The organism is Streptomyces sp. NPDC017991, assembly GCF_044328075.1.
Lineage (GTDB): Bacteria > Actinomycetota > Actinomycetes > Streptomycetales > Streptomycetaceae > Streptomyces.
The window spans coordinates 169498-284377 of sequence record NZ_JBIRGP010000005.1 but is presented as its reverse complement, the minus strand read 5'-3'; the positions used below and the strand labels follow the sequence as shown (position 1 = coordinate 284377).

102 protein-coding genes and 2 riboswitches (2 of these 104 running past the window's edge) are annotated in these 114880 nt (G+C 70.8%); of the genes, 67 read left to right on the top strand and 35 right to left on the bottom strand.

What is annotated here, in order from left to right:
* Positions 1 to 451, bottom strand: the 5' end (the start) of a protein-coding gene (locus ACH4DZ_RS17570; RefSeq protein ID WP_398288011.1) for a hypothetical protein. The gene continues 1142 nt to the left of window position 1, outside the view; the window shows 451 of its 1593 coding nt (coding positions 1-451); it begins with the start codon at positions 449 to 451; the stop codon falls past the left edge of the window.
* 266 nt (positions 452 to 717) lie between these two features.
* Entirely contained in the window at positions 718 to 963 is a 246-nt protein-coding gene (locus tag ACH4DZ_RS17565; RefSeq protein WP_398288010.1) for a hypothetical protein, read from the bottom strand.
* Between the two features lie 171 nt (positions 964 to 1134).
* Here ACH4DZ_RS17565 and ACH4DZ_RS17560 point away from each other — a divergent pair, with 171 nt between their 5' ends.
* Positions 1135 to 2109 (top strand): carbohydrate kinase family protein, encoded by a 975-nt coding sequence (locus ACH4DZ_RS17560; protein WP_398288009.1) that lies wholly within the window; start codon positions 1135 to 1137, stop codon positions 2107 to 2109.
* A 264-nt stretch (positions 2110 to 2373) separates the two neighbouring features.
* Here the strand turns inward: ACH4DZ_RS17560 and ACH4DZ_RS17555 are convergent, their stop codons facing one another.
* Positions 2374 to 3774, bottom strand: a complete 1401-nt coding sequence (locus tag ACH4DZ_RS17555) for a cysteine desulfurase/sulfurtransferase TusA family protein (RefSeq protein ID WP_398288008.1) — start codon at positions 3772 to 3774, stop codon at positions 2374 to 2376.
* A gap of 720 nt (positions 3775 to 4494) precedes the next feature.
* Between ACH4DZ_RS17555 and coxB the strand changes: the two genes are divergently transcribed.
* From coxB to ACH4DZ_RS17535, 4 genes are all read left to right on the top strand, one after another.
* On the top strand, positions 4495 to 5454 hold the full coding sequence (coxB, locus tag ACH4DZ_RS17550; RefSeq protein ID WP_398288007.1) for a cytochrome c oxidase subunit II: 960 nt from the start codon (positions 4495 to 4497) through the stop codon (positions 5452 to 5454).
* Positions 5451 to 7187: a cytochrome c oxidase subunit I gene (gene ctaD, locus ACH4DZ_RS17545; protein WP_398288006.1), complete on the top strand. Its 1737-nt coding sequence runs from the start codon at positions 5451 to 5453 to the stop codon at positions 7185 to 7187. Before coxB ends, ctaD begins: the two co-directional genes overlap by 4 nt.
* A complete protein-coding gene (locus tag ACH4DZ_RS17540; RefSeq protein WP_398288005.1) occupies positions 7184 to 7582 on the top strand; it encodes a cytochrome c oxidase subunit 4 in 399 nt (132 codons plus the stop codon). Before ctaD ends, ACH4DZ_RS17540 begins: the two co-directional genes overlap by 4 nt.
* 130 nt (positions 7583 to 7712) lie before the next feature.
* Positions 7713 to 9011: an Ig-like domain-containing protein gene (locus ACH4DZ_RS17535; protein WP_398288004.1), complete on the top strand. Its 1299-nt coding sequence runs from the start codon at positions 7713 to 7715 to the stop codon at positions 9009 to 9011.
* Between the two features lie 66 nt (positions 9012 to 9077).
* Here ACH4DZ_RS17535 and ACH4DZ_RS17530 read toward each other — a convergent pair whose 3' ends face one another.
* Positions 9078 to 9479 (bottom strand): hypothetical protein, encoded by a 402-nt coding sequence (locus ACH4DZ_RS17530; protein ID WP_385839063.1) that lies wholly within the window; start codon positions 9477 to 9479, stop codon positions 9078 to 9080.
* 188 nt (positions 9480 to 9667) lie between these two features.
* Here ACH4DZ_RS17530 and ACH4DZ_RS17525 point away from each other — a divergent pair, with 188 nt between their 5' ends.
* The 6 genes from ACH4DZ_RS17525 (at position 9668) to ACH4DZ_RS17500 (ending at position 16931) form a co-directional block, all read left to right on the top strand.
* The gene (locus ACH4DZ_RS17525) at positions 9668 to 10288 is read left to right on the top strand and encodes a heme-copper oxidase subunit III (RefSeq protein ID WP_107017430.1); all 621 of its coding nucleotides are present in this window, start codon (positions 9668 to 9670) and stop codon (positions 10286 to 10288) included.
* A 65-nt stretch (positions 10289 to 10353) separates the two neighbouring features.
* Positions 10354 to 11163, top strand: a complete 810-nt coding sequence (locus ACH4DZ_RS17520) for a c-type cytochrome (protein WP_107017431.1) — start codon at positions 10354 to 10356, stop codon at positions 11161 to 11163.
* On the top strand, positions 11160 to 12227 hold the full coding sequence (locus tag ACH4DZ_RS17515) for a Rieske 2Fe-2S domain-containing protein (RefSeq protein ID WP_398288003.1): 1068 nt from the start codon (positions 11160 to 11162) through the stop codon (positions 12225 to 12227). Before ACH4DZ_RS17520 ends, ACH4DZ_RS17515 begins: the two co-directional genes overlap by 4 nt.
* Positions 12224 to 13882 carry a cytochrome bc complex cytochrome b subunit gene (locus ACH4DZ_RS17510; RefSeq protein WP_398288002.1) on the top strand — a complete coding sequence of 553 codons (1659 nt, stop codon included), beginning with the start codon at positions 12224 to 12226 and terminating at the stop codon, positions 13880 to 13882. Before ACH4DZ_RS17515 ends, ACH4DZ_RS17510 begins: the two co-directional genes overlap by 4 nt.
* 116 nt (positions 13883 to 13998) lie before the next feature.
* Entirely contained in the window at positions 13999 to 15063 is a 1065-nt protein-coding gene (gene trpD, locus ACH4DZ_RS17505) for an anthranilate phosphoribosyltransferase (protein WP_398288001.1), read from the top strand.
* Between the two features lie 194 nt (positions 15064 to 15257).
* Positions 15258 to 15374, top strand: a riboswitch (SAM riboswitch).
* Between the two features lie 177 nt (positions 15375 to 15551).
* Positions 15552 to 16931, top strand: coding sequence for an aminotransferase class V-fold PLP-dependent enzyme (locus ACH4DZ_RS17500; protein ID WP_398288000.1), 1380 nt, complete (start codon positions 15552 to 15554; stop codon positions 16929 to 16931).
* 212 nt (positions 16932 to 17143) lie between these two features.
* Here ACH4DZ_RS17500 and ACH4DZ_RS17495 read toward each other — a convergent pair whose 3' ends face one another.
* Together ACH4DZ_RS17495 and ACH4DZ_RS17490 are read right to left on the bottom strand one after the other, a co-directional pair.
* Positions 17144 to 17425, bottom strand: a complete 282-nt coding sequence (locus ACH4DZ_RS17495; RefSeq protein WP_107017436.1) for an Lrp/AsnC family transcriptional regulator — start codon at positions 17423 to 17425, stop codon at positions 17144 to 17146.
* Entirely contained in the window at positions 17422 to 18171 is a 750-nt protein-coding gene (locus tag ACH4DZ_RS17490; protein WP_398287999.1) for a rhomboid family intramembrane serine protease, read from the bottom strand. The genes ACH4DZ_RS17495 and ACH4DZ_RS17490 overlap by 4 nt, the downstream gene beginning before the upstream one ends.
* Positions 18172 to 18328: 157 nt before the next feature.
* On the opposite strand from ACH4DZ_RS17490, the gene ACH4DZ_RS17485 reads away from it, so the two are divergent.
* The 6 genes from ACH4DZ_RS17485 to ACH4DZ_RS17460 all read left to right on the top strand — a co-directional run bounded on the left by ACH4DZ_RS17485 (position 18329) and on the right by ACH4DZ_RS17460 (position 24246).
* Positions 18329 to 18568 carry a hypothetical protein gene (locus ACH4DZ_RS17485; protein WP_189778954.1) on the top strand — a complete coding sequence of 80 codons (240 nt, stop codon included), beginning with the start codon at positions 18329 to 18331 and terminating at the stop codon, positions 18566 to 18568.
* A gap of 35 nt (positions 18569 to 18603) precedes the next feature.
* The gene (locus ACH4DZ_RS17480; protein ID WP_398287997.1) at positions 18604 to 19953 is read left to right on the top strand and encodes an NYN domain-containing protein; all 1350 of its coding nucleotides are present in this window, start codon (positions 18604 to 18606) and stop codon (positions 19951 to 19953) included.
* A gap of 352 nt (positions 19954 to 20305) precedes the next feature.
* The gene (locus ACH4DZ_RS17475; RefSeq protein ID WP_398287996.1) at positions 20306 to 21337 is read left to right on the top strand and encodes a C40 family peptidase; all 1032 of its coding nucleotides are present in this window, start codon (positions 20306 to 20308) and stop codon (positions 21335 to 21337) included.
* A gap of 225 nt (positions 21338 to 21562) precedes the next feature.
* A complete protein-coding gene (locus ACH4DZ_RS17470) occupies positions 21563 to 22573 on the top strand; it encodes an NlpC/P60 family protein (RefSeq protein ID WP_398287995.1) in 1011 nt (336 codons plus the stop codon).
* 43 nt (positions 22574 to 22616) lie between these two features.
* On the top strand, positions 22617 to 23897 hold the full coding sequence (locus ACH4DZ_RS17465; protein WP_398287994.1) for a hypothetical protein: 1281 nt from the start codon (positions 22617 to 22619) through the stop codon (positions 23895 to 23897).
* Positions 23898 to 23973: 76 nt separating this feature from the next.
* Entirely contained in the window at positions 23974 to 24246 is a 273-nt protein-coding gene (locus ACH4DZ_RS17460; protein WP_398287993.1) for a DUF3253 domain-containing protein, read from the top strand.
* A 56-nt stretch (positions 24247 to 24302) separates the two neighbouring features.
* On the opposite strand, the gene ACH4DZ_RS17455 is transcribed toward ACH4DZ_RS17460, so the two are convergent.
* A complete protein-coding gene (locus ACH4DZ_RS17455) occupies positions 24303 to 25253 on the bottom strand; it encodes a LysR family transcriptional regulator (RefSeq protein ID WP_398287992.1) in 951 nt (316 codons plus the stop codon).
* 135 nt (positions 25254 to 25388) lie between these two features.
* Here ACH4DZ_RS17455 and ACH4DZ_RS17450 point away from each other — a divergent pair, with 135 nt between their 5' ends.
* Positions 25389 to 26030 carry an NAD(P)-dependent oxidoreductase gene (locus ACH4DZ_RS17450; RefSeq protein ID WP_398287991.1) on the top strand — a complete coding sequence of 214 codons (642 nt, stop codon included), beginning with the start codon at positions 25389 to 25391 and terminating at the stop codon, positions 26028 to 26030.
* 76 nt (positions 26031 to 26106) lie between these two features.
* On the opposite strand, the gene ACH4DZ_RS17445 is transcribed toward ACH4DZ_RS17450, so the two are convergent.
* Positions 26107 to 27354, bottom strand: a complete 1248-nt coding sequence (locus tag ACH4DZ_RS17445) for a glycosyltransferase 87 family protein (protein ID WP_398287990.1) — start codon at positions 27352 to 27354, stop codon at positions 26107 to 26109.
* A gap of 158 nt (positions 27355 to 27512) precedes the next feature.
* Between ACH4DZ_RS17445 and ACH4DZ_RS17440 the strand changes: the two genes are divergently transcribed.
* Entirely contained in the window at positions 27513 to 28655 is a 1143-nt protein-coding gene (locus ACH4DZ_RS17440) for a glycosyltransferase family 4 protein (RefSeq protein WP_398288309.1), read from the top strand.
* Between the two features lie 211 nt (positions 28656 to 28866).
* Here the strand turns inward: ACH4DZ_RS17440 and ACH4DZ_RS17435 are convergent, their stop codons facing one another.
* Positions 28867 to 30663: an AMP-dependent synthetase/ligase gene (locus ACH4DZ_RS17435; protein ID WP_398287989.1), complete on the bottom strand. Its 1797-nt coding sequence runs from the start codon at positions 30661 to 30663 to the stop codon at positions 28867 to 28869.
* A gap of 287 nt (positions 30664 to 30950) precedes the next feature.
* Between ACH4DZ_RS17435 and ACH4DZ_RS17430 the strand changes: the two genes are divergently transcribed.
* The 6 genes from ACH4DZ_RS17430 (at position 30951) to ACH4DZ_RS17405 (ending at position 36320) form a co-directional block, all read left to right on the top strand.
* A complete protein-coding gene (locus ACH4DZ_RS17430) occupies positions 30951 to 31787 on the top strand; it encodes a metallophosphoesterase (RefSeq protein WP_398287988.1) in 837 nt (278 codons plus the stop codon).
* A gap of 163 nt (positions 31788 to 31950) precedes the next feature.
* Positions 31951 to 32484, top strand: coding sequence for an SRPBCC family protein (locus ACH4DZ_RS17425; protein ID WP_398287987.1), 534 nt, complete (start codon positions 31951 to 31953; stop codon positions 32482 to 32484).
* A gap of 43 nt (positions 32485 to 32527) precedes the next feature.
* A complete protein-coding gene (locus ACH4DZ_RS17420) occupies positions 32528 to 33766 on the top strand; it encodes an ArsA family ATPase (protein ID WP_398287985.1) in 1239 nt (412 codons plus the stop codon).
* Between the two features lie 58 nt (positions 33767 to 33824).
* Positions 33825 to 34361 carry a DUF5304 domain-containing protein gene (locus ACH4DZ_RS17415; RefSeq protein WP_398287984.1) on the top strand — a complete coding sequence of 179 codons (537 nt, stop codon included), beginning with the start codon at positions 33825 to 33827 and terminating at the stop codon, positions 34359 to 34361.
* Between the two features lie 53 nt (positions 34362 to 34414).
* Positions 34415 to 35368, top strand: a complete 954-nt coding sequence (locus tag ACH4DZ_RS17410) for an ROK family glucokinase (protein WP_398287983.1) — start codon at positions 34415 to 34417, stop codon at positions 35366 to 35368.
* A 175-nt stretch (positions 35369 to 35543) separates the two neighbouring features.
* Positions 35544 to 36320, top strand: a complete 777-nt coding sequence (locus ACH4DZ_RS17405) for an endonuclease/exonuclease/phosphatase family protein (protein ID WP_398287982.1) — start codon at positions 35544 to 35546, stop codon at positions 36318 to 36320.
* A 23-nt stretch (positions 36321 to 36343) separates the two neighbouring features.
* On the opposite strand, the gene ACH4DZ_RS17400 is transcribed toward ACH4DZ_RS17405, so the two are convergent.
* Together ACH4DZ_RS17400 and ACH4DZ_RS17395 are read right to left on the bottom strand one after the other, a co-directional pair.
* Entirely contained in the window at positions 36344 to 37039 is a 696-nt protein-coding gene (locus tag ACH4DZ_RS17400; protein ID WP_398287981.1) for a hypothetical protein, read from the bottom strand.
* Positions 37032 to 37841 (bottom strand): alpha/beta hydrolase, encoded by an 810-nt coding sequence (locus ACH4DZ_RS17395; protein WP_398287980.1) that lies wholly within the window; start codon positions 37839 to 37841, stop codon positions 37032 to 37034. Before ACH4DZ_RS17395 ends, ACH4DZ_RS17400 begins: the two co-directional genes overlap by 8 nt.
* Before the next feature lie 185 nt (positions 37842 to 38026).
* On the opposite strand from ACH4DZ_RS17395, the gene ACH4DZ_RS17390 reads away from it, so the two are divergent.
* The 4 genes from ACH4DZ_RS17390 to ACH4DZ_RS17375 all read left to right on the top strand — a co-directional run bounded on the left by ACH4DZ_RS17390 (position 38027) and on the right by ACH4DZ_RS17375 (position 41989).
* Entirely contained in the window at positions 38027 to 38815 is a 789-nt protein-coding gene (locus ACH4DZ_RS17390; protein ID WP_398287979.1) for a lysophospholipid acyltransferase family protein, read from the top strand.
* Between the two features lie 38 nt (positions 38816 to 38853).
* Positions 38854 to 40107 carry a MacS family sensor histidine kinase gene (gene macS, locus ACH4DZ_RS17385; RefSeq protein WP_398287978.1) on the top strand — a complete coding sequence of 418 codons (1254 nt, stop codon included), beginning with the start codon at positions 38854 to 38856 and terminating at the stop codon, positions 40105 to 40107.
* A 62-nt stretch (positions 40108 to 40169) separates the two neighbouring features.
* Positions 40170 to 40817, top strand: a complete 648-nt coding sequence (locus tag ACH4DZ_RS17380; protein WP_398288308.1) for a response regulator — start codon at positions 40170 to 40172, stop codon at positions 40815 to 40817.
* Positions 40818 to 40960: 143 nt separating this feature from the next.
* Positions 40961 to 41989: a 6-phosphofructokinase gene (locus ACH4DZ_RS17375; protein WP_398287977.1), complete on the top strand. Its 1029-nt coding sequence runs from the start codon at positions 40961 to 40963 to the stop codon at positions 41987 to 41989.
* A 215-nt stretch (positions 41990 to 42204) separates the two neighbouring features.
* Here the strand turns inward: ACH4DZ_RS17375 and ACH4DZ_RS17370 are convergent, their stop codons facing one another.
* Together ACH4DZ_RS17370 and ACH4DZ_RS17365 are read right to left on the bottom strand one after the other, a co-directional pair.
* Positions 42205 to 44082, bottom strand: a complete 1878-nt coding sequence (locus ACH4DZ_RS17370) for an anthranilate synthase family protein (RefSeq protein WP_398287975.1) — start codon at positions 44080 to 44082, stop codon at positions 42205 to 42207.
* Positions 44083 to 44217: 135 nt separating this feature from the next.
* Positions 44218 to 44280 carry a trp operon leader peptide gene (locus ACH4DZ_RS17365; RefSeq protein WP_149513792.1) on the bottom strand — a complete coding sequence of 21 codons (63 nt, stop codon included), beginning with the start codon at positions 44278 to 44280 and terminating at the stop codon, positions 44218 to 44220.
* 141 nt (positions 44281 to 44421) lie between these two features.
* Here ACH4DZ_RS17365 and ACH4DZ_RS17360 point away from each other — a divergent pair, with 141 nt between their 5' ends.
* Both ACH4DZ_RS17360 and ACH4DZ_RS17355 read left to right on the top strand, forming a co-directional pair.
* Positions 44422 to 45774, top strand: a complete 1353-nt coding sequence (locus ACH4DZ_RS17360; RefSeq protein ID WP_398287974.1) for a class II 3-deoxy-7-phosphoheptulonate synthase — start codon at positions 44422 to 44424, stop codon at positions 45772 to 45774.
* Positions 45775 to 45945: 171 nt separating this feature from the next.
* Positions 45946 to 46191, top strand: coding sequence for a bacterioferritin-associated ferredoxin (locus tag ACH4DZ_RS17355; RefSeq protein ID WP_398287973.1), 246 nt, complete (start codon positions 45946 to 45948; stop codon positions 46189 to 46191).
* A gap of 95 nt (positions 46192 to 46286) precedes the next feature.
* On the opposite strand, the gene bfr is transcribed toward ACH4DZ_RS17355, so the two are convergent.
* Positions 46287 to 46766, bottom strand: a complete 480-nt coding sequence (bfr, locus tag ACH4DZ_RS17350) for a bacterioferritin (RefSeq protein ID WP_384809366.1) — start codon at positions 46764 to 46766, stop codon at positions 46287 to 46289.
* A 183-nt stretch (positions 46767 to 46949) separates the two neighbouring features.
* Here bfr and ACH4DZ_RS17345 point away from each other — a divergent pair, with 183 nt between their 5' ends.
* Positions 46950 to 47582 (top strand): sulfite oxidase-like oxidoreductase, encoded by a 633-nt coding sequence (locus tag ACH4DZ_RS17345; protein WP_398287972.1) that lies wholly within the window; start codon positions 46950 to 46952, stop codon positions 47580 to 47582.
* Between the two features lie 52 nt (positions 47583 to 47634).
* On the opposite strand, the gene ACH4DZ_RS17340 is transcribed toward ACH4DZ_RS17345, so the two are convergent.
* The 5 genes from ACH4DZ_RS17340 to thiO form a co-directional block, all read right to left on the bottom strand.
* Positions 47635 to 48504 (bottom strand): deoxyribonuclease IV, encoded by an 870-nt coding sequence (locus ACH4DZ_RS17340; RefSeq protein ID WP_398287971.1) that lies wholly within the window; start codon positions 48502 to 48504, stop codon positions 47635 to 47637.
* A 71-nt stretch (positions 48505 to 48575) separates the two neighbouring features.
* Positions 48576 to 50498, bottom strand: coding sequence for a Stk1 family PASTA domain-containing Ser/Thr kinase (gene pknB / locus ACH4DZ_RS17335; RefSeq protein ID WP_398287970.1), 1923 nt, complete (start codon positions 50496 to 50498; stop codon positions 48576 to 48578).
* A gap of 165 nt (positions 50499 to 50663) precedes the next feature.
* Entirely contained in the window at positions 50664 to 51458 is a 795-nt protein-coding gene (locus ACH4DZ_RS17330) for a thiazole synthase (protein WP_398287969.1), read from the bottom strand.
* 3 nt (positions 51459 to 51461) lie between these two features.
* On the bottom strand, positions 51462 to 51668 hold the full coding sequence (thiS, locus tag ACH4DZ_RS17325; protein WP_398287968.1) for a sulfur carrier protein ThiS: 207 nt from the start codon (positions 51666 to 51668) through the stop codon (positions 51462 to 51464).
* Positions 51665 to 52885, bottom strand: coding sequence for a glycine oxidase ThiO (thiO, locus tag ACH4DZ_RS17320; protein ID WP_398287967.1), 1221 nt, complete (start codon positions 52883 to 52885; stop codon positions 51665 to 51667). The genes thiS and thiO overlap by 4 nt, the downstream gene beginning before the upstream one ends.
* Positions 52883 to 52996, bottom strand: a riboswitch (TPP riboswitch). Its footprint overlaps the gene before it by 3 nt.
* Before the next feature lie 52 nt (positions 52997 to 53048).
* Between thiO and ACH4DZ_RS17315 the strand changes: the two genes are divergently transcribed.
* The 6 genes from ACH4DZ_RS17315 to ACH4DZ_RS17290 all read left to right on the top strand — a co-directional run bounded on the left by ACH4DZ_RS17315 (position 53049) and on the right by ACH4DZ_RS17290 (position 58181).
* A complete protein-coding gene (locus ACH4DZ_RS17315; RefSeq protein ID WP_398287966.1) occupies positions 53049 to 53393 on the top strand; it encodes a hypothetical protein in 345 nt (114 codons plus the stop codon).
* A 79-nt stretch (positions 53394 to 53472) separates the two neighbouring features.
* Entirely contained in the window at positions 53473 to 54702 is a 1230-nt protein-coding gene (locus ACH4DZ_RS17310) for an NAD(P)/FAD-dependent oxidoreductase (protein WP_398287965.1), read from the top strand.
* Between the two features lie 176 nt (positions 54703 to 54878).
* On the top strand, positions 54879 to 55250 hold the full coding sequence (locus tag ACH4DZ_RS17305; RefSeq protein WP_398287964.1) for an Rv2175c family DNA-binding protein: 372 nt from the start codon (positions 54879 to 54881) through the stop codon (positions 55248 to 55250).
* Positions 55251 to 55390: 140 nt separating this feature from the next.
* Positions 55391 to 56041 (top strand): thiamine phosphate synthase, encoded by a 651-nt coding sequence (gene thiE, locus ACH4DZ_RS17300; protein WP_398287963.1) that lies wholly within the window; start codon positions 55391 to 55393, stop codon positions 56039 to 56041.
* 160 nt (positions 56042 to 56201) lie between these two features.
* A complete protein-coding gene (metF, locus tag ACH4DZ_RS17295) occupies positions 56202 to 57125 on the top strand; it encodes a methylenetetrahydrofolate reductase [NAD(P)H] (protein ID WP_398287962.1) in 924 nt (307 codons plus the stop codon).
* A 57-nt stretch (positions 57126 to 57182) separates the two neighbouring features.
* A complete protein-coding gene (locus tag ACH4DZ_RS17290) occupies positions 57183 to 58181 on the top strand; it encodes a hypothetical protein (protein ID WP_398287961.1) in 999 nt (332 codons plus the stop codon).
* A gap of 60 nt (positions 58182 to 58241) precedes the next feature.
* On the opposite strand, the gene ACH4DZ_RS17285 is transcribed toward ACH4DZ_RS17290, so the two are convergent.
* The 5 genes from ACH4DZ_RS17285 to ACH4DZ_RS17265 all read right to left on the bottom strand — a co-directional run bounded on the left by ACH4DZ_RS17285 (position 58242) and on the right by ACH4DZ_RS17265 (position 64398).
* Positions 58242 to 59756 carry a phytoene desaturase family protein gene (locus ACH4DZ_RS17285; protein ID WP_398287960.1) on the bottom strand — a complete coding sequence of 505 codons (1515 nt, stop codon included), beginning with the start codon at positions 59754 to 59756 and terminating at the stop codon, positions 58242 to 58244.
* A gap of 69 nt (positions 59757 to 59825) precedes the next feature.
* A complete protein-coding gene (locus ACH4DZ_RS17280) occupies positions 59826 to 60443 on the bottom strand; it encodes a DUF4126 domain-containing protein (RefSeq protein WP_398287959.1) in 618 nt (205 codons plus the stop codon).
* A 430-nt stretch (positions 60444 to 60873) separates the two neighbouring features.
* Positions 60874 to 61515, bottom strand: a complete 642-nt coding sequence (locus ACH4DZ_RS17275) for a TetR/AcrR family transcriptional regulator (RefSeq protein ID WP_398287958.1) — start codon at positions 61513 to 61515, stop codon at positions 60874 to 60876.
* A gap of 11 nt (positions 61516 to 61526) precedes the next feature.
* On the bottom strand, positions 61527 to 63617 hold the full coding sequence (locus ACH4DZ_RS17270) for a YhgE/Pip family protein (protein ID WP_398287957.1): 2091 nt from the start codon (positions 63615 to 63617) through the stop codon (positions 61527 to 61529).
* Positions 63589 to 64398 carry an ATP-binding cassette domain-containing protein gene (locus ACH4DZ_RS17265; protein WP_398287956.1) on the bottom strand — a complete coding sequence of 270 codons (810 nt, stop codon included), beginning with the start codon at positions 64396 to 64398 and terminating at the stop codon, positions 63589 to 63591. The genes ACH4DZ_RS17270 and ACH4DZ_RS17265 overlap by 29 nt, the downstream gene beginning before the upstream one ends.
* Before the next feature lie 214 nt (positions 64399 to 64612).
* Here ACH4DZ_RS17265 and ACH4DZ_RS17260 point away from each other — a divergent pair, with 214 nt between their 5' ends.
* The 3 genes from ACH4DZ_RS17260 (at position 64613) to ACH4DZ_RS17250 (ending at position 67060) form a co-directional block, all read left to right on the top strand.
* Positions 64613 to 65206: an SAV_6107 family HEPN domain-containing protein gene (locus ACH4DZ_RS17260; RefSeq protein WP_398287955.1), complete on the top strand. Its 594-nt coding sequence runs from the start codon at positions 64613 to 64615 to the stop codon at positions 65204 to 65206.
* Between the two features lie 347 nt (positions 65207 to 65553).
* Positions 65554 to 66381: a class I SAM-dependent methyltransferase gene (locus ACH4DZ_RS17255; protein WP_398287954.1), complete on the top strand. Its 828-nt coding sequence runs from the start codon at positions 65554 to 65556 to the stop codon at positions 66379 to 66381.
* A 274-nt stretch (positions 66382 to 66655) separates the two neighbouring features.
* Positions 66656 to 67060: a DUF3040 domain-containing protein gene (locus tag ACH4DZ_RS17250; RefSeq protein ID WP_189779038.1), complete on the top strand. Its 405-nt coding sequence runs from the start codon at positions 66656 to 66658 to the stop codon at positions 67058 to 67060.
* A 238-nt stretch (positions 67061 to 67298) separates the two neighbouring features.
* On the opposite strand, the gene ACH4DZ_RS17245 is transcribed toward ACH4DZ_RS17250, so the two are convergent.
* The 4 genes from ACH4DZ_RS17245 to ACH4DZ_RS17230 form a co-directional block, all read right to left on the bottom strand.
* Positions 67299 to 69797 carry a DUF3488 and DUF4129 domain-containing transglutaminase family protein gene (locus ACH4DZ_RS17245; RefSeq protein WP_398287953.1) on the bottom strand — a complete coding sequence of 833 codons (2499 nt, stop codon included), beginning with the start codon at positions 69795 to 69797 and terminating at the stop codon, positions 67299 to 67301.
* A complete protein-coding gene (locus tag ACH4DZ_RS17240) occupies positions 69794 to 71146 on the bottom strand; it encodes a DUF58 domain-containing protein (RefSeq protein WP_398287952.1) in 1353 nt (450 codons plus the stop codon). The genes ACH4DZ_RS17245 and ACH4DZ_RS17240 overlap by 4 nt, the downstream gene beginning before the upstream one ends.
* Positions 71146 to 72183, bottom strand: coding sequence for an AAA family ATPase (locus ACH4DZ_RS17235; protein ID WP_398287950.1), 1038 nt, complete (start codon positions 72181 to 72183; stop codon positions 71146 to 71148). The genes ACH4DZ_RS17240 and ACH4DZ_RS17235 overlap by 1 nt, the downstream gene beginning before the upstream one ends.
* A gap of 204 nt (positions 72184 to 72387) precedes the next feature.
* Positions 72388 to 72936 (bottom strand): beta-class carbonic anhydrase, encoded by a 549-nt coding sequence (locus ACH4DZ_RS17230; protein WP_398287949.1) that lies wholly within the window; start codon positions 72934 to 72936, stop codon positions 72388 to 72390.
* Between the two features lie 631 nt (positions 72937 to 73567).
* On the opposite strand from ACH4DZ_RS17230, the gene rsmH reads away from it, so the two are divergent.
* The 16 genes from rsmH to ACH4DZ_RS17150 all read left to right on the top strand — a co-directional run bounded on the left by rsmH (position 73568) and on the right by ACH4DZ_RS17150 (position 91611).
* On the top strand, positions 73568 to 74524 hold the full coding sequence (gene rsmH / locus ACH4DZ_RS17225) for a 16S rRNA (cytosine(1402)-N(4))-methyltransferase RsmH (protein ID WP_398287948.1): 957 nt from the start codon (positions 73568 to 73570) through the stop codon (positions 74522 to 74524).
* Positions 74525 to 74620: 96 nt separating this feature from the next.
* On the top strand, positions 74621 to 75166 hold the full coding sequence (locus ACH4DZ_RS17220) for a septum formation initiator family protein (protein WP_398287947.1): 546 nt from the start codon (positions 74621 to 74623) through the stop codon (positions 75164 to 75166).
* Between the two features lie 5 nt (positions 75167 to 75171).
* Positions 75172 to 77139 carry a peptidoglycan D,D-transpeptidase FtsI family protein gene (locus ACH4DZ_RS17215; protein ID WP_398287946.1) on the top strand — a complete coding sequence of 656 codons (1968 nt, stop codon included), beginning with the start codon at positions 75172 to 75174 and terminating at the stop codon, positions 77137 to 77139.
* Positions 77140 to 77248: 109 nt separating this feature from the next.
* Positions 77249 to 78925 carry a UDP-N-acetylmuramoyl-L-alanyl-D-glutamate--2,6-diaminopimelate ligase gene (locus tag ACH4DZ_RS17210; protein ID WP_398287945.1) on the top strand — a complete coding sequence of 559 codons (1677 nt, stop codon included), beginning with the start codon at positions 77249 to 77251 and terminating at the stop codon, positions 78923 to 78925.
* Positions 78926 to 78929: 4 nt separating this feature from the next.
* On the top strand, positions 78930 to 80333 hold the full coding sequence (gene murF, locus ACH4DZ_RS17205; protein WP_398287944.1) for a UDP-N-acetylmuramoyl-tripeptide--D-alanyl-D-alanine ligase: 1404 nt from the start codon (positions 78930 to 78932) through the stop codon (positions 80331 to 80333).
* The gene (mraY, locus tag ACH4DZ_RS17200) at positions 80333 to 81403 is read left to right on the top strand and encodes a phospho-N-acetylmuramoyl-pentapeptide-transferase (RefSeq protein ID WP_398288307.1); all 1071 of its coding nucleotides are present in this window, start codon (positions 80333 to 80335) and stop codon (positions 81401 to 81403) included. Before murF ends, mraY begins: the two co-directional genes overlap by 1 nt.
* Positions 81385 to 82842 (top strand): UDP-N-acetylmuramoyl-L-alanine--D-glutamate ligase, encoded by a 1458-nt coding sequence (murD, locus tag ACH4DZ_RS17195; RefSeq protein WP_398287943.1) that lies wholly within the window; start codon positions 81385 to 81387, stop codon positions 82840 to 82842. The genes mraY and murD overlap by 19 nt, the downstream gene beginning before the upstream one ends.
* Positions 82843 to 82989: 147 nt before the next feature.
* A complete protein-coding gene (gene ftsW / locus ACH4DZ_RS17190; protein WP_398287942.1) occupies positions 82990 to 84348 on the top strand; it encodes a putative lipid II flippase FtsW in 1359 nt (452 codons plus the stop codon).
* A gap of 6 nt (positions 84349 to 84354) precedes the next feature.
* The gene (gene murG, locus ACH4DZ_RS17185; RefSeq protein WP_210883459.1) at positions 84355 to 85443 is read left to right on the top strand and encodes an undecaprenyldiphospho-muramoylpentapeptide beta-N-acetylglucosaminyltransferase; all 1089 of its coding nucleotides are present in this window, start codon (positions 84355 to 84357) and stop codon (positions 85441 to 85443) included.
* A gap of 23 nt (positions 85444 to 85466) precedes the next feature.
* The gene (locus ACH4DZ_RS17180; RefSeq protein ID WP_398287941.1) at positions 85467 to 86270 is read left to right on the top strand and encodes a cell division protein FtsQ/DivIB; all 804 of its coding nucleotides are present in this window, start codon (positions 85467 to 85469) and stop codon (positions 86268 to 86270) included.
* 274 nt (positions 86271 to 86544) lie between these two features.
* Complete coding sequence (ftsZ, locus tag ACH4DZ_RS17175) at positions 86545 to 87741, top strand: cell division protein FtsZ (RefSeq protein ID WP_398287940.1); 1197 nt, start codon at positions 86545 to 86547, stop codon at positions 87739 to 87741.
* A gap of 26 nt (positions 87742 to 87767) precedes the next feature.
* Complete coding sequence (gene pgeF, locus ACH4DZ_RS17170) at positions 87768 to 88475, top strand: peptidoglycan editing factor PgeF (RefSeq protein ID WP_398288306.1); 708 nt, start codon at positions 87768 to 87770, stop codon at positions 88473 to 88475.
* Between the two features lie 6 nt (positions 88476 to 88481).
* Positions 88482 to 89216 carry a YggS family pyridoxal phosphate-dependent enzyme gene (locus ACH4DZ_RS17165; protein ID WP_398287939.1) on the top strand — a complete coding sequence of 245 codons (735 nt, stop codon included), beginning with the start codon at positions 88482 to 88484 and terminating at the stop codon, positions 89214 to 89216.
* 127 nt (positions 89217 to 89343) lie between these two features.
* Complete coding sequence (locus ACH4DZ_RS17160) at positions 89344 to 89985, top strand: cell division protein SepF (protein WP_189769932.1); 642 nt, start codon at positions 89344 to 89346, stop codon at positions 89983 to 89985.
* Between the two features lie 50 nt (positions 89986 to 90035).
* On the top strand, positions 90036 to 90320 hold the full coding sequence (locus ACH4DZ_RS17155) for a YggT family protein (RefSeq protein WP_107017493.1): 285 nt from the start codon (positions 90036 to 90038) through the stop codon (positions 90318 to 90320).
* A 55-nt stretch (positions 90321 to 90375) separates the two neighbouring features.
* Positions 90376 to 91611: a DivIVA domain-containing protein gene (locus tag ACH4DZ_RS17150; protein ID WP_398287938.1), complete on the top strand. Its 1236-nt coding sequence runs from the start codon at positions 90376 to 90378 to the stop codon at positions 91609 to 91611.
* A gap of 269 nt (positions 91612 to 91880) precedes the next feature.
* Here ACH4DZ_RS17150 and ileS read toward each other — a convergent pair whose 3' ends face one another.
* On the bottom strand, positions 91881 to 95054 hold the full coding sequence (gene ileS, locus ACH4DZ_RS17145; RefSeq protein ID WP_398287937.1) for an isoleucine--tRNA ligase: 3174 nt from the start codon (positions 95052 to 95054) through the stop codon (positions 91881 to 91883).
* A 610-nt stretch (positions 95055 to 95664) separates the two neighbouring features.
* Between ileS and ACH4DZ_RS17140 the strand changes: the two genes are divergently transcribed.
* From ACH4DZ_RS17140 to ACH4DZ_RS17120, 5 genes are all read left to right on the top strand, one after another.
* Positions 95665 to 96717 (top strand): TraR/DksA C4-type zinc finger protein, encoded by a 1053-nt coding sequence (locus tag ACH4DZ_RS17140; protein ID WP_398287936.1) that lies wholly within the window; start codon positions 95665 to 95667, stop codon positions 96715 to 96717.
* 113 nt (positions 96718 to 96830) lie between these two features.
* The gene (gene lspA, locus ACH4DZ_RS17135; protein ID WP_398287935.1) at positions 96831 to 97454 is read left to right on the top strand and encodes a signal peptidase II; all 624 of its coding nucleotides are present in this window, start codon (positions 96831 to 96833) and stop codon (positions 97452 to 97454) included.
* Between the two features lie 82 nt (positions 97455 to 97536).
* The gene (locus ACH4DZ_RS17130) at positions 97537 to 98481 is read left to right on the top strand and encodes an RluA family pseudouridine synthase (protein ID WP_398287934.1); all 945 of its coding nucleotides are present in this window, start codon (positions 97537 to 97539) and stop codon (positions 98479 to 98481) included.
* Positions 98478 to 98960 carry a GNAT family N-acetyltransferase gene (locus tag ACH4DZ_RS17125; protein ID WP_398287933.1) on the top strand — a complete coding sequence of 161 codons (483 nt, stop codon included), beginning with the start codon at positions 98478 to 98480 and terminating at the stop codon, positions 98958 to 98960. The genes ACH4DZ_RS17130 and ACH4DZ_RS17125 overlap by 4 nt, the downstream gene beginning before the upstream one ends.
* A gap of 211 nt (positions 98961 to 99171) precedes the next feature.
* Positions 99172 to 100758 carry a Na+/H+ antiporter gene (locus ACH4DZ_RS17120; RefSeq protein ID WP_398287931.1) on the top strand — a complete coding sequence of 529 codons (1587 nt, stop codon included), beginning with the start codon at positions 99172 to 99174 and terminating at the stop codon, positions 100756 to 100758.
* Between the two features lie 171 nt (positions 100759 to 100929).
* Here ACH4DZ_RS17120 and ACH4DZ_RS17115 read toward each other — a convergent pair whose 3' ends face one another.
* Entirely contained in the window at positions 100930 to 102060 is a 1131-nt protein-coding gene (locus ACH4DZ_RS17115; RefSeq protein WP_398287930.1) for a mechanosensitive ion channel family protein, read from the bottom strand.
* A gap of 96 nt (positions 102061 to 102156) precedes the next feature.
* Between ACH4DZ_RS17115 and ACH4DZ_RS17110 the strand changes: the two genes are divergently transcribed.
* Positions 102157 to 102726 carry a dienelactone hydrolase family protein gene (locus ACH4DZ_RS17110; RefSeq protein ID WP_398287929.1) on the top strand — a complete coding sequence of 190 codons (570 nt, stop codon included), beginning with the start codon at positions 102157 to 102159 and terminating at the stop codon, positions 102724 to 102726.
* 89 nt (positions 102727 to 102815) lie between these two features.
* Here ACH4DZ_RS17110 and ACH4DZ_RS17105 read toward each other — a convergent pair whose 3' ends face one another.
* The 4 genes from ACH4DZ_RS17105 to ACH4DZ_RS17090 all read right to left on the bottom strand — a co-directional run bounded on the left by ACH4DZ_RS17105 (position 102816) and on the right by ACH4DZ_RS17090 (position 107540).
* The gene (locus ACH4DZ_RS17105) at positions 102816 to 104474 is read right to left on the bottom strand and encodes an alkaline phosphatase D family protein (RefSeq protein ID WP_398287928.1); all 1659 of its coding nucleotides are present in this window, start codon (positions 104472 to 104474) and stop codon (positions 102816 to 102818) included.
* A 110-nt stretch (positions 104475 to 104584) separates the two neighbouring features.
* Positions 104585 to 105385, bottom strand: a complete 801-nt coding sequence (locus ACH4DZ_RS17100; protein ID WP_398287927.1) for a DsbA family protein — start codon at positions 105383 to 105385, stop codon at positions 104585 to 104587.
* A 45-nt stretch (positions 105386 to 105430) separates the two neighbouring features.
* The gene (locus ACH4DZ_RS17095; protein WP_398287926.1) at positions 105431 to 106117 is read right to left on the bottom strand and encodes a hypothetical protein; all 687 of its coding nucleotides are present in this window, start codon (positions 106115 to 106117) and stop codon (positions 105431 to 105433) included.
* A gap of 94 nt (positions 106118 to 106211) precedes the next feature.
* Positions 106212 to 107540: a DUF2252 domain-containing protein gene (locus ACH4DZ_RS17090; RefSeq protein ID WP_398287925.1), complete on the bottom strand. Its 1329-nt coding sequence runs from the start codon at positions 107538 to 107540 to the stop codon at positions 106212 to 106214.
* A gap of 260 nt (positions 107541 to 107800) precedes the next feature.
* On the opposite strand from ACH4DZ_RS17090, the gene dnaE reads away from it, so the two are divergent.
* Positions 107801 to 111346, top strand: a complete 3546-nt coding sequence (gene dnaE, locus ACH4DZ_RS17085) for a DNA polymerase III subunit alpha (protein ID WP_398287924.1) — start codon at positions 107801 to 107803, stop codon at positions 111344 to 111346.
* Positions 111347 to 111522: 176 nt separating this feature from the next.
* Here dnaE and ACH4DZ_RS17080 read toward each other — a convergent pair whose 3' ends face one another.
* Positions 111523 to 111702, bottom strand: coding sequence for a hypothetical protein (locus ACH4DZ_RS17080; protein ID WP_398287923.1), 180 nt, complete (start codon positions 111700 to 111702; stop codon positions 111523 to 111525).
* A 232-nt stretch (positions 111703 to 111934) separates the two neighbouring features.
* Here ACH4DZ_RS17080 and ACH4DZ_RS17075 point away from each other — a divergent pair, with 232 nt between their 5' ends.
* The 3 genes from ACH4DZ_RS17075 to ACH4DZ_RS17065 form a co-directional block, all read left to right on the top strand.
* Positions 111935 to 113203 (top strand): NYN domain-containing protein, encoded by a 1269-nt coding sequence (locus ACH4DZ_RS17075; RefSeq protein WP_398287922.1) that lies wholly within the window; start codon positions 111935 to 111937, stop codon positions 113201 to 113203.
* A gap of 314 nt (positions 113204 to 113517) precedes the next feature.
* A complete protein-coding gene (locus ACH4DZ_RS17070) occupies positions 113518 to 114549 on the top strand; it encodes an ABC transporter ATP-binding protein (RefSeq protein ID WP_398287921.1) in 1032 nt (343 codons plus the stop codon).
* A gap of 130 nt (positions 114550 to 114679) precedes the next feature.
* A protein-coding gene (locus tag ACH4DZ_RS17065; protein ID WP_398287920.1) for an ABC transporter permease crosses the window boundary here: on the top strand, positions 114680 to 114880 show its start. The gene runs 651 nt beyond the window's last position; only the first 201 of its 852 coding nucleotides appear in the window; it begins with the start codon at positions 114680 to 114682; its stop codon lies off the right edge, out of view.

The following is a 114880-nucleotide window of genomic DNA, read 5'->3' as shown; positions in this document are numbered from 1 at the left end:
CCTTCCAGGCGTCGCCCTCCGCCTTCGGTGTGCCCTCCACGCCCAGCGCCTTGGCGAGCTTCGCCACCTCGGCCGCCGTGACCGTGCCCTTCGTCCGGTAGACGGCAGCCGAGGAGGGGCCGTCCGCCAGCTCGCCCTCGGCGCGGTAGGTCACGCCGTTCGGGTCGGGCTCACCGGGCGCGATGCCGCCCGTACCTGTGGTGCCGCTCGCACCGCTCTCCGTGTAGCCGTCGAGGGCGAGGAGCGGCGGAGTCCCGTCGCCACGCGGCGTACCGGAACTGTCCTTGCCTCCGGAGCCGCCGGTCGCGGTGGCGGCGAAGTACGCCCCGCCGCCTCCGACCAGGAGTACGGCGGCCGCCACCGAGGCGACGGCCACCGGCGAACGCCGTCGGCGCGGCTGGTCCTCGTCGGCGGCTTCGGCCGCTTCGTTGTCGGGTCGCTCGGTGTCCACCGCATTACTCCTTCTGCCACGCCGTCGTCCCACGGGACCCACCCCCGACCGGACAGCGCCGGATCGGGGCAGAGCGGGGTCGTATCCTGCCTCCCCTTTACGGGGGACAGCGATGGGACGCGGCGGGGGAGCGTGCGGTTCCCTTCAGGGGGAGCGGGTTCGAGATCGGCGGGCTCGGTGGGGCCGGGTCGGCCTCGGCGGGCCTCGATGGGCCTTTACGGGCCGTCTTCACGGGTCTTTACGGGCCTTACGGGCCCCGGAGGTGATCAGTCGCCGTAGTCGGACATGCCGTCCAGCAGGCGGGCGGAGGCCGGCGGCACGGTCACGCCGAGGATGAGTGCCGGGGACACCGGGCGGGCAGTGATCCGGGCGGGGGCCTCCCAGTGCGGGACCATCCGCGCGCAGTCGCCCCGCAGCTCCGCGAGACCGCCTTCGCGGCCTTTGACGGCGTCGAGGGCGTCTAGGGCTTCGAGACCGAGCGGAGCGTCGCCATGGATCCTGATGTTCGTCATAACGGAACCGTATGCACCGGAAGCCGGACGGAAAAGCCCTACTATCGGGTAGTTCTGCCTGCTTCGAGGTCGGGACCTCCCGCGGACTCCAGCGGGACCCCACCGCCGTCTGAACGCCGACCCGATAGCGTGAACTGTCAATCCCCCTCCTCGCAGGAGTGTGTCCTAGCCGTGCGTATCGCTGTCTCGGGCTCCATCGCCACCGACCACCTCATGACCTTCCCCGGCCGCTTCGCCGACCAACTGGTCGCGGATCAGCTGCACACGGTCTCCCTCTCCTTCCTGGTCGACAATCTGGACGTACGCCGGGGCGGCGTGGGCGCGAACATCGCCTTCGGCATGGGCCAGCTCGGCTCGTCGCCCATCCTGGTCGGGGCCGCGGGCTCCGACTTCGACGAGTACCGGGCCTGGCTGGACCGGCACGGCGTCGACACCGAGTCCGTCCGGATCTCCGAGGTGCTGCACACCGCGCGCTTCGTCTGCACCACGGACGCCGACCACAACCAGATCGGCTCCTTCTACACGGGTGCCATGAGCGAGGCCCGCCTCATCGAGCTCAAGAAGGTGGCCGACCGGGTGGGCGGGCTCGACCTCGTCCTCATCGGCGCGGACGACCCCGAGGGGATGCTCCGGCACACCGAGGAGTGCCGGAGCCGCTCGATCCCCTTCGCGGCCGACTTCTCCCAGCAGATCGCCCGCATGGACGGCGACGAGATCCGGCTGCTGCTCGACGGGGCGACGTACCTCTTCTCGAACGAGTACGAGAAGGGGCTCATCGAGTCCAAGACCGGCTGGAGCGACGCCGAGATCCTGTCCCGGGTCGGTCACCGGGTGACGACGCTCGGGGCGCGCGGTGTGCGCATCGAGGCCGTCGGCTCGGACCCGATCGAGGTCGGCGTCCCGGAGGAGACGGCGAAGGTCGACCCGACGGGGGTCGGGGACGCCTTCCGGGCGGGGTTCCTGTCGGGGCTGGCGTGGGGTGTCGGGCACGAGCGGGCTGCGCAGGTCGGGTGCATGCTGGCGACGCTGGTCATCGAGACCAAGGGGACGCAGGAGTATCAGTTGCGGCGGTCGCACTTCCTTGACCGCTTCACCAAGGCGTACGGGCATGACGCGGCGGTGGAGGTTCAGGGGTATCTGGCTTAGGCCCTCGGCGGCGGCGGCGGGGGTGGGCGGGGCCGGGGTGGCTGGGGTTGTTCGTCGGCTGCGGGTGCGTGGGGGCTGATCGCGCAGTTCCCCGCGCCCCTGAAAGACGAAAGGCGGTCGGCCCGCGCCGTTCCCCGAGCCTCTTAGGGGCACGAGGAACTGCGCGGGTGACCATGAATGTGGCCGCAGTCGCCGATGGGCCGTGCCACCCCGGCTCGGCAGCGTTTGTACGGTGGCGGCCGTGGCGCCCGGGCGCGGGAGCGGCTAAACGGCCACGCGGCGGACCAGGTACGCCGTACCCCGGGCCGCCGGCTCCTCACCCACGTACTCCTGCCCCCGCATCTCGCACCACGCCGGAATGTCCAGCCGCGCCGCCTCGTCGTCCGAGAGGACCCGGACGGTGCCGCCGAGGGGGACCGCGGTGATCACCTTGGCGAGTTCGATCACAGGGATGGGGCAGCGTCTGCCGAGGGCGTCCACGACCAGGGCGTCCGGGGCAGGGGAAGCGGCCCGGACCGGGGCCACCGTGGCGGCCGTCGGAGCGCCCAGCTTCTCGCGGACCGCGGCGACCGCGACGGGCAGGACGGACAGGAAGCGGTCCACCTCCTCCGCCGGAGTGGCCAGCGGCAACGACACCCGCACGTTGCCCTCGCTCAGCACACCCATCGCCTTCAGCACATGGCTGGGCGTCAGCGTGCTGCTCGTGCAGGACGACCCGGACGAGACCGAGAACCCTTCACGGTCCAGCTCGTGCAGCAGTGTCTCTCCGTCGACATAGAGACAGGAGAAGGTCAGGAGATGGGGCAGCCGGGTGACCGGATCGCCCACCACCTCCACGTCCGGGACCAGTTCGGGCACCCGCGCGCGGATCCGGTCCGTCAGCCCCCGCAGCCGGACCGACTCGGCGGCGGCCTCGGCCCGTACGGCCCGCAGGGAGGCCGCCGCGGCGACGACGGCGGGGATGTTCTCGAAGCCCGGAGAGCGCCCCGACTCCCGCTCGTCGGCGGGGCCTTGAGGCGCGTACCGCACCCCCTTGCGCACGGCGAGCACTCCGACGCCCGCGGGCCCGCCCCACTTGTGGGCGCTGCCCGTCAGCAGTGACCAGCCACCCTCGACCGGCCCCCAGGCCAGCGACTGCGCGGCGTCCACCAGCAGTGGTACGCCCGCCTCGCGGCACGCTTCGGCGACCGCGGCCACCGGCTGGCGCGTACCCACCTCGTGGTTGGCGGACTGGAGGCAGGCGAGCGCGGTGTCGGGGCGCAGGGCGTCCGCGTACGCGGCGGGGGAGACCGCGCCTGTTCGCAGAACGGGCACTTCGGACACCGTTCCGCCGGTTCGGCGGTGCGACTCCGCCGAATGGAGTACCGAAGAGTGTTCGACCGCTGACACGATCAGGTGACGTCCGACGCGGTGCCGTCCGGCGAGCGCGCCGGCGATGCCCGTGTGCACGGCGCGGGTGCCGGACGTCGTGAACACCAGCTCGTCCGGGCGGCAGCCGATCGCCTCGGCGGCGGTCTCGCGGGCGGCGTCCAGGAGCATCCTGGCGCGCCTGCCCTCGCGGTAGAGGCGGGCGGGGTCTGCCCAGCCTTCGTCGAGCGAGGCGTGCAGGGCCTGGCGGGCCACGGGGTGGAGGGGGGCGGACGACGCGGCGTCGAAGTAGGACACGACGTTCACGCTATGCGGTCGCCTCCGGCGGGGGTAACCGGGGCCGACGCGTCGGCTGCGGGCCGGTGGGGGCGGGCCGCGCAGTTCCCCGCGCCCCTTGAGGGCGTGGGGCTGCTGTCCCCCGGCGCCCTTGAACGGCGCAAGGCAAAAGATTGCGCCGTTCCCCGCGCCCCCAAAAGATCGGGGCCGGGGCGAAGCCCCTCCCCGAGGGGCGCGGGGAACCACGACGCACCCGCACCCGTCAACGAACAGCCCCACCCGCCCCTCAGGGGCGCGGGGAACTGCGCGGCCGGCCACGACGCACCCGCACCCATCAGACGAACGGCCTGCCCCACTCTGCAGGGGCGCGGGGAACGGCGCGGGCAACCACGACGCACCCGCAGCCGTCGACGAACCGCCCCGCCCCGCCTCGCCCCGCCCCGCCCCGCAGGGCCCGCGGGGAACCGCCCGGCCCGCCCCCGCCGGCCCGCAGCCGGTGGCGAACCGTGGCGTCCACGAACGCGCACACCCGAACGCCCCGTCACATGCCTCGCAGAGCCCCGTATTCCACCCCTTCGGGGTGAGTGGCGGCGCGTTGGGGACCCTCCCCGCGCGACCCCAAAAAGCGTCCAGTAGGGTTTGGTCCGCATAAACATCCAAACCCTGCCCGACGCAGGGCGGCGACCGACCAGCGAGAAGGCCGCAGCCAACCGCGCGGGCGAGACTCTCGGAAGGCGCTACGTGAGTCCCTACGGCTCCGACCGCTCGCCGCGGCGCCCGATGCGGCGGAAGCTGCTGCAGGCACTGACTGCGGGTCTGGTCCTGGCGACCGCGACCGGTTGCACATACAAGGACTTCCCCCGCCTTGGTATGCCCACCCCGACCACGGAAGAGGCTCCCCGGATCCTCTCCCTGTGGCAGGGCTCGTGGGCCGCAGCACTCGCCACGGGCGTGCTGGTCTGGGGCCTGATCCTGTGGAGCGCGTTCTTCCACCGGCGCAGCCGCACCAAGGTCGAAGTTCCCCCGCAGACCCGGTACAACATGCCCATCGAGGCGCTGTACACGGTGGTCCCCCTCATCATCGTCTCGGTGCTGTTCTACTTCACAGCCCGTGACGAGTCGAAGATCCTCAGCCTCGACAAGAAGCCCGACGTCACGGTCAACGTCGTCGGCTTCCAGTGGAGCTGGGGCTTCAACTACATCGAGAACGTCGACGGCTCGACCGGTGACGCGAAGACCGACAAGAACCTGGACGCGATCCCGGATCGCTTCAAGAAGGACTTCCCGGCGGCCGCCGGCGGGGTCTACGACGTCGGTACGCCCGCCTCGAAGAACCCGCAGACGCTCAACCCGGGTCCGACCCTCTGGCTCCCCAAGGGCAAGACGGTCCGCTTCGTCCTCACTTCGCGTGACGTCATCCACTCCTTCTGGGTGGTGCCGTTCCTCATGAAGCAGGACGTCATCCCGGGGCACACCAACTCCTTCCAGGTGACTCCCAACAAGGAGGGCACCTTCCTGGGCAAGTGCGCCGAACTCTGCGGCGTCGACCACTCCCGGATGCTCTTCAACGTGAAGGTCGTCTCTCCCGAGCGTTACGAGGACCACCTCAAGAAGCTCGCCGAGAAGGGTCAGACCGGTTACGTCCCGGCCGGCATCGAGCAGACGGACCACGAGAAGAACCGGGAGACGAACAACCTGTGAGCATCCTCAATGAACCTCAGGGTGCCGCCGCGGCTGAAGACTCGTACGAGAGCGAGCTGCCAGTACGGCGCAAGCAGCCCGGCAACGTCGTGATCAAGTGGCTGACCACCACGGACCACAAGACGATCGGCACGATGTACCTGGTCACGTCGTTCGCGTTCTTCTGCATCGGCGGCGTCATGGCGCTGCTGATGCGCGCCGAGCTGGCCCGTCCCGGCACGCAGATCATGTCGAACGAGCAGTTCAACCAGGCGTTCACGATGCACGGCACGATCATGCTGCTGATGTTCGCGACACCGCTGTTCGCGGGCTTCACGAACTGGATCATGCCGTTGCAGATCGGTGCGCCGGACGTGGCGTTCCCGCGGCTGAACATGTTCGCCTACTGGCTGTACCTGTTCGGCTCGCTCATCGCGGTGGGTGGCTTCCTCACCCCGCAGGGCGCGGCCGACTTCGGCTGGTTCGCCTACAGCCCGCTGTCGGACGCGGTCCGCTCGCCGGGCATCGGCGCCGACATGTGGATCATGGGTCTGGCCTTCTCGGGCTTCGGCACCATCCTGGGCGCGGTCAACTTCATCACCACCATCATCTGCATGCGCGCGCCCGGCATGACGATGTTCCGTATGCCGATCTTCGTGTGGAACGTGCTGCTCACCGCGGTCCTGGTGCTGCTCGCCTTCCCCGTGCTCGCCGCCGCGCTGTTCGCGCTGGAGGCGGATCGGAAATTCGGCGCACACATCTTCGACTCGGCCAACGGCGGAGCGTTGCTGTGGCAGCACCTCTTCTGGTTCTTCGGGCATCCCGAGGTGTACATCATCGCGTTGCCGTTCTTCGGCATCATCAGTGAGGTCATCCCGGTCTTCTCCCGCAAGCCGATGTTCGGCTACATGGGCCTGATCGGCGCGACCATCGCCATCGCGGGCCTGTCCGTGACGGTGTGGGCGCACCACATGTACGTCACCGGCGGTGTGCTGCTGCCGTTCTTCTCCTTCATGACGTTCCTCATCGCCGTCCCGACAGGCGTGAAGTTCTTCAACTGGATCGGCACCATGTGGAAGGGGTCACTGAGTTTCGAGACCCCGATGCTGTGGGCCACCGGCTTCCTGATCACCTTCACCTTCGGTGGTCTGACCGGTGTCATCCTGGCCTCGCCGCCGATGGACTTCCACGTCTCGGACTCGTACTTCGTGGTGGCGCACTTCCACTACGTGGTGTTCGGCACGGTCGTGTTCGCGATGTTCTCCGGCTTCCACTTCTGGTGGCCGAAGTTCACCGGCAAGATGCTCGACGAACGCCTCGGGAAGATCACCTTCTGGACGCTGTTCATCGGCTTCCACGGGACGTTCCTCGTCCAGCACTGGCTGGGCGCCGAGGGCATGCCGCGTCGTTACGCGGACTACCTCGCGGCCGACGGCTTCACCGCGCTGAACACCATCTCGACGATCAGCTCGTTCGTACTGGGCCTGTCGATCCTGCCGTTCTTCTACAACGTGTGGAAGACGGCCAAGTACGGCAAGAAGGTCGAGGTCGACGACCCGTGGGGGTACGGCCGTTCGCTGGAGTGGGCCACGTCCTGCCCGCCGCCGCGGCACAACTTCCTCACGCTGCCGCGGATCCGTTCCGAATCCCCGGCGTTCGACCTGCACCACCCCGAGATCGCCGCTCTCGACCAGCTGGAGAACGCCGGTCACGGTGAGAAGGCCCTCGCCGGCGGCAAGGAGGCGGGCAAGTGAAGGTCCAGGGCAAGATGTTCATCTGGCTCGCCGTCTTCATCCTCGTCATGGCGGTCGTCTATGGCGTGTGGTCGAAGGAGCCGGCCGGTACGACGGCGCTCTTCCTGGGCTTCGGCCTGAGCGTCATGATCGGCTACTACCTGTGGTTCACGGCCCGGCGGGTCGACACGGGCGCACAGGACAACAAGGAGGCCGACGTCGCGGACGACGCCGGTGAGGTCGGTTTCTTCAGCCCGCACAGCTGGCAGCCGCTCTCGCTCGGTATCGGCGGCGCGCTCGCCTTCCTGGGCGTCGTCTTCGGCTGGTGGCTGCTCTTCTTCTCGGCCCCGATCATCATGATCGGCCTGTGGGGCTGGGTCTTCGAGTACTACCGCGGAGAGAACCAGAATCAGTAACACGCGCTGAGCGCACGGAAGCCCGGACACTCCGTCAGGAGGTCCGGGCTTCCCCCTTTTGCCCTACGTCCCGTCCCCCGCACGGCCCAATAGGCGCGCCGCGACCGACCTCGGTTCCTACGCTCGGGGCATGAGCCACTCAGCTTCCTCCAGGGGCGCCGACGCCGGCCCGGCGCGCCCGCGGAACCGTACCGCCGTCGGCTGCACGGCGCTGATGGTCGCCATAGGCGCGGGCGTCACGGCCTGCGGCTCCGGCGGCCGTCCGCTCTCGTCAGAGCCGTACGACGCGGCGAAGGACCTCTCCTTCAGCGCCGCCGTGAGCGACGGCAGGAAGGCCGACCCGGACAAGCCGCTGGAGATCACCGCCAAGGACTCCGGCGGCCGGATCACCGACGTGACGGCCACGGACGCCGCAGGACGGTACGTGGCGGGCGAACTGACGGCCGACGGAGGCCGGTGGCACAGCACCTCGCCGCTGGCCGCAGGCGCCCACTACACGGTGCGGGTGAGCACCGAGGACGACGAGGGCGCGCTCGGACGCAGGGTCGTCGACTTCGAGACCAGCGTCCCGAGGACCAAGAAGCGGCTCGACGTGACGTTCGGCCCCGACAAGGGCACGTACGGCGTGGGCCAGCCCGTCACCGCCGAACTCAGCGCCCCGGTCAAGGACAGGGCGGCGCGCGCCGTCGTCGAGCGGGCTCTCAAGGTGCAGTCGCAGCCCGCCGTCGAGGGTGCCTGGCACTGGGTGGACGACAAGGAACTGCACTACCGCCCCAAGGAGTACTGGCCCGCCCAGGCGACTGTGCGGGCCCACAGCAACCTCGCGGGCATCAAGGTGGCCGAGCGCCTCTGGGGCGGCGTGGCCAAGCCCCTGACGCTCACCACGGGCGATCGGCTGGAGGCCGTGACGGACGCCGCGGCGCACTCGATGACGGTCTACCGCAACGGTGAGGCGATCAAGACGATCCCGGTCACCACCGGCAAGCCGGGCTTCGACACCCGCAACGGCGTCAAGGTGGTGCTGGGCAAGGAGTACTTCGTACGGATGCGCGGCACCAGCATCGGTATCGCCGAGGGCACCGCGGACTCCTACGACCTGCCCGTCTACTACGCCACCAGGGTCACCTGGAGCGGCGAGTACGTGCACGCCGCGCCCTGGTCGGCCGGCTCCCAGGGGGCCGCCAACGTCAGCCACGGCTGCACCGGGATGAGCACCGCCAACGCCGAATGGTTCTTCGAGACGGTCCGCGCCGGCGACCTCGTCAAGGTCGTCAACTCGTACGGCGACATGATGGACCCGTTCGGCAACGGCTTCGGCGACTGGAACCTCACCTGGAAGAACTGGCGCAAGGGCAGCGCCCTGACAGCCAGTACCCCGGAGGGCCCACCCCCCGGGTCCCGCCTGAGACTCAGCCCGGAGCCCGCGTAACCCTCCTGAGGGCCCCGCAGAGCCCGAGAGAGGCCGCAAGGCCCTTCAGGGGACCCCCAACGGCGCTCAGGCGCTCAGGGCAGCCCTGCTGCGGAGCAGCCCGGCCAACGCGGCGGCGAACTCCACAGGCTCGACCGGCAAGGTCACCGCGGCCTCGGCCCGACTCCACGTGGCGAGCCACGCGTCCTGCGGCCGCCCGATCAGCAACAGCACCGGAGGGCAGTTGAAGATCTCGTCCTTGATCTGCCGGCAGATCCCCATCCCGCCCGCGGGAACGGCCTCCCCGTCCAGCACGCACACATCGATCCCGCCGCGGTCCAGCTCCTTGATCACCGCCGCGGGGGTGGCGCACTCGATGAACTCCACCTGGGGGACGTCGGTCGCGGGCCTGCGCCCCGTCGCGAGCCGCACCTGTTCGCGGGTGTTGGAGTCGTCGCTGTAGACCAGCACCGTTGCGGTCGGCTGCATTCTTCCTCCGGGACGTCAGCGTCGTAGAGACAGAGACGGACAGGGTCCGATGCGCGGATGCTACTCCCTCGATCACGTCGTCAACACCGGTTCGGACAGGGCTTCGATGGGCCATATGGGCTGGACACACCCCACAGACACCCCGAACGGCACCCCCCGAGGTGAGGGCGGGATAAGCGACCGACATAATGTCGGTCGTGGCGACAGCAACGACAGTAGATACCGGGCACGCGCACCCGTCGGTCAATCGGCCGAACCTCACCAGCGTCGGAACCATCATCTGGCTGAGTTCCGAGCTGATGTTCTTCGCGGCCCTCTTCGCGATGTACTTCACCCTCCGATCGGTGACCGGTCCCGACCACTGGAAGGAAATGGCGTCCGCCCTGAACTTCCCGTTCTCGGCGACCAACACCACGATCCTGGTGCTCTCCTCTCTCACCTGCCAGCTCGGCGTGTTCGCGGCCGAGCGCGGGGACGTGAAGAAGCTCCGGATGTGGTTCATCGTCACCTTCGTGATGGGTGCGATCTTCATCGGCGGCCAGGTGTACGAATACACCGAGCTGGTCAAGCACGAGGGCCTGTCGCTCTCGTCGGACCCGTACGGCTCGGTGTTCTACCTGACCACCGGCTTCCACGGCCTGCACGTGACGGGTGGTCTCATCGCCTTCCTGCTGGTCCTCGGGCGCACCTACGCGGCCCGCAGGTTCACGCACGAGCAGGCGACCGCCGCCATCGTCGTGTCCTACTACTGGCACTTCGTCGATGTCGTCTGGATCGGCCTTTTCGCCACGATCTACATGATCAAGTAGCCGGGCCAGTTCCCGCGTACATTCCAGAAGCATCGACGCTGAAGATCCTGACACCGGGGTAATCCGTGAAAAAGCTCTCCGCACGACGACGCCATCCGCTGGCGGCGGTCGTCGTCCTACTCCTCGCGCTGGCGGCCACCGGGGGGCTGTACACCGCGTTCGCGCCCGCGGACAAGGCACAGGCCGATACATCCGCCCAGTCCCTCGCCATCGACGAGGGCAAGAAGCTCTACGCCGTCGGCTGCGCCAGCTGCCACGGCACCGGCGGTGAGGGCTCGACCGACGGTCCCAGCCTGGTCGGCGTGGGCGCCGCGGCCGTCGACTTCCAGGTCGGCACCGGCCGCATGCCCGCCCAGCAGCCGGGCGCGCAGGTTCCGAAGAAGAAGGTCATCTACTCGCAGGCGGAGATCGACCAGCTCGCGGCGTTCGTCGCCTCGCTGGGCGCCGGTCCGAACGTGCCGACCGAGGAGCAGTACAACCCCGAGGGCGCGGACATCGCCGAGGGCGGGGAGCTGTTCCGTACCAACTGCGCGCAGTGCCACAACTTCACCGGCAAGGGCGGCGCGTTGACGAACGGAAAGTTCGCCCCGACGCTGGAGGATGTCGACCCGAAGCACCTCTACGAGGCCATGCAGACCGGCCCGCAGAACATGCCGTCCTTCCCCGACACCACGCTGACGGAGAAGAACAAGAAGGACATCATCGCGTACCTCGACGCGGTCAACAGCGACGACTCGGAGAGCCCCGGCGGTCTGGAGCTGGGCGGCCTCGGGCCGGTCAGTGAAGGCCTCTTCGGCTGGATCTTCGGTCTCGGCGGTCTGATCGCCGTAGCCGTGTGGGTCGCCGCCCGGACCGCAAAGGCCAAGAAGTCATGAGTAGCCAAGACATTCCAGAAGAGAACCTGCCCGCCGAGCGGGCCGACGGTGAGCACGCGCACGGCGACGTGGGTGTGCCGGACGAGAAGCATCCGTTCGCGGATCCCGGTCTGCCGCCGCACGAGCACCGCATCCAGGACATCGACGAGCGGGCCGCCAAGCGGTCCGAGCGCACGGTCGCCCTGCTGTTCACGCTCTCGATGCTGGCCACGGTCGGATTCATCGCGTCCTTCGTGACGATCCCGGCCGACCGGATCGTCTACATCTTCCCGCTCGGACACATCAGCGGTCTGAACTTCGCCCTGGGCATGACGCTCGGCCTGGCGCTGTTCTGCATCGGCGCGGGCGCGGTCCACTGGGCCCGCACCCTGATGTCCGACGAGGAGATGGCCGACGAGCGCCACGCCATCGCGGCGGAGCCCGAGGTCAAGGCCAAGGTACTGGCCGACTTCAAGCAGGGCGCCAAGGAATCCGCGCTCGGCCGCCGCAAGCTCATCCGCAACACGATGTTCGGCGCGCTGACCCTGTTCCCGCTGTCCGGCATCGTCCTGCTGCGCGACCTCGGTCCGCTGCCGGAGGACAAGCTGCGGCACACGCTGTGGTCCAAGGGCAAGCTGCTCGTCAACATGAACACCGACGAGCCGCTGCGTCCCTCCGACGTCGCCGTGGGCTCGCTCACCTTCGCCAAGCCCGAGGGCCTGGAGGAGCACGACCACGACTTCCAGACCGAGATCGCCAAGGCCGCCCTGATGATCGTCCGGCTCCAGCCGGAGAACATCAAGGACAAGCAGGAACTTGAGTGGTCCCACGAGGGCATCGTGGCGTACTCGAAGATCTGCACCCACGTCGGTTGCCCGATCTCCCTGTACGAGCAGCAGACGCACCACGTCCTCTGCCCGTGCCACCAGTCCACCTTCGACCTCTCCGACGGTGCCCGAGTGATCTTCGGCCCGGCCGGTCACGCCCTTCCGCAGCTGCGTATCGGTGTGAACGACGAGGGCTATCTTGAGGCGCACGGCGACTTCGAAGAGCCCGTCGGTCCTGCCTTCTGGGAGCGCGGATGAGCACTACGACCACCCCGAACCCCTCGGGCGCAGGCGCGCCGGGACGTTCGCGAGAGAAGGCACCGGCCGGCGAGAGGGTCGCCGACTGGGCCGACGGCCGACTGGGGATCTACTCCCTGGCCAAGGCCAACATGCGCAAGATCTTCCCGGACCACTGGTCCTTCATGCTGGGCGAGATCTGCCTCTACAGCTTCCTGATCATCATCCTCACGGGTGTGTATCTGACGCTGTTCTTCCACCCCTCGATGAACGAGATCGAGTACCACGGAAGCTACGTCCCGCTCCAGGGACAGCTGATGTCGGAGGCGTTCGCCTCCACGGTGAACATCAGCTTCGACGTCCGCGGCGGTCTGCTCATCCGGCAGATCCACCACTGGGCGGCGATCGTCTTCCTGGCCGGCATGTTCGTGCACATGATGCGCGTCTTCTTCACCGGCGCGTTCCGCAAGCCGCGTGAGATCAACTGGCTGTTCGGCTTCCTGCTGTTCGTCCTGGGCATGTTCACCGGGTTCACCGGCTACTCGCTCCCCGACGACCTGCTCTCCGGCACCGGTGTCCGCTTCACCCAGGGCGCCATCCTGTCGATGCCGATCGTGGGCACGTACATCTCGATGTTCCTGTTCGGCGGGGAGTTCCCGGGCGGCGACTTCGTCGCGCGGTTCTACTCGATCCACATCCTGCTGCTGCCCGGCATCATGCTGGGGCTCGTGGTCGGCCACCTGATCCTGGTCTTCTACCACAAGCACACCCAGTTCGCGGGCCCCGGAAAGACCAACAAGAACGTCGTCGGCATGCCGCTGCTGCCGGTCTACATGGCCAAGGCCGGAGGCTTCTTCTTCCTGGTCTTCGGGTTCATCGCCATGCTGGCCGCGGTCGCGTCCATCAACCCGATCTGGGTGCTGGGGCCGTACCGGCCGGACCAGGTGTCCACGGGCGCCCAGCCCGACTGGTACATGGGCTTCGCCGAGGGTCTGATCCGCGCGATGCCGGGCTGGGAGATCAACTTCTGGGGTCACACCCTGGTTCTCGGTGTGCTCATCCCGCTGGTGGTCTTCGGTATCTTCCTGGCGCTCATCGCGCTCTACCCGTTCATCGAGTCCTGGGTCACCGGGGACAAGCGCGAGCACCACATCCTGGACCGCCCGCGCAACGCCCCGACCCGTACGGCCTTCGGTGTCGCCTGGGTCACCGCGTACATGATCATGCTGATCGGCGGTGGCAACGACATCGTCGCGACCCACTTCCATCTGTCGATCAACACGGTCACCTGGTTCGTCCGGATCGGGTTCTTCCTCGGACCGGTGCTCGCGTTCGTCGCCACCAAGCGGATCTGCCTCGGGCTCCAGCGCCGGGACAAGGACAAGGTGCTGCACGGCCGCGAGTCGGGCATCATCAAGCGTCTGCCGCACGGTGAGTTCGTCGAGGTGCACGAGCCGCTCAGCCAGGAGGCCATGCACACCCTCACGGCGCACGAGCAGTACCAGCCGGCCGAGATCGGCCCGACGGTCGACGAGAACGGTGTCGAGCGCAAGGTGAAGGGCCCGCAGAAGCTCCGCGCCAAGCTCAGCACCGCCTACTTCGGTGAGGACGGCCAGATCCCCAAGCCGACCGCCGAGGAGTACAAGGAGATCACGAGCGGCCACGGCCACCACTGATCACCACCTGTTCGCCACGGCAGGAGCCCCGTCCATTGCATGGACGGGGCTCTTTGCCGTGCCGGGGCCTGGATAGGGTGGACCCACATCCACGAACACGGACCCAGGAGCGGCAGATGAGTGCTGTGACCCCCGCTGGAGGCGACTTCGCGGCGGGCCGTTCCTGGCCCGCCCTCCTGAACGGCCTGCTGGACGGGCGCGACCTGAGCGCCGACGACACGGCCTGGGCGATGGACCTGATCATGCGGGGCGAGGCGACCGACGCGCAGATCGCCGGGTTCGCGGTGGCCCTGCGGGCCAAGGGCGAGACCGTCGAGGAGATCTCCGGCATGGTGCGCACGATGTACGCGCACGCCAACGTGATCGAGGTGCCGGGCGACACCGTCGACATCGTCGGCACCGGCGGGGACGGGGCGAAGACCGTCAACATCTCGACGATGTCGGCCGTCGTCATCGCCGGTACGGGTGCCAAGGTCGTCAAGCACGGCAACCGCGCCGCGTCCTCCGCGTCCGGCGCCTCGGACGTCCTCGAAAAGCTCGGCGTCAACCTGGAGCTGACCCCGCGACGGGTGGCCGAGGTGGCCGAGGAGGCCGGGATCACCTTCTGCTTCGCGGTGAAGTTCCATCCGGCGCTGCGGCACGTGGCGGCGGCGCGCGGGCAGCTGGGGATCCGGACGACCTTCAACTTCCTCGGCCCGCTCACCAACCCGGCCCGGGTGAAGGCCCAGGCGGTCGGGGTCGCGCACGCGCCCATGGCGCCCATCGTGGCCGGGGTCCTCGCCGAGCGCGGCAACTCCTCGCTGGTCTTCCGCGGCGACGACGGTCTCGACGAGCTGACCACCACGGCCACGTCCCGGGTGTGGGTCGTCCGGGACGGCAAGGTGCGCGAGGAGGCCTTCGACCCGCGGGACGTGGGGATCGAGCTGGTGCCGGTGGAGGCGCTGCGGGGGGCTGACGCGTCGTACAACGCGGATGTCGCGCGACGGCTGCTGGGGGGTGAGCGGGGGCCCGTGCGGGACGCCGTGCTGCTCAACTCGGCGGCGGCGCTGGTGGCGCTCTCGCCGGGGCCTGGATCGCTCGCCGAGCAGATCCGCGGCGGGATGGCTCGTGCCGCGGAGGCCATCGATTCCGGGGCGGCGCTCCGGACGCTGGAGCGGTGGGTGACGGCGACCCAGGCGTAGTCGGTCGTCAGCGGCCCCGGTGGGGGCGGGCCTCAACGATTGCGCAGTCCCCCGCGCCCCTAGGTACCCAGGGGCGCGGGGAACTGCGCAGCGGGGGGCGGGGGCGGAGCCCCCAGGCGGTGACCGGTGCCCCCGCCGTTCCGCGATGCGGACAGCGGGTTGCGTCGGCGTGATCGTGTGGCAAGATGCTGGCAGGTCATGAGTGACAGTCAACAGGCCCCGGCCGACTGTCCGGCAACCCTCCGTCCGTGGCGGGGTGCCCCGGGTGAAGACCAGGTCGTAGGCAGTGAGGTCTACGGCAAGCGCGGACCCCTCACCGCTCGCTGGAGCGGACACACCAGGGGTCCTGGTCGTTCGAGGGAGCCTTTCATGAGCAAGCGAATGCGATAGGGCGCCGAGCCCCACTTCCGCGTACCCCTTTCACCTTTCCTGTGCCGGGCCATGCCCGCCCGCACAGTGATTTCGCCTGCCTCTCACAGGAGCTCGCCATGTCTGTCTCCACCGCTGCCGCCGACCGGTCCGCCCACTGTGACACCGACGCCTCGGGGTCCCTGCCCGTGCTGGGCCGAGACGTCACCGTTCCGCTCGTGACCGGCGGCGAGGTCACCTACGCCGCGCTCGACTACGCCGCCAGCGCCCCCGCCCTCCAGCGGGTCTGGGACGACGTGGCCGCGTACGCCCCGTACTACGGCAGCGTGCACCGCGGGGCCGGATATCTGTCCCAGCTCTCCACCGACCTCTTCGAGAACGCCCGCAGGACCGTGGGCGAGTTCCTCGACTGCCGCGCCGACGACGAGGTCGTCTTCACCCGGTCCACCACCGACTCGCTGAACCTCCTCGCCGCCGCCCTGCCCGCCGACTGCCAGGTCTTCGTCTTCGAGACCGAACACCACGCCTCGCTGCTGCCGTGGCAGGACGCCCGCGTCACCTACCTCAACGCCCCGCGCACCCCGGGCGAGGCCGTCGCGACGCTGGAGCGGGCCCTCGCCGACCGCGACCCGTACGGTCCGGCCCTCGTGTGCGTCACGGGCGCCTCGAACGTCACCGGCGAACTGTGGCCCGTACGGGAACTGGCCGCCGCCGCCCACGCCCACGGCGCCCGGATCGTGCTCGACGCGGCCCAGCTCGCGCCCCACCACCCCGTCTCCGTACAGGAGTTGGACGTGGACTGGGTCGCGTTCTCCGGCCACAAGCTGTACGCGCCGTTCGGCTCGGGTGTGCTCGCGGGACGCTTCGACTGGCTGCGCGAGGCCGACCCGTACCTCGCCGGTGGCGGTGCCTCGCGGAAGGTGTCACGGCGTACGGACGGCGGGGTGGACGTGGAGTGGCACGAGAGCGCCGCACGGCACGAGGCCGGGTCGCCCAACGTCATCGGCGCCTACTCCATCGCCTCCGCCTGCAAGGCCCTCACCGAGGCCGGCTTCGACACGCTCGTCGCCCGTGAGCAGCAGCTCGTCGCCACCGTCCGGCAGGGTCTCGCCGAGGTGCCCGAGGTCCGGGTGCTCTCGCTCTTCGGCGACGACGCCCCGCGCGTCGGCGTCATCTCGTTCGTCGTCGACGGCTGGAACAGCTCGCACTTCGCCGCCGCGCTCTCCGCCGAGTACGGCATCGGCGTCCGCGACGGCCTCTTCTGCGCCCACCCGCTGGTCCGTACGCTCCTCGGCAGCGACCCGCAGTCCCAGGGCGAGTGCGGCGCCCCCGAGGCCGCCCCCGGCGAGAAGTCCCTGAACGCCATCCGCGTCAGCTTCGGCGTCGGCACCCCCGACGAGCACGTGGAGCGTTTCGTGGGAGCGGTCAAGGAACTCGTGGCGAACGGCGCCAGCTGGAACTACCGCACGGAGAACGGCCGCTGCGTCCCGGCGGCCTGAAGGGCTCCGACACGCAACCCGACCCCCGTACCGCGCGCCCCGGAGGGCCTAGGGCGTTTCTTTTGGATCAGGTCGGATCAGGCCGCGGTGTCCGGTGCGGTGCATCGCAAGGCGGAGCATGATCCGCGTACTGGGCGTACTCGGGTCGTGCGACAACGCCGCGAGGTGCTGTGCCGGGCGCCGCGGACCCGGGCTGATCCAAAAGAAACGCCCTAGTTGTCGCCCCCGATGGCGAACGCGGCCTCCAGGTCGTGCTGCGAGTACGTCCGGAACGCCACATGCGTGTCCGTCCCCTCGACCCCCGGAATCTTGCTGATCATGCCGGGAATGACATCCGCCAGATCGTCATGGGCCTTCACCCGGACCATGGCGATCAAGTCGTACGTCCCGGTCACGGAGAACACCTCGCTGACGCTGTCCAGCGCTGCGATCGACTCGGCGATCTCGGGAATCCGGTCCACGCTGGTCTTGATGAGCACGATCGCGGTGATCACGGCTGGTTTTCTCCCTCGGTGGCCGTCGCTGGGGATTTCACTCTAGCCGGACGCCCGTACCGCACCCACGCGTAGAGGAACCCGGCGGAGAAGCCCAGCAGGTGCGCCAGATAGGCGACCCCCGGGCCCTGCGACGCGCGCCCCGCGGCCAGCCACTGCAGGGACACCCAGAACGGCAGCACCACCCACGCGGGAAACCGCAGCGGAAGGAAGAAGAGGAACGGGAAGAGACTGGTCACCCGTGCTTTGGGGAACAGGTACAGAAACGCGCCGAGGACCGCGGAGATCGCCCCCGACGCGCCGACGAGGGTCTGCGCCGAGTCGGCGTGGACGCCCGCGTAGCCCAGCAGGGCGAGGTAGCCGCAGCCCACGTAGAAGAGGGCGAACTCGACGTGGCCCATCCTCTCCTCGGCCATCGCCCCGAAGACGTAGAGGAAGAGCATGTTCCCCAGCAGATGCAGCCAGCTGCCGTGCACGAACAGCGCGGTGGCCGGGGTGCCGAGGGCCCGCAGCGTCCCCCGGAACAGTTCGACGGGCACCACGCCCCACCGTTCGAAATAGGCCCGCTGCGCGGAAAGAAGCTCGTCACCGGTGCCGTACGAGGGACTGAGCCCCGAGGCCGGACCGATCACGAAGAGCGCGCAGCACAGGGCCATCAGTCCGTACGTCACCGGAGCGGGGTGGCTCCGGAAGGCCCTGACCGCTCTGACCGTCCTGTTGCCGGGTGCACCCCAGTTGCCGAGCATGCACAGAGCATGACGTAACAGGACCGAACCGCACAGAGCGCCTCGCCGCTCCCGGTGGACGGGCGTCGAGTACCCGCCAGGCCGTAGGGTTACGAGCCACACGCTCCGGGGAATCCGGTGCGTCACGAAGACTTACGGAAAGAGAGCGACTGCCACGATGACGGTTCCCCTCCCGACGGCCGAGACCCGGTGGCGCTGCACGCTCTGCGGCAACCTCACGCGATTCGATGTGACCCGTTCGTCGAAGGTCGTCGAGTACGTACATCTGGACCTGGCAGGGGAACCCAAGGTCGAGGAGCGCGACGTGGTCAGTGAGACCATCGACTCCGTGCGCTGCCGGTGGTGCAACGCGGTGGATCAGGTGGAACTGGTGGACAGGCCGGGCGCCCGCTCCTGACAGGAGCCGGCCCCGCACGGACGATGGGGTGAAGGATGGTGGAGACCACAGGCGGTGAGCCGGACGACGGCGACGCCGAGGTGCTCGACCGTCCGCTGCCCGACGGGGTGCGCCGCAGGGTCGTACAGATCGTGTCGGACGGGTTCGGCGGGCTGACCGTGGCCGAACTGCCCACACAGCTGAGGCAGTACGCCCGGTTCACCCCCAATCGTCGCGCCAAGTTCGCGGGGACGGCGATGGCGGCGGCCATGGAGACCGATCCGCTGTTCAGACAGCGCATCGCCGAGAAGCTCAGAGACGCGCAGCCCGAGCTGTCCGGCGCTCTCGACTCGGGCTCGCCGCCCCCGGCCGCCGACCCGCTGGACGTGGCGGCCGCGGCCTATGTGCTGCGCCCCACGGGCTGGGTCAAGCTGGTGACCGCCGCCGGCGAGGAGGCCCTGCGGGCGGACGCCGAGCGTGCCGACGAGGAGAGCCGGGTCGAGCTGGAGCGGCTGCGCGAGGAGCTGGCCGAGGCCCGTGGGCAGACCCGGGCCGAGACGGAGCGGCTGCGCGCCGAACTCGACGCGGCGAAGAAGGAAGCGGAATCGCTTCACCGCAAGCTGCGCGGGGCTTTCAGCGACGTCAAACGGGGTGAGGCGGCCCTGCGCAAGCTGCGCGGCGAGATGGAGGCCGTGCGGAGCGAGGGTCAGGCCCAGGTGTCCGCCGCCGAGAGCGAGAGCCGGCGGCTGAAGCAGCGGCTCGGTGAGGTCGAGGGCTCCCTGGAGGCCACCCGCCGCGCGGCGCGCGAGGGGCGCAGCGTCGAGGACATGCGCGTGCGGCTGCTCCTGGACACCGTGCTCGAAGCCACGCAGGGGCTGCGGCGCGAACTCGCCCTGCCGCCGGTGTCGGTGCGGCCGGCGGAGACCGTGGACGCGGTCGAACCGGGGCGGATGACACCGAAGGACATCGCGGCCCGGGCACTGTCCGACAGCGACCCCGCCGTCCTCGACCAGCTGCTCGCACTGCCGCAGGCGCATCTGGTCGTCGACGGGTACAACGTCACCAAGACCGGCTATCCGCAGATGCCGCTGGAGAAGCAGCGGCTGCGGCTGCTCGGTCAGCTCTCGCAGCTCGCCGCGCAGACCGGCGCCGAGGTCACCTGTGTCTTCGACGGGGCCGAGCTGGCCGCCCCGGTGCTGCTCGCGCCGCCGCGCGGGGTGCGGGTGCTGTTCTCCAAGCCGGGCGTCACCGCGGACGAGTTGATCCGCCAGCTGGTGCGCGCCGAACCGCCGGGACGGCCCGTCATCGTCGTCTCCACGGACCGCGAGGTGGCCGACGGCGTGGCGAGCGCGGGCGCCCGGCCGGTGGCCTCCGTGGTGCTGCTCAAGCGCCTTTCGAGGGGTTGAGACCCGCCCTTCATGGGCACCCTCGCGGCTTCGGTGATCCGATTCGTCGTTCTGTCCCGTACGCACCAAAGATCTCGTACGCACCAAGAGCAACGCATGGTCGTCTTGCCCGACTTGGCGAAACCTTCACGCAACGTAGCGTCAAGAGAGCGTTACTGCACGTGAGTTGATTGCAAAGAATGCGATCGGTGACCGAGATTTTTCCGAGGAGGATTTGAACTGATCACAGGTGGTCACTAGGGTCAGGCGTCGAACCTCTACTCGGGTGATCACTCATTGGGAGTGACGGTGGAGGGGCACCGCCAACCGGCGTCTTCGGTGGGCGGCTGAGGTAATGAAGGAGCTCGCCTCCGTGGCGTCCCACCGTCGACCGAAGCAGCCGAGCCGCACCCGTGTGACCGTGCTCACCACCGCCGCCGCTGCCGCCGTTGCTCTCAGCTCGCAGGCCGCCAACGCCGCTCCCAGCGAGAAGCCCGGCAAGGACGAGGTCAAGGCCAAGGTCGACGCGCTCTACGAAGAGTCGGCGCTGGCCACGGACAGGGCCAACGGCGCCGAGGAGAAGCAGGAGAAGCTGGAGAAGGAGATCGACACCCTCCAGGACCAGGTCGCCCGCGGCCAGGACGATCTCAACTCCATGCGTGACGGCCTCGGTCTGATGGCCAGCTCCCAGTACCGCACGGGCGCCGTCGACCCCTCCGTCCAGCTGTTCCTCTCCTCGGACCCGGACGACTACCTCGACAAGGCGTCCGCCATCGACCAGTTGAGCGCTCAGCAGGTCGAGGCGCTGAAGAAGGTCCAGGACAAGCAGCGGGTCCTCGCCCAGCAGCGTCAGGAAGCGGCCGGCAAGCTCAAGGAGCTCTCCGACACCCGCAAGACCCTGGGCCAGAAGAAGAAGGAAGTCCAGGAGAAGCTCGCCAAGGCGCGCCAGCTCCTCAACACCCTCACGGCCGCGGAGCAGGCGGCCATCAAGACCGCCGACACGCGCGCCAGCCGCGACGCCGGGGACCGCGTCGAGCTTGGCAACGAGGCGCCCGCCTCCGACCGCGGTGCCGCCGCCCTCGCCGCCGCGAAGACCCAGATGGGCAAGCCGTACGTGTCCGGTGGCAGCGGCCCCAACTCGTACGACTGCTCCGGTCTGACGCAGTGGGCGTACAACCAGGCCGGCCAGTCCATAACCCGGACCACCTACACGCAGCAGAACGACGGCACGAAGATCGGCATGAGCGCGCTCAAGCCCGGCGACCTCGTCTTCTTCAACAACCTCGCGCACGTCGGCCTGTACGCCGGCAACGGCGTGGTCCTGCACGCGCCGAAGCCCGGCGCCGTCGTCCGGCTTGAGTCGATGAGCACCATCGGCTCCTTCCAGTTCGGTGTCCGCGTCTGATCCGAGCGCCTCGGGTTTTCCCGGAGGCCGGTCGCCACGCCGCCCGAACGGGCGAATTCCGGTGACTCCCGCTGACCCCACGCCCCGCCCATGACCTGCGTCTGAGGCGGGGCGTCGCGTTGTGTACCCGTATGGGTCTTTGGCCACCGCGTAGTCGCACGACTACTGTCTGGCGCGTTTCCCCCAACTCAGGGGGTCCGTCAGCGGAAGGGAGTGCGGCTTCCTGTGGGGTCCCATCGCCGCCTTGCACCGTCCGGCTTCGACCGGGGCGCCCGAGGCGCCACCCTGTGCGTACTGACCGTCGCGGCCGCGGCCCTCGGCGCCCTGCCGGCCGGCGCCGCGCCGCCGGACGACAACCGCGCGGAGGTGGACCGCCTGTACGAGGAGGCGGAGCACGCCACCGAGTCGTACAACAAGGCCGACGAGCGCGCCGACCTCCTGCGCGACGAGGTGGACAGGGCGCGGGACCGGATCGCCCGACAGCAGGACCGCATCAACACCATGCGGGACGCGCTCGGTTCGCTCGCCGGGGCCCAGTACCGCTCCGGCGGCCTCGACCCCTCACTGGCGCTGATGTTCTCCGACGACCCCGACGAGTACCTGGACAAGGCCGCCGCGCTCGACCGGATCAGCGCCCGCCAGGCCGGGGAGCTCAGGAAACTCCAGACAGCCATGCGCGACCTCGCCCAGGAGCGTGCGGAGACGACCGGCAAGCTCGCCGAACTCGACAGGAGCCGCGAGGCCGTCGCCCGGCACAAACGCACCGTCGAGCGGAAGCTGTCCAAGGCGCGGCAGCTGCTCAACTCGATGCCGGACGCCGACCGCGCCGCCTACGACCGGACCTCCCGCTCCGGCCGGACCCCCGACCTCACCGGCGCCGTCCCGTCCTCGGGGCGCGCCGCCGCCGCCGTCGCCGCGGCCCGCTCCGCCGTCGGCCGCCCGTACATCTGGGGGGCCAACGGGCCCGCCGGCTTCGACTGTTCGGGCCTCACCCAGTGGTCGTACGCGCAGGCCGGTGTCGGTCTGCCGCGCACCTCGCAGGCCCAGGCGCACGCCGGGCGGCAGGTGCCGCTCTCGCAGGCGCAGCCCGGTGACATCGTCACCTACCGGGACGACGCCAGCCATGTCGGGATGTACGTGGGCAACGGCCAGGTGGTCCACGCGCCCTACCCGGGTGCCCCGGTGCGCTACGACCCGGTGGGCATGATGCCCGTCTCGGCCGTTACGCGCCCCTGACGCGCCCCTCACTCCACGGCACGCGCGCCGTACGATCAGGATCGTGGCTGGTCGTGGACGTGCGCCGAAGAGGATCGTGGGGCTGTTGCTGGCAGGCCTGACGGGTCTGGCGGGTCTGACGGGTCTTGTCGGCTGCGGCGGGTCCGCCGGGAGCGACGCCGCGTCCGCCGAGGTCCGGCAGGTACTGGACCGGCGGGCGGCGGCCGTGCGCGACGGCAGTGAGAAGGCCTTCGTGGCGACGGCGCCGCCCGGCTCCGTCGCCGCCGCCGAACGGGCCGAGGCGCGCACCGGGTTCAGGAACCTGCGGGCGGTGCCGCTGAGCGACTACGCGTACCGCGTGACCGGCTTCCACCGCTCCGGCGACCGCGCCACGGCCGACGCGGAGCTGCGCTACCGCATCGACGGCTACGACAGGGCGCCCGTCGTCACCGCCCGCACGCTGAGCCTGACCCGTGCCGAGGGGCGCTGGTACGTGAGTGCCGACCGGCCCGCGGGCGACGCGAGCCGTCAACTGTGGGAGCAGGGGCCCGTGGTGGCCGTACGCGGCGCGCACAGCCTCGTCCTGGGGGTCGGGCAGTCCCGCGGCACGCTGCGCGGTTACGCGGGCCTTGCCGACCGCGCGGTGCCCGCGGTGCGGCAGGCGTGGAGCGAGGAGTGGCCGGGGCGGGTCGTCGTCCTGGTACCGGAGTCGCTGGAGGGCATGGCGCAGCTGCTGGGGGCGCCCGCGTCCGGGTACCGGGGGATCGCGGCGGTCACCACGGGCGAGGTGAGCGAAGCGGAAGGGGGGTCCCCCCGGCCGGAGGCAGGGGGAGGTTCCGCGAAGGCGCCCGCCGACCGGATCATCGTGAACCCGGACGCGTACGGAGTGCTGGGTTCCTTCGGCCGGCAGGTCGTGCTCACGCACGAGACGACCCATGTCGCGACCCGCGCCTCGACCTCGGCGGCGACCCCGCTGTGGCTGTCCGAGGGGTACGCGGACTGGGTCGGCTATCTGGGCACCGGCCGCACGGTGGCACAGGTCGCGCCCGAGCTGACCCGCGCGGTGCTGGACGGACGCGTGCCGGACGCGCTGCCCGAGGACGGGGACTTCGGGTTCGACGGGGACGCGGGGAAGCTGGCGCGGGCGTACGAGAGCGGGTGGCTGGCCTGCCGGATGATCGCCGAGCGGTGGGGCGAGGTGCGGCTGGGAGAGTTCTACCGGGCCGTGGGGGCGCACGGAAAGCGGGCGGGCGCGGTGGAGGCGGGGATGCGGGAGGTCCTGGACACGTCGCCGGAGGATTTCACGCGGCTGTGGCGGGAGTATCTGCGGGACCGGCTCGGGTGACGGCGCAGGGGCCGTCACCCGGGTGTTCCGCCCGGCCGCGATGGCCGGGCGGAGCGGCCGGTGCGACCCTGGCGGAGTGACGGACAGCGAACGGCGGGCCGACCGGCACCTGGAGCGGGCCATCCTGGAGTTGCTGGAGAGTCGCGCCCCGACCGCGACGATCTGCCCCTCCGACGCCGCGCGGGCGGTGTACACGGGCGACGACGACGGCTGGCGCTCGCTCATGGAACCCGCCCGCCGCGCGGCCCGGCGGCTGGTGGAGGCCGGTGAGGTGGAGATCACCCAGGGCGGCCGGGTCGTGGAGCCGGCGAAGGCCCGCGGCCCGATCAGGATCCGCCGCGTCCGCTGAGGTGCCGTGCCGTCGTGGGGCCGTGGCGCGGCCGGTTCAGGGGCTGGGAGCGGCGGTCACTCGTCGAAGGTCACGTCGTCGGTGGTGGCGCACGCGTGGCGCAGGGCGGTACGGGCGTGCCGGCGCAGCCAGGTGTGGGCGGGGTCGTTGTCGTAGCGCTGGTGCCAGGCCAGGCGCACGGGGACCTCGGGCATGGGCAGCGGCAGCGGTCGGACGCACAGGCCCAGGCCGTCCAGGAGAGGGCGGCTGATCAGACGGGGTACCGCGGCGACCAGGTCGTGATGGCGGATGAACTGCAGGGCCGTCGCGGCGGTGGGAGCGGCGGCCACGACCTGGCGGCTCAGGCCCCGGGCCTCCAGCATGTCGTCGATGGGGTCGCGCAGCCGTCCCCGGCGGGAGACGGTGATGTGCTCGGCGGTCATGTAGTCCTCCAGGCCGAGCGGCCGGTCTGCGCCGTTGCCGTTGCCGCCGTCGCACAGCGGGTGGGAGGGGCGCAGGGCCAGCACCAGCCGGTCGTGGCCCACGACCTCGTGACGGATCTCGGGCGAGGAGGGCCCGCCGGCGCCGGCTTCGAGGTCGATGTCCCCCCGGCGCGGGTCATGGGTGTCGGTGCTGGCCTCCGCCAGGAAACGCAGCCGCACTCCGGGTGCCTCGGCGCGCAGGGAGCGGAGCAGGTGCGGGCCGGCCGCCGCGGCCAGGGCGTCGTGCCACTTCAGGATGAAGGTCCGCTCCAGTGCCGCCAGGTCGACCTCCGTGTCGGGGGACAGGACCGTCCGGGCCTGCTGGACCAGCTCGTGCACGGTCGCGCGCAGGGCGAGGGCGCGAGGCGTGGGCGTCATGGTGCGGCCGGTGCGCACCAGGATCTCGTCACCGGTGGCCCGGCGGATACGGCTCAGGGTGCGGCTCATCGCGGGAGCGGAGACGTGCAGGCGGGCGGCGGCGTCCGTCACGCTGCCCTCTTCCAGCAGGGCGTCGAGCGCGGTCAGGAGATTCAAGTCCAGTTGCATGTGAGTAAATCCAGTCGTAACTAGATTGCATTTGAAGTTAATGATGCCTGGTTCTAACGTCGAAGGCGAGCGGGGGAGTCGATCCCGGCCTCTCTGTCCTTCGTTCTCGTGCTGTTGTCGTGACTGGAGATTCTCGTGAAGATCGCTGTACTCGGTTCCACCGGACAGACCGGCCGACTGATCGTGGCCCGCGCCCTGGAGCGCGGGCACGAGGTCGTGGCCCTGGCCCGCCGGCCGGAACAGGTGCGGATACCGGATCAGGTCCGGGTGCCCGCCTCGCCGAATCTGCGGGTGGTCCGGGCGGACGTGACCGAACCCGGCAGCGTCGCCGCCGCCGTCGAGGGCGCCGACGTCGTGGTGAGCGGCCTGGGCGTCACCAAGAAGCAGGACCCCGCGGTTCTCTCCGACGGCGCCCGCCAGATCGCGTCGGCCGCGCCCCGCGTCATCTGGCTCACCTCGCTGGGCATGGGGGCCACCCAGGGAGCGCTCGGCGCGTTCAACGGCGCTCTCCTCAAGCGCGTCCTGCGCCATGAGTGGGACGCGAAGGACGCCGCCGACCGTGCCGTCCGGAACGCGGGCGGGACCACCGTCCACGCCGGGCCGCTGACGGACGGGCCCTACCGGGGCAACGGACACCTCGTACGCGCCGAGGAGTTCGCACCGCGCATGATCCCGCCGAGGGCGCCGCGAGCGGGGATCGCCGCTCTCATGATCGCGGAGGCGGAGACACCGCGGTTCGCCGACGCGGCAGGCATCGCGCTGTTCGAGAACCGCTGAGCGGCGCACCTCTGCCCGTGCGGGTGTCGCGGCCCTGCTGTGCTCCTGCTGCCGCGCCCGTCGCGGGTCCGTGGCGTCAGGAGGTCAGTGATTCCTCGTCGGCGGGCGTCGCCCGGCTGGGCGCCGGGGCCGGGTCCGGGTAGGACACGGTGTCGCGCCACAGGAGCACACCCGCGGTGACGGTCGCGGCGACCAGCAGGCCGTTGCGGATCACGAGCAGTTCGATGCCGAGGTCGGTGCTGGCGACGACGTCCGCGAAGAAGACCGGGAACTCCAGGACGGTGAAGAGGCACGCCAGCAGCACCAGCACCGCCGGCCATCCCATCCGGCTGCCGCGGAAGACCAGGCACACGGCGGCCAGACCGACCAGCCACACCAGGTACTGCGGGCTTATGACCCGGCTCGTCGTGGTGAACAGCAGTACCGCCATGAAAGCGGCGTCGGCGGCCGTGTGCACCAGGAAGCGGGTCGCGCACAGCCGCCACAGGAGCAGCCAGCCGAAGGAGAGCCCGGTCAGCATCAGCGCCACCGTGCTCACCACGTCGACGTAGGGGCCGAGGAATTCCACCGAGCCGTAGTTGAGCAGGACCTGGCCCTCCCAGCCGTGGTGGCGGGCGATGTGGAAGACCAGCGAGCCGAGGGACTCGACCTCGGTCCCGCGGTCGCGCTGGAAGGTCAGGAACGCGAACGCTCCCGGCATCGACACGACGAACACCAGCGCGACGGCCGCCGCCGCGGCGGCGGCCGCGGCCCAGGCCTTGCGTCCGGTCGTGCCCACGAGCAGCAGCAGCGGCCACACCTTCAGCATCGCGCCGAGCGCGGCGAGGACGCCCATCACCTTCGGGTGCCGGACGCCCGCGAGGAGCGCGGCCACGGCGACGGCGGTCACCATGACGTCGTAGCGCGCGTACACGGTCGGCCCGAGCAGGGGTACGCCGATCACCCACACCCAGACGCCGCGCACCGAGACCGGCACCGAACCGCCGGGGCGCAGGGCCGCGTACAGGAGCAGGCCGAAGGCGATCAGGTCGGCGGCGAAGGCGAGGACGAAGAACGCCTGCGTGTAGGCGAGGAACGGCAGGAGCGCGGGGGAGAGGATCGCGAGCGCGGCGGCCGGCGGGTACTGCCAGGTGACGTCTTCGAGCGGGAAGGTGCCGGTACGCAGGATCTCGTACCAGTTCTGGTAGGTCACCGAGACGTCGCTCGTGACGTCCGGGCCGGGGAAGACGAACACCTTGAAGACGAAGAGCAGGAGCAGCAGTCTGGTCAGGGCCCAGGTCGCCGGCAGTATGTACGGGAACCTCGGCCCCTTGGCTCCCGCCATGCCCACCTGCCCTTTTCTGTACGGGTCCGCCGTGCCGCTCCGCTGCCGCCGCACTGTGCGGTCATGATCTCCCGCGCGGCTGTGCGAGAGCCGTGAAGCGCGGCCGGGCCGGGCTGTGAGGTACGGGTTCGGTACTGTCGACGGCGATGCGCGAGACCATGCACAAGACCCTGATCGTGACCAACGACTTTCCGCCGAGACCGGGCGGTATCCAGGCCTTCCTGCACAACATGGCGTTGCGCCTGGACCCCGAACGGCTCGTCGTCTACGCCTCCACGTGGAAGCGGGGCCGGGAAGGTGCCGAGGCCACAGCCGCCTTCGACGCCGAACAGCCCTTCGTCATCGTACGCGACCGAACAACCATGCTGCTGCCCACTCCGGGGGTCTCCCGGCGGGCCGTCGGGCTGCTGCGGGAGCACGGCTGCACCTCGGTGTGGTTCGGCGCGGCGGCACCGCTCGGGCTGCTCGCGCCCGCGCTGCGGAAGGCGGGCGCGGAGCGTCTTGTGGCCACCACGCACGGGCATGAGGCGGGGTGGGCGCAGTTGCCTGCGGCGCGTCAACTCCTGGGCAGGATCGGGGAGTCGACGGACACGATCACGTACCTCGGTGAGTACACCCGGTCCCGGATCGCCGCCGCGCTGACGCCCGAGGCGGCCGGTCGGATGGTGCAGCTTCCTCCCGGCGTCGACGAGAAGACGTTCCACCCCGGGTCGGGCGGGGACGCCGTCCGGGCGCGCCTCGGACTCACCGACCGGCCGGTCGTGGTGTGCGTCTCGCGTCTCGTGCCGCGCAAGGGGCAGGACACGTTGATCCTCGCGATGCCGCGGATCCTGGCGAGCGAGCCGGAGGCCGTGCTGCTGATCGTGGGCGGCGGTCCGTACGAGAAGGATCTGCGCCGGCTCGCGTACGAGACCGGTGTCGTCGACTCCGTCCGCTTCACCGGGGCGGTGCCCTGGTCCGAACTCCCGGCCCACTACGGGGCGGGCGACGTCTTCGCCATGCCGTGCCGCACGCGGCGCGGGGGGCTGGATGTGGAGGGGCTCGGCATCGTCTACCTGGAGGCTTCCGCGACGGGCCTTCCCGTGGTCGCGGGCGACTCCGGAGGTGCGCCGGACGCGGTGCTCGACGGGGAGACGGGGTGGGTGGTCCGAGGCGGCTCGGCCGAGGACGCCGCCGACCGGATCGTCACGCTGCTCGCCGATCCGGAGCTGCGGCGGCGGATGGGGGAGCGGGGGCGGGAATGGGTCGAGGAGAGGTGGCGCTGGGACCTGCTGGCGGAGGGGTTGCGGGGGTTGCTCTGACGCCGACGGGGGTGGGGGGCGCTGCTTTCGGGCGCCTGCGGCCGGGTGGGGGCGCGCCGTAAAGACTGCGCAGTTCCCCGCGCCCCTGGAAGCGGGTCTCGCGCTTGCTTCTTCGTCTGCGGCCGGTGGGAACTGCGCGGGCAACCCCCACCGGCCCGCACACGCCGTCCCTCGACCCGTGGCACCCCGGAGGGCACGGGCAACAGGCGCCTCAGCCCTGATAGATCGCCTCGATCTCGGTGGCGTAATCCTTCGCCACCACGTTCCGCTTCAGCTTCAGCGACGGCGTCAGATGGCCCGAATCCTCCGTGAACTGGTGCGACAGCACACGAAACTTCCGCACGGACTCCGCCTTCGACACCGCCGCGTTGCCGTCGTCCACCGCGCTCTGGACCGCCGCGAGCAGATCCGGGTCGAGGACGAGGGACGCCGCTGTCGAGCCGGCTGGCTTCCCGTGTTCGTCGGCCCACCGCCCCAGGAACTCCTCGTCGATGGTGACCAGCGCGCCCACGAACGGCCGCCCGTCGCCGACGACCATGCACTCCGCGACCAGCGCGTGCGCCCGGATCCGGTCCTCGATCACGGCCGGGGCGACGTTCTTGCCGCCCGCGGTGACGATGATCTCCTTCTTGCGGCCGGTGATCCGGAGGTACCCGTCCTCGTCGAGCGTGCCGATGTCACCGGTGTGGAACCAGCCGTCGGCCAGCGCCTCCTCGGTCGCGGCCTCGTTGTTCCAGTACCCCTTGAACAGGTGCTCGCCGTGCAGCAGCACCTCACCGTCGTCGGCGATGCGGACCACCGAGCCCGGCAGCGGCTGCCCGACCGTGCCGATCTTCTGCCGGTCCCACGGGTTGAACGCGGTGGCCGCACAGGACTCGGTCAGGCCGTACCCCTCCAGGACCGTGAAGCCGATACCGCGGAAGAAGTGGCCCAGGCGCTCGCCCAGCGGGGCGCCGCCCGAGATCGCGTACTCGCCCTTGCCGCCGAGCACGGCCCGCAGCTTGCTGTAGACGAGTTTGTCGAACGTCCTGTGTTTGATCTTCAGGCCGATGGACGGGCCCGCCGGGGTGTCCAGCGCGCGGCTGTACGCGATCGCCGTGTCCGCCGCCTTGTCGAAGATCCTGCCCTTGCCGTCCGCCTGCGCCTTGGCCCGCGCGGAGTTGTAGACCTTCTCGAAGACGCGCGGCACACCGAGGATCAGCGTCGGCCGGAACGAGGCCAGTTCGTCGGTGAGGTTCTTGATGTCCGGGACCATGCCGAGCTTGATCGGCGCCATCATCGGCGCGACCTGCACGAGCCGTCCGAAGACGTGCGCGAGCGGCAGGAAGAGGAGCACCGAGCACTCACCGGTGCGGAACAGGGGCCGCAGCCGCTCCACGATGTTGCCGCACTCCGCGAAGAAGCTGCGGTGCGTCAGCACACAGCCCTTGGGGCGTCCGGTCGTGCCGCTGGTGTAGACGATCGTCGCCGGGTCGTCGGCCTTGGCGAGCGAGCCGCGCTCCTCGACCGCGGCGTCCGAGACGTCCTTGCCCGCGCGGTCGAGCTCGTCGACCCCGCCGCCCTCGATCTGCCAGACGTGCTTGAGGTGCGGCAGCCGGTCGCGCACCGACTCGACGGCGGCGGCGTGCGCGTCCAGCTCCACGACGATCGCGATCGCTCCGGAGTCGCCGAGGATCCACTGCACCTGCTCCGGGGAGCTGGTCTCGTACACCGGTACGGTGACGGCGCCCGCGCTCCAGATGGCGAAGTCGAGCAGCGTCCACTCGTACCGCGTGCGGGACATCAGGGCGACGCGGTCGCCGGGCTGGACACCCGAGGCGATCAGACCCTTCGCGGCGGCCTGCACCTCGGCGAGGAAGGCGGTGGCCGTGACATCCGTCCAGGTACCGCCGACCTTGCGGGCGATGACCGCGACGTCGGGATGCTGCGCGGCGTTTCTGCGGACGATGTCGGTCAGATTGCCGTCCGCAGGGACCTCGTACAAAGCCGGAAGGCTGAACTCGCGCAAGACTGCTGCTCCTCATAGGGCGCCGACGCCACGACTTCGTGTGATGCGACGGAGCGGTCCAAGGCTCGGGCAGGTGCTCCGGGAGTCGGTTGTTGAAACCCTGAGCACGACTGGACTGCCCGGACGTTACCCGCCGGTAGTACCTCTACGACAGGGGGGTCCGGTGAGATGTTCCCCGCGTCACACGTGTGGGCGTTCCTTGGCGCAGAGTAGTCCAACCCGTTACTGACCGGGTAGTAACCGCAGGTCCGCCCGCGTCTACACACGTTTGCTCCACAGGCCTACCCTTGATCGCCATGGCAGGTACACAAGGCGGCGGCGACGGCGGCGGCGAGCGAGAGACCGCGAGGACATCCCCGAGGACACGGATCCACGTCGTGAGCGACGTGCACGGCAATGCCCGTGACCTGGTCAGGGCCGGTGAGGGTGCGGACGCGCTGATCTGTCTGGGCGACCTCGTGCTCTTCATCGACTACGCCGACCACTCCCGCGGCATCTTCCCGGACCTCTTCGGCACCGAGAACACGGACCACATCGTCGAGCTCCGCACCGCCCGCCGGTACGAGGAGGCGCGGGCCCTCGGTGCCCGGCTGTGGGCGGGCGTCGATCGCGGCCCCGCCATCGAGAAGGCCGTACGGAAGCAGTACGCCGAACTCTTCGCGGCGTTCCCCACCCCGACGTACGCCACCTACGGCAACGTCGACATCCCGTCCCTCTGGTCGGAGTACGCCGGACCCGGTACCACCGTGCTCGACGGGCAGCGCGTCGAGATCGGCGGCCGCGTCTTCGGCTTCGTCGGCGGCGGACTGCGTACCCCCATGCGGACGCCGTACGAGATCAGCGACGAGGAGTACGCGGCGAAGATCGAGGCCGTCGGGGAGGTCGACGTGCTCTGCACCCACATCCCGCCCGAGGTGCCCGAGCTGGTCTACGACACGGTGGCGCGGCGCTTCGAGCGGGGGAGCCGGGCGCTGCTGGCCGCGATCCGGCGCACCAGGCCGCGTTACTCGCTCTTCGGGCACGTCCACCAGCCGCTCGCCCGGCGGATGCGGGTCGGCGCCACGGAGTGCGTGAACGTGGGTCACTTCGCCGGGACGGGGAAGCCGTGGGCGCTGGAGTGGTGAGGGCCGCCGGGGCTACCGGCGGTCGCAGGGCCGGGGGCGGCGGGCCCCCCACAGCGCGGTAGCGTGCACGCTGCGCACACAGGTAGAAAGCGTTCGTACCCCGCCGAACCTTCGTGCCCCGCAGAACCCCCCTGTCCGGACCGCATCTGGAGGAGCCACAGCGATGGCGGAACACACCAGTTCGAGTATCACGATCGAGGCGGCACCGGCCGATGTCATGGCGGTCATCGCCGACTTCGCCCGCTACCCCGACTGGACGGGCGAGGTGAAGGAGGCGCAGGTGCTCGCGACGGACGAGAAGGGCCGTGCGGAGCAGGTGCGCCTCGTCATGGACGCCGGCGCCATCAAGGACGACCAGACCCTGGGCTACACCTGGACCGGCGACCACGAGGTCTCCTGGACCCTGGTCAAGTCCCAGATGCTCCGCTCGCTGGACGGCTCGTACATCCTCAGGCCGGCCGGTCTGAGCGCCACCGAGGTCACCTACCGGCTCACCGTCGACGTCAAGATCCCGATGCTCGGCATGATCAAGCGCAAGGCGGAGAAGGTCATCATCGACCGCGCGCTGGCGGGCCTGAAGAAGCGCGTGGAGTCGGGCGACGCCGACAAGGAAGCCGACAAGCAAGCAGACAAGCAAGCGGACAAGGAAGCGAAGTCGGGGGACGCCGACAACAAGGTGGGGCCGGGCGACAAGTAGCGGCCCGTCGCCGGAGCCGCCGCACCACGTACCGTTCACCTCCATGCGCACCATCCTGATCACCGGCCCCGGCGGCTCCGGCCGCACCACCGTCGCCGCGGCCACCGCTTGGGAGGCCGCCCGCCGGGGCACCCGCACCCTGGTGCTCTCCGCGGACCGCGCCGACACCCTCGGTGCCGCCCTCGGCGCCCCCACCGGCTCCGCACCCGTCGAGACCGCCCCCGGCCTCACCGCCTGGCGGCCGGACGCGGGCGAACGGTTCCGGGCGGACCTCCTGGCCCTCCAGGAACAGGCCTCCACCGCCCTCGACCTGCTGGGCTCGGCCCGCCTGGACGCCGAGGAACTCACCCCTCTCCCCGGCGCGGAGGAACTCACCCTGCTCCGCGCCCTGCGCGACGCGGCCGCCGCGGACACCTTCGACCTGCTGGTCGTCGACCTGCCGCCGATCCCCCAGGCACTCGCCCTGCTGGCCCTCCCGGAACAACTGCGCCGGTACCTGCGCCGCCTGCTGCCCGCGGAACGCCAGGCCGCCCGCGCCCTGCGCCCCCTCCTCGGCCGCCTGGCCGGCGTCCCCGTGCCGACGGAGCGCCTGTACGAGACGGCGGCCCGCTGGGACGTCGAACTGGCCGCGGTCCAGCTGGCCGTCGAGGACCCGGCCACGACGGTACGGCTGGTCGCCGAACCGGGGCCCGCGGGCGCCGACGCCGTGCGGTCGGCCGTCACCGGACTCGCCCTGCGCGGGCTGCGCACCGACGCCCTGATCGGCAACCGCGTCCTGCCCGACGCGTCCCCCGACACCTGGCTGGCCGCCCTCGCCGCCCAGCAGCGCAAGTCCCTCGACGGATGGCGTGACGAGTGGGGCCCCGCCGGGACGTCCTCCGTCGGGACGGGCTTCGCAGGGACGTCCTCCGCCGGGACGTGCGAGGTGCACGAGATCCCCCACCTCGGCCGTGATCCGCGCGGCGCCGAGGACCTGGCCCTGCTTCCGGTGCCCGTTCCGGGTGCCGCCGCCGCTCTCGGACCGCTCGCCTGGCCCGTCGTCGACCGGCTGGCCGACGACGGCGTGCTCGTCTGGCACATCCCGCTCCCCGGTGCGATACGCGAGGAGCTCGACCTCGTCCGCCGCGGGGACGAACTCGTCGTCACCGTCGGGCAGTTCCGCCGGATCGTTGCGCTCCCGTCCGCCCTGCGCCGCTGCGCGGTCGACGGCGCCTCCCTGCGCGAGGGCGAACTGCGTGTCCGGTTCGCGCCCGACCCGGATCTGTGGCCACGGACACGGTGAACGGCCTATCCCGTTCGGGTAACGTCGAGAGACACAGAGCCGATGCTTGGAGTCCGCCATGAGCGATGAGCGCCCCACGTCCGACGCGGGGGAGGACGCGCTCGACCCGGTGCACGACGGCACGGTGCACGGCGAGGAGCGCGACGATCCGCGTGACGAGGTCCGGACGGCCGACGACGACGCCTGGGCGAAGGCGTGCGCCGAGGACCTCGCCGCCGAGCAGGCCCGCCGCCGCACCCAGTACGGCCAGCCGCCCGGCTCGGCCGCCGAGGAACTGCGCAAACTCGTCGACGCCGTCGCCGACAAGCTGTCCGGACTGCAGTCGCCCCTGCTCGGCGCGGTCGCGGGCGGCGCCGCCCAGCAGATGGTGAACCAGGTCGTGCAGCAGGCCAAGGCCGCCGTCGAGCCCGTCATCGAGCGCAACCCCGACGTGTTCGACCACCTGGCGAGCGCCGGCTCCGAGCTGCTCGCCGCGTACCGCTCCGCCGTCGAGGCGCAGGAGCGGCGCTGGACCGCCCGTGACACCGCCGCGCGCCCCCGGGACGAGGGCACCGGCAAGGGCACCGGCAGCGGTGAACACATCGACCTCGACTGAATTCGCTCGGGTACGGTTGGCCATAGCGGGGCTCGACCGAAACTGAGGGATTCATGGGACTCACCATCGGCGTCGACATCGGCGGCACGAAGATCGCGGCCGGGGTGGTCGACGAGGAAGGCAACATCCTCTCGACCTTCAAGGTGCCGACTCCCACGACGCCGGAGGCGATCGTGGACGCGATCGCCGCGGCCGTCGAAGGTGCCAGGGCCGGGCACGAGATCGTCGGCGTGGGCATCGGTGCCGCCGGATACGTCAACCGGCAGCGCTCGACGGTCTATTTCGCGCCGAACATCGACTGGCGGCAGGAGCCCCTGAAGGAAGCGGTGGAGGCCCGGGTGGGCCTGCCGGTCGTGGTCGAGAACGACGCGAACGCGGCGGCCTGGGGCGAGTACAAGTTCGGCGCGGGCAAGGGGCACCGGAACGTCATCTGCATCACGCTGGGCACCGGCCTGGGCGGCGGCATCATCATCGGCAACAAGCTGCGCCGCGGGCACTTCGGGGTCGCGGCGGAGTTCGGCCACATCCGGATGGTCCCGGACGGTCTGCTGTGCGGCTGCGGCTCCCAGGGCTGCTGGGAGCAGTACGCGTCCGGGCGCGCGCTCGTCCGGTACGCGAAGCAGCGGGCCAACGCGACGCCGGAGAACGCGGACATCCTGCTGTCGCTGGGTGACGGCTCGCCCGACGGCATCGAGGGCAAGCACATCTCGATGGCCGCGCGGCAGGGTGATCCGGTGGCGGTGGACTCCTACCGTGAGCTGGCCCGCTGGGCCGGTGCCGGGCTCGCCGACCTGGCCTCTCTCTTCGACCCCTCCGCGTTCATCGTCGGCGGCGGGCTCTCGGACGAGGGGGAGCTTGTCCTCGACCCGATCCGCAAGTCGTACAAGCGGTGGCTGGTGGGTGGGAACTGGCGTCCCGTCGCCGACGTGATCGCCGCGCGGCTGGGGAACGAGGCGGGGTTGGTGGGCGCGGCCGACCTGGCCCGGGAGCCCGACCCGATCATGTAGTGACCGTGAGTCCCTGCCGGGGGCGCGGACGTCCGTCGTCCGCGCCCCCGGTGGGGGTGGCTCGCGCAGTTCCCCGCGCACCTGCCTTTCAGGGGCGCGGGGAACTGCGCGACTAGCCCCCGCCGTGCCGCGGTGAACGACAAAGCGGCACTCTCCAGCCGATATCTTGATCCGTATGTCGACCACCCCGACAACCACTCCGCTGCCCAGTTCCCGGACGGAGTCCGACGGTTCGGCCGTCATCCGGGTCCTCAGCTACAACATCCGGTCCATGCGGGACGACACCACCGCACTCGCCCGAGTGATCGCCGCCTGCGAACCGGACCTGGTCCTCCTCCAGGAAGCCCCCCGCTACTTCCGCTGGCGCAAGAAGCTGGCCCGCCTGGCAGCGGCCTCGGGCCAGGTGGTCCTCTCCGGCGGAGCCACCGCGTCCGGCCCCGCCCTCCTCTGCTCCCTGCGCGCCACGGTCGAACGCACCGAGGACGTACTCCTCCCCCTCACCCCCGGCCTGCACCGACGCGGCTTCGCGACCGCCGTCGTACGGTTCGGCGGGGCGGACGGCCCCCGCGTCGGCGTACTGAGCTGCCATCTCTCCCTCCAGAAGGACGAGCGGCAGAAGCAGGGCGCCATGCTCCTGGACAGCCTCGCCGCCCTGGACACCCCGCACGCCGTCGCGGGCGGCGACCTCAACGAGCGCCCGAACGGCCGGACGTTCAAGCGCCTCGCGGCAGCGCTCCAGGACGGCTGGGCGGTGGCCCCCTGGGGCGGGGAGCACACCTCCACGCCCGGCGACCCCCATCAGCGCATCGACGCGCTCTTCGCCACGGCGGGCGTGCATATCCTGGGCTGCGGCGTACCCCTGGACCAGCCCGGAGTGACCGAGGCCGACCTGAGGGCCGCCACGGACCACCTCCCGGTCCTGGCCGCCCTCAGAATCCCGGCCGCCCGATAACGCCGGGCGTCGGGCGTCGGGCTTCAGACCACCGCGCCGCGCCCCGGGTCGTCCTCGTCCTCCTCGTCGCCGCGCATCCGCCCCACCAGCGTGGCGAACCCGCCGAGGAAGCCGCCGATGCCCAGCGTGGCGAGGTACCACGTCATCTCCCACCCGAGCAGCACCGCGAGAAGCAGCAGCACCGGGCCGCCGAGCACGCCCAGCCAGGCGAACTTGGCCGTGGCGTCCGCGGCGGGCAGCGGGGGCGGCTCGGGCGGCACGAAGTGGCCCTCGTCGTCCTCGTCGAAGTCCTCCTCGGCCGGTTCGGGCGCCGTGAAGTCACGCGGCCCCGCGACACCGGGCGCGAACGCCACCGAACTGCCGAGCGGCTTCCCCGCGCCGGGCCCGTCCTCGGAGCCCGCCTTCGCGTCCGGCTCCGAGCCGGCCTCCGGATCCGTGCCGTCCGTACCGCCCTGCTCGCCCTTGGCGCCCTTGGGCGTCGCGGAGCTCTTGCCGCCGGAGCCGCCCGCGCCGCCGCCGGCGTCGTTCGTCTCGGGCTCAAGGAGCGCCAGGTCCTCCACGGACTTGAAGGGCTTGGCGCCGGGCGGGTCCGGCGGTTCGTCGCCGTATCCGGCCACGATCGCCTCCCACGCCGCCGTCTCGTCGAACGACGGGCCCTGTTCCCCGCCGGGCGGTGCGTCCTTCTCGTCGGGCTCGCGGTCCGCGTCGTGCTCAGCCACCAGTGGCCGTCCCTTCCTGCTGACTCGCCTGACCCGCGCCGGCCTCCTTGCCGGCACCGGGTGCGAGCCGGGAGACGAAGGCGAAGCTCTCCTCGAAGATCCGGTCCGCGTCGTGGTCCAACGTCGCGACGTGGTAGCTCTGTTCCAGAAGTATCTCCGTGACATCCACGGACGACACCCGGCTGAGGATGCGGGCCGAGTCGGCGGGCGGCACGACATGGTCCTGCGGGCTGTGCAGGAGCAGCATCGGCTGGGTCACCTGCGGCAGCTCGCCGTCGACCAGCCGGTAGAAGTTACGCATCGAGTGGGCCGCGTGCAGGGGCACCCGGTCGTAGCCGATCTCGATGCCGTCGTCCTTGGCGATGTCGCTGGTGATGCCGGGCACCGTCCTGACGAGGTGACGGATCACCGGCAGCGCGTACGCCTTGAGGCCGTGCACCTTGTTCGCCGGGTTGACGACCACAATGCCGCTGACCTCGTCACCGTGCCTGGCGGCGAGCCGCAGGGTGAGCGCGCCGCCCATGGAGAGGCCGAAGACGAAGACGTGGGAGCAGCGCTCGCGCAGGGCGCGCAGCTCGCGGTCCACCTCCGCGTACCAGTCCTGCCAGCCCGTGAGCTGCATGTCCTCCCAGCGTGTGCCGTGCCCGGGCAGCAGCGGCAGCGAGACGGTGAGACCGCGCTCGGCGAGATACTCCGCCCAGGGGCGCAGCGACTGCGGGGAACCGGTGAAGCCGTGGCAGAGGAGGACCCCGACCTCTCCCCCCTCGTGGTGGAACGGCTCAGCTCCGGGAAGGACCGGCACCTTCGGTCTCCTGTTCGTTCAGGGGCGCGTCCAGGGGCGACGCGACGCTCACCCCGAAGCTTCGAGGCGTACTTCACCGTACGCGACGGCACTGACACCGACCAGGGCCGTCGGGCCCATTGACGGTGCTCCGAGTTAGGGTCTGATCGACAGACACAGGAGGCACTCGGGTGATCTACGGCGCAATGAAGTTTTCCATCGGAGGGCCCCTGAAGCTCGCCTTCAGGCCCTGGGTGGAAGGCCTCGGGAACATCCCCGCCGAGGGCCCGGCCATCCTGGCGAGCAACCACCTGTCGTTCTCGGACTCGTTCTTCCTCCCCGCGGTCCTCGACCGCAAGGTCACCTTCATCGCCAAGGCGGAGTACTTCACCACGCCCGGCGTCAAGGGCAGGATGACCGCGGCCTTCTTCAAGGGCGTCGGCCAGCTGCCGGTGGACCGTTCCGGCGGACGCGGCGCGGGCGAGGCGGCGGTCAGGAGCGGTATCGACGTCGTGGAGCGCGGCGAGCTCTTCGGTATCTACCCGGAGGGCACCCGGTCGCCCGACGGCCGGCTCTACCGGGGCAAGCCCGGCGGACTCGCGCGCGTGGCGCTCGCCACCGGGGTGCCGGTCATCCCGGTCGCCATGATCGACACCGAGAAGATCCAGCCGCCCGGCAAGGTGATGCCCAAGCTGATGCGCCCGGGCATCCGCATCGGCGAACCGCTGGACTTCAGCCGCTACGGCGGCATGGAGCACGACCGTTTCGTTCTGCGCGCGGTGACCGACGAGGTCATGTACGAAATCATGAAGCTCTCCGGACAGGAGTACGTCGACATCTACGCGACGGCCGCCAAGCGGCGGATCGCGGAGGCGGCGAAGGCACAGAAGCAGGCACAGAAGGAAGCGCAGAAGGAAGCCGACCGGGCGCGCCAGGCGGCGGACCAGGAGCAGGCCGGCCAGGAGCAGGCCGACAAGGAGCAGACCGGCTCGTAGACCTGGACGCGGCCGCGGGGGATGGGGTACTGGGGGACATGGCCAAGCGCGAGAGAGTCATGAGAATGTCGGTCGAGCAGCCGCTGTGGCGCGCGCTCACGGGGTACCGCGTCCTGACGCTGTTCTACGCGATCGGTCTCTTCGTCGCGAAGAACGACGAGTTCATCCGCCCCGAAGTGGCCATCGGCTACTACGTACTGCTCTTCGCCTGGACCTTCGCCACCCTGCCCAAGGTGGCGAACGCGCAGAGCTGCACCAAGCCCTTCCTCGCGGCCGATCTGACCGTCGCCCTCATCGGCATCCTGCTCACCCCGGTCGCGGACGCCCACGAGCGGATCGTGGCGGGCGGCCCGACCCTCCCCTCGATATGGACCGCGGGCGCGGTACTGGCGTTCGCGATCAAGGGCGGCTGGCGCTGGGCGGCCTTCGCCTCGGCGCTCGTCGGCGTCGCCAACGTCGTCCAGCGCGGCGCACTCAGCGAGGACACCCTCCACAACGTGCTGCTGGTCTGGGTCGCCTCGATCGCCATCGGATACGTCGTCGAGGTCGCCCGCGCCTCCGAGCGCACCCTGGCCCGCGCCCTGGAGATCGAGGCGGCGACACGCGAACGTGAGCGGCTCGCCCGTGACATCCACGACGGCGTCCTCCAGGTGCTCGCCATGGTGCAGCGGCGCGGCTCGGCGCTCGGCGGGGAGGCCGCGGACCTGGGCCGCCTCGCCGGCGAGCAGGAGGTGGCGCTGCGCACCCTGGTCTCCGGCGGACTCGTACCCGTCTCACGGGTGTCGGAGGACGAGACCGAGGGCGCGGTGGTGCGCACGGTGGACGAGCCGGACCCGGGGGACGACTCCGTCCCCCGCGATCTGCGCCCGCTGCTCGCCCCGTACGCCACCGCGAAGGTGACGTTCTCCGAGCCGGGCACCCCGGTGCCGCTGCCGGCCGGGGCCGCGAGGGAACTGGCCGCGGCGGTCGGTGCCGCCCTGGACAACGTCCACCGTCACGCGGGCGAGGACGCCCGGACCTGGATCCTGGTCGAGGACGAGCCGGACGAGGTGATCGTGACCGTACGGGACGACGGCCCCGGCATCCCCGAGGGACGGCTCGCCCAGGCCGAGGGGGAGGGGCGCCTCGGGGTGGCCCTGTCGATCCGCGGACGGCTGCGCGAGATCGGGGGCACCGCCGAGCTGATCTCGGTGCCGGGCCAGGGCACGGAAGTGGAACTGAAGGTACCGAAGCAGGCACCGAAGGCCTCGAAGGGGCCCACGGGCACACGGGGGAAGGCGGAGAAGGCATGACCGAGGGGCAAGGACAGGGGCCGGGGTCGGGAACGGGACAGGGGCAGGTCCCGATCAGGGTCATGGTGGTCGACGACCACCCCATGTGGCGCGACGCGGTCGCCCGCGACCTCGCCGAGTCCGGGTTCGACGTGGTCGCGACCGCGGCCGACGGCGAGCAGGCGGTGCGCCGGGCCCGGGCGGCCGGTCCCGACGTCCTCGTGCTGGACCTGAACCTGCCCGCCAAGCCCGGTGTGCAGGTCTGCAAGGAACTCGTCGGTTTCAATCCCGCCCTGCGCGTCCTGGTCCTCTCGGCGAGCGGCGAGCACGCCGACGTCCTGGAGGCGGTCAAGTCGGGCGCCACCGGCTATCTGATCAAGTCGGCCTCCACGCAGGAACTGATCGACGCGGTGCGCCGCACGGCCGTCGGCGACCCCGTCTTCACCCCGGGCCTCGCGGGCCTGGTCCTCGGTGAGTACCGCAGACTCGCCTCCGATCCGGGCCCCGCCACGGGCGGCGACGAGCCGAGGGCCCCGCAGCTCACCGACCGGGAGACCGAGGTACTGCGCCTGGTGGCCAAGGGCCTGAGCTACAAGCAGATCGCCGAGCGCCTCGTGATCTCCCACCGCACCGTGCAGAACCACGTCCAGAACACCCTGGGCAAGCTCCAGTTGCACAACCGCGTGGAGTTGGTGCGCTATGCCATAGAGCGGGGCCTCGACGACGCGTAAACCCACCGATACACACCAACGAGTGACGGCAGGTGATCAACTCCCGCACATTGCAACGGAATTGACCTTCCGCCCCCTGCTGGAGTGACCTGGATCACTATTAGCGTGAGTCCTGTCAGCCAACCATGGCGAAGGGACTTTCCATGCGGGTCGGAGTACTGACCGGAGGCGGCGACTGCCCCGGGCTCAACGCCGTCATCCGGGGCATCGTCCGCAAGGGCGTGCAGGAGTACGGCTATGACTTCACCGGCTTCCGGGACGGCTGGAGGGGTCCGCTGGAAGGCGACTTCGTCCGGCTCGACATTCCCGCCGTGCGGGGCATCCTGCCGCGCGGCGGCACCATCCTCGGCTCCTCGCGCACCAACCCCCTCAAGGCCGAGAACGGCATCCGCCGGATCAAGGAGAACCTCGCCAAGTGCGAGGTGGACGCGCTGATCGCGATCGGCGGAGAGGACACCCTCGGGGTCGCCGCGCGCCTCACCGACGAGTACGGGGTGCCCGTCGTCGGCGTACCGAAGACCATCGACAACGACCTGTCCGCCACCGACTACACCTTCGGTTTCGACACCGCCGTCGGTATCGCGACCGAGGCGATCGACCGGCTGCACACCACCGCCGAGTCGCACATGCGCGTGCTGGTGTGCGAGGTGATGGGCCGGCACGCGGGCTGGATCGCCCTCCACTCGGGCCTCGCGGGCGGCGCGAACGTCATCCTCATCCCGGAGCAGCGCTTCGACGTCGACCAGGTCTGCGCCTGGGTGACCTCGCGCTTCAAGGCCTCGTACGCGCCGATCGTGGTCGTCGCCGAGGGGGCGATGCCCAAGGACGGCGACATGGTCCTCAAGGACGGCACGCTGGACTCCTTCGGGCATGTGCGGCTGTCCGGGGTGGGGGAGTGGCTGTCCAAGGAGATCGAGCGGCGCACGGGGAAGGAGGCGCGGACGACTGTGCTCGGGCATGTGCAGCGGGGTGGTACTCCGAGTGCGTTCGACCGCTGGCTCGCCACCCGCTTCGGTCTCCACGCCATCGAGGCCGTCCGGGACGGGGACTTCGGCAAGATGGTCGCGCTCCAGGGCACCGACATCGTCCGGGTCCCCATCGCCGAGGCCACGGCCCGCCTGAAGACGGTGGATCCCCGGCTGTACGCGGAGGTCGGAGTCTTCTTCGGCTGACCCCCGACCGGGTTGCACGCCCCCGCCGCCCCTACCCATTCCCGTCACTGCCTCGGGGGCTCCGCCCCCGAACCCCCGTTGCGCAGTTCCCCGCGCCCCTAGAGGTGCCTCCCCAGGGGCGCGGGGAACTGCGCAATCTTTTAGCGGGGTCTGGGGGCGCAGCCCCCGAGGCAGTGACGGGACGGGTAGGGGCGGCGGGGGCGAAAAACGCCCGATTACTGGAACGTGCCGGTGCCCGCCCCCGCGCGCACCTGAACCAGCAGTTCCCGCACGACGTCCGTGCCGCGCAGGGTCAGTACCGACTCGGGATGGAACTGCACCCCGGCGAACCCGGGCCCGCGCAGCGCGTGCACCTCGCCCGCGCGGGTACGGGCGACCTCGACACCATGGGCCGCCAGCTCCAGCGCGGCCTCGTCGTCGCAGCGCGCCGCGAAGCTGTTGTAGAAACCGACGGTCTCGGTCCGCCCGAACAGGTCGATGTCCGTCTGGGCCCCCTGGTACGGGATCTCCTTGCGCACGATCTCCAGGCCCAGTTCCGCCGCGATCAGCTCGTTGCCCAGGCACACCCCCAGGACGCCGTACCGGTGCCCGCGCAGCACCTCCGCGGTGAGGCCGCGCAGGAAGGCCATCCTCGGGTCCGTCAGGTCGGACGGGTCGCCCGGGCCGGGGCCCAGCACCAGCGGTCCCTCGTGCGCCAGGACGGCCTCCCGCAGCCCTGCCTCGTCGTACCGCCGCACGGTCACCGCCAGCCCGGACGAACGCAGCAGATGCGCGAGCATCGCCGTGAAGGTGTCCTCCCCGTCCACGACGAGCGCATCGCCCGACAGTTCGGCGGACGGCTCCTGCATCCGCAGCCAGAACGGTGCCAGCGAGGCCCGCCGCCCGTCGAGCGCGGCCCGCACCCGCGGATCGTCCGCGAGGTTCGCCCGCGCCTCGTCCCCGCCCGGCCGCCCGGGGCGTACCCCGAGAGCGGCCAGTACGCCCGCCGCCTTCGCGTGCGTCTCCGCGACCTCGCCCGCCGGATCCGACCCGCGGACGAGCGTCGCGCCCACCGGTACGCGCAGCCGGCCGGCACCGTCGATGTCGGCGGTCCGGATGAGGATGGGGGAGTCGAGGGTCTGGGCGCCGCCCGCGTCACGCCCGATGAGGGCGAGGGCCCCCGCGTAGTAGCCGCGTCCGCCGACCTCGTACCGCTCGATCACCCGGCACGCGTTCTGCACGGGCGAGCCGGTGACGGTCGCGGCGAACATGGTCTCCTTCAACACCTCGCGCACGTCCAGCGACGACCTGCCCCGCAACTCGTACTCGGTGTGCGCGAGGTGGGCCATCTCCTTCAGGCGCGGCCCGATCACGACCCCGCCCATGTCGCCGACCGTGCACATCATCTTGAGCTCCTCGTCGACGACCATCGAGAGCTCCTCGATCTCCTTGCCGTCGGCCAGGAACTCCAGCAGGTCCTCGGGCGTCGGCCCCGCGGCGGGATAGCGGTACGTCCCGCTGATCGGGTTCATCACGACGGTCCCGCCGGACATCCGCACATGCACCTCGGGACTCGCCCCGACGAGCGTCCGCTCCCCGGTGTGCACCACGAACGTCCAGTAAGCCCCCCGCTCACCCACCAGCAGCCGCCGGAAGAGCGCCAGCGCTTCGGCCCGTCCGAACCCCGGGATCTCCCCCTCGTACGTCCGCCGGATGACGAAGTTCGCGCCCTCGCCCCGCCCGATCTCCTCGCGCAGCACCCGCCCGACGATCTCCGCGTACTCCTCGTCAGCGACGTCGAAGCCACCGCCCTCGACCCGCACGTCGTGCGCGGGCAGCTCCGCCAGGACCTGCTCCAGGGAGAACTCGTACGACTCCTCGGGGACGAGCACCGACAGGGGGGTGCCGTCGTCGTGGACGTCGAAGCCGCGCTCGCGGATCTGGCGGTACGGGACGAGGGCGAGGCCCTCGGGGAGGTCGGCCAGCCGTTCGTGCTCGGTGACGGGGCCGAGCAGCAGTTCGACGGTGTCGCCCGGCTCGGCGGGGCGGCCGGGCGTGCGGCGGCGCAGCAGGGCGAACGGTCGGGGATCGTCCAGCAGATCGAGCAGGTTCATGGGTCCCTGTTCCTTCTCGGCGTCTCGGCGTCTCGGTGGATGAGGTGGGCGAGAGGTCGTGAGGAACGGTCCCGGTCGCGAAAACACCGAAGGCCGCCCCTCGGGCGGCCTTCGCGAAGTCTTGCGTACGCGCAGTCAGTGGGCCGCCGGGTGAGCGGTCCACCACCAGTTCTGGTGCTGGGTCGGGTGCGCGAACATGCGCCGCACCCTACCCCACGCCGGGTCCGCCGCGCGGTCCGCCGGACGGTGGCCTGTTCCCGCCACGTCGATCGAGCGCGATCCGTCTCAATTGATGAGCATGGGGAGGGATGCCCGACACGACCCCGTAATGTTGACGCCGTGACCGTGAACGCTAAGTCCAGCGCGAGCGCTGGCAACACCTGGCGAGACCTGCCCGCGGCGCAGCAGCCCGAGTACCCCGATGCCGAGGCTCTGCGCGAAGTGATCGCGGACCTTGAGTCGTATCCGCCGCTCGTCTTCGCCGGCGAGTGCGACCAGCTGCGCGCCCGGTTGGGGGCAGTCGCCAAGGGCGAGGCGTTCCTTCTCCAGGGCGGCGACTGCGCCGAGGCCTTCGACGCCGTGTCCGCCGACCACATCCGCAACAAGCTCAAGACCCTGCTCCAGATGGGTGCCGTCCTCACGTACGCGGCGTCCGTGCCGGTCGTGAAGGTCGGCCGGATCGCCGGCCAGTACTCCAAGCCGCGCTCCAAGAACACCGAGACCCGTGACGGCGTGACCCTGCCGACGTACCGCGGCGACTCGGTCAACGGCTTCGACTTCAACGAGAAGGCCCGGATCCCGGACCCCGAGCGGCTGAAGCGGATGTACAACGCCTCCGCCTCCACGCTCAACCTGGTCCGCGCCTTCACCACCGGCGGCTACGCGGACCTGCGCCAGGTGCACGCCTGGAACCAGGACTTCGTACGGACCTCGCCGTCCGGCCAGCGCTACGAGCAGCTGGCGCGCGAGATCGACCAGGCGCTGCACTTCATGAACGCCTGCGGGGCCGACCCGGAGGAGTTCAAGACCGTCGAGTTCTACGCCTCCCACGAGGCGCTGCTGCTCGACTACGAGTCCGCGCTGACCAGGGTCGACTCCCGCACCGGGCACCTGTACGACGTCTCCGGGCACATGGTGTGGGTCGGTGAGCGCACCCGGCAGCTGGACGGCGCGCACATCGAGTTCGCCTCGAAGATCCGCAACCCGATCGGGGTCAAGCTGGGTCCGACGACCACGGCCGAGGACGCGCTGCAGTACATCGAGCGGCTCGACCCGGACCGCGAGCCGGGCCGGCTGACCTTCATCGTCCGGATGGGCGCCGACAAGGTCCGCGACAAGCTGCCCGAGCTGGTCGAGAAGGTCACCGCCTCGGGCGCGACCGTCGCCTGGATCACCGACCCGATGCACGGCAACACCTACGAGGCGGCCTCCGGTCACAAGACCCGCCGCTTCGACGACGTGCTCGACGAGGTCAAGGGCTTCTTCGAGGTCCACAAGGGGCTCGGCACGCACCCGGGCGGTATCCACGTCGAGCTCACCGGTGACGACGTCACCGAGTGCGTGGGCGGCGGCGACGAGATCTTCGTCGACGACCTGCACCAACGTTACGAGACGGCCTGCGACCCCCGGCTGAACCGCAGCCAGTCGCTTGACCTGGCATTCCTGGTCGCGGAGATGTACCGGGACCAGTAGCAGATCAGCAGCCGTTCCGGCTGTTACAGGCACGCATATTGGGGCGCGGATCACATACGATCCGCGCCCCGTCGCACTTTTGCGGCCCGGACTCGCCGGGTAAGGTTAGGTTAGCCTCACCGATCTTCGGGACGGCACGACCTATCGAATCCCGTCGGGAGGTGGAACCGCGTGTTCGTCTGCAACTGCTTCGGAGTGACCGAGGCACAGGTGAAGAAGCACGCGGCGGACGGTGCCTGCACCCCCCGGCAGATAGCGTCCGCCTGCAAGGCGGGGACCGACTGCGGATCCTGCGTCCGGCGCATCCAGGCGCTGCTGGGCCGGGGCGCCCTCCCCGGCCGGGATTCGGCCAAGCAGGACATACCGGCGCTCGTGGAAGCGGGGCGCCGAGAAGAGCGGCTGGACGAGGCGGCCTGAGCCCCGGCCCGTCCGGCCAGGACTTCTCCCGTTCCGACTTCCGCGGCCCGGACCTCTTTCTCCGGCCCTGGGGCGCCGGCCCCGGCTCACCGGTTCTAGCTCTCCGGCTGCTCGATGAGCTGCGCGATGTAGAGCGCCTCGCCCAGCTTTTCCACCAGCTCCAGCTGGGTGTCCAGATAGTCGATGTGGTGCTCCTCGTCCGCGAGGATCGACTCGAAGATGTTCGCGGACGTGACGTCGCCCTTGGCCCGCATCACGTCGATACCGCGCCTGAGCCGGTCGATCGCCTCGACCTCGACCTGGCGGTCCGCCTGGAACATCTCGGTGACCGTCTGCCCGACCCGGACGTGGAAGAGCCGCTGGTAGTTCGGCAGGCCGTCCAGGAAGAGGATGCGGTCGGTCAGCAGCTCCGCGTGCTTCATCTCGTCGAAGGACTCGTGCCGCGTGTACTTCGCCAGCTTCGTCCAGCCGAAGTTCTCCTGCATCTTCGCGTGCAGGAAGTACTGGTTGATCGCGGTGAGCTCGGCGGTCAGCTGCTCGTTGAGGAATTCAAGAACCTCGGGGTCGCCCTGCATCGCGAAGGCTCCTTTCGGGCGGGTGAACTGGTGGGTTGCGCCGCATGATTGCACCGGCGTTGAAGATCGTCCAGTAAGTGCATGCTTAGTAAGTAAGTACAGGCTTAGTCCGAGTTGTCGCGATTGACCGAGTGGGTACGGACCTGGTCATGTCCACCTTCCCGGGTCTGTCAGGATGGAGTCATGGGTCAGCCGGTGGGTCGTGAATCTGGAGAAGCAGCGCAGTCGGAGCTTCCGCCGGGGCAGCGACTGCAGCGGGGCTGGCCGGTCACGCACTACGGGCCCGTACCCAAGTTCCGTCCCGAGCGGTGGGAGTTCAGGATCTTCGGCGCCACCGCCGACAGCGAGAAGTACTGCTGGACCCACGACGAGTTCACCGCACTGCCGTACGCGACGGTCGTGGCCGATCTGCACTGCGTCACGAAGTTCAGCATGACCGGCGCGGAGTGGGGCGGTGTGCCGACCCGGACGATCCTGGAGATCGCCCCGCCGGCGCCCTCCGTCACCCATGTCATGGTCTGGGCGGAGTACGGCTTCAGTTCGAATCTGCGCCTCGACGACTTCGCGTCCGAGCGCTCGATCTTCGCCACCCACAAGGACGGTGAACTGCTCACCGCGGAGCACGGCTTCCCGCTGCGTCTCGTCGTGCCGCAGCTGTACGCGTGGAAGGGCCCCAAGTGGGTCCGCGGCGTGGAGTACATGACCGCCGACCGCCGCGGCTTCTGGGAGGAGCGCGGCTATCACAACATCGGCGACCCCTGGCGCGAGCAGCGCTACTCCTACCAGGAGGAGCCCGGGGACGGCCCCGAGCTCTGACCGTCCATCGCGCCCGGCCGGACGCCAATCCGCCGTTGCCGGGGGTGTTCGGTCAGCCGTCCCTGAGCTTCTTCAGGCGCTCCACGTCCGCCGCGTGCCCCTCCTTGCCGCCGGGCGTCTCGATGATCAGCGGTACGCCCTCGGTGGCGGGGTGGGTCATCAGGGCGCGGAACGGGTCCTCGCCGATGTGGCCGGCGCCGATGTTCTCGTGGCGGTCCTTGTGGGCGCCGGCCACGTCCTTGGAGTCGTTGGCGTGGATCAGTTTCAGGCGGCCCTCGCCGACCGTGTCCACCAGCAGATCTAGGGTCTGGTGCATTCCGCCGGGCCCGGTGAGGTCGTGGCCCGCGGCGAAGATGTGGCACGTGTCCAGGCAGACACCCAGCTTGGGATGGGCGTCGAGCGCCTCGAAGTACGGCCCGAAGTCCCAGGTCCGCGAGCAGAGCGAGGCGCCCTGGCCGGCGGTCGACTCCAGCAGCAGGAACGGGTCGTCGTCGTGGGTCAGCTCGTCGAGCAGCGGCAGCAGGTACTCGCGCACCTGCCGGAGCGCGACCGACCGCTCCCGGCCGCCGGTCGCCGAGCCCGTGTGCACGACCACGCCGAGCGCCCCGATCGCCCGCCCCCGGCGCAGCGAGTGCCGCAGCGACTCCACCGACTTCTCCACGGTCGCCTCGGTGTGCGAACCGAAGTTGATCAGGTAGGGCGCGTGGACGTACGCGGGGAGCGACTCCGCGGCGCAGGCCGCGCGGAACTGCTCGTCCTGGGCCGGGTTCCCGGGCGGTGTCGCCCAGCCGCGCGGGTTGGCGACGAAGACCTGGACGGCCTCGGCGGCCAGGTCACGCGCGTACGAGAGGCCTACGGAGGCAAGGCCTCCGGCGACGGGGACATGGCCGCCGACGGGGTTACGGGACTGCTGAGTGCTCACCCTCCAAGGGTGTCACGCGGTCCCGGCCGTTGGGTCGGCGGCCATGTCCTTACAAGCCTGTCAGGCTCTGCTCAGCGGATCTCGATGGTGATCTTCGACCCCTTGGGCGCCTTCTCGCCGCCCTCGGTCGACTGGCTCTCGACCGTGTCCCCGAAGAGTCCGAGCAGCCCGCGGTCCACCTCGACCTCGAAACCGGCCGCTTCCAGTTCCTGCTTCGCGTCGTCGACGCTGTCGCCCACGACGTCCGGCACCTCGACCATCGGCGGGCCCTTGGACACTGTCAGCTCGACGGTGTCGCCCTGTGCCACCTGCTTGTCGGCATCGGGTGACTGCGCGGCGACCTGGCCGGCCTCGTGGTCGGAGGTGATCTGTCCGGCGGCGACCTCGACCGTCAGGCCCGCGTCCTCCAGCTCCTGCCTGGCGTCGTCCAGGTCGTCGCCGAGCACGTCGGGCACGTCCACCGGGCTGCCCTTGCTGACGACCAGCGCGATCGCCGAACCGCCGCGGCGCTCGGTGCCCGCCCCCGGCTTCGTACCGACCACATAGCCCGCGGTGACGTCCTCACTGAAGGACTTGGTGACCATGCCCGCGGCGAGGCCTTCCTTCTTCAGCCGTTCCTTGGCCTTGTCGAGCGTGTAGCCCTTGAGGTCCGGGACCCGCACGGTGTGGGGGCCTTTGGAGATCGTCAGGGTCACGGAGCCGTTGTCGCGGATCCGGGTGGCGGGCTTCGGGTCGGTGCTGACGACCCTGCCCAGCTTGACCGTGTCGCTGTACGCCTTGGTGGTCCGCACGCCGAGGCCGGCGCCCTCGATGCTCTTCGTGGCCTGCGCCTCCGTCTTGTCGAGCACCGCGGGGACCTCGGTGAACTGGCCGGAGTTGATGTACCAGACCCCCGCGCCGACGCCGAGGACCAGCAGCACCGCGGCGACGATCGCGAGCACACCCCGGCGCGGTGCCGCCGTGCGGACGCGCCGCGGCGGCTCGGGCGGCGGGGAGGGCAGGAAGCTCGTGCGGTGCAGCTCCGCGTCGTCCTCGTTCACCGGGAGCAGCCGGGGCACCGACAGCGAGCGCGGGATCACGCTCGTACGGTTGTCGGCGCCGGGGCGGTCCGTGGCGACGGCGCCCGGGGGGACGGCGTCCAGCTGGTCGTCGCTCAGGGCGCTGCGCGCGTCCAGAGTCTGTGCGAGCAGCGCCACCGCGTCGTACGGGCGGACCCCGGGGTTGCGCGCGGTCGCCGAGGTGACCAGCTCGTCGAGGTCGTGGGCGAGGCCCGGCACGAACGCCGACGGCGGGGGCACGTCCTCGTGGAGGTGCTTGTAGAGCACCGCGGCGGGTGAGTCGCCCGAGTGCGGCCGGTCGCCGGTCAGCATCTCGAAGAGGAGGATGCCGCACGCGTACACGTCCACGCGGGGGTCGGCCGTGCCGTGTTCTATCTGCTCCGGCGCGAGGTACGACACCGTGCCCAGGATGGCGCCCGTCGTGTGGGTGACCGTGTCCACGGCCCGTACGAGACCGAAGTCCGCCACCTTCACCCGGCCGTCGTCCCCGATCAGGACGTTCTCCGGCTTCATGTCGCGGTGCACGAACCCGGCGCGGTGCGCGGCGCCGAGCGCGGCGAGGACCGGCTCCAGGATGTCCAGCGCGGCCCGCGGCTGGAGCGCCCCGCGCTCGCGCAGCACGTCGCGAAGGGTGCATCCGGCCACGTACTCCATCGCCAGATAGACGTACGGGCCGTCGGTGCCCTGGTCGAAGACCTGCACCACGTTCGGATGGGCGAGCCTGGCCACCGACTTGGCCTCGCGGATGAAGCGGTCGACGAAGGAGGCGTCGGCCGCCAGGGTCGGATGCATCACCTTGAGCGCGAGCACCCGGTCGAGGCGGGTGTCCACGGCCCGGTAGACCGTGGCCATCCCGCCGACCGCGATGCGGGCGTCGACGCGATACCGACCGTCGAGCACATGCCCGACCAAGGGGTCTTGAAGGGTCGTATCCACGCAGGTGAGTGTACGAGCCACCACTGACGGAGCCGCCCGTGCGGGCGATTCCGGGGCGGTACTGAAGCCGAGCTGTGACGCACCTCGCACCGTGCACCACCGCCGTGCGGCGCGCTGATGCGGACGGATTTTCGGGCCGATGTCAGGCCAATGCCGGGCCGATGCTCAAAAAGCGGGGCGTTCCGGATCGAGTCGTGCGATTCCCTCCGCCGGGGACGAGGCCTCCGCGAAGTGCCGGCGCGGAATACGCCCCGCCCGGTACGCGAGGCGCCCGGCCTCGACCGCGTGCCGCATGCCCTCGGCCATGAGGACCGGCTCCTGCGCCCGGGTCACGGCCGAGGCGAGCATCACACCGGCGCACCCCAGCTCCATGGCGAGCGCCGCGTCCGAGGCCGTGCCCGCTCCCGCGTCCAGAATGACCGGTACGCGCGCGTGCTCCACGATCAGCTGGAAGTTGTGCGGGTTGCGGATCCCGAGCCCCGACCCGATGGGCGACCCGAGCGGCATGATCGCGGCGCAGCCCACGTCCTCCAGCTTCCGGGCGAGGACCGGGTCGTCGTTCGTGTACGGGAGGACCGTGAAGCCGTCGTCGACGAGGGTCTCGGCGGCGTCGAGCAGCTCGATCGGGTCGGGCAGCAGCGTGCGCTCGTCGGCGATGACCTCCAGCTTGACGACGTCCGTACCGAGCGCCTCGCGCGCGAGGCGGGCCGTCAGGACGGCCTCCCCGGCGGTGAAACAGCCCGCGGTGTTGGGCAGTACGCGGATGCCGAGCCGGTCGAGCACGGAGAGGACCGAGCCGTGGGACCCGGGACTCACGCGCCGCATGGCGACCGTCGTCAGCTCCGTGCCGGACGCGACGAGCGAGCGCTCCAGGACGTCGAGGCTGGGGGCACCGCCGGTGCCCATGATCAGACGGGACGTGTAGGACGTACCGCCGAGGACGAAGGGGTCGTCGGCCATGGGTCAGCCTCCTTGGACGGCGGTGAGCACTTCGACGCGGTCTCCCTCGCGCAGGAAGGTCGCCGGCCACTGCGTGCGCGGGACGACGGTCTCGTTGAGCGCGGCGGCGACACCGGAGGGAGCCGCGCAGAGAGCCGTCACGAGGGCGTCGAGAGCGGTGTCGGCGGCGAGTTCCCGCCGCTCCCCGTTGACGAGGACGGTCACGCTCATGCGGGCTGCTCCGTGAGTGCGACGGCGTCGAACCGCCCGGGGGTGAACGGACGGGCCTCTTCGGTGAGTTCCCCCGTGGTCAGGGCGTGCGCCAGGGCGTCGCCGGTGACCGGGGTGAGCAGCACGCCGTTGCGGTGGTGGCCGGTTGCCAGGAGCAGCCCCGGGAGATCGGTCGGGCCGAGCAGGGGCGCGTTGTCGGGGGAGGCCGGGCGCAGTCCGGCGCGCGTCTCGGTGAGCGGCAGTTCGGTGATGCCGGGAACGAGTTCGTGGGCGTCCCGCAGCAGCTCGTACACACCGCCCGCGGTCACCGTGGTGTCCCAGCCCAGCTCCTCGCTGGTCGCGCCGACGACCAGCTCGCCGTTCTCGCGCGGCACCAGGTAGACGTGGCTGCCGCGGACCACGGCACGCACGGTCCGGCTCAGGAAGGGCGCGTTCAGGGGCGCGTTCGGGCTCCGGAGGGCCGGGGTCCGCTCCGGCATGGCCAGCCGCAGCACCTGCCCCTTCACGGGACGCACCGGCGGCAGCACGTCCTTGGGCACACCCGCGAGACGTCCGCTGAGGCTGCCCGCGGCGAGGACCACCTGCCCCGCGGACAGTTCGGTGCCGTCCGCCGTGACGACTCCGGTGGCCCGGTCCCGTACGACGGTCAGGCGCTCGGCCCACGTCCGGTGGAAGACCACCCCGGTCCGCTCGCAGGCCGTGACCAGAGCCGCGGTGAGTCGCCGCGGGTCGATCTGGTGGTCGCCGTCCACCCGTAGTCCGCCGCGCACCCCGGGCGCGAGCATCGGCTCCAGGCGGCGGCACTCGCGGCCGCTCAGCCACTCCGACTCCAGGCCCGACCGGCGCTGCAGGGCGTGCAGTTCCCGCAGATGGGCGCGGTCGTCGGCGTCGAGCGCGACGCTCAGCGTGCCGCACCTGCGGTAGCCGAGGTCCTGGCCGGTCGCCCCGGTCAGCTCCGCGACGAAGTCCGGATAGCGCCGCGCCGAGGCCAGGTTCAGGCCGAGGAGGGTCTCCTCGCCGTAGTGCAGCTCGGTGACGGCGGCCAGCATCCCGGCCGCGACCTGCGCGGCGCCGCCGCCGGGTTCGGGATCCACCAGCGCGGTCGTCAGCCCGCGCTGCGCGGCCCGCCAGGCGGTGACCAGCCCGATGATCCCGCCCCCGACGACCAGGACATCGGTGGTCGGGATGCTCAGGGGTGCTTGCGGTGTACGCGACATGGGCGTCCAGCCCCTCCCTTCGCCGGCATGACCCGGATCAGGTTCGTACGGTCGGAGGCCGTCCCAGCCTCCCTCTCAGCCCGGTACGCCCGGGCTCCCGCGAGTGCTTTACGTTGGCCACCCTAGCTCTTCGCCCCGCACCGCAGTAAGGGAGCCTCACGGCATGGCCCGCTCGCTCGACGGACTCGTCCTCGCCCCCGTGGCCGACCAGGCACCGGGTCAGGTGGGGACGCGCACCCGGTTCTCGTACCACGAGAAGGACGGTGAGATCTGGGCCGGGTACGCGGGCGGCGACGTCGTACGCGGCCACCTCGTGGGGACCCGCGAGGGCGACCGGCTCGACTTTCGCTACGTCCAGCTGAAGACGGACGGAACCACCTCGTCGGGGCACTGTGTGTCCCAGGTCGCCGAGACCCCCGACGGCCGGGTGCGGCTGGCGGAGACCTGGGAGTGGGAGTCCCAGGAGGGCGGCGGGACGAGTGTGGTCGAAGAGGTCACCCGGAGCTGACGCCGTGCCCGGAGGTTGTGCAACAGCTCACCGACCGTGCCCCTGACCGACGATTTCACCGACTGTCTATGGTGACCGGGTGAGCGAGCTGACACAGGAAACGGGCCCGGCGGCGCGCGTACGCGTCGTGATCGTCGGTGCGGGCATGGCAGGCGTGCAGACCGCCGTCGCCCTGCGGGAACAGGGCTTCCCCGGCAGCGTGACCCTGATCGGCGCGGAACCCCACCAGCCGTACGACCGCCCGCCGCTGTCCAAGGCCGTACTGCTCGGCAAGGCCGAGGGATCCGCCTTCGACGTCGACTTCGAGACCCTCGACGTGGAACTGCGGCTGGGCCTGGAGGTCACCGGCGTCCGCCCGGCCACCCGCGAACTCGACACGGCCGGGGGACGCGTCCCGTACGACGTCCTGGTCGTCGCCACGGGAGCGGAACCCGTCCGGCTGCCGGGCGCCGAGGGCGTACCCGGTGTCCATCTGCTGCGCACCCTCGACGACGCCGAGCGGCTGCGCCCCGTCCTCGCCCGGCAGCACGACATCGTGGTGGTGGGCGCGGGGTGGATCGGCGCGGAGTTCGCCACGGCGGCGCGTGAGGCGGGGTGCTCGGTGACCGTCGTCGAGGCCGCCGACCGGCCGCTGGTGGGCGTGCTGCCGGCCGAGGTGGCCGCGCCCATGGCCGCCTGGTACGCGGACAGCGGGGCGTCGCTGCGCACCCACGCGCGCGTGGAGCGCGTGGAGCCCGGCGCGGTGGTGCTGGACGACGGCTCACGGCTGCCCGCCGGGGCCGTGGTGGTCGGTATCGGGGCGCGGCCGGCCACGTCCTGGCTGGCCGGTTCGGGGATCGAACTGGGCGCCCACCGGGAGGTCGTCGCGGACGACCATCTCCGCACCTCCCTTCCGGACGTGTACGCGGTCGGCGACTGCGCCTCGTTCCCGTCGGGCCGCTACGGGGAACGCCTGCTGGTCCACCATTGGGACAACGCCCTCCAGGGGCCGCGCACGGTCGCGGCGAACATCGTGGGGGAGACGCCCGCGCCGTACGACCCGGTGCCGTACTTCTGGTCGGAGCAGTTCGGCCGCTTCGTCCAGTACGCCGGGCACCACGGGGCCGCCGACACCCTGCTCCGGCGGGGGGATCCGGCGGGGCCCTCCTGGTCGGTGTGCTGGCTCCGGGAGGGCCGCCTGGTCGCGGTGCTGGCGGTGGGGCGGCCCCGGGACCTGGCGCAGGGCCGCCGGCTGATCGAGTCGGGCACCCGAATGGACCCAGCCCTCCTGACGGACCCGTCCCGCCCCTTGAAGGGAGCCGCGGTCTAGCGCGTCGCGCGTCCGCGGGGAGGCGGTCGGCTGCTTGTGGGCCCGGTGGGGCCGGTCGCGCGGTTCCCCGCGCCCCTGACAGGGCGCCCCGTCGTACGTTCTCCAGCGAGTCCGACCCCGGGCGGAGCGAGGCGCCCGGGTACCGGCTGTCAGTGGGAGATGGCAGGCTTGTCCTCGTGACCGAGATTGACGCAAAGATCGATGCTCTCGTCCCTGCCTGGCTCACCCTCCCCGACATCGCCGAAAAGTTCGGCGTCGAGGTGACGCGCGTCCGGCAGCTGGTCAGGGAAGGCCAGCTGATCGCCGTACGCCGAGGTGAGAACCGCGCGCTGCACGTCCCCGCCGCTTTCATCGACGTGGACGAACAGAAGGTCGTCAAGGGCCTCGTAGGCACCCTGACGCTCCTGCGGGACGACGGCTACAACGACGAAGAGATGCTGGAGTGGCTCTTCACCCCCGACGAGAGCCTGCCCGGCACCCCCGCGCAGGCTCTGAGTGAGAATCGCGGCACGGAGGTGAAGCGCCGCGCCCAGGCGCTCGCCGTCTGACCCGAGCACGCCGCACAACCGCAACGCCGTACGGCGTACGGGCCACGGGCCGCGAGCTGTGGGCCGCGAGCTGTGGAGACAGGACCGGGCCCGCGGCCCCGCGGCCCGTACGCCACCGACACCACACGGGGGACCCACGCATGCCCGAATCCACCGCACGCGCACAGCTCGCCGACGCCCGGGTCTACCTCTGCACGGACGCCCGCAGGCGCCAGGGCGACCTCGCCGCCTTCCTGGACGCGGCCCTCGCGGGCGGCGTGGACATCGTGCAGTTGCGGGACAAGGGCATGGAGGCGGCCGAGGAACTGGAGCACCTCGCGGTGTTCGCGGACGCCTGCCGCCGGCACGGCAAGCTCCTCGCGGTGAACGACCGGGCCGACGTGGCCCACGCCGTCGGAGCCGACGTCCTGCACCTCGGCCAGGGAGACCTCCCCGTCCCCGCGGCCCGGGCGATCCTCGGCGACGAGGTCCTGATAGGCCGCTCCACGCACGCGGGACCGGAGGCCTCGGCCGCCGCCGTCCAGGCCGGCGTGGACTACTTCTGCACCGGCCCCTGCTGGCCGACCCCCACCAAGCCCGGCCGCCACGCCCCGGGCCTCGACCTGGTCCGGCACACGGCCGCGCTCGCCACGGACCGCCCCTGGTTCGCCATCGGCGGCATCGGCCTCGGCAACCTCGACCAGGTGCTCGAAGCGGGCGCCCGCCGCGTCGTCGTCGTACGGGCGATCACCGAGGCAGACGACCCGGGCGCGGCGGCGGCGGAGTTCGCCAAGCGGCTCCGGGGGGCGTGAACCGCGGGCGCGGCACAGAGCGGGACAGAGCAGAACGGATACCTGCCGATCCAGGATCGATCGAGCGCCGGTTGTCCGAGGAGTGGACAACAAGTCGACAAATCGGACAAAGTCCCCACATCCGGTTGGGGGACGGACTCCCCCTGGCTAACCTGCGGGTATGGCCCTCGGATCTGCTTCCACCAGGACTGACCGCGCACGCACCGTGCGCGACATGCTCGCGACCGGCAAGACGACCTTCTCGTTCGAGTTCTGGGCGCCGAAGACCGAAAAAGGCGAGCGGAACCTGTGGAACGCGCTGCGCAGGGTCGAGGCGGTCGCCCCCAGCTTCGTCTCGGTGACCTACGGCGCCGGCGGCACCACCCGCGCCGGCACGGTCAAGGCGACCGAGCGGATCGTCGCCGACACGACGCTCACCCCGGTCGCCCACCTCACCGCGGTCGACCACTCCATCGCGGAACTGCGCAACATCATCGGCCAGTACGCGGACGCCGGGATCCGGAACATGCTCGCCGTGCGCGGCGACCCGCCCGGCGACCCCATGGCCGACTGGGTGGCGCACCCCCACGGCCTCACCTACGCGGCCGAACTGGTCCAGCTCATCAAGGAGTCCGGTGATTTCTGCGTGGGTGTCGCGGCCTTCCCGGAGATGCATCCGAGGTCCGCGGACTGGGACACGGACGTGGCGAACTTCGTCGACAAGTGCCGGGCCGGCGCCGACTACGCGATCACGCAGATGTTCTTCCGCCCGGACGCCTACCTGAGACTGCGTGACCGGGTCGACGCGGCGGGCTGCGAGACGCCGGTCATCCCCGAGGTCATGCCGGTGACCAGTGTGAAGATGCTGGAGCGATTGCCACAACTCAGCAACGCCTCGTTCCCGGACGCCCTGAAAGAGCGGATCCTCACAGCCAAAGACGATCCGGCGGCTGTACGCTCCATTGGCATCGAGTTCGCCACGGAGTTCTGCGCGGGGCTGCTGGCCGAGGGAGTCCCCGGACTGCATTTCATTACGCTGAACAACTCCACCGCGACGCTTGAAATCTACGAGAACCTGGGCCTGCATCACCCACAGCAGGCCTAGACCGGTCGCATCGTGATACGACACACTGCGTAGCGGCCATCTGGGAGAGGGGCGTACATGGGCTGGACGGTCCTCTACATCGCATTCGGCATCGTCGCGCTGTGGCTGCTCGGCGAGGTTCTGCTGCAGTACAAGGCGCGGCTGCGCTGGCGGCTGCTGGCCTTCGGCGGCTTCCTCGGGGTGGTCATAGGTGTCCTGATCCCGTCGGTGGTGGTCATCGGTCTGGGCGCCGCCGCCTTCGCCGTCGGACAGACGTACGTCACGCTGTCGTTCCGCAGTGGCTTCGCGGCCGGCTGGGCCGTCGCCGGACGGCCGGGCATCACCAAGCGCCGCCGTGGCGAACCCGACCGGCAGGAACCGACCCTGGAGGTCACGGACCTCCAGGCCGCGCAGAGCGGAACGTATCCTCAGGGCGACTTCGGCCGCAGCGAGAGCTTCGGCGGGGACGACGCCTTCGGACGCGAGGACTCGGTCTTCGGACAGCGCCCCGCGAACGCCGCCGAGTCCACCGCGGTCTACGAGCCGCAGCCGCTGCCCGACGACACCGGCCAGTACGGCGTCTACAGCGAAGCCGCCTACGCGGCGGCCGCCGACGCCGCCTATGCCGCCTCCGCCCAGGCACAGGCGCAGGGCGGCGAGGCCGACCAGGGTCAGTCCCAGGACCAGTTCGCCCAGAACTACGGGTACGACGGCTACTCGGGCTACGACCAGCAGCAGTACGGCTACGACACCGGACAGCAGCAGTACGCCGCCTACTCCGACCCGTACGTCGGCTCGCAGTCCTACGACGCCGCCTCCTACGGCCAGTCCTACGACGCCTCGCAGCAGCAGTACGGGCAACAGGGACAGCAGGGGCAGCAGGGTTACGAACAGGACCAGTACGCCGCGGGTGCCTACGGCGGCGGCGAGAACACTCCGCCCGGCGGTGTCTGGGTACCGCAGCAGCGGACCACCGAGGACCCCTACGGAGGCGAACTCCCGCCGGAGCAGCCGTATCCGTACGAGGGCAACGGTCAGCAGCAGGGCGGGTACGACGAGCAGCAGTACCGGTACTGACAGCGGTACCGGCTTCGGCGGCGGTACCGGCGCGGTCTCACCCCGGGATCGCCGTCACCGTCACTGCGAACCCCTGAAGTCCGGCCCCTCCACGATCAGTCCGGCGACCAGCGACCCCGACATCCCGGCATGCGGAAGCCCGCCGCCGGGGTGCGCCCAGCCGCCGACCGCGAACAGGCCCGGTATACGGGTGGCGTTGCCCGGCCGCAGGCGTGTGCCGCCCGCGCCGGCCAGCGCGGGAGCGGGCACACCGCCGCCCGGGGCGCCGGTCTCCCGCTCCGTGTGCAGGGGCGTCCGTACCTCCCGCCACAGCACGCGCCCGCGCAGCTCCGGCACGGCCCGCTCCGCGGCGGCGACCATGCGGTCCGCGAAGGCGTCGGCGGCACCCGCCGCCGCCCAGTCGTGGCGCGCGAGGGACGGCACCGTCGCCGTGAGCACCACGGACTCGTGGGCGTCGTCCGGGCGCAGCAGCGGATCATCCGGACGGTTCACCCAGACCGTGGGCCGCGGCGCCGCCGCACCCGCCCTGAAGGTGTGGTCCAGCTCCTCGGCCCGGTCCGCGGTGTGCACGACCGTGCGGTGCGCGGCGCCCGCCTCGCGCGGGCCGCGCAGGGCGAGGCAGACCACGGCCTTGCCGCAGGACGGGGGTGCGGGATGTGGCCCGGGGGCCTGGCCCGCGTACAGATCGTCACGGCCCGTCAGGCTCTTCAGCAGCTCCGGCGGGCCGCCCACCACGAAGTCCGCCTCGGTGACGGTTCCGTCGCGCAGCTCCACGCCGGTCGCCCGGCCGTCCTTCTCGGTGACCGCGACGACCTCGGCCCCGAAGACGAACTCCACCCGCCGGGCCACGCACCGCTCGTGGACGGCTCGCGCCAGCTCGCGGATCCCGCCGCGCACGTACCACGCGCCGAAGGCGTGCTCCATGTACGGCAGGACGGCCGCGCTCGCCGGGACCGCGCGCGGGTCGAGGCCGTACGCCAGCGCGTAGCTCTCCAGGAGGGCGGCGAGGCGGGGGTCGCCCAGCTCCCGGGCGCCGACCTCCGAGAGCCGGGTCGCCGTACGGGTGCGCAGCAGGCGCCGCTGCCGCAGCGCCGGATAGGGCTCGCGCTCGCCCAGTACCTGCCAGTCGGCCCACAGCGGCTCCTCCAGGAGCGGCCTGCGTGTCCGGTCCCAGGCCTCGCGGGCCCGGACCAGGAAGTCGCCCCAGCGCTCACCGGCGCCCGCCCCCAGCACCCCGTCCAGGGCCGAGACGACCCCCGCGCGTGAGGCGTTGGGCAGCGCGACCTCCGTGCCGTCGGCGAAGACGTGCCGTGCCGCCGGGTCGACCTGGACCAGGTCGACGCACGCCTCCAGGGGCTCCTTGCCGGTCTTGACGAACAGATCGCGGTAGACCGCGGGCAGTTGGAGCAGCCCGGGGCCCGTGTCGAAGGCGAACCCGTCGCGCTCGAAGCGGCCCACCGCTCCGCCGTACGTCGCCGCCCGCTCGTACACCGTCACCCGGTGGCCCGCGACGGCCAGCCGGGCAGCGGCCGCCATCGCGCCCATCCCGGCGCCGATCACCACAATACGTGCCATGCCAGGGACCTTATCGGCCGCCACCGACAACGGGCCCGCGGCCCCGGACACCTGCCGGGGCAGCCGGGCTCAGCCGGGCGGTGGCGGCCCGAGCCGGTCCACGAGCCGTCTCTCCTCCCGGCGCTGGGCCCGGCGCCGCAGGAACCGTCTGATCCGCGAGATCAGGAAGTAGAGCACCAGCAGACCGGCCAGCAGCAGGACACCCGCGATGATGGCCGCGGCTTCGGGGTGGAACATCGCGAAGGTCAGGATCCCGGCGACCCCGAGATCCTCCGCGGTGCTCATCACGACGTTGCTGAACGGTTCGGGCGAGGTGTTGATCGCCATCCGCGTCCCGGCCTTGACGGTGTGGCTGGCCAGGGCGGAGGAGCCGCCGATCGCCCCGGCCGCCAGCTCGGACAGGGAACCGCTCTGCCCGGCGAGCAGCGCCGCGACGACGGCTCCCGACACCGGGCGGATCACGGTGTGCACGGTGTCCCACACCGAGTCCACGTACGGGATCTTGTCGGCGACGGCCTCGCAGACGAACAGGACGCCGGCCACGACGAGGACTTCGGGGCGCTGCAGCGACTCGGGGACCTCGTCGGTCAGTCCGGTCGCGCCGAAGAGACCGAGGAGCAGCACCACCGCGTACGCGTTGACACCGCTGGCCCAGCCGCTGGTGAACACCAGGGGGAGTACGGACACGGACGCGATCGTAACCAGTCGGCAACGGCATGTCCTGGGCATGAGTGCCCAGGGCTGAGTACGCGTACCTAGGGAGTGAGTTGAGTACGCGCGCGGATGGGTTCCCACCTGCGCGAACGAGAGAGTGGAGGCACGGAAAGGGGCGCGGTTCCGGTACCGCCGACACGGGGCGGCGGAACGGGCGGCGCCCTCTACCGCTCCTTCCGCCGATCACTCGGCGGGAGCGAGGCACGGGGGGTCCCGAGGGAGACCGGAACGGGGTGTCCGTCGGGGACCACTGGGGGATGTACGGGGGACGCACGGGGGAGCACAGGAGGGGCGCCGGTCCGGCGTGGCCCGCGGGGGACGCGGCCACTCCGGACCGGCGTTCACCTGTGCCTACCGTGCCTGCCGTGCCGCTGTGTGACTTGTGTCAGGTGTGTCACCTGTGTCATTCGGGTCCGAGGCGCTCGCCGCCGACCCTCCCCTGGAGCAGCAGGGACAGCGCCGCGTGGACGTCGTCCAGGGAGCGCTGCGGCTGGAACGCCTGCCAGTCCAGGGCCGCCACCAGCACCATGCCGACCAGCGCCGCCGCCGTCAGCGGCGTGTCGATCTCGTCGCTCAGCTCGCCGTTCGCGATCCCGTCGCGCAGGACGTCCTCGACGACCGCGACGGCCTGCTGTCTGACCACCATCAGCGTCGACTGCCAGGCCCGGTTGGTACGCCACAGTTCAGCGACGTAGAGCTGGGTGAAGGCCGGGTAGCGGCCGATGAAGACGAGGCCCGCCCGGATCATCGCGTCCAGCGCGTCGACCCGGCTGCCGCCGTCCTCGTCGGTCCTGTCGACCGCCTCCCGCAGCGAGGCGGTGAGCAGCCCCACCCCGTGCCGGAGGAGCTCTTCGAAGAGGACGGACTTGCTCGCGAAGTTGTAGTAGACCGTGCCCTTCGCCACTCCGGCACGCTCGGCGATCTCGTCCACGGTGGTGGCGGAGAAGCCCTGCTCGGCGATGAGGGTCACCGCCGCCTCGTAGAGCTTCTGCCGGGTCGCCTGCCGCCGGCCGCCGCCGCTGTCCACCGTCCTGCTGCTTTCCATGGCCCCGATTGTCACAGGCTCAGCTCCGGGTGAAGTCGGTCGAGGGTCCACACCTGTCGGCGTCGCGCGGACACCGCGGTGAGCGCGAGGGCGCCCAGCGTGAAGGCGGTGAGGACGGCGCACGCCTGCCAGACCGGCCCCAGGCCGCCGCCCGTGATGAGTCTCCTCAGGGCGTCGACGACGTAACTCATCGGCATGAAGGGGTGGATCGCGTTGAAGAAGCCCGGGCTGGTCTGCACGGGATACGTGCCGCCGGCCGAGGTCAGCTGGAGCATCAGGAGCGCGAGGACGAGGATCCGGCCGGCCGCTCCGAAGCGTGCGTTGAGCCACTGGACGATCGCCGCGAAACAGGCCGTCACCAGGAACAGGAAGGCCACCGTCCCGGCCGCCCGCACCGCCTCCAGGCCGATCGCCCAGTGCAGTACGGACATCAGCGCGACCGTCTGCAGCACTCCCAGGGCGGCCACCGGCAGCCAGCCCGCCAGCGCGATCCGCCAGGCGGGGGCGCCCGCGGCGAGCGCGCGCCGGTTGAGCGGCGGGATCAGCATGTAGGCGACCATCGCGCCCACCCACAGGGAGAGCGGAATGAAGTACGGGGCGAAACCGGTGCCGTAGTTGGGTGCCTTGTGCAGGTCCTTCGAAGCGAGCTGTACGGGGTCGGCCATGACCCCGGTGCGCTGATCACGGTCCTTCTTGTCGTAGTCCGGGATCTTTCCCGCGCCGTCGTGGAGTCCGCCGGCGAGCTTCCCCGAGCCGTCGGCGAGCTTGTACATGCCCCCTTCGAGGTCGTTCGCGCCCGTCCCCAGCCTGCCGATCCCGCTGTCGAGGTCGGTGGCGCCCTTCTTGGCCGTGCCGAGACCCGTGTGCAGGGTCCTGGCCCCCTTGGCGACCTTCCCGGCCCCCTTGTTCAGCTCGTTGATCTTCGAGACGGCCGTGGCGAGGTCCTCGGACAGATGCGGTGAGCGGTCGGCCAGCGCCCGCGCCTGCTTCTCCAGGGTGGCCAGGTGCTTGTCCAGCGACTTCAGGTCGCCGTCCTGGCCGGCCACCAGCGTGTCGACGTCGTCGGCGACCTCCGCCACGTCCGCCGCCGCGTCCTTGGCCTTCTTCAGGTCCGGGCAGGCGGCGTCGGGCAGCGGCAGGTCCTGGTTCTCGCAGCGTGCCTTGTAGATGCCGTTCAGCGTGTCGGAGGCGGTGCGCGCGCTCCTGGCGGCGGCCGGGGCCGTCCTCGCCAGCGTGTCGAGGTTGCCGCGGACGACCGACGCGGAGTCCGCGACGAGCCGGGCGGTGTCGCCGATCTCCTTCTCGTTGCCCTTCAGGAAGGGCCCCACCTTGTCCGCGACGCCGTTGACCTTGTCCGCGAGGGTCTGCGTGCCCTCCGAGACCTGCCGCGAGCCGTCCTCCAGGTCGCCCGCTCCCGTGTCGAGCTTCCTCAGCCCCGCGGAGAGCTTGCCGCTGCCCTTCTCGGCGTCCGCGAGGCCGTCCGCGAGGTCCTTCGAGCCCTTCTTCGCCTTCCCGATGCCACCGGACAGGCTGTCGGCCCCCTCGGCGGCCTTCTCGGTCTTCCCGTGGATGTCGGAGAACGAGACGTAGATCTTGTCGAGGAACGACCGTGACGCCTTGGTCGAGGCGGCCGTGCGCACCTCGCTGAAGACCGTCAGTGAGATCTGCCCGACGATGTAGTTGTTCGCGTCGTTCGTACGCACCTGGAGGGCGCCCGTCTCCGGGGAGTCGCCCGAACTGGAGGCGATCCTCCTACTGAAGTCGGACGGCATGGTCAGCGACAGGTAGTAATCGCCGTTCTCGACACCCTCGCGGGCCGCCGAGGCGCTCACCTCGTGCCACTCGAAAGTGTCGCTCCTGCGCAGCCCCTTGGTGATCTCGTCGCCCAGCACGACCTTCTTGTCGGCGGCGGTGGCTCCCCGGTCGTCGTTCACGAGCGCCACGGGGATGCGGTCGAGACGGCCGTACGGGTCCCAGAACGACCACAGGTAGAGGGCGCCGTACAGCAGGGGCAGCAAGAGGAGCGCGGCCAGTGCCGCACGCGGGAGCCTGCCCCTGCCGAAGCGCCTGAGCTCAAGCGCGGCCAGTTTCGGCGAGCGCATCCACTGTCTCCTTGTCGTGGTCGTCGGGGCGGTCCGGGTCCGGGTCCGGGTCCCGGTCGTGGGCCGGTGTGGCGGCGGATCCCGTGGACACCACGACCGCGCCTTCGGGGGCCTCGCTGCACACCGCGACGACCGTGGTCCCGGCCTCGGTCAGGGAGCGCAGCAGCGCCCAGACCTCGGTCCGTTCGGCAGCCGAGAGCTTCAGGTCGGTGTCGTCGATCCCCAGCAGCCGGGGGCGGCCGATCAGGGCGAGGGCCACGGACAGCCGCAGCGCCTCCAGGCGTTCCAGGTCGCGCACGGCGGTCCTGGAGCCCTTGGGCAGTGCCTCCCGGTCGAGCCCGGCGGCGGCCAGCGCGCTGTCGACCCGCAGCCGGGCCTCCATCAGCCGCTCCTGACGCGGTCGCAGCAGCCCGCGTACGGGGCCGCCGAACCGCCGCTGGAGCAGTGCGCGCTCCCGGAGGTGCTCGGCGACGGACAGGGCGGGCTCCAGGTCGGTGACGCCGGGCACATGGGCCAGCGCGCTGACCCGGCGGACCGCCGCCATCTGCTTCGGCAGCTCGCAGAGCCCCACTCTCGCGTGTCCCTCGCTGGGTCTCATCCGCCCGCTGAGCGCCAGCAGCAGGCACGTACGGCCCGAGCCCGAGGGTCCTTCGACCGCGATCAGCGAACCGGGATCGGCCTCGATGTCCACGCCGCGGAACGCCCAGCCACGGGGTCCCTTGAGCCCGAAGTCCTCGGCCGTGACGCCGAGTCCGTGCGGACCGTCCACAACTTCCCCCACTCTCCGGGTCCTTCAGCCGGCTGCACCGGTGGGACCGGCTGCACCGGTCGAACCGCAAAGTTTTTGCACTGACTGGTCAGTGCAAAAACTACTCCGAACCTATGAGTGAAGCAAAAGTGCAGGTCAGAACGGATTGTCAGTGGCATACCGCACGATAGGCACATACGGCATCTCCCGTCGGGGTGTGCCGTCACACGACGACAGGAGGTTCGTCATGGCCAGCTCTTCCGCAGCCGCCGCCCGCCGGCGCCGCGCCACCGGCCCTGCCCCCTCACTGACCGTACCGGCGAGCGATGTGCACCCCGTGCTCCGCCGTGCCACGGCCCCGCCCGCCGCCCTCGATCTGCTCGCCCAGGCCCGCGCCGGACTCGACGAGGCGGCCCTGCTGGAAATGCCCAACGACCGGTACGCGACGGCACACCTGGCCGCCCTGCGCACCGCCGCGGCGGTGCTCGCCGCCCGCGGCCGGCCCGAGACCACCGAGAGGCGCCGGGCCAAGATCCGGAGCGCTTGGGAAGTGCTGCCCGAGATAGCGCCCGAACTCGCCGAGTGGAGCGTGCTGTTCGCCTCCGGAGCCCGCCGCCGGGCCCGCGCGGAGGCCGGCATCCAGGGCGCCGCGAGTATCCGGGACGCCGACGACCTGCTGCGTGACGTGGCGATGTTCCTCCGCCTCGTCGAGCGCATGCTGGTGCTCCAGCCGGTCCTGCCCCAGCCGCGGCACGAGGGTGGCCAGGGCGGCCGGGCCGCCCAGGAGACACGGATCGTGCCGGGCCCCCGGGATGTGCAGGACGTCCCGGACGCGGGCTGATGACGACGACGGCACCCGGGCCCGGCCGCGGGCTCGGGGTCCGGTTCCGGCGAGCGCGCCGACGGCTGCGCGGGGACGGTCGCGGTCCGCCCGGCGGTGGCACCGGCCGCCCGGACGTGCGCGCGGACGTCTGCCCGGACGACCGCCCCGGTGGCCGCCCGGATGTCCGTCCGGCGGTCAGGGCCGGTGAGGGGCCGTGCGTCCGGCGCGCGAGACGGGGGGCCGGGCAGCGGGCGTGAGGCAATAGGGTTGGGACGCCTGAATCTCCCCGGCGCCGGACACGGCGGGGGAGGTATGCCCATCGCTCCGCCGTACCGAGGCGGTGCCGCGCCGAGGAGTCAACTGCCGTGTCGGACCCGATGCGCCCGCCCGTCTCCCCCCGCCGCCCTCAGTCGGCGTCGCCGCGCTCCGGCCCCTCCAGTCCCCGCGCCTCTCTCCGTACCGCCGTCGTCTGGGACGTTCTGAAGGACGCCCTCGTCCGCCGGGTCAAGGCCACGGGCCGGGAGTCGCTGGACGTGCTCGACACCGGAGGCGGCAGCGGCAACTTCGCGGTGCCCGTGGCCCGGCTCGGCCATCGCGTCACCGTCGTGGACCCCAGCCCGAACGCGCTGTTCGCGCTGGAGCGCCGGGCCGCCGAGGCCGACGTCGCCGACCGCGTCCAGGGAGTCCAGGGCGACGCGCACGGCCTCTTCGACGTCGTCGAGCGCGGCGGCTACGACGCGGTGCTGTGCCATGGCGTCCTTGAGTACATGGACGACCCCGCCGAGGGCCTGCGCAACGCCGTCGGCGCGCTGCGCACCGAGGGCGTCCTCAGCCTGCTCGCCGCCGGACTGGGCGGCGCCGTGCTCGCACGGGCCCTCGCCGGACACTTCACGGAGGCCCGCCAGGCCCTGAGTGACCCGGACGGCCGCTGGGGCGAGGGTGATCCTGTTCCGCACCGCTTCACGGCCGATCAGCTCACCGCTCTGGTCGAGGGCGCGGGCCTGGACGTCGGCGCCGTGCACGGCGTGCGGGTCTTCGCGGACCTGGTCCCCGGGGTCCTCGTGGACACCGAGCCGGGCGCCCTGGACGCCCTGCTGAAACTGGAGACCGCGGCCGCCGAACTCGCCGCCTTCCACTCCGTTGCCACGCAGCTTCATGTGCTCGGTGAGACGCGGGAGTCGGCTGAGGGGTGAGTTGCCACCGCGTCGCACCGCTGATCAGGGGCGCGACAGCAGATGGAGTACGCCACAGGCCCCCCGATCGGGCGCTCGGAGCCGTATGATCGGGGGAGACCGTCCGGCATGACGGGCCGGTCGCTGGGGAATCTACGCCTCAGTGGATCGGAAAGCCATGGCGGGTTCCGGTTGGCGAATTGGCGCAGAGGGGCGGGTTTCACGGGGGCGATTCCCTGCCTATCCTGAAGGGGACCCCCGGTCGCCCCGGCGACTGCACGATGAGGAGGACGCCGTGCCGCTCTCGGAGCACGAGCAGCGAATGCTCGAGCAGATGGAGCGAGCGCTGTACGCCGAAGATCCCAAGTTCGCGACAGCGCTTGAGGGAAGCGGGCTGCGTACGTACACCCGGCGACGGGTCTACCAGGCGGTCGCCGGCTTCCTCGTAGGTATCGCGCTCCTCATGGCCGGAATGGTCGCACAGCAGATCTGGGTCAGCGTGGTGGGTTTTCTCGTCATGCTGGGCTGCGCGGTGCTCGCCGTCACCGGTTGGCGCAAGGCCCCCAAGCCGGGTGAACAGCCCGCGGCGGGTGCGCCGGGTGCTCCGCAGGCCCGTCGTCAGGGTCGGCAGCGGCGCTCCATGATGGACCGCATCGAACAGCGCTGGCAGCGGCGCCGTGACGAGCAGGGCGGCCAGTAGCCCACCGGGTTCCGGCCGGACAGACGCACGAAGGGGCGATCACCGTCGAGGTGACCGCCCCTTCGGCGTGCCCGGCTGCCACGGGTTTGGCCACCACGGCCATGCGGGAGCCGAGACCAGCCGAGGACGCGTCCGCGTGGCGGCGCGGCGATGCGCGGTGGTGGGGCGGGTGAAGCCGCCCCGGTGACGGCTGCCGAGTCGAGACGGCGAAGCTGTCTCGACTCGGCAGCCGGCCGGATCAGGCTCCGCTGCCGCCCTGTCCCGACGGGCGTCGGATCAGGGCCGTCCAGCGAGCCGCGGTGCGGTACTTCAGCGCGTGCCACCTCTCGGAGGCCGCCCACACCACCCGGACGGCCGAGCGCGGCGCGAGCAGTGCGCGCAGGCGCGTACCGCGGCCGGCGGTGGCCCGCAGGCCCTGGGTCATCCGGCGGACGTCGGCGCCCAGCCCCGGGGCCGGCCGGGGGCTCGGCGCGTACAGGACCTGCTCCACCGCGTCGGCGATCCGGTGGACGGAGGCCGCGGCCTCCGGCTCCAGATGCCCGACGCGGACGATCCTCGCCGCGGCCTTGCGCGGTGTCTGCGACTCGTCGGGAGGGATACCGAAGTCCCACGCCGTGTCACTGACCTCCTGCCAGGCCTCCAGCGCGACGGCCGCGGTGCGCGCCTCGGTCAGGCCGTGCGATTCGAGCCGGAGGTCACGCGCCGGGTCGCCGTCGGCGCCCTGCCCGGCCGCCGACGGGCCGCCCCCGGTGTCCGCCGTGGTCCAGCGGTGCGAACCGAGCCGCACCGAGCGGGTCCGCATCCGCCACAGCATCGGCAGCAGCGGCAGCGTGCCCACGGCGAGCCCGCCCGCGAGCCACAGGAGCAGGGACAGCCACCACGGCGGATCGTCGTTCGTCGTGCCGAACGCCGCCTGCGGGGAATCGTCGGCGCAGGGCTGCTCCAGCTTCTTCTCGGCCGCCGTGCACTCCTCGCTGCCCGACGGGGCGGCGGAGGGCGCCGTGGACGAGGAACGCGACGGCGCGTCCGGGTCGGGAACCGCCGCGCCGGGCGTGTCCGTGCGGGTGTACTCGGGGACCGAGCCCCGGTTCGGTGTCGGCTCGAAGCGGGTCCAGCCCACGCCCTCGAAGTACAGCTCGGGCCAGGCGTGCGCGTCCCGCAGTCCCACCGACATCGTGCCGTCCGACTTGGGCGAACCAGGCGTGAAGCCCACCGCGACCCGGGCCGGTATGCCCAGCGTGCGGGCCATGGAGGCCATCGCGAAGGAGAAGTGGACGCAGAAGCCCTCCTTGTCCCTGAGGAAACGCGCTATCGCCTGGGACCCGCTGCCGACCTTCACCTCCGTGTCGTACGTGAAGCCGCCCTCCAGGGCGAACCAGTCCTGCAGCTTCACCGCGCGCTCGTAGTCGTTGGCCGAGTCCGCCGTGATCTGCCGTGCCGTCGCGGCCACCACCGGCGGCAGCGAGTTCGGCACCTTGGTGAACTCGCGCTTCAGTACCTCCGGCGCCTCGGGCGCGTTCGCGAGCTGATCCGCGGTCGGCTGCACGATCAGGCTCTTGACCGTGTACTCCTGGCCGCGGGTCGTCTGGCCGTGGTCGCCGACGAGCGTGCGGCCCACGGGCTCGAACCGCCACTTGCCGTTGATGCCCACCTGGCTGGCCGGGTAGGGCAGCGGCAGCCAGTCCTGCGCGTACCAGTCGGCCGCCGAGATCCTCGTCTGCACCTCGGTGCGCTGGACGTCGTCACTGAGACCGGGCGGCGTCGGGAAGGCCCCCGGCACGTCCTCGACGTGGCGCTTGGCAGGCTTCCACGCCGTGCCGTCGAACTCGTCGAGCGAGACGATCCGCAGATAGAGGTTCTGCGTCTCCTCGGAGTTGGTGCGGTAGGACATGACCTCGCGGTCCTCGTCCACGTTCAGGCTGTCGCTCAGCGAGACCAGGGGGTTCACCGCGGAGATCGTGTTGCCGCCACCGGAACCCGCGGCGACACCCGTGCGAGCGGCGTCCAGCAGCCCGCCGTCGAGTGCGGGCAGGGCGAGCGGAACGACCAGCGCGACACCGAGCGCGACGGCGCCGATGCGCCGTCCCGTACGGACCGGCGCGGTCGCGCCGCCCGACGGATCTCCGCCCGGTGTGCGGGGCCCGCCGCCGAAGACCCGCCCCCACTGCGAGAGCCGGTCACGTCCCTCGGCCAGCAGCAGCACCAGATATCCGGTGGCCGCCAGCAGGAACCAGATCCATCCCGCGCCGCCGTCCGCGAGACCCGCGGCGACGGAGTACAGCGCGAGCAGCGGCAGTCCGGCGGGGGCGGCGCTGCGGAACGTCACCGCGAGCGCGTCCACCGCGAGGCCGATCACCACGACCCCGCCGACCATCATCAGACGGATGCCGTCGGAGAGCGGCGCCGGGATCGAGTACCGGCTGACGTCGTCCGCGCCCGCCTGGAGCAGTTCACCGAAGTAACGGAACACATCGGGGCCGGGCAGCAGCCCGGCGATGGCCTGCTCCCGGGCGAACGACAGCGTCAGCAGCATCAGGGTCACCAACGCCTGCACCGCGATCGTCAGCGGCCGTGCGAGCGGCACCCGCCGGGCCGCCGCGCCCACCCCGGTCTGCACCGCGACCAGGAACGCCGCCTGAAGGAACCAGGTCGCCGGATCGACCAGCGGCAGCAGGGCGCAGGACGCCATCAGGGTCGCCGCCGCGGCGCACAGCGCCAGTCGCGCGCGCCCGCTCATGAGCCACCGCCTCCCGCCGTGCTGCCCGTGGACGCGACCCCGTTGCGCTGCCGGTCCGCCTCCCGCCACAGGTCGGCCAGGCTCACGCCCGGCGGGACGGCCACAGCGGTCCAGCCCGCCTCTCGCAGCATCCGAAGCCGCTCCTCGCCCTGTTCGTCGGGGGTGCCCCGCACCCATGCCCCGCTGTCCAGCAGGAAGGCGATCGCCCCGCCGCTGCGCTGGCGCATCTTGGCGAGCACCGACGCCTGTTCCTCGTCCAGGTCGCCGAGGAAGGCCACCAGCAGCCCCTCGTTGCCACCGCGCAGCACCTCGTACGCCCGGGACAGGCCCGTGCCGTCGGAGTAGTCGATCACCGCGAGGGTGTCCATCATCAGCCCCGCCGCGTCCGCCGACTCCTGGCTGGCCCCGGCGAAGCCGTCGGAGCCCTCGCCGGGCACCGAGGTGCCGGTGTCGGTCAGCAGCCGCACGGAGAAGCCCCGTTCGAGCATGTGCACCAGAGTCGACGCGGTGCCCGACACGGCCCACTCGAAGGCCGAGTCGGGGCCCGCGCCGTCGAAGGCGATGCCCCGGGTGTCGAGGAGCACCGTGCAGCGGGACCGCTGCGGCTGCTCCTCGCGGCGCACCATCAGCTCGCCGTACCGGGCGGTCAGCCGCCAGTGGACCCTGCGCAGGTCGTCGCCGTAGCGGTAGCCGCGCGGGATCACGTCGTCCTCACCGGCCAGCGCGAGCGAGCGCTGCCGCCCGTCGCCGTACCCCTTCGCCTCACCGGTCAGCCGGACCGGCGGCAGGGCCTCCACGCGCGGGACGACGGTGAGGGTGTCGTACGTCGAGAAGGAACGGGTCAGCTCGCACATGCCGAAGGGGTCGCTGAGCCGCAGTTGCAACGGGCCCAGCGGGTAGCGCCCGCGCAGGTCCGAACGCACGCGGTACGACACCTCGCGCCGGCCGGTCGCCTCGACCCGGTCCAGTACGAACCGGGGCCGCGGCCCCAGCACGTACGGCACCCGGTCCTGGAGCATCAGCAGCCCGGTGGGCAGCCGCGAGACGTTGTCCATCCGCAGATGGACCCGCGCCTCGGAGCCCGCCGGCACCCGCGCCGGGGAGAGCCGGCGGCTGCCCGCGACCCGGTAGCGCGTGCGGTACAGCACGGCCGTGCAGACCAGCGGCAGTACGGCGAGCAGGAGCCCGACCCGGAGCAGATCGCTCTGCCCCAGGACGTACGCGCAGATGGCGGCCGCGATGCCGGCGGCCAGGAACGACCGCCCGCGCGTGGTGAGCCCGGCGAGAGCCGTGCGTATCCCGCCCTGGTCCTCCTCGGCCGACGCCGCCGGCATCCCCCCGCCTGTCATCACAGCCTCCGGGGCGGCTGCTGGCCGAAGGCGGTCGTACCCCGGCCCATCGCCGGGCCGGCCGGCGCCTGGGGCGCCGTGGGCACGGCCGTGCGCTGGAGGATCTCCAGGACGACCTGCTCGGCCGTACGACGGTTCAACTGGGCCTGGGCGGTGGGCAGCAGCCGGTGTGCCAGGACCGCCACGGCGAGAGCCTGCACGTCGTCCGGCAGTGCGTAGTCCCGGCCGCTGAGAGCGGCGGACGCCTTCGCGGCGCGCAGCAGATGCAGCGTTGCGCGCGGCGAGGCGCCGAGTCTCAGGTCCGGGTGGCTGCGCGTGGCGCCGACCAGGTCGACCGCGTACCGGCGCACCGGGTCGGCGACGTGGACCGTGCGGACCGCGTCGATGAGCTTGACGATCTCGTGCGCGTGCGCCACCGGCTGGAGGTCGTCCAGCGGGGAGGCCCCGCCGTGGATGTCGAGCATCTGCAACTCGGCCTCCGCGCTGGGATAGCCGATGGAGACCCGGGCCATGAAACGGTCCCGCTGCGCTTCCGGCAGCGGATAGGTGCCCTCCATCTCGACCGGGTTCTGCGTGGCCACCACCATGAAGGGGCTGGGCAGCTCGTAGGTGTGCCCGTCGATGGTGACCTGGCGCTCCTCCATGGACTCCAGGAGCGCCGACTGGGTCTTGGGCGACGCGCGGTTGATCTCGTCCCCGATCACGATCTGCGCGAAGATGGCCCCCGGTTTGAACTCGAACTCCCTGTTCTGCTGGTCCCAGATGGACACCCCGGTGATGTCCGAGGGCAGCAGGTCGGGCGTGAACTGAATACGTCGCACCGAGCAGTCGATGGACCGCGCCAGTGCCTTCGCCAGCATGGTCTTGCCGACGCCGGGGACATCCTCGATGAGCAGGTGTCCCTCGGCGAGCAGTACGGTCAGCGAAAGCCGTACGACCTCAGGCTTGCCCTCGATCACTTCCTCCACCGAACTGCGGACTCTCTCCGCAGTGGTGGTCAGATCTGTAAGGCTCGCTCGATCGTCATAGGTCGTCACCCGGCCCTCCTCGGCCCGTTCTTTCTCCGGGCCGACACGCTGCGATGCGGACCGGCCCACCCCGAACACGGACGCCACGCGTGAAAAGTTCCGCGCGACGCCACACACGCATTCTTGTTGCCGTTACCGGTTCGTGTCATCCGCCTGTGGATAACTGGCCGCGATATGTCGGTTCTTGCGCTTTATGGCCGGGTCCAACTGGTGTCAGGTGGGGTCTATCTCACTCAGGAGGCCCGTCTTCACGTCGAATACAAAACCACGTACGTCGTCGGAGTGCAGAAGGAACGGGGAGGTCCGCACCCGCTGCATGGACTGCCGGACGTCCTGTTCGACGTCACGGAACGCCTCGACCGCCCATGCCGGACGCTGGCCGACCTCCATCTCCAGGTCGTGGCGGAACTCCTCGGTGAGGGACTCCAGGCCGCAGCCGGTGTGATGGATGAGGACGACGCTGCGGGTGCCGAGCGCGCGCTGGCTGATGGTCAGGGAGCGGATCACGTCGTCGGTGACGACGCCGCCGGCGTTGCGGATGGTGTGACAGTCGCCGAGCTCAAGGCCGAGCGCGTCGTGCAGGTCGAGACGGGCGTCCATGCAGGCCACGACCGCGACGCGCAGTACCGGCCGGGCGTCCATGCCCGGGTCGGCGAACGCGGCGGCGTACCGCTCGTTGGCCTCGACCAGGCGGTCCGTGACGGTGCCGGGGCGGGCCATGGCGCCCTCGGGCTCGGTGGGAACGGATGCGGAAGTCGTCATGGTTATGACGGTAAGGGGCACGTGCTGTTCGGGCCCGCTGTGAGAGGGGACAAAGAACATCAATGAGCGTTGTTGTGAGGTAACCCACAAGGGTGGACCGAGTGCACCCGTTCGGGTGGAAAACGCCGGGTTTTCGCTTGATCTCGGGTGAGAGTCGCGACGCGCAGGCCGGTTCATTGACCGCGAGACACCGTGGACTAAAGTGACGCGAAGCGGGAGGCGAGCTGTCCTCCCTGCTGGATTGCTAGGCCCTGTCGTCACATTCCCGTCGTCCGCCCGGAGGGCGGGCCGGGCGGCGTCAGGTGCGTGCTCTCGGCGTGCCGGGCGCAGAGCCTCGTACTGGACGTACTTGGCTCTGCGCCCGGTGCGGCGAGAGTGCGTGCATGGCGTCGCCCGGCAGACGGGAATGTGACGACAGGGCCTAACCACCTGGAGGCCCGGCGACATGCCGGGAACTCCCCGCGTGCGCGGCGCGTACGTACGGCTCGGCCTCCTCCCGCTCCCGGTCGGCTGACGCTTCCGGCGCCGGCAGGCCACCCCCTCGGCAAGCCGAGGGGTATCTCCCCGTGACGGCTGCGGGCGGGCGGGGACCCGGCGGTGCGTACCGGCCGCGCGGACCTGAGAGGGCCCCTTGAGCCAGAGTCGACATGTCCCGGTGATGCTCCAGCGGTGCCTGGACATGCTGGCCCCCGCGCTGGAGGCACCGGGAGCCGTGGTCGTCGACTGCACCCTCGGTCTCGGCGGCCACAGCGAGGCCCTGCTCAGCCGCTTCCCCGAGGCCCGCCTGATCGCCCTCGACCGCGACAAGGAGGCACTGCGCCTCTCCGCGGAACGGCTCGCGCCCTTCGGCGACCGGGCCGAGCTGGTGCACGCGGTCTACGACGAACTCCCCGACGTGCTCGACCGCCTGGGCCTCGCGAGCGTCCAGGGCGTCCTCTTCGACCTGGGCGTCTCCTCCATGCAGCTCGACGAGGCGGACCGCGGCTTCGCCTACGCCCAGGACGCACCGCTCGACATGCGCATGGACCAGACGACCGGCATCGGCGCGGCCGAGGTGCTCAACACCTACCCGCCCGGCGAACTCGTACGGATCCTGCGGGCGTACGGCGAGGAGAAGCAGGCCAAGCGGATCGTGTCCGCGGTCGTCCGCCAGCGGGACAAGGAGCCGTTCACCAACAGCGCGCGGCTCGTCGAGCTGATCCGCGACTCCCTGCCGCAGGCGGCCAAGCGCACCGGCGGCAACCCCGCCAAGCGCACGTTCCAGGCGCTGCGCATCGAGGTCAACGGCGAACTCACCGTCCTGGAGAGGGCGGTCCCCGCCGCCGTGAAGGCGCTCGCCGTCGGGGGCCGGATCGCCGTGCTGTCGTACCACTCCCTGGAGGACCGGCTGGTGAAGCAGGTGTTCGCGGCGGGCGCCGCCAACACCGCGCCGGCCGGACTGCCGGTCGTCCCCGAGCGCTACCAGCCCCGGCTCAAGCTGCTCACGCGCGGTGCCGAACTTCCCACCGAGGAAGAGGTCGCGGAGAACCGGCGGGCAGCTCCCGCGCGGCTGCGCGGGGCGCAGCGCATCAGGGAGGACGCCGAGTGACGCGAGGGTGCGTGAGTGGGACAACCGAACTCACCGGGCACAGGGGCCGGAAACCCGGACCCACCGGCCAGGACCCCGAACTCACCTGGAGGGTGAGTGAATAGGAAACCCGAACTGAGGGGGAGAGCGGCCCGGCTCGCGCGGCTCTTCCCGACCGGCTCCGGACAGGCGGCCCGTACCCCCTTCGTCCTCCTGGTCGTGCTGCTGCTCGGGGGCGGTCTCATCGGACTCCTGGTGCTGAACTCCGCCCTCAGCGAAGGGTCGTTCCAGCTCGACGACCTCCAGAAGGACACCAAGAGCCTCACCGACGAGGAACAGGCGCTCCAGCGTGACGTGGACGCCTACTCCGCCCCCGACGCCCTCCAGCGCCGCGCCCGCGAGCTCGGCATGGTGCCCGGCGGCGATCCGGCCTTCCTCGACCCCGACGGCACCGTCCGCGGTGTCCCCAGCGCGGCCGCCGAGCAGTCGTCCGTGTACGCACCTGTGATCCGGCCGCCCGAGGCGCTCGTCCCCGAACCGGCCGGGACGTCCCCGGAGCCGGGCCCGGCGTCCGCCGGGCCGCAGGGGCTCACCGGGGCGCCGGAGCAGGCCACGGAGACCGCCGCGCAGCCCACGCCGACCTCTACGATTCCCGGCAGGTGACGGAAGTGTCCGACAGGGAACCCCCGCGCCGCAGGGTGCCCGCGCCCGCCCGGTCCGCGCAGTCCGCCCGCTCCGCGAAACCCGGCAGCCAGCGCCGCCCCGGGCCGGGCGCCCGTCCCGCACGCCGTCCCGCGCCGCCCCGTACGAAGGCGCCGCGTGTCATCCGGCTGGGCAGCCCCCGCCCGCGGCTGCGCCTGGTCAGCCTCGCCCTGGCCCTCGTACTGATCGCCTTCGTCGTACGGCTCCTCCAGGTGCAGGCGGTCGACGCGAGCGAGTACACCGCCAAGGCCGAGAAGAACCGGTACCTCAGCCGTACCCTGGCCGCCGCGCGCGGCGGGATCACCGACCGCAACGGCGTCGACCTGGCGATCAGCGTGGACGCCAACGACATCACCGCCGACCCCACCCTCTTCACGAAGAAGGCGACGAGGACCGGCGACGCGCCCGAGCAGGCCGCCGCCCTGCTCGGCCCGATCCTCGGCAAGGACACCGACGAGCTCGCCGCCAAGCTCCGGACGGAGAAGACCCGCTACGTAGTGCTCGCCCGCCGCCAGACCCCCCAGGTCTGGACGCAGATCAAGGACCTCAAGAGCACCCTCGCCGAGAAGGCCGGCGAAGGCGGTCCCGCCAACATCCTGGCGGGCGTCCTCCAGGAACCCAGCAGCAAACGGGTCTACCCGAACGGGGACCTCGGCGCCGGGATACTGGGCTGGGTCAACGCCGACGGCAAGGGCGGCGGCGGCATCGAGCAGCAGCTCAACGGTGACCTGTCCGGCAAGGACGGCGAGATCCGCTACGCCCAGTCCGGCGGACGGCAGGTACCGACCGCCGGTTCCACCGAGAAGCCCGCGGTGGCCGGCTCCGAGGTGGAGCTGACGATCGACCGCGACATCCAGTGGGCCGCGCAGCACGCCATCGCCGAGCAGGTCGAGAAGTCCAAGGCGGACCGCGGCTACGTCGTGGTGCAGGACAACAGGACCGGCGAGATCCTCGCGATGGCCAACTCGCCCGGCTTCGACCCGAACGACCTGTCCGAGGCCGACGGGGGAGCCCTGCACAACTGGAGCCTGGAGGACGCCTACGAGCCCGGCTCCACCGCCAAGGTGATGTCGATGGCCGCCGTCCTGGAGGAGGGCGCCGCCACCCCCGGCACGCACGTCACCGTGCCCAACCGGCTGCACCGCGGGGACCGGCTCTTCAAGGACGACATCGACCACCCGACCTGGTACCTCACGCTCAACGGAGTCCTCGCCAAGTCCAGCAACATCGGCACCATTCTGGCGACCGGACAGCTCGGCAAGACCCAGCAGGAGGCCAACCAGGTCCTCCACTCGTACCTGCGCAAGTTCGGCATCGGCGGATACACCGGCCTGGACTTCCCCGGCGAGACGAAGGGCATCCTCGCCCCCGCCGACCAGTGGTCGACCTCCCAGCAGTACACGATTCCTTTCGGCCAGGGCGTGTCCGTCAACGCGATGCAGGCGGCCTCCGTCTACTCGACGATCGCCAACGGCGGCGTCCGCGTGGAACCGACCCTCGTCCGCGGCACGAAGGGAGCCGACGGACAGTTCACCCCGGCCGCCAAGGCCAAGAAGACAAGAGTCGTCAGCGAGAAGACCGCGAAGACCCTGGCACACATGCTGGAGTCCGTCGTGGACGACGAGGAGGGCACCGGAGCCAAGGCGCGTATCCCCGGCTACCGCGTGGCGGGCAAGACCGGCACGGCCAACCGTGTGGATCCGGCCACCGGCCGCTACCGCGGCTACACGTCGTCCTTCGCGGGATTCGCGCCCGCCGACAACCCCCGCGTCACCGTGTACTGCGCCATCCAGAACGCCACCAAGGGCAGCTACTTCGGCGGCCAGATCTGCGGACCCGTCTACAAGCAGGTCCTGGAGTTCGCACTGAAGACCCTCCAGGTACCGCCCACCGGGCAGGCGGCCGACAGACTTCCCGTCACCTTCACGCCCTGACCGACGCCGACCACGCCTTCATCGGCGTCCCCCCGCCACCCCTCGGTACCTCTCGACACCGACCGGAACACCCCGCGCACCGCCCGGAACACCGACCAGGAACAAGCTCGTGACAACGATCACTCCCGATCCCGGCAACGACGGCTCGCCGTCCGTCCCGCCACGCCCCTCGCTTCGCTCCGGCGGGGGTGTGCCCGGTACGCTCACCGCCGTGCCACACGCCGATCAGTCCCAAACCACCCAGAAGGGCGTCCCTGTGACATATCCGGGGCCGCCGCGACCGGTTCAGAACCCCGCCACACCCCTCGCGGAGCTCGCCGGTCAGCTGGGTGCGGACCACCCAGAGAGCGCCGCGGACGCCGTCGGGGTCACGGGCATCACCCATGACTCCCGCGCCGTCCGCCCGGGCGACGTCTACGCCGCGCTGCCCGGCGCCCGGATGCACGGCGCCGACTTCGTGACGCAGGCCGCCGGTCTCGGCGCCGTCGCCGTGCTGACCGACCCGACGGGAGCCGACCGGGCCCGGGCCACCGGCCTGCCGGTCCTCGTCGTGGACGACCCGCGCGGGTCGATGGGCCGGCTGGCCGCCGCCCTCTACGGCCACCCCGGCCGCGACCTGCTGCAGATCGGCATCACCGGCACGTCCGGCAAGACCACCACGGCGTACCTCGTCGAAGGCGGTCTCAAGGGCGTCCGCAGTACCGGACTGATCGGCACCGTGGAGATGCGCATCGGCGAGGAGCGCATCAAGTCGGAGCGCACCACCCCCGAGGCCACCGACCTCCAGGCGCTGTTCGCGGTCATGCGCGAACGCGGCGTCGAGGCGGTCGTCATGGAGGTCTCCAGCCACGCCCTGGTCCTCGGCCGGGTCGACGGCTGCGTCTTCGACATCGCGGTCTTCAACAACCTCAGCCCGGAACACATGGAGTTCCACTCCGGCATGGAGGACTACTTCCAGGCCAAGGCGCGGCTGTTCACGGCGGAGCGCAGCAGGCTCGGTGTGGTCAACCTCGACGACGAATACGGCCGCAGGCTCGTCAAGGAGGCCGGCGTCCCCGTGGTGACGTTCTCCGCGGAAGGGCACCCGGACGCCGACTGGCGTGCCGAGGACGTCCGGGTCGGCCCGATGGACTCGGTCTTCGTCGCGGTCGGGCCCAAGGGCGAACGGATCACCGCCAAGTCGCCGCTCGCGGGCACCTTCAACGTGGCCAACACGCTCGCCGCGATCGTCGCCCTCGCCGCCGCCGGGATCGACCCGCAGACCGCCGCCGACGGCATCGCCGCCGTACCGGGCGTGCCCGGCCGCCTGGAGCGCGTGGACGCCGGACAGCCCTACCTCGCGGTCGTCGACTACGCGCACAAGACGGACGCCGTCGAATCCGTCCTGAAGGCCCTGCGCAAGGTCACCGACGGCAAACTGCACATCGTCCTCGGCTGCGGCGGCGACCGGGACAGGACCAAACGGATGCCGATGGGCGCCGCCGCGGTCCGGCTCTCCGACACCGCCACACTGACCTCGGACAACCCCCGTGGCGAGGACCCCCTCGCCATCCTCGCCACGATGCTCGCGGGCGCCGCAGAGGTGCCGGCGCACGAGCGCGGAGAGGTCCAGGTCTTCGAGGACCGGGCCGCCGCGATCGCCGCGGCCGTCGCCCGCGCACAGCCGGGCGACACCGTGCTGATCGCGGGCAAGGGCCACGAACAGGGCCAGGACATCGCCGGGGTGATCCGTCCCTTCGACGACCGCCAGGTGCTCCGCGCAGCTATCCAGAAGACCCAGGGATGAATTTGTGATCGCCCTCTCTCTCGCCGAGATCGCCTCAGTCGTCGGCGGGCAGACCCACGACATACCGGATACGTCGGTCCAGGTCACCGGACAAGTCGTCAGGGACTCCAGGGAAGTGGAGCCCGGCAGTCTCTTCGTCGCCTTCGTGGGCGAGCGCGTGGACGGCCACGACTTCGCCGCGGACGTCGTGGAGGCGGGCGCCGTGGCCGTCCTGGCCTCCCGGCCCGTCGGAGTGCCCGCGATCGTCGTGGACGACGTCCTGTTGGCGCTGGGCGCCCTCGCACGCCACGTCGTGGCACGGCTCGGCGCGACGCTCGTGGCCCTCACCGGCTCCGCGGGCAAGACCAGCACCAAGGATCTGATCGCCCAGGTGCTGCGCACCAAGGCGCCGACGGTCTTCACACCCGGCTCGCTCAACAACGAGATCGGGCTGCCGCTCACCGCGCTCAGCGCCACGGAGGAAACCCGTTTCCTCGTCCTGGAGATGGGCGCCCGCGGGATCGGCCACATCCGCTACCTCGCGGATCTGACGCCCCCGAGGATCGGCCTCGTCCTCAACGTCGGCACCGCCCACATCGGCGAGTTCGGCGGCCGCGAGCAGATCGCACAGGCCAAGGGCGAACTGGTGGAGGGTCTCCCGGAGGACGGAACCGCCGTCCTCAACGCCGACGACCCCCTCGTACGGGCCATGGCCTCGCGTACGAAAGCACGCGTGCTCCTCTTCGGAGAGTCCGGCGAAGCGGACGTACGGGCCGAGAACGTGCGGCTCACCGGGAACGGACAGCCCTCGTTCAGCCTTCACACACCCACCGGGTGCAGCGAAGTGACCATGCGCCTGTACGGTGAGCACCACGTGTCGAACGCGCTCGCCGCCGCCGCCGTCGCCCATGAGCTGGGCATGTCCGCAGACGAGATCGCCACCGCGCTCTCCGAGGCGGGCTCCCTCTCCCGTTGGCGGATGGAGGTCACCGAGCGCCCGGACGGCGTGACGGTCGTCAACGACGCCTACAACGCGAACCCCGAGTCCATGCGAGCCGCCCTGCGCGCGCTCGCGGCCATGGGCAAGGGGCGGCGGACCTGGGCGGTGCTCGGTCAGATGGCCGAGCTCGGGGACGAGGCGCTCGCCGAGCACGACGCGGTCGGACGGCTCGCCGTCCGGCTCAACGTCAGCAAGCTCGTCGCGGTCGGGGGCAGGGAAGCGTCCTGGCTGCAACTGGGCGCATATAACGAGGGTTCGTGGGGTGAGGAGTCGGTGCACGTGTCCGACGCACAGTCGGCGGTCGACCTGTTGCGCAGTCAGCTGCGCCCGGGAGACGTCGTACTCGTGAAGGCGTCCCGGTCGGTCGGTCTCGAACGGGTCGCGCAGGCGCTCGTCGAGGGCACCGAGGGTGAGGTCGCCGTCCGATGATGAATCAGATCCTGTTCGCGGGAGTCATCGGTCTCTTCCTGACCCTGATCGGCACTCCGCTGCTGATCAAGCTGCTGGCCCGCAAGGGCTACGGCCAGTACATCCGCGACGACGGCCCCCGCGAGCACCACGCCAAGCGCGGTACGCCGACCATGGGTGGCATCGCCTTCATCCTGGCCACGCTGCTGGCGTACTTCCTCAGCAAGGTGATCACGGGGAAGCCGCCGACGTTCTCGGGACTGCTGGTGCTCGGCCTGATGACGGGCATGGGCGTGGTCGGCTTCCTGGACGACTACATCAAGATCGTCAAGCGGCGTTCGCTCGGTCTGCGGGCCAAGGCGAAGATGGCCGGCCAGCTGATCGTCGGCATCGGCTTCGCGGTCCTCGCGCTGCAGTTCGCGGACAACCGCAACAACACCCCGGCCTCCACCAGGCTCTCCTTCGTGCAGGACTTCGGCTGGTCCATCGGCCCGGTGCTGTTCGTGGTCTGGGCGCTGTTCATGATCCTCGCGATGTCGAACGGCGTGAACCTGACGGACGGTCTGGACGGCCTGGCCACCGGCGCCGCGACCATGGTGTTCGGCGCCTACACGTTCATCGGCGTCTGGCAGTTCCAGGAGTCCTGCGCCAACGCGCAGACCCTCACCAACCCGGGCGCCTGCTACGAGGTTCGAGATCCACTGGACCTCGCGGTCGTCGCCGCCGCCCTCATGGGCTCCTGCTTCGGCTTCCTGTGGTGGAACACCTCGCCCGCCAAGATCTTCATGGGGGACACCGGTTCCCTGGCGCTCGGCGGCGCGCTGGCCGGTCTCGCGATCTGCTCCCGCACGGAGATCCTGGTCGCCCTGCTCGGTGGCCTCTTCGTCCTCATCACCATGTCGGTGGTCATCCAGGTCGGCTCCTTCAAACTGACCGGCAAACGCGTCTTCCGCATGGCACCACTCCAGCACCACTTCGAACTGAAGGGGTGGTCCGAAGTCCTTGTGGTGGTCCGCTTCTGGATCATCCAGGGCATGTGCGTCATCGTCGGCCTCGGCCTCTTCTACGCGGGATGGGCAGCCAAGAAGTGACCACCGCTTCCGCCTGGCAGGGCATGAACGTCACCGTCGCCGGTCTCGGCGTGAGCGGCATCAGCGCCGCCCGCGCCCTGGCCGGCCTCGGCGCGTCGGTCACGGTCGTCGACGGCGGCGACTCCCCGGCGCACAGGGAGCGGGCCGTCCCCCTCGAACAGCAGGGCATCGCGGTACGCCTCGCGGACGCCGACACGCTGCCCGAGGGCACCGACCTGGTGGTCACCTCTCCCGGCTGGAAGCCGGGCAGCCCCCTCTTCCTGGCCGCCGCGGAGGCGGGCGTGGACGTCGTGGGCGACGTCGAGATCGCCTGGCGCCTGCGCGGCCACGACGGCCGCAGGGCCGCCCCCTGGCTGGCCGTCACCGGCACCAACGGCAAGACCACCACGACCCGGATGCTCGCCTCGATCCTGGCCGCCGCGGGCCTGCGTACGGCCGCGGTGGGCAACATCGGCACGCCGATCGTCGACGTGGTGCTGGGCGACGACGACGCGTACGCCGATCTCGACGTGCTCGCCGTGGAACTGTCCAGCTATCAGCTGCACTGGGCGCCCTCCCTGCGCGCCCACTCCGCGGCCGTCCTGAACCTCGCCCCCGACCACCTCGACTGGCACGGCTCCATGGAGGCGTACGCCGCCGACAAGGGCCGCGTCTACGAGGGCAATCAGGTGGCCTGCGTCTACAACGTGGCCGACAAGGCCACCGAGGACCTGGTGCGCGCGGCGGACGTCGAGGAGGGCTGCCGGGCCGTCGGCTTCACGCTCGGCACCCCCGGACCCTCCCAACTCGGCGTCGTCGACGGCATCCTGGTCGACCGCGCCTTCGTCGAGGACCGGCACAAGCAGGCCCAGGAACTCGCGGAGATCGCGGACGTCGACCCGCCCGCCCCGCACAACATCGCCAACGCCCTCGCGGCGGCGGCCCTGGCCCGCGCCTTCGGAGTGCCCCCCAAGGCCGTCAGGGACGGCCTGAGGGCCTTCCGCCCCGACGCCCACCGCATCGAGCACGTGGCCGATGTGGACGGCGTCGCCTACGTGGACGACTCCAAGGCCACCAACACGCATGCCGCGGAAGCCTCGTTGGCCGCGTACGAGCCGATCGTGTGGATCGCGGGCGGCCTCGCCAAGGGCGCGACCTTCGACGAACTCGTCGTCCGGTCGGCGAAGCGGCTGCGGGGCGTCGTGCTCTTCGGCGCGGACCGGGCCCTCATCCGTGAAGCCCTCGCGCGACACGCGCCCGAGGTACCGGTGGTCGACCTCGACCGGACCGACACTGGTGCGATGCCCGCGGCGGTCCAGGAGGCGGCACGACTCGCCCGCGCCGGCGACACGGTGCTCCTGGCACCGGCCTGCGCTTCCATGGACATGTTCGCCAACTACAACCAGCGCGGTGACATGTTCGCGGAAGCTGTCCGCGAACTCGGCGCCGCGGGCGCCTGACGGCAGGCCCCCGGGCCGGCCCGGGCGCCCGGGATCCTTGGGAGCGACACGTGACGCCATCGTGGTCGGTCGACCGACAGCCCTCTGCCGGTGGCACGGCGCTGTGCCGCTCCGCCCGCCGTCCCGCGCCCCCGAGGGGAGCCCGTCGTGCCCACTAGCCGTACAGGGCGTCCTCCCGTCCAGCGGGCCCCCCGGCGGCCCCCCACCCCCCGGCCCCCGCGCGACAACCCCGTAGGCCGTCTGTACGGCCGCGCACGCCGTGCCTGGGACCGACCGCTGACGGCGTACTACCTGATCCTCGGCGGCAGCCTGCTGATCACCGTGCTGGGTCTGGTGATGGTGTACTCCGCCTCCCAGATCACCGCGCTCCAGCTCTCGCTGCCGGGAAGCTACTTCTTCCGCAAGCAGTTCCTCGCGGCCGTGCTCGGCGGCCTGCTGCTGCTGGCCGCCTCCCGGATGCCCTCCAAGCTGCACCGGGCGCTCGCGTACCCGATGCTCCTGGGCTCGGTCTTCCTGATGATCCTCGTCCAGGTGCCGGGGATAGGGGTCGCGGTCAACGGCAACCAGAACTGGATCTCCGTCGGCGGACCCTTCCAGCTCCAGCCCAGCGAGTTCGGCAAGCTCGCCCTCGTCCTGTGGGGGGCCGACCTGCTCGCCCGCAAACAGGACAAGCGGCTGCTGGCCCAGTGGAAGCACATGCTGGTGCCGCTCGTGCCGGTGGCCTTCATGCTGCTCGGGCTGATCATGCTCGGCGGCGACATGGGCACGGCGATCATCCTCACCGCGATCCTCTTCGGCCTGCTGTGGCTCGCGGGGGCGCCGACCCGGCTCTTCGGCGGCGTCCTCGCCATCGCGCTGACCCTCGGTTTCATCCTGATCAGGACCAGCCCCAACCGGATGGCCCGTCTCGGCTGCCTCGGCGCCACCGAACCCGGCCCCGGCGACTCCTGCTGGCAGGCCGTGCACGGGATCTACGCCCTCGCCTCCGGGGGGCTCTTCGGGTCCGGCCTCGGGGCGAGTGTGGAGAAATGGGGTCAACTCCCCGAGGCCCACACCGACTTCATCTTCGCCATCACAGGTGAGGAACTCGGTCTGGCGGGCACTCTGTCGGTACTCGCGCTCTTCGCGGCCCTAGGCTATGCGGGTATCCGCGTGGCCGGACGCACGGAGGACCCCTTCGTGAGGTACGCCGCGGGTGGCGTGACCACCTGGATCACGGCTCAGGCCGTGATCAACATCGGTGCGGTGCTCGGTCTGCTGCCGATCGCCGGAGTCCCGCTCCCGCTGTTCTCCTACGGGGGTTCCGCCCTGTTGCCGACCATGTTCGCCATCGGACTCCTGATCGCCTTCGCGCGTGAGGATCCCGCTGCGCGGACGGCGCTCGCGATGCGGCAACCCCGCTTTGGCAGAAAGCGGGCTGCGGTGAGAGGCTCCGCTGTCCGGGGGCCTCGGAAGTGGAACACGATGCGACGGCGTGCCTCGGCGCGTTCGTCCGGAGAGCGGTGAATTTCGGTGCATGTCGTACTCGCCGGCGGGGGGACCGCCGGCCACATCGAGCCCGCGCTCGCCCTCGCGGACGCCCTGCGCAGGCAGGACCCGACCGTGGGAATCACGGCCCTGGGCACGGAGCGCGGACTTGAGACCCGACTCGTACCAGAACGGGGCTACGAACTCGGGCTGATCCCCGCGGTACCGCTGCCGCGCAAGCCCACCCCCGAGCTGATCACCGTCCCCGGACGGCTGCGCGGCACGATCAAGGCGGCCGAGCAGATCCTGGAACGCACCAAGGCGGACGCGGTCGTCGGCTTCGGCGGCTACGTCGCCCTGCCCGGCTATCTCGCGGCCAAGCGCCTCGGTGTCCCGATCATCGTCCACGAGGCCAACGCCCGGCCGGGACTCGCCAACAAGATCGGTTCCCGGTACGCGGCCCAGGTCGCCGTCTCCACCCCGGACAGCAAGCTGCGGGGCGCCCGCTACATCGGCATCCCGCTGCGCCGCTCCATCGCCACGCTGGACCGGGCCGCCGTGCGCCCCGAGGCCCGCGCCGCGTTCGGGCTCGACCCCTCCCTACCGACGCTGCTGGTCTCCGGCGGCTCGCAGGGCGCCCGCCGCCTCAACCAGGTGATCGAGCAGACCGCTCCGTACCTGCAGCAGGCCGGTATCCAGATCCTGCACGCGGTCGGCCCGAAGAACGAACTGCCGCAGGTCCACCAGATGCCGGGGATGCCCCCGTACATCCCGGTACCGTACGTGGACCGGATGGACCTCGCGTACGCCGCGGCCGACATGATGCTCTGCCGCGCGGGTGCGATGACCGTCGCCGAACTCTCCGCCGTCGGGCTTCCCGCCGTCTACGTCCCGCTGCCCATCGGCAACGGCGAACAGCGGCTGAACGCCCAGCCGGTGGTCAAGGCCGGCGGCGGACTGCTGGTCGACGACGCGGAACTGACGCCGCATTGGATCCAGGGCAACGTCCTGCCCGTGCTCGCCGATCCGCACCGGCTGTTCGAGATGTCCCGCGCGGCCTCCGAGTTCGGCCGCAGGGACGCCGACGACCTGCTCGTCGGGATGGTGTACGAGGCGATCGCGTCACGCCGCTAGCGCGTGGCAGAAGGCAGGGGAGCGTGGCCGGACCGACCACCGCCGAACGCGGCGAACGGCAAGACCGGCAGGATCCGGCCTCCGGCCCGCCCCGGCAGCCCCTTCTCAAGAGGCTGAAGAGGCTGCCGAAGCCTCGTACGCTCATTGTTGTGATGATCTGTCTGGCCCTGCTCGCCGCGGGCGGGGCCTGGATCCTCTACGGCTCGCAGTGGACGCGCGTGGAGCGGGTATCGGCCACCGGGACGCGCGTCCTGACGGCCGGACAGGTCGCCGAGGCGGCCGACGTTCCGGTCGGATCGCCGTTGATTTCAGTCGACACCGATGTGATCGAGGCAAGACTGCTCCGGAAATTGCCCCGAATCGACTCGGTTGACGTCGTCCGTTCGTGGCCCCATGGAATCGGGCTGAAAGTAACCGAGCGTAGGCCGGTCCTGATTGTCGAAAAGGGCGGAAAGTTTGTCGAAGTGGACGCCAAGGGTGTGCGATATGCCACGGTTTCGCGTGCCCCACAGGGCGTACCCGCACTGGAATTGACGGCGTCCCACTCGGCGGGCCTGCGCCGTTTCGGCACCGGCCGGCTGGTGCGCGAGGCGGTGCTCGTGGCCGGTTCCCTTCCGGCCGCGGTCGCCCGCGCCACCCAGGTCGTCAAGGTCCGTTCGTACGACTCCATCACGCTGGAGTTGAGCGGCGACCGCACCGTCGACTGGGGCAGTGGTGAGAAGGGCCGCGCGAAGGCGCATACGCTCATCGCTCTCATGAAAGCCGCTCCCGGGGCGGGACACTTCGACGTAAGTGTTCCCACCGCCCCTGCGTCATCAGGGAGTTGACGCACATCTGCGCAGGCCAGCACCCTGGTTGGGCAGCGACATGGCTGATCACATAGGGTGAAAAGAAAAACGGGAGGTTCGGCGTGTTCGTTGAACGTGCGCCACTTGTCGACTTAGTGTCCTGTTCGGAAGAGTCCAGGGAACAGGCACACTGGTAACCCTAAACTTCAGCGTTAGGGTTCGGGTCGGCGTTCGGACCGTCCCATTCGGCATCAGTCGTCGGATCGCGACCGTGCGAGGCGACGACACGTAATCGAGGCGAGAGGCCTTCGACGTGGCAGCACCGCAGAACTACCTCGCAGTCATCAAAGTCATCGGTGTCGGCGGCGGTGGTGTCAATGCCATCAACCGGATGATCGAGGTCGGTCTCAAGGGTGTCGAGTTCATCGCCATCAACACGGACGCCCAGGCTCTGTTGATGAGCGACGCCGACGTCAAGCTCGACGTCGGCCGCGAACTCACCCGCGGACTCGGCGCCGGAGCCAACCCGGCCGTCGGCCGCAAGGCCGCGGAGGATCACCGCGAGGAGATCGAGGAGGTCCTCAAGGGGGCCGACATGGTCTTCGTGACAGCCGGCGAGGGTGGTGGCACCGGCACCGGCGGCGCGCCGGTGGTGGCCAACATCGCCCGCTCGCTCGGCGCACTCACCATCGGCGTGGTCACCCGCCCCTTCACCTTCGAGGGCAGGCGCCGCGCCAACCAGGCCGAGGACGGCATCGCGGAACTCCGCGAAGAGGTCGACACCCTCATCGTCATCCCGAACGACCGGCTGCTGTCCATCTCGGACCGCCAGGTCTCCGTCCTCGACGCGTTCAAGTCGGCGGACCAGGTCCTGCTCTCCGGTGTTCAGGGCATCACCGACCTCATCACCACACCCGGTCTGATCAACCTCGACTTCGCCGACGTCAAGTCCGTGATGTCCGAGGCCGGTTCGGCCCTCATGGGTATCGGCTCGGCCCGCGGCGACGACCGCGCGGTGGCGGCTGCCGAGATGGCGATCTCCTCGCCGCTCCTGGAGGCCTCCATCGACGGTGCCCGGGGCGTACTGCTCTCGATCTCCGGCGGCTCCGACCTCGGTCTGTTCGAGATCAACGAGGCCGCCCAGCTGGTGAGCGAGGCCGCGCACCCCGAGGCCAACATCATCTTCGGCGCGGTCATCGACGACGCGCTCGGCGACGAGGTGCGGGTCACCGTCATCGCGGCCGGCTTCGACGGCGGGCAGCCCCCGTCCAAGCGGGACACCGTGCTCGGCTCGTCCTCCGCCAAGCGCGACGAGCCCGCCCCGGCGCGGGCGGGCGACAGCCGCCCGTCCTTCGGCTCGCTCGGCAGCGTCACCCCCAAGGAGGCGCCGGAGCCCGCTCCGGAGCCGGCGAGCAACGAACTGCCGCCCGTCTCCCCGCCGGTCCCGTCGTCGCGGACCTACTCCGACAGCGCGGCGGAGGAGCTGGACGTGCCGGACTTCCTCAAGTGATAGGACGGCGCTCCTCGGTGAGCACCGTGAGCGGCGCGCACTTCGCCTTCACCGACCGGTGGGGCGGGGTGAGCGCCGTTCCGTACGAAGAGCTCAATCTCGGCGGGGCGGTCGGCGACGACTCCGGGTCCGTACGGACCAACCGTGAACTGGCGGCCAAGTCGCTCGGTCTCGACCCGGTGCGGGTCGTCTGGATGAACCAGGTCCACGGACCCGACGTGGCCGTGGTCGACGAGCCCTGGGGCGAGCGCCCGGTGCCGGAGGTCGACGCGGTCGTCACCGCCCGCCGGGGGCTCGCCCTCGCCGTGCTCACCGCGGACTGCACCCCCGTGCTGCTCGCGGACCCCGTAGCGGGGGTCGTGGCCGCCGTCCACGCGGGACGGCCGGGCATGGTCGCCGGGGTCGTACCCGCCGCGGTCGAGGCCATGGTGGGGCTCGGCGCCGAACCGGCCCGGATCGTCGCCCGTACCGGCCCCGCCGTCTGCGGCCGGTGCTACGAGGTGCCGGACGCGATGCGGGCCGAGGTCACGGCCGTCGAGCCCGCGGCGTACGCCGAGACCACGTGGGGCACGCCGGCGGTCGACGTGACCGCGGGGGTGCACGCGCAGCTGGAGCGGCTCGGAGTGCGCGACCGGGAGCCGTCGCCGGTCTGCACGATCGAGTCGGACGACCATTTCTCGTACCGTCGGGACGGCATCACCGGCCGGCTCGCGGGCTATGTGTGGCTGGACTGATCGGGTATGACGAACCGCAGGACCGAACTCGCCGGGAATCTGGCGGACGTGGAGGAGCGTATCGCCGCCGCCTGTGCGGCGGCCGGACGCAAGCGTGAAGAGGTGACCCTGATCGTGGTCACCAAGACCTACCCCGCCGAGGATGTGCGGATCCTGTCGGAACTCGGTGTGCGGCACGTCGCCGAGAACCGTGACCAGGACGCGGCGCCCAAGGCCGCTGCCTGTTCCGATCTGCCCCTGTCCTGGCACTTCGTGGGCCAGTTGCAGACCAACAAAGTGCGTTCCGTGGTCGGTTACGCCGATGTCGTGCAGTCGGTCGACCGGGCCAGGCTCGTCACCGCCCTGTCCAAGGAGGCGGTGCGGACGGAACGCGAGGTGGGCTGCCTCATCCAGGTCGCGCTCGACGCGGAGCAGTCCGCGGCGGGGAAGGCCGGAATGGGGGAGCGCGGTGGTGTATCGGTCGAAGGCGTCGGGGAGTTGGGCGAACTCGTCGCCCGGGCCCCGGGGCTCAGGCTCGACGGACTGATGACCGTCGCCCCGCTCACCGGCCCGTACGCGGGGCGCGAACAGGCGGCGTTCGAGCGCCTGATGGATTTGTCGACTGACCTGCGCCGCGTCCATCCTGCTGCGAACATGGTCTCCGCAGGGATGAGTGCGGACCTCGAACACGCGGTGACGGCCGGAGCGACACATGTACGCGTCGGCACCGCGGTACTCGGCGTCCGCCCCAGGCTCGGGTAACGTCGCCAAGAAGTCGGACCACAGCAGAAAATATGGTCATTACCGCCGCTGGCGGGCAGACGACCTCGTGGATCGCGGGCGCTTGGCAACAGTCAGCCGATCCACCACAGAGCGGAGGACTCAGAGCATGGCCGGCGCGATGCGCAAGATGGCGGTCTACCTCGGCCTCGTGGAGGACGATGGGTACGACGGCAGGGGCTTCGACCCCGATGACGACTTCGAGCCCGAGCTTGATCCTGAGCCCGAGCGGGACCGCCGACGGCACGAGCCGTCGCATCAGTCGCACCAGCCACATCAGTCCCAAAGGGACGAACCGGTACGAGTGGTGCATCCACCGGTGCAGCGCGAGCCCGTGCCCCATTCCGCTTCGCTGGGCGCGGAATCCGGTCGCCCGGCCCGTATCGCCCCCGTGGCGTCCATCACACAAGAACGTCAAAGCCTGGAGAAGAACGCACCGGTGATCATGCCCAAGGTCGTGTCGGAACGAGAGCCGTACAGGATCACCACGCTGCACCCCCGGACCTACAACGAGGCCCGTACCATCGGGGAACACTTCCGTGAGGGCACCCCGGTGATCATGAATCTGACCGAGATGGATGACACGGACGCCAAGCGACTTGTCGACTTTGCTGCCGGTTTGGTGTTCGGTCTCCACGGGAGCATCGAGCGGGTGACGCAGAAGGTGTTCCTGTTGTCGCCTGCTAACGTCGATGTCACGGCGGAGGACAAGGCTCGCATCGCAGAGGGCGGGTTCTTCAACCAGAGCTGAGACGCAGGACCGGAGCAGCAGGGAAACAGGGGAGAGGGACGCACGGAATCATGAGCGTGGTCGGGCAAGTTCTCTACGTCGTGCTGATGTGTTTCCTCATCGTGCTGATCTTCCGGCTGGTCATGGACTACGTGTTCCAGTTCGCCCGCTCATGGCAACCCGGCAAGGCGATGGTGGTCGTTCTTGAGGCGACTTACACTGTCACTGATCCACCGCTCAAGCTTCTGCGGCGGTTCATTCCGCCGCTACGTCTCGGGGGCGTGGCGCTCGACCTGTCCTTCTTCGTGCTGATGATCATCGTCTACATCCTGATCTCCGTTGTGAGCCGGCTGTGAACGATACGGTCTTGCCGAACGCCGACGATGCCGACGACTACGTTGAGGTGAAGAGATGCCGTTGACCCCCGAGGACGTGCGGAACAAGCAGTTCACGACCGTCCGCCTCCGAGAAGGCTATGACGAGGACGAGGTCGATGCCTTCCTCGATGAGGTCGAAGCCGAACTGACCCGCCTGCTCCGCGAGAACGAGGACCTGCGCGCCAAGCTGGCCGCCGCCACACGCGCCGCCGCGCAGAACCAGCAACAGGGCATGCGCAAGCCTCCCGAACAGCAGGATCCGCAGCAACAGCAGGGTCCGCCGCAGGGCATGCGAGGCGGTCCGGGCGCTCCCGTGCCCGCCGGCATATCGGGCCCGCCGCAGCAGCAGATGGGTGGCCCCATGGGCGGCCCCCCGCAGCTGCCGAGCGGTGCCCCGCAGCTTCCCGCGGGCCCCAGCGCCCAGGGTGGCCAGCAGGGTCCCGGCCAGATGGGTCAGGGCCCCATGGGTCAGGGTCCGATGGGCCAGGGCGGTATGGGTCAGGGCGGCATGGGTCAGGGCCCGATGGGCCAGGGCGGCATGGGCCAGGGTCCCGGCCCCATGCAGGGACAGATGCAGCAGCAGATGCCCCAGCAGATGGGCGGCCAGATGGGCGGCCCCATGGGCGGTCCGATGGGCCAGCACGGCCCGCAGATGGGACAGCCCGGTCAGGGCCCCGGTGGCGACAGTGCCGCCCGGGTGCTCTCGCTGGCCCAGCAGACCGCCGACCAGGCGATCGCCGAGGCCCGTTCCGAGGCCAACAAGATCGTCGGCGAGGCCCGCAGCCGCGCCGAGGGTCTGGAGCGCGACGCCCGTGCCAAGGCCGACGCCCTGGAGCGGGACGCGCAGGAGAAGCACCGCGTCGCGATGGGCTCCCTGGAGTCCGCCCGCGCCACGCTGGAGCGCAAGGTCGAGGACCTGCGAGGCTTCGAGCGCGAGTACCGTACGCGTCTGAAGTCCTACCTGGAGTCGCAGCTGCGTCAGCTGGAGACCCAGGCCGACGACTCGCTGGCTCCGCCGCGTACCCCGGCGACCGCCTCGCTCCCGTCGTCGCCGAGCCCGTCCATGGCTCCGGCCGGGGCGAGTGCGCCGTCCTACGGTGGCAACCCGATGGGCGGCCCCGGTCCCGGTGCGCAGTCCTACGGCGGCCAGCAGCAGATGTCGCCGGCCATGACCCAGCCGATGGCGCCGGTCCGGCCGCAGGGGCCCTCGCCCATGCAGCAGGCGCCCTCGCCGATGCGTGGCTTCCTGATCGACGAGGACGACAACTGACGGCCTCCCCTACGCCGTAGGCGTCGGCAGCGTTCAGGGCGGAGCCCCCGGATATCCGGGGGCTCCGCCCTTTTCTGCCGTCTTTTTCCGCGTCCGGGGGTGGGACGGCGAAGGCCCTGGGCCACCAGAGGTTCTGGTGGCCCGGGGCCTTCGCGGTGCTCGGGGCGGGGGCTCAGGTCACGCGGTTGTTGTGGCCTGCGCTTGCAGGGTGCCCTGCGCCCACCCGTGCCGCCCCGCGGCACGCCTGCCCGCAGGAGGCGGGGGCGGGGCTACGCCTTGCGGAGGCGGAACGTCAGGGACAGGGGTTCGTCCGTGAACGGGGTGCCGTAGGTGTCGTCCGCCTCGGACTGGGAGAAGTCCGTTGCCAGGACCTCGTCCGAGATCAGGGCGGAGTGCTCGGTGAGCGCCGCGATGACCTTCGGGTCCGTGGACGTCCAGCGCAGGGCGATCCGGTCGGCCACGTCGAGGCCGCTGTTCTTACGGGCCTCCTGGATCAGCCGGATGGCGTCCCGGGCCAGGCCGGCCCGGCGCAGCTCCTCCGTCAGCTCCAGGTCGAGCGCGACCGTGGCACCCGAGTCCGAGGCGACGGACCAGCCCTCGCGCGGGGTCTCCGTGATGATGACCTCGTCCGGGGCGAGCGTGACGGTCTCGCCGTCGACCTCCACCGACGCCGTGCCCTCGCGCAGGGCCAGGGACAGCGCCGCCGCGTCGGCCTCGGCGACGGCCTTCGCCACCGCCTGGACGCCCTTGCCGAACCGCTTGCCCAGGGCCCGGAAGTTCGCCTTCGCCGTCGTGTCGACCAGCGAGCCGCCCACCTCGGACAGGGACGCGAGCGAGCTCACGTTCAGCTCTTCGGTGATCTGCGCGTGCAGCTCACGGTCGAGGGAGCCGAAGCCGGTCGCCGCCACCAGCGCGCGGGACAGCGGCTGGCGGGTCTTGACACCCGACTCCGCGCGCGTGGCACGGCCCAGCTCCACGAGACGGCGTACGAGCACCATCTGCTTCGACAGCTCCGGGTCGATGACGGACAGGTCCGCCTCCGGCCAGGTCGACAGGTGCACGGACTCCGGGGCGTCGGCGGACACCGGCACCACGAGGTCCTGCCAGACCCGCTCGGTGATGAACGGGGTCAGCGGGGCCATCAACCGCGTGACCGTCTCGACGACCTCGTGCAGGGTGCGCAGGGCCGCCTTGTCGCCCTGCCAGAAGCGGCGACGGGAACGGCGTACGTACCAGTTCGACAGGTCGTCGACGAAGGCCGAGAGCAGCTTGCCGGCCCGCTGGGTGTCGTACGACTCCAGGGACTGCGTCACCTGGTCGGTGAGCGCGTGGAGTTCGGACAGGAGCCAGCGGTCGAGGACCGGGCGGTCCGCCGGGGCCGGATCGGCCCCGCTGGGCGCCCAGCCCGCCGTGCGCGCGTACAGGGCCTGGAAGGCGACCGTGTTCCAGTACGTGAGGAGCGTCTTGCGGACGACCTCCTGGATGGTGCCGTGGCCGACGCGGCGGGCCGCCCAGGGGGAGCCGCCGGCCGCCATGAACCAGCGCACGGCGTCCGCGCCGTGCTGGTCCATCAGCGGGATCGGCTGCAGGATGTTACCCAGGTGCTTGGACATCTTGCGGCCGTCCTCGGCGAGGATGTGGCCGAGACAGACCACGTTCTCGTACGACGACTTGTCGAAGACCAGCGTGCCGACGGCCATCAGCGTGTAGAACCAGCCGCGGGTCTGGTCGATGGCCTCCGAGATGAACTGCGCCGGATAGCGGCTCTCGAAGAGCTCCTTGTTCTTGTACGGGTAGCCCCACTGCGCGAACGGCATCGAACCCGAGTCGTACCAGGCGTCGATGACCTCCGGCACGCGCGTGGCCGTCTTCTCGCACCCGGTCTTCTCGCACTGGGGGCAGGCGAAGGTGACCTCGTCGATGAACGGGCGGTGCGGGTCCAGCTCCGACTGGTCGGTGCCGGTCAGCTCGGTCAGCTCCGCGCGGGAGCCGACGACGGTGAGGTGGTCGTCCTCGCAGCGCCAGATCGGCAGCGGGGTGCCCCAGTAGCGGTTGCGGGACAGGGCCCAGTCGATGTTGTTGTTCAGCCAGTCTCCGTAGCGGCCGTTCTTGACCGAGTCCGGGAACCAGTTGGTCTTCTCGTTCTCCTGGAGGAGCCGGTCCTTGACCGCCGTGGTGCGGATGTACCAGGACGGCTGCGCGTAGTAGAGGAGCGCGGTGTGGCAGCGCCAGCAGTGGGGGTAACTGTGCTCGTACGGGATGTGCTTGAAGAGCAGCCCGCGGCTCTGTAGGTCTTCCGTGAGCTGTTCGTCGGCCTTCTTGAAGAAGACACCGCCCACGAGCGGGACGTCCTCCTCGAAGGTGCCGTCGGGGCGCACGGGGTTCACGACCGGCAGTCCGTACTCGCGGCAGACCAGGAGGTCGTCCGCGCCGAAGGCGGGGGACTGGTGGACCAGACCCGTACCGTCCTCGGTCGTCACGTACTCCGCGTTCACCACGTAGTGGGCGGGCTCGTCCTTCGGGAACTCGACGAGCTCGAACGGGCGTTGATAGGTCCAGCGCTCCATCTCGGCGCCCGTGAAGGACTGGCCGGTGGTCTTCCAGCCCTCGCCGAGGGCCTTCTCGACGAGCGGCTCGGCGACGACGAGCTTCTCGGCGCCGTCCGTCGCGACCACGTACGTCACGTCGGGGTGCGCGGCGACCGCCGTGTTGGACACCAGGGTCCACGGGGTCGTCGTCCACACCAGGAGCGCGGCCTCGCCCGCGAGCGGACCGGAGGTGAGCGGGAAACGGACGAACACCGAGGGGTCGACGACCGTCTCGTAGCCCTGCGCCAGCTCGTGGTCGGAGAGGCCCGTGCCGCAGCGCGGGCACCAGGGGGCGACGCGGTGGTCCTGCGTCAGCAGACCCTTGTTGAAGATCTCCTTGAGCGACCACCAGACGGACTCGATGTACTCCGGGTCCATCGTCCGGTAGGGGTCGTTCAGGTCGGCCCAGTACCCCATGCGGGTCGTGAGCTCTTCGAACGCGTCGGTGTGGCGGGTCACGGACTCACGGCACCTGGCGTTGAACTCGGCGATGCCGTACGCCTCGATGTCCTTCTTGCCGTTGAAGCCCAGCTCCTTCTCGACCGCCAGCTCCACCGGGAGGCCGTGGCAGTCCCAGCCGGCCTTGCGGCCCACGTGGTAGCCGCGCATGGTGCGGAAGCGCGGGAAGACGTCCTTGAAGACGCGGGCCTCGATGTGGTGGGCGCCCGGCATGCCGTTGGCCGTGGGCGGGCCTTCGTAGAACACCCACTCCGGGCGGCCCTCGGACTGCTCCAGGGTCTTGGCGAAGATCTTCTGCTCGCTCCAGAAGTCGAGCACGCCGTGCTCAAGAGCGGGCAGGTCGATCTGGGCCGGCACCTGGCGGTACTGCGGCTGTGTACTCGGCTGCGTATCCAACGAACTTCCTCCGGCGGACTTCTGCCTTCCGTCCGGAGGGACGAGAGCTGGGCTGTCACCTGCGCCGTGTGCGGCGCGCTCCCGCGGTACCACCCTCCTTGGCCCCCCGCCGCTTTCCGCACGTCGGTGAGCCCCCTCATTGGGGTCGCGATACCGGTTCTACCGGCCGCTGCGGGCTTGCTGCGGCTTTCTTCCGGCGGCTCCGGGGTGATCTTCGCGTCGCGCTCGCCCCCGGGCTCACACCGTCCCCGGGTCGCTCCTGGCCGCCTACGCCGCTACTCGTCCCCATCCACGCTTCTCGCTGCGCCCAGTGTACGGCGCCGGGCCGACAGCGGCCGACCGGTTTTGCGGGGCCCGCGGGGGAGGGGCGGCGCCGCCCGGAAGCGGCGGGCACTGACCCGAATGCCGAGGGGCCGGTGTTCGCATCCTGGGACGGCCGACACGGCGGATTACCCGGCGGGGAGCTGGGCACAACGCTTGCAGACTCGCTGTGCGGTACGCGCGGGGCGGGCGGATCGGGCGGCGTGCCCCGTTGCCGCGGGACTCAAGTCGATTTATCGTCCCAGCACGATTCGCGTGCAAGGTCACAAAATGTGAAGGGGCCGCGGCCATGGTGGCGAAAAAGACCGCCGAACAGCAGTCGGCGTCCGGCAGATCCATGGGGGCGGCCGGTGACTCCGGGGCGGCTGCCGAGGGTGTCGGCGGCAGGAAGAGCGCCACCGGGAAGACCGCCGGGGCGAGCAGGACTGCCTCCGGGACGAGCACCGGGACCGGCGCCGGGACGGCTTCCACGGAGACGGCCCCGGCGAAAACGGCCGCTACGAAGAAGCCTCGTACGAAAACGGCCGCAAAGAAGACGGTCGCCTCGAAAACGGCCGCTAAGAAGACGGCTTCCGCGAGGGTGGTCGCCACGAAGACGGCTTCGGCTGGGGCGGCGGCCTCCGAGGAGATGGCGGCTTCCGCGAAGAAGGCCGTCGGCGGGACGGCACCCGCCAAGACGGCCGGTACGCGGCCCGTCCCGGCGAAGGCGGAGAAGGCGGCCGGGAAGTCCGCGGCGCCGGTGAAGCGGGCGTCCCGGAAGGCGTCCGCGGGGAAGGGCACACGCACGGCCAGGAAGGCGGTCGCTTCCGCGGCCGACGGAGCAGCGGCACAGGCCGCCGAGACGACGGGAGCCACGACGGTGGTTGCGAAGAAGACCTCTGGCACGGCCGCGGCGGCGGACAAGCCCACCGCGGTTCCCAAGGCGCGGGTGGCCGCGGCGGAACCCGGCGAGCTCGCGGTACGCCCCGGCGAGGACCCGTGGACGCCGCAGGAGGCCGCGGAGGCCCGTGAGGAGCTGCTCTCCGAGGCGCTGCGGCTGCGGGCCGAGATCACGCACTCCGAGGAGTCCCTGGCGGGGCTGATGCGCGACTCCGGGGACGGCGCGGGCGACGACCAGGCGGACACCGGCACCAAGAACATCACGCGTGAGAGCGAGATGGCCCTCGCGGCCAACGCGCGGGAGATGCTGGAGCAGACCGAGCGCGCCCTGGAGCGGCTGGACGCGGGTACGTACGGGCTCTGCGAGAACTGCGGCAACGCCATCGGGAAGGCCCGTATGCAGGCCTTCCCGCGGGCCACGCTGTGCGTCGAGTGCAAGCAGAAGCAGGAGCGCCGCTACTGACGTCCCGCTGATCGAACACGATCCGCCCGGTGTGCCTCCTGGGCACCTGACCGCGGCGGACCGTGCCGTACCCTCGTGCTCAGTCAGGCACCTAGGTCGAGGGACTTACTCACGTGGCAGAGGCGGAGCGCATCATCGGTACGCCGGATACGCCGGATACGCCAGATACGCCGGATACCCCGGGCGCGGCGGGGGCCGAGCCGGAGCAGCCCGACAGCGGGGCGACCTCGGACGAGGCCGCGGCGCCCAGGGGCAGGCGCCGGATCGCCGTGCTGTTCACCGTCGCCGCCCTGGCGTACGCGCTGGACCTGATCAGCAAGCTGATCGTGGTCGCGAAGCTGGAGCACCACGAGCCGATCGAGATCATCGGGGACTGGCTGAAGTTCGAGGCGATCCGCAACGCCGGCGCGGCCTTCGGCTTCGGCGAGGCCTTCACGATCATCTTCACGGTGATCGCCGCCGCCGTGATCGTGGTGATCGCCCGGCTCGCCCGCAAGCTCTACAGCCTGCCCTGGGCGATCGCGCTCGGCCTGCTGCTCGGCGGCGCGCTCGGCAACCTCACCGACCGGATCTTCCGGGCGCCGGGGGTCCTGGAGGGCGCGGTCGTCGACTTCATCGCCCCCAAGCACTTCGCGGTCTTCAACCTCGCCGACTCCGCGATCGTCTGCGGCGGCATCCTGATCGTCCTGCTGTCCTTCCGCGGCCTGGACCCGGACGGTACCGTCCACAAGGACTGAGCGCCGGTCACCGGCTCCGGTCACGGGCTCCGCGCGCGGGCTGCCGTGAGCCGGTGTCTCACCCGTCCGGCATACTCGACGGGTGAGTACCGTTCCCGATATCCGTACCCTGCCCGTGCCCGACGGCCTGGAGGGCGAGCGTGTAGACGCCGCCATCTCCCGCATGTTCGGCTTCTCCCGTACGAAGGCCGCCGAGCTCGCAGCGGCGGGGAAGGTCACGGTCGACGGCTCGGTGGTCGGGAAGTCCGAGAGGGTGCACGGCGGCGCCTGGATGGAAGTCGAGATGCCACAGGCGGCCGCGCCCGTGCAGATCGTCGCCGAACCCGTCGAGGGCATGGAGATCGTGCACGACGACGACGACGTGGTCGTGATCGTCAAGCCGGTCGGCGTCGCCGCGCATCCCAGCCCCGGCTGGTCGGGCCCGACCGTGATCGGCGGCCTCGCCGCCGCCGGGTACCGGATCTCGACCTCGGGCGCCGCCGAGCGCCAGGGCATCGTGCACCGCCTCGACGTGGGCACGTCGGGCCTGATGGTGGTGGCCAAGTCGGAGTACGCGTACACGTCGCTCAAGCGCCAGTTCAAGGAGCGCACGGTCGACAAGCGCTACCACGCGCTCGTCCAGGGCCACCCCGACCCGACCAGCGGCACCATCGACGCGCCCATCGGCCGGCACCCGAACCACGACTACAAGTGGGCGGTCACCGCCGAGGGCAAGCCCTCCGTGACGCACTACGACCTGATCGAGGCGTTCCGCTCGGCCTCGCTGCTCGACATCAAGCTGGAGACCGGGCGGACGCACCAGATCCGCGTCCACATGTCGGCCCACCGGCACCCCTGCGTCGGCGACCTGACGTACGGCGCAGACCCGACGCTGTCCAAGCGGCTCGGGCTCACCCGGCAGTGGCTGCAGGCGGTACGTCTCGGATTCGAGCATCCCGGGGACGGGCAGTGGGTCGAGTTCGAGGCCGGCTACGCCGATGACCTGCAGCAGGCGCTGGACCGTGTGCGGGAGGAAAGCAACGTATGAGCCCGTCGTCGAACCCGCCGCCCTACGTGGTGCGGGTCGCCGAGGATCCCGCCGACCGTGAGGCCTGCTTCGCGGTGCGCAAGGAGGTCTTCGTCGTCGAACAGCGGGTGCCCGAGGACCTGGAGTACGACGCGTACGACGCCGGTGCCGTGCATGTGCTCGCCATGGGCGAGGACGGGCGGACGCTCGGCGCGGGACGGCTGCTGCACGGCGGGGCGGCGGCCGTGAAGACCGGCGGCGAGGCCGGTGTCGGCTCGCTGGGGCGGCTCGCCGTCGTGCGGGCCGCGCGGGGGCTGGGGGTCGGGGTCGCGCTCGTGCGGGGGATCGAGGACGCGGCACGCGCGCGTGGGCTGACGGCGGTCGACCTGCACGCGCAGACCCATGCGCTGGGGTTCTACGAGCGGTTGGGGTACGTGGCCTACGGGCCTGAGTTTCCCGACGCCGGGATTGCGCACCGGGCGATGCGGCGCAGTCTTTGAGGGGCGGGCGGGCCGGCCGGGTCGTGCTTCGGGTGCGGGCCGGTGGGGGCTGGTCGCGCAGTTCCCCGCGCCCCTGACGGGCACCCCTGAACAACGCCCCTGACGGGCGCCTGTGACGGGGGCTCTGGTGCGTCTGCGTGTGGAAACTGTTCGCGGTGGCACGCTTGGGGTTTGGCCTGTTCTGAACGTCTAGACCCCTGGAGCCCTGAACGTGGACCAGCTGGCCCTGTTGTTCGTGCTGTTGCTCGGGGCCGTCGTCAGCGTTCCGCTGGGGGACCGCTTCGGGCTTCCCTCGCCGGTGCTGATGACCCTGCTCGGGATCGTGCTGGCCGTCCTCGACTTCGTACCGAACGTGGACATCCCGCCCGACCTGATCCTGCCCGCGCTGCTTCCGCCACTGCTCTACGCCGCCGTACGGCGTACCTCCTGGCGGCAGTTCACCGCCAACAAACGGCCGATCTTCCTGCTCGCCGTGGCCCTGGTGTTCGTCACCACCGCCGTGGTCGCCGCGGTCGCCCACTCGGTCGTGCCCGGTCTGCCGATCGCCGCCGCCGTGGCGCTCGGCGCGCTGGTGGCGCCGCCCGACCCGGTCGCGGCGACCGCCGTCGCGGGACAGCTCGGTCTGCCGCGCCGCCTGGTGTCGATCCTGGAGGGCGAGGGTCTGTTCAACGACGTGACGGCCATCGTGCTCTACCACGTGGCCATCGCCGCCGCGATCAGCGGCTCCTTCTCGTTGCAGGGCGCGGCACTCGACTTCCTGCTGTCCGCCGTCGTCGCGGTCGCCGTGGGACTCGGGCTCGGCTGGGCCGCCAACCGGCTGATGGACTCCCTCGGGGACCCGACGCTGCAGATCAGTCTGACCCTGCTCGTGCCGTACGCCGCGTACGTGCTCGCGGAGGAGCTGCACGGGTCCGGGGTGCTGGCGGTGCTCACCACGGCGCTGTTCCTGGCGGAGTACGCCAACGACGCCGACGACGTCATGACGAGGCTGGCCGGGCACACCTTCTGGAACATCGTCGACACGCTGGTCACCGGGGTGGCCTTCGGGCTCATCGGACTGGAGCTGCACAACGCGATCCGCACGGCGTCGGGGCGCTGGGGGGAATTGCTCGGCTGGGCCGCCGCGATCGTGGGGGTCGTGGTGCTCGTACGCCTGGCGTGGCTGCTGCCCGCCACCTGGCTGACCAAGCGGCTGCACGCGAAGCGGGATCTCGACGAGGACATCCCGACGACCTGGCGGGAGACCGTTGTCATGTGGTGGGCCGGGATGCGCGGGGTGGCCTCCGTCGCGCTGGCGCTGGCCATTCCACTGGAGATGGAGAACGGGGAGCCGTTCCCCAACCGGGACGAGATGATCTTCGTCGCGTTCGGGGTGATCATGGCCACGCTGGTGCTGCAGGGGCTGAGTCTGCCGTGGCTGGTGCGCAAACTCGGTGTGCAGGCCGACACCGACCGGGAGAAGGAGTTCGAGAAGACGCTCGCCGTACGGGCGGCCAAGGCGGCGAAGCAGCGGTTGCGGGAGCTGGAGGCGACGGAGGACCTGTCCGACGAGCTGACCGAGCAGTTGCTGCGGCGGGCGTTCGACATCGGGTACCGGATCAGTCCCGACCTGGGGGAGGACGAGCGGCGGGAGGCGCATGAGCAGCGGGCTCGGCGGATCAAACTGGTGCGGCGGATCCAGGGGGAGATGTTGTCCGCCGCTCGGCATGAGGTGCTGGCCGCGCGCAGTGAGCCGGGGGCGAATCCGGAGGTCGTCGACCGGGTTCTACGACATCTGGATGTCCGGAGCTTGAAGTAGGCGGGGGGTGCGTGGGCGGGTGGGTGCGGCCCCGGTGGGGGCTTGTCGCGCAGTTCCCCGCGCCCCTGAAGACAAAAGATTGCGCCGTTCCCCGCGCCCCTGTTAGGGGGCGCGGGGAACGGCGCGAACGGCCCCCACCGGGGCCGCGCTCGAAGGTGTTCGGGGGACGGGTCAGCCGCGGCCCGTGCGAGGGGGTTCCACCGCTCGGCCCCGGGTGGTGGCGCGCGAGCGGTGCGGGTCCGCGCCGTTGGTGTGCGGGGCCGTGCCCGGGGGCAGGATCGCGTCGGCCGTGTTGACGCGGGGCAGGGCGTACGGGTGGTGGGCGGTCAGCCAGCGCAGCATCTGTTCGCGGACGGTGACCCGGACCGTCCAGACGTCGTCCGCGTCCTTCGCGGTGACCAGCGCGCGTACCTCCATCGTGCTGGGCGTGGAGTCGGTCACGGCGAGGCCGTAGTCGCGACCGTCCCACGCGGAGCACTCGCGGAGGATGTCCCGGAGCTTGTCGCGCATCTCCTCGACGGGCGCGCTGTGGTCCAGGTGGAAGAAGACTGTCCCGGTCATCTGCACCCCGCCGCGGGACCAGTTCTCGAACGGCTGCGAGGTGAAGTACGAGACCGGCATCGTGAACCGGCGCTCGTCCCAGGTGCGCACGGTCAGGAAGGTGAGCGTGATCTCGTCGACCGTGCCCCACTCCCCGTTCACCACCACCGTGTCCCCGAGCCGCACCATGTCGCCGAAGGCGATCTGCAGTCCGGCGAACATGTTGCTGAGCGTGGACTGCGCGGCCACACCGGCGACGATGCCGAGGATGCCGGCCGAGGCGAGCAGCGAGGCGCCGGCCGCGCGCATCGCCGGGAACGTCAGCAGCATGGCGGCGACCGCCACCACACCGACGATCGCGGAGACGACACGCTGGATCAGCGTCACCTGCGTACGGACCCGGCGGACCCTGGCCGGATCGCGGTGGGCGTGCGCGTAACGGGAGTACGAGGACTCGACGATCGCCGTGGCGATCCGCACCATGAGCCAGGCGGTGGAACCGATGAGGACCAGGGTCAGGACCTGGCCGATCCCGGCGGAGTGCTTGGGCGCGATGTCCGCCTGGTCGTACAGCCCTCTCAGCATCGCGGCGCACATGGCGAACTGCAGCGGAAGACGGCAGCGGCGCAGCAGGCCCCACAGCGGGACCTGGTGGTGGCGTTGATCGGCGCGTCGCAGCAGCAGGTCGACCAGCCAGCCGACGAGCAGCGTCACCACGAGCGAGCCGCCGATCACGATCAGCGGGCGAAGCACGTTCTCCATGCCTTCGACCGTAACCGGCCCCCGGGGTCACTAACCTGTGGCCCCGGTCATATCTGAGGTGACCGCGTTGTCGGTGGTGGCTGGCACCATGGCTTCATGAACATCATGCTCTTCCATTCGACCTTCGGTCTGCGGCCCGCGGTGCGGGACGCGGCGGACCGGCTGCGCGCCGCGGGACACGAGGTGTGGACGCCCGACCTGTTCGAGGGGCGCACCTTCGAGACCGTGGAGGAGGGCATGGCCTTCAAGGACGAGCTGGGCAAGGAGGAGCTGCTCAGGCGCGCCATCCTGGCCGCGGCGCCCTACTCGGAGCGGGGGCTCGTGTATGCCGGGTTCTCGCTGGGCGCGGCGACCGCGCAGACCCTGGCGCTCGGTGACGACAAGGCCCGCGGACTGCTGCTCCTGCACGGCACGTCCGACATCGCGGAGACCGCCTCGGTGGACGAGCTGCCGGTCCAGCTGCATGTCGCCGAGCCGGACGCCTTCGAGCCCGACGACTGGCTGACCGCCTGGTATCTGCAGATGGGCAAGGCGGGGGCCGACGTGGAGGTCTACAGATACGCGGGCGCCGGGCACCTCTACACCGACCCCGGTCTCCCGGACTACGACGAGGAGGCCGCCGAGGCCACCTGGCGGGTGGCACTCGGCTTCCTCGAAACCCTGTGACCGGCGAAACCTTGTGACCGGCGAAGCCCTATGACCCGCGACACCGTGTGACCGACGAGATCCTGCAGCCGGCCGGGGACCCGCCGGGATCAGACCGGGTCGTACGTCCGCTCGACCTTCTGCGTGCCGCTGCGCGTGCGGTACGAACGGGCCCAGGACGCCGTCGCGTTCGTGGTCGTACGGTCGGAGAGGACGTAGTAGTCCATCTGTGCCCGCTCGGTGGTGAGGTCGAGGACGCCGTAGCCGTGGCGGTCGGTGTCGACCCAGTGGACATGCCTGTTGGCGGCCCGGATCACCGGTGACGCCAGGGCCGAGACCGTGCCCTCGGGCACCTTGACGAGGTCGTCGAGGTTGTCGGAGGTCACCGAGGTGACGACGAACTCGGTGGCGGCGGAGGCCGACAGCGGATACGTACCGGCGTTGTACGGCACGTCGTTGGCCCAGGCCATGTGGATGTCGCCGGTGAGGAAGACCGTGTTGCGGATCGCGTTGTCCCGCAGGTGCGCGAGGAGTTCGCGGCGGTCGTCGGTGTAGCCGTCCCACTGGTCGGTGTTGAGGGCGAGGCCCTCCCTGGGCAGGCCGAGCAGTTCGGCGAGGGGCTTGAGGAGTTCGGCGGAGAGCGAGCCGATGGCGAAGGGGGCGATCATCACGGAGTTGCCGACCAGCCGCCAGCTGGTGTCGGAGGCCCGCAGTCCCGCCTTCAGCCAGTCGAGCTGGGCCCGCCCGGTGAGCGTACGGGCCGGGTCGTCCACCGTGCCGTCACCGGTCTTCACCTGCTGCGAGCGGTACGAGCGCAGGTCGAGCAGGGAGAGGTCGGCGAGTTTGCCGAAGCGCAGCCGCCGGTAGGTGGTCCCCTCGACGGCGGGCCGCACCGGCATCCACTCGAAGTAGGCCTGCTTGGCGGCGGCCTGGCGGGCGGACCAGGCGCCCTCGGCGCCCTCGGTGTGGTTCTCGGCGCCGCCCGACCAGGTGTTGTCGGCGAACTCGTGGTCGTCCCAGATCGCGATGACGGGTGCCGCCGCGTGCAGGGCCCGCAGGTCGGGGTCGGTCTTGTAACGGCCGTGCCGGGTGCGGTAGTCGGCGAGGGTGACGATCTCGTGCGCCGGGGCGTGCGGGCGTACGACCGTGTCCCGTGTGGCGTACTCGCCGGTGCCGTACTCGTAGATGTAGTCGCCCAGGTGCAGCCAGGCGTCCAGGTCGCCGCGCGCGGCCAGGTGCCGGTACGCCGAGAAGTAGCCGGCCTCCCAGTTGGCGCAGGACACCACACCGAAGCGCATCCCGGCCACGGCCGCGTCAGGGGCGGGGGCCGTGCGGGTGCGGGCGGCCGGTGAGTCGGCGGGGCCGCTGGAGAAGCGGAACCAGTAGTCGGTGGCGGGCTGCAGGCCGCGGATGTCCGCCTTGACGGTGTGGTCGGACGCGGCGGTCGCGGTGGTGGAGCCCTTCGCGACGATCGTCGTGAACGCCTTGTCCGTGGCCACCGTCCAGCCGACCTCGACGTCCGGGCCGAGTCCGGAGCCGGGTGTCGCCCCGGCGGTGGGTGTCACCCGGGTCCACAGGAGGATGCCGTCCGGCAGGGGATCGCCCGAGGCGACGCCGTGCAGGAACGCGGGGGCCTCGGTGGCGCGGGCCGGCAGCGCCGCGGCGAGCGGGGCGCCGAGCACGGCGCCGGCCGCGGCCGCCTTGACCACCGTACGGCGGCTCGGTGCGGGGGAGTCGGGGCTGGGGTGGGATCTGATGCGACTGGTCACGGCCGGTCAGATTACTGATGGGTAGGGCTTTCTGTAAGGCGAAAGACGTGAAGGGCGGGCGAACGTGGAGAAGTTCGCCCGCCCTTACGGAGGGTGCCGGCCGGAACGCGCTACTTGGTGACGCCCGCGTCCTTGAGCGCCTTCTGCCAGTCGGCGACCGTGCTCGGGTTCGTGATCACCTTGTCGTTGATCTTGATGGTCGGCGTCGAGTCGACACCCTTGGCGTCGTCGAACGTCTTGCTCATCTTCATCGCCCAGGCGTCGTACGTGCCCTTCTTGACGGCGTCCTGGAACTTCTTGTTGTCCTTCAGCGCGTCCACCGAGTTCGCCACCTTGATCAGGTAGCTGTCCTTGGCGAGGTCGTCGGTCGTCTCCTCGGGGTGGTACTTCGTGGAGTAGAGCGCGGTCTTGTACTCCAGGAAGGCTTCGGGGCTGACGTTCAGCGCGGCGCCGAGCGCGCTCACGCCGTTCTTCGAGCCCTCGCCGCCGAGGTTGCCGTCGAGGAACGTGCCGAGGGTGAAGGAGAGCTTGTAGTCGCCGTCCGTCATGCCCTTGTTCACGGTCTCGCCGACCGTCTGCTCGAAGGAGGCACAGGCCGGGCAGCGCGGGTCCTCGTAGAGGTGGACCGTGTTGTCGGTCTTGGACTCGCCGATGACGACGGTCGAGCCGTTCTTGCCGCTGGTGTTGGCGGGGGCGACGACCTTCGCGTCGGCCGCCGCGTCCCACTTGGAGGGCTCGTTGTTCTGTACGACGGCGTAGCCGATGCCGCCGGCTATCGCGAGGACCGCGACGATCGAACCGGCGACGATGATCTGCCGCTTGGCCTTGTCGCGCTTGGCCTGCCGCTCGCGCTCGATGCGCAGCCGCTCACGGGCCGCCGACTTCGAGGCCTGGCTGTTCCGCTTGCTCATGATGGGTTCTCCGTGGGTGTGACAGGTGTACGGGGACTGGTGTGCTCAGGCGGGAACGGCCGAGCACGGCGGTCCACGCCGTCCCACGGAGTGCACGAACAGCCGCGTACGCGTGGCGGCGACCCGGCGCGTGGGCCGCGGCAGCCGGCGCACCGGAGTGAGATGCACGGTCACCGCGGCGACCGCGACCAGCAGCGGGCGGAACGTGGCGGCGGCCATCGCGTCCAGGAGCTGGGCCAGGGCGCGCTCGCCGCGGCGCAGCCAGGCTGCGGCGAGCAGGCCGACACCGATGTGCGCGCCGAGCAGCAGCCAGGCGGCGCCCGGGTCGGCCTGCGCGAGCAGGGCCGCGGCGGGGGTCGTCTCGCCGCCCGTCACCCGGGCCAGCGGGGCGCCGACCTCGCCGCCCCCGCAGAGCACGTCGAGGCCGACCGAGCGCAAGGGTCCCGCGACCGGGCCGCCCGCCTTGCCGTAACAGGCGTGCTGGCCCGCTGTGAACAGCGTGTCGGCGGCCAGTTCCAGCGGGATCAGCAGGGCGGCGATCCGCCCGAAGCCGCGCTCGCGGCCCGCCAGCGCGTACGCGACGACGAAGACGGCGCCGGCGAGCGCGGCCACGGTGGCCAGCGGCAGGGGGACCCGGGACAGCAGCACGTGCGACGCGGTACTGAGCGTCACGACCAGTGCCGTGAACAGCGCCGCGCGCACGGCTCTGAGCTGGGTCCCGGATATGTCCATGGTTCCGAAAGTCTGTCACGTACTCCTGTAGGGGACCCCTAAAGGGTTTCTGTGGGCGGTCGCGGTCCGGCGGTCGCGGTCGGTGGGCGGGCGGTCACAGGCCCGGGATCCGGCCGTTGCGGAACAGGTCCACGAAGATCTGGTGGTCCTCCCGCGCGCGGGCGCCGTACTCGTGCGCGAAGTCCACCAGGAGGTCGCCGAAGCTGTCCTCGTCGCCCGCGATCGCCGCGTCGATGGCGCGCTCGGTGGAGAACGGCACCAGCTCCGAGTGGCCGCTCTCGTCGTCCGCCGCGGCGTGCATGGTGGCGGTGGACCGGCCGAGGTCGGCGACGACCGCCGCGATCTCCTCCGGGTCGTCGATGTCGCCCCAGTCCAGGTCCACCGCGTACGGCGAGACCTCGGCGACCAGCTGGCCGGCGCCGTCCAGCTCGGTCCAGCCCAGCCACGGGTCGGCGTGCGCCTGGAGGGCGCGCTGGGAGATCACCGTGCGGTGGCCCTCGTGCTGGAAGTACCCGCGGATCGAGGAGTCCGTGATGTGCCGCGAGACGGCCGGGGTCTGGGCCTGCTTGATGTAGATCACCACATCGTTCTCCAGGGCGTCGGTGGCACCCTCCAGAAGGATGTTGTACGAGGGCAGCCCGGCGGAGCCGATACCGATGCCGCGGCGGCCCACGACGTCCTTCACCCGGTACGAGTCCGGGCGGTCGAGGGACGACTCGGGCAGCGTCTCCAGATAGCCGTCGAAGGCGGCCAGGACCTTGTAGCGGGTGGCCGCGTCCAGCTCGATGGAGCCGCCGCCCGGCGCGAAACGGCGCTCGAAGTCGCGGATCTCGGTCATCGAGTCGAGCAGCCCGAAGCGGGTCAGCGAGCGCGCGTCACGCAGGGCGTCCAGCAGGGGCCCCTGCGCGGTGTCCAGCGTGAAGGGCGGCACCTCGTCGCTCTTGGCGCCCGTCGCGAGGGCGTGGATGCGCTCCCGGTAGGCCGCCGCGTACGTCCGCACCAGGGCGGTGATCTGCTCGTCGCTCAGCGCCTTCGCGTAGCCGATCAGGGCCACGGAGGCCGCGAGACGCTTGAGGTCCCAGGTGAACGGGCCGACGTAGGCCTCGTCGAAGTCGTTCACGTTGAAGATCAGCCGGCCCTGGGCGTCCATGTACGTGCCGAAGTTCTCCGCGTGCAGGTCGCCGTGGATCCACACCCGGGAGGTGCGCTCGTCCAGGTACGGTCCGCCCCGCTTCTCCTGCTCCAGGTCGTGGTAGAAGAGCCCTGCCGTCCCGCGGTAGAACGCGAACGCCGAGGCCGCCATCTTCCGGAACTTCACGCGGAACGCGGCCGGATCGGCGGCCAGCAGTTCGCCGAAGGCGGTGTTGAAGACGGCGAGGATCTCTTCGCCGCGCTGCTCGGCGCTGAGCTGCGGAACCGACATCGCTGGGTGCCTCCTGGTGCAGGTGGTGCATGACGAGTGGGACGGAATGTGCGGTCCGCCGGAGCGGTTGTCTCCGTCATCATCCAACGGACGGGGGTGCACGGGAGTGCCCGTCCACCGTCCGATGAAGGTACGCACGAAGGTACGGGGGACGGCGCTCGAAGTGTCAGTGCTCAGGCATACACTTCGTGGCTGTCCCCCAGACTGTCCGCAGCCGGTAGGGATCTCGTCGACGCCAGTTCTCCTTGGAGGCCGAAGCCGTGTCAAAGCCGCCGTTCACGCACCTGCACGTCCATACCCAGTACTCGCTGCTGGACGGTGCCGCGCGGCTGAAGGACATGTTCGACGCGTGCAACGAGATGGGCATGTCGCACATCGCGATGTCCGACCACGGCAACCTCCACGGGGCGTACGACTTCTTCCACTCGGCCAAGAAGGCGGGCGTCACCCCGATCATCGGCATCGAGGCGTACGTCGCCCCCGAGTCGCGGCGCAACAAGCGCAAGATCAAGTGGGGCCAGCCGCACCAGAAGCGCGACGACGTGTCCGGTTCCGGTGGTTACACCCACAAGACGATCTGGGCGGCGAACCGGACGGGCCTGCACAACCTCTTCAAGCTCTCCTCGGACGCGTACGCGGAGGGCTGGCTGCAGAAGTGGCCCCGCATGGACAAGGAGACCATCTCCCAGTGGTCCGAGGGCCTGATCGCCTCCACGGGGTGCCCCTCCGGCGAGCTGCAGACCCGGTTGCGCCTCGGCCAGTTCGACGAGGCGGTCAAGGCGGCCTCCGAGTACCAGGACATCTTCGGCAAGGACCGGTACTTCCTGGAGCTGATGGACCACGGCATCGAGATCGAGAGCCGGGTCCGTGACGACCTGCTGCGGGTCGGCAAGAAGCTGGGCATCCCTCCGCTGGTGACGAACGACTCGCACTACACGTACGCGCACGAGGCGACCGCGCACGACGCGCTGCTGTGCATCCAGACCGGCAAGAACCTCTCCGACCCGGACCGCTTCCGCTTCGACGGCACCGGTTACTACCTGAAGTCGACGGACGAGATGTACGCCGTCGACTCCTCGGAGGCCTGGCAGGAGGGTTGCGCGAACACCCTCCTGGTGGCCGAGCAGATCGACACGACCGGCATGTTCGAGGCGAAGAACCTCATGCCGAAGTTCGACATCCCCGAGGGCTTCACCGAGGTCACCTGGTTCCAGGAGGAGGTGCGCCGGGGCATGGAGCGCCGCTTCCCCGGCGGCGTCCCCGACGACCGCCAGAAGCAGGCCGAGTACGAGATGGACGTCATCATCCAGATGGGGTTCCCGGGGTACTTCCTCGTCGTCGCCGACTTCATCATGTGGGCCAAGAAGCAGGGCATCGCGGTCGGCCCCGGCCGAGGCTCCGCGGCCGGTTCGATCGTGTCGTACGCGATGGGCATCACCGACCTCGACCCGATCCCGCACGGTCTGATCTTCGAGCGGTTCCTCAACCCCGAGCGCGTCTCCATGCCCGACGTCGACATCGACTTCGACGAGCGCAGGCGCGTCGAGGTGATCAGGTACGTGACGGAGAAGTACGGCGCCGACAAGGTCGCCATGATCGGCACGTACGGCAAGATCAAGGCGAAGAACGCCATCAAGGACTCCGCGCGCGTGCTGGGCTACCCGTACGCGATGGGCGACCGGCTCACCAAGGCGATGCCCGCCGACGTCCTCGGCAAGGGCATCGACCTGAACGGCATCACCGATTCCAAGCACCCGCGCTACGGCGAGGCCGGCGAGATCCGCGGGATGTACGAGAACGAGCCGGACGTGAAGAAGGTCATCGACACCGCGAAGGGCGTCGAGGGCCTGGTCCGGCAGATGGGTGTGCACGCGGCCGGCGTGATCATGTCCAGCGAGCCCATCGTCGACCACGCCCCGCTCTGGACGCGCCACACCGACGGCGTCACGATCACGCAGTGGGACTACCCGCAGTGCGAGTCGCTCGGCCTGCTGAAGATGGACTTCCTGGGCCTGCGCAACCTCACGATCATGGACGACGCCATCAAGATGGTGAAGGCCAACAAGGGCATCGACCTGGAGATGCTCGACCTCCCGCTGGACGACCCCAAGACCTTCGAACTGCTCTGCCGCGGTGAAACCCTCGGCGTCTTCCAGTTCGACGGCGGTCCTATGCGCTCGCTGCTCCGCCAGATGCAGCCCGACAACTTCGAGGACATCTCCGCCGTCTCGGCCCTCTACCGGCCGGGCCCGATGGGCATGAACTCGCACATCAACTACGCGGAGCGCAAGAACAAGCGCCAGGAGATCACCCCGATCCACAAGGAGCTGGAGGAGCCGCTCGAAGAGGTCCTGGCGGTCACCTACGGCCTGATCGTCTACCAGGAGCAGGTCCAGAAGGCCGCCCAGATCATCGCCGGCTACTCGCTCGGCGAGGCCGACATCCTGCGCCGCGTGATGGGCAAGAAGAAGCCCGAGGAACTGGCGAAGAACTTCGTCCTCTACCAGGCGGGCGCCCGGAAGAACGGCTACAGCGACGAGGCGATCCAGGCCCTGTGGGACGTACTGGTCCCGTTCGCCGGATACGCGTTCAACAAGGCCCACTCGGCCGCGTACGGACTGGTGTCGTACTGGACCGGCTATCTGAAGGCGAACTACCCGGCCGAGTACATGGCCGCGCTGCTCACCTCGGTCAAGGACGACAAGGACAAGTCGGCGGTCTACCTCAACGAGTGCCGGCGCATGAAGATCAAGGTCCTGCCGCCGAACGTCAACGAGTCGGAGCAGAACTTCGCCGCGCAGGGCGACGACGTGATCCTCTTCGGCCTCTCGGCGGTCCGCAACGTCGGCACGAACGTCGTCGAGTCGATCATCCGCAGCCGCAAGGCCAAGGGGAAGTACAACTCGTTCCCCGACTACCTCGACAAGGTCGAGGCCGCCGCCTGCAACAAGCGCACCACGGAATCACTCATCAAGGCCGGTGCCTTCGACACGATGGGGCACACCCGCAAGGGCCTCACCGCGCACTTCGAGCCGATGATCGACAACGTGGTCGCGGTGAAGAGGAAAGAGGCCGAGGGGCAGTTCGACCTCTTCGGCGGCATGGGCGAGGCCGACAACACCGAGCCGGGCTTCGGCCTGGACGTGGAATTCACCACCGACGAATGGGACAAGGCCTATCTGCTCGCCCAGGAGCGGGAGATGCTCGGCCTGTACGTCTCCGACCACCCGCTCTTCGGCCTGGAGCACGTGCTGTCCGACAAGGCCGACGCGGGCATCGCCCAGCTCACCGGCGGGGAGCACGGGGACGGCGCGGTCGTCACCATCGGCGGCATCATCTCCGGCCTCCAGCGCAAGATGACCAAGCAGGGCAACGCCTGGGCCATCGCCACGGTCGAGGATCTCGCCGGTTCCATCGAGTGCATGTTCTTCCCGGCCACGTACCAGTTGGTGTCGACGCAACTCGTCGAGGACGCCGTGGTGTTCGTCAAGGGCCGCCTCGACAAGCGCGAGGACGTGCCGCGGCTGGTCGCGATGGAGCTGCAGGTCCCGGACCTGTCGAACGCGGGCACCAACGCGCCCGTGATCCTCACCATCCCGGCCTTGAAGATCACCCCGCCCATGGTCAGCCGGCTCGGCGAGATCCTCAGCCACCACCGGGGCGAGAGCGAGGTGCGGATCCGGCTCCAGGGCCCGAGCAAGACCACGGTCCTGCGGCTCGACCGGCACCGGGTGAAGGCCGATCCCGCGCTCTTCGGCGACCTGAAGGTGCTGCTGGGCCCGGCCTGCCTGGCGACAACCGGCTGACGGCCGCCGGGCTCACCGGGCACCCGGTTCTTCAGGCGTCCGGTTCTTCAGGCGTCCGGTTCTTCGGACGTCCGGTTCTTCGGACGTCCGGTTCTTCGGGCCGGCGCGAGGGGCGCACCCGTGCACGGGTGCGCCCCTCGGCGTGTGCCTGGGCCGTAATGGCCCGTGCGCCCGGCTCAGTTGTGGCCGAAACGCTTCTGGTGCTTGCGGGCGACATCGGCGGGGCTGCCCTGGATCTGCGACACCGGCGACTGCTGTGCCGGTGCCGAGGACCGCTCGGACTGCTCCTGCGTACGCTCCGGCTGCGACGAGCGGTCCTGTTCGCCGCCCTGCTTACGGTTCTTGTTCTTGGCCATGACGCTGCCTCCTACGGGGGATCAGGGGGCCCAAGCCCCCTAGGGCCGGACTCAGACTCACATAGGCTGAGGAGTCGCGCATTTCGGAGAATTACCGTGCGTAATAAGGTCTGTGGGCGAGTGATACGCCGATCCGCCACGCCGAAGATCGAGTTCCGGCCGTTAACCTCCGCGTGGTCGGGCAGACTCGAAGGAAGCCCGAAGCAAACCTCCCGGAAAGAGGGTGGATCGCGTGGACCGCTGCATCGTCCTGGTGGACGCCGGTTATTTGCTCGGGGCCGCTGCCAGTCTCCTCGCCGGGGAACCCTCGCGATCCCGGATCACCGTTGACCACGCCGCCCTCATCCAGGGGCTGCGCGAGCGCGCCGAGTCCGAGACGGATCGGCCCCTGCTGCGCATCTACTGGTTCGACGGCGCCCCCGACCGCGTACCGCAGCCGGAGCACCGCAGGCTGCGGGTGATGCCCCGGGTCACGGTGCGCCTCGGCGCGCTGACCCGCAGCGACGGGCGGTGGGCGCAGAAGGGCGTCGACGCCGCCATGCACGCCGAGCTCACGGAGCTGGCGCGCAACCGTGCCTGCTCCGACGTCGTGCTCGTCACCGGCGACGGGGATCTGCTGCCCGGCATGATGGCCGCCAAGGAGCACGGGGTCGCCGTGCACCTGTGGGCCGTACAGGCCGCGGACGGCGACTACAACCAGTCCGAGGACCTCGTCGCCGAGGCCGACGAGCGGCGGGTGCTCGACCGTATCTGGATCACCAAGGCCGTCCGGGCCAAGGACCTCGGCGGGGTCTGCGCGCCACCGCCCGTGCCGCGGCCCGAGATCGCGGCGATCCTCTCCGCGCCGCTGCCCGAGTCCGCGCTGACCTCCACGCTGGGGTCCGCCGGTGAGCGGGCCGTGGGGGAACGGACCGTGGCGGAGGACGAGCACACGCAGGCCGCGCCGGGCGAGAACGGCACGGAGGCGCGGGTGCCGGCCGCGAAGGGCGTTCCCACGCCGAAGGATCTGGCCGCGCTGCGGGCGCCCGGACCGCCCGGTGCGCCCGTCGGCTCGGCGGCGCAGCATCCCCCGAACGCGACGCTGCGCTGGTCGTCCGACAAGGGGTGGGTGGACCGGCCCGGCACCGCCGGCGCCGCCGAGAACGCGGAGGCCGCGCTGCTGCCGACGCTCGCGCAGCTCACCTCGGCCGAGCAGCGGTGGGCCGACCGTGAGGAGGACATCACCACGGTGGGCGGTGATCCGTTCGAGGTCGGGCAGGTGTTCGCCCGGCGGTGGATGGAGCGGCTGGCCGACCAGACGCAGCTGCCGAAGCTGTCCACGATGTATCCGCGGGTGCCGCACCGGATCGACGGGGAGCTGTTGCGGTACGCGGCGCGGTTCGGGCTGCTCGCGCACAAGGACGATCAGATCGATGAGCATGACCGGTATGCGATTCGGGCGGGGTTCTGGCGGGAGATCGATGTGCGGACCGCTACGGAGCACGCTCCCGCGGGGGAGTAGGTGGGGGGTGGCCTGCCGGGCCTTTAGCGGTGCGGGTGGGCGTGGTTCGGTGCTGTGCCGGGGCGTTGTGTGTCGGCTGCGGGTCGGTGGGGGTCGCTCGCGCAGTTCCCCGCGCCCCTGATGGGGTGCGGGTTTGTGTGTCCCTGAGGGCCGGTGGGGGCTTGTCGCGCCGTTCCCCGCGCCCCTGAGGGGGCGGTGGGGGCTTGGCGCGTGGTTTTTCGCGCCCCTGGTGGGCGCCCCGGGCGCCCGTTCCTGGCACGGTATGTCCGACCCGCGCGTTGTTCGGGGGGTGGGACCCCGTAGTCTCGGGTCTCGTGAGTACGCGCACCGCACAGGCAGTCCGGGACGGGCACGGTGGGGATGTCGTGTGTGCCGTGCGGGATCTTACGAAGACGTATCCGGCGGTGCGCGGCCGGCGCGGGCAACCCGCGACACCCGAGGTGCGGGCCACCGACGGGGTGCGCATCGACATCCGGCAGGGCGAGATCTTCGGGCTGCTCGGGCCGAACGGCGCCGGCAAGACCACCCTCGTACGCCAGCTGACCGGGCTGATGCGCCCCGACCGCGGCAGTGTCGAGATCCTCGGGCACGACATCGTGCGCCACCCCGAGCGGGCGTCGCGGATCCTCGCGTACCTCGGGCAGGAGTCCACCGCGCTCGACGAGCTGACCGTGTCGCTCGCCGCGGAGACCACCGGCCGGCTGCGCGGGCTCGACGTGCGCAGCGCGCGGGCCGAGCGGGACGCGGTCCTGGAGGAGCTGGGGCTCACCGCGCTCGCCTCGCGGCCCCTGAAGAAGCTCTCCGGCGGACAGCGGCGGCTCGCCTGCTTCGCCACCACCCTCGTCGGCGTACGGCCCTTCCTCGTCCTCGACGAGCCCACCACCGGCATGGACCCCGTCGCCCGCCGGGCCGTCTGGAGCGCTGTCGACCGGCGCCGGGCCGAGCACGCCACGACGGTCCTCCTGGTCACCCACAACGTCATCGAGGCGGAGACCGTCCTCGACCGGGTCGCCGTGCTCGACCGGGGCCGAGTCATCGCCTGCGACACCCCCTCCGGGCTCAAGGAACAGGTCGCCGGCGAGGTGCGGCTCGAACTCGTCTGGCGCGAGCGCGCCCCGCTCGACGTGCCCGAGGTCGCGGCCCTGCGTGACCGCGCCGTAGAGTCGGGCCGTCGCTGGTCCCTGCGGCTCTCTCCCGAGGAGGCCCGCGCGGCTGTCGCGGCGGTCACCGGCGGCGCCGCCTTCGCGGCCCTGGACGACTTCACGCTCGCCACGCCGAGCCTGGAGGACGTGTACCTGGCACTGGGCGGCAGCGCCGGGAGCGTACGGGGGTTGGTCAAGGCGTGAGCATTCGGGCCTCCGCAGCCGTACGGAACAGGTACGGACGGAACACGTGCGGACGGAACACGTGCCGACACAACAGGCACGGACGAGACAGGTACAGGACGACAGCCGAAGCGAACAGGAGCCGCTCGACGTGAGTGTCGTACCCGCCGAGGTCCTGCCCGGCGCAGCCCGTGCGGACGGGAGCCGGTCCGGTCACGGCACGGACACCGGGGACGGTGCCCGTGCCGTGGCCGCGCTCGGGCCGCGTGCGCGGCTGTGGCCGGCGCTGGCCGCCGTCTACCGGGCCCAGCTCTCCCGGGCCAGGGTGGCGCGGATCCCGCTGCTGTTCGTG

Excerpts from the sequence above, each read along its gene's own strand:
- ACH4DZ_RS17330 (WP_398287969.1), bottom strand. The coding sequence starts at position 51,458 with ATGGCCGACGACCCCTTCGTCCTCGGCGGTACGTCCTACACGTCCCGT.
- ACH4DZ_RS17140 (WP_398287936.1), top strand. The coding sequence starts at position 95,665 with ATGGTGGCGAAAAAGACCGCCGAACAGCAGTCGGCGTCCGGCAGATCC.
- metF (WP_398287962.1), top strand. The coding sequence starts at position 56,202 with ATGGCCCTCGGATCTGCTTCCACCAGGACTGACCGCGCACGCACCGTG.
- ACH4DZ_RS17160 (WP_189769932.1), top strand. The coding sequence starts at position 89,344 with ATGGCCGGCGCGATGCGCAAGATGGCGGTCTACCTCGGCCTCGTGGAG.
- ACH4DZ_RS17115 (WP_398287930.1), bottom strand. The coding sequence starts at position 102,060 with ATGGAGAACGTGCTTCGCCCGCTGATCGTGATCGGCGGCTCGCTCGTG.
- ACH4DZ_RS17380 (WP_398288308.1), top strand. The coding sequence starts at position 40,170 with ATGGTGGTCGACGACCACCCCATGTGGCGCGACGCGGTCGCCCGCGAC.
- ACH4DZ_RS17565 (WP_398288010.1), bottom strand. The coding sequence starts at position 963 with ATGACGAACATCAGGATCCATGGCGACGCTCCGCTCGGTCTCGAAGCC.
- ACH4DZ_RS17285 (WP_398287960.1), bottom strand. The coding sequence starts at position 59,756 with ATGGCACGTATTGTGGTGATCGGCGCCGGGATGGGCGCGATGGCGGCC.
- ACH4DZ_RS17150 (WP_398287938.1), top strand. The coding sequence starts at position 90,376 with ATGCCGTTGACCCCCGAGGACGTGCGGAACAAGCAGTTCACGACCGTC.
- ACH4DZ_RS17535 (WP_398288004.1), top strand. The coding sequence starts at position 7,713 with ATGAGCCACTCAGCTTCCTCCAGGGGCGCCGACGCCGGCCCGGCGCGC.
- ACH4DZ_RS17080 (WP_398287923.1), bottom strand. The coding sequence starts at position 111,702 with ATGGCCAAGAACAAGAACCGTAAGCAGGGCGGCGAACAGGACCGCTCG.
- murD (WP_398287943.1), top strand. The coding sequence starts at position 81,385 with ATGGGCAGCCAAGAAGTGACCACCGCTTCCGCCTGGCAGGGCATGAAC.
- ACH4DZ_RS17315 (WP_398287966.1), top strand. The coding sequence starts at position 53,049 with ATGGCCCGCTCGCTCGACGGACTCGTCCTCGCCCCCGTGGCCGACCAG.
- ACH4DZ_RS17525 (WP_107017430.1), top strand. The coding sequence starts at position 9,668 with ATGTCGGTCGTGGCGACAGCAACGACAGTAGATACCGGGCACGCGCAC.
- ACH4DZ_RS17415 (WP_398287984.1), top strand. The coding sequence starts at position 33,825 with ATGAGCGATGAGCGCCCCACGTCCGACGCGGGGGAGGACGCGCTCGAC.
- ACH4DZ_RS17275 (WP_398287958.1), bottom strand. The coding sequence starts at position 61,515 with ATGGAAAGCAGCAGGACGGTGGACAGCGGCGGCGGCCGGCGGCAGGCG.
- ACH4DZ_RS17530 (WP_385839063.1), bottom strand. The coding sequence starts at position 9,479 with ATGCAGCCGACCGCAACGGTGCTGGTCTACAGCGACGACTCCAACACC.
- ACH4DZ_RS17490 (WP_398287999.1), bottom strand. The coding sequence starts at position 18,171 with ATGCTCGGCAACTGGGGTGCACCCGGCAACAGGACGGTCAGAGCGGTC.
- macS (WP_398287978.1), top strand. The coding sequence starts at position 38,854 with ATGGCCAAGCGCGAGAGAGTCATGAGAATGTCGGTCGAGCAGCCGCTG.
- ACH4DZ_RS17370 (WP_398287975.1), bottom strand. The coding sequence starts at position 44,082 with ATGAACCTGCTCGATCTGCTGGACGATCCCCGACCGTTCGCCCTGCTG.
- ACH4DZ_RS17230 (WP_398287949.1), bottom strand. The coding sequence starts at position 72,936 with ATGACGACTTCCGCATCCGTTCCCACCGAGCCCGAGGGCGCCATGGCC.
- ACH4DZ_RS17290 (WP_398287961.1), top strand. The coding sequence starts at position 57,183 with ATGGGCTGGACGGTCCTCTACATCGCATTCGGCATCGTCGCGCTGTGG.
- thiE (WP_398287963.1), top strand. The coding sequence starts at position 55,391 with ATGCCCGAATCCACCGCACGCGCACAGCTCGCCGACGCCCGGGTCTAC.
- ACH4DZ_RS17500 (WP_398288000.1), top strand. The coding sequence starts at position 15,552 with ATGTCTGTCTCCACCGCTGCCGCCGACCGGTCCGCCCACTGTGACACC.
- thiO (WP_398287967.1), bottom strand. The coding sequence starts at position 52,885 with ATGTCGCGTACACCGCAAGCACCCCTGAGCATCCCGACCACCGATGTC.
- thiS (WP_398287968.1), bottom strand. The coding sequence starts at position 51,668 with ATGAGCGTGACCGTCCTCGTCAACGGGGAGCGGCGGGAACTCGCCGCC.
- ACH4DZ_RS17125 (WP_398287933.1), top strand. The coding sequence starts at position 98,478 with ATGAGCCCGTCGTCGAACCCGCCGCCCTACGTGGTGCGGGTCGCCGAG.
- ACH4DZ_RS17420 (WP_398287985.1), top strand. The coding sequence starts at position 32,528 with ATGCGCACCATCCTGATCACCGGCCCCGGCGGCTCCGGCCGCACCACC.
- ACH4DZ_RS17455 (WP_398287992.1), bottom strand. The coding sequence starts at position 25,253 with ATGCAACTGGACTTGAATCTCCTGACCGCGCTCGACGCCCTGCTGGAA.
- ACH4DZ_RS17390 (WP_398287979.1), top strand. The coding sequence starts at position 38,027 with ATGAAGTTTTCCATCGGAGGGCCCCTGAAGCTCGCCTTCAGGCCCTGG.
- ACH4DZ_RS17445 (WP_398287990.1), bottom strand. The coding sequence starts at position 27,354 with ATGGCGGGAGCCAAGGGGCCGAGGTTCCCGTACATACTGCCGGCGACC.
- ACH4DZ_RS17260 (WP_398287955.1), top strand. The coding sequence starts at position 64,613 with ATGGCCAGCTCTTCCGCAGCCGCCGCCCGCCGGCGCCGCGCCACCGGC.
- ACH4DZ_RS17480 (WP_398287997.1), top strand. The coding sequence starts at position 18,604 with ATGGTGGAGACCACAGGCGGTGAGCCGGACGACGGCGACGCCGAGGTG.
- ACH4DZ_RS17165 (WP_398287939.1), top strand. The coding sequence starts at position 88,482 with ATGACGAACCGCAGGACCGAACTCGCCGGGAATCTGGCGGACGTGGAG.
- ACH4DZ_RS17485 (WP_189778954.1), top strand. The coding sequence starts at position 18,329 with ATGACGGTTCCCCTCCCGACGGCCGAGACCCGGTGGCGCTGCACGCTC.
- ACH4DZ_RS17095 (WP_398287926.1), bottom strand. The coding sequence starts at position 106,117 with ATGGACATATCCGGGACCCAGCTCAGAGCCGTGCGCGCGGCGCTGTTC.
- mraY (WP_398288307.1), top strand. The coding sequence starts at position 80,333 with ATGAATCAGATCCTGTTCGCGGGAGTCATCGGTCTCTTCCTGACCCTG.
- ACH4DZ_RS17510 (WP_398288002.1), top strand. The coding sequence starts at position 12,224 with ATGAGCACTACGACCACCCCGAACCCCTCGGGCGCAGGCGCGCCGGGA.
- bfr (WP_384809366.1), bottom strand. The coding sequence starts at position 46,766 with ATGCAGGGCGACCCCGAGGTTCTTGAATTCCTCAACGAGCAGCTGACC.
- ACH4DZ_RS17425 (WP_398287987.1), top strand. The coding sequence starts at position 31,951 with ATGGCGGAACACACCAGTTCGAGTATCACGATCGAGGCGGCACCGGCC.
- ACH4DZ_RS17270 (WP_398287957.1), bottom strand. The coding sequence starts at position 63,617 with ATGCGCTCGCCGAAACTGGCCGCGCTTGAGCTCAGGCGCTTCGGCAGG.
- ACH4DZ_RS17440 (WP_398288309.1), top strand. The coding sequence starts at position 27,513 with ATGCACAAGACCCTGATCGTGACCAACGACTTTCCGCCGAGACCGGGC.
- ACH4DZ_RS17155 (WP_107017493.1), top strand. The coding sequence starts at position 90,036 with ATGAGCGTGGTCGGGCAAGTTCTCTACGTCGTGCTGATGTGTTTCCTC.
- ACH4DZ_RS17100 (WP_398287927.1), bottom strand. The coding sequence starts at position 105,385 with ATGAGCAAGCGGAACAGCCAGGCCTCGAAGTCGGCGGCCCGTGAGCGG.
- ACH4DZ_RS17090 (WP_398287925.1), bottom strand. The coding sequence starts at position 107,540 with ATGTCGGTTCCGCAGCTCAGCGCCGAGCAGCGCGGCGAAGAGATCCTC.
- trpD (WP_398288001.1), top strand. The coding sequence starts at position 13,999 with ATGAGTGCTGTGACCCCCGCTGGAGGCGACTTCGCGGCGGGCCGTTCC.
- ACH4DZ_RS17405 (WP_398287982.1), top strand. The coding sequence starts at position 35,544 with ATGTCGACCACCCCGACAACCACTCCGCTGCCCAGTTCCCGGACGGAG.
- ACH4DZ_RS17375 (WP_398287977.1), top strand. The coding sequence starts at position 40,961 with ATGCGGGTCGGAGTACTGACCGGAGGCGGCGACTGCCCCGGGCTCAAC.
- ACH4DZ_RS17515 (WP_398288003.1), top strand. The coding sequence starts at position 11,160 with ATGAGTAGCCAAGACATTCCAGAAGAGAACCTGCCCGCCGAGCGGGCC.
- ACH4DZ_RS17240 (WP_398287952.1), bottom strand. The coding sequence starts at position 71,146 with ATGACAGGCGGGGGGATGCCGGCGGCGTCGGCCGAGGAGGACCAGGGC.
- ACH4DZ_RS17410 (WP_398287983.1), top strand. The coding sequence starts at position 34,415 with ATGGGACTCACCATCGGCGTCGACATCGGCGGCACGAAGATCGCGGCC.
- ACH4DZ_RS17345 (WP_398287972.1), top strand. The coding sequence starts at position 46,950 with ATGGGTCAGCCGGTGGGTCGTGAATCTGGAGAAGCAGCGCAGTCGGAG.
- ACH4DZ_RS17110 (WP_398287929.1), top strand. The coding sequence starts at position 102,157 with ATGAACATCATGCTCTTCCATTCGACCTTCGGTCTGCGGCCCGCGGTG.
- ACH4DZ_RS17245 (WP_398287953.1), bottom strand. The coding sequence starts at position 69,797 with ATGAGCGGGCGCGCGCGACTGGCGCTGTGCGCCGCGGCGGCGACCCTG.